The 109,247-nt window shown below is 62.4% G+C and carries 94 protein-coding genes, 1 tRNA gene and 4 pseudogenes (1 of these 99 cut by a window edge); 37 read left to right on the forward strand and 62 right to left on the reverse strand.

The features are described 5' to 3' along the window. A protein-coding gene (locus tag NKI25_RS09685) for an argininosuccinate synthase (protein WP_352998387.1) crosses the window boundary here: on the forward strand, positions 1 to 1,079 show its 3' portion. It extends 145 nt beyond the left edge of the window; the window shows 1,079 of its 1,224 coding nt (coding positions 146-1,224); its start codon lies beyond the left edge, outside the window; its stop codon occupies positions 1,077 to 1,079. 85 nt (positions 1,080 to 1,164) lie between these two features. On the opposite strand, the pseudogene NKI25_RS09690 reads toward NKI25_RS09685, so the two are convergent. The 3 genes and pseudogenes from NKI25_RS09690 to NKI25_RS09700 form a co-directional block, all read right to left on the reverse strand. Further along, positions 1,165 to 1,428 (reverse strand): annotated as a pseudogene (locus NKI25_RS09690) (IS5 family transposase); the annotation flags it as partial. A 76-nt stretch (positions 1,429 to 1,504) separates the two neighbouring features. Next, on the reverse strand, positions 1,505 to 1,927 hold the full coding sequence (locus NKI25_RS09695) for a DUF4279 domain-containing protein (protein WP_023680725.1): 423 nt from the start codon (positions 1,925 to 1,927) through the stop codon (positions 1,505 to 1,507). A gap of 113 nt (positions 1,928 to 2,040) precedes the next feature. Next, the gene (locus NKI25_RS09700; RefSeq protein ID WP_352470839.1) at positions 2,041 to 2,841 is read right to left on the reverse strand and encodes a lytic murein transglycosylase; all 801 of its coding nucleotides are present in this window, start codon (positions 2,839 to 2,841) and stop codon (positions 2,041 to 2,043) included. A gap of 185 nt (positions 2,842 to 3,026) precedes the next feature. On the opposite strand from NKI25_RS09700, the gene NKI25_RS09705 reads away from it, so the two are divergent. The 7 genes from NKI25_RS09705 (at position 3,027) to rpsP (ending at position 9,938) form a co-directional block, all read left to right on the forward strand. Further along, positions 3,027 to 4,274 (forward strand): flavin monoamine oxidase family protein, encoded by a 1,248-nt coding sequence (locus NKI25_RS09705; protein ID WP_023680727.1) that lies wholly within the window; start codon positions 3,027 to 3,029, stop codon positions 4,272 to 4,274. Between the two features lie 90 nt (positions 4,275 to 4,364). Next, positions 4,365 to 5,459: a zinc-binding metallopeptidase family protein gene (locus NKI25_RS09710; protein ID WP_352624827.1), complete on the forward strand. Its 1,095-nt coding sequence runs from the start codon at positions 4,365 to 4,367 to the stop codon at positions 5,457 to 5,459. 63 nt (positions 5,460 to 5,522) lie between these two features. Further along, the gene (locus tag NKI25_RS09715) at positions 5,523 to 6,125 is read left to right on the forward strand and encodes a DUF1236 domain-containing protein (protein WP_352624826.1); all 603 of its coding nucleotides are present in this window, start codon (positions 5,523 to 5,525) and stop codon (positions 6,123 to 6,125) included. A 147-nt stretch (positions 6,126 to 6,272) separates the two neighbouring features. Continuing rightward, on the forward strand, positions 6,273 to 7,241 hold the full coding sequence (locus tag NKI25_RS09720; RefSeq protein ID WP_352624824.1) for a CPBP family intramembrane glutamic endopeptidase: 969 nt from the start codon (positions 6,273 to 6,275) through the stop codon (positions 7,239 to 7,241). A gap of 309 nt (positions 7,242 to 7,550) precedes the next feature. Then, on the forward strand, positions 7,551 to 9,152 hold the full coding sequence (gene ffh / locus NKI25_RS09725) for a signal recognition particle protein (RefSeq protein ID WP_352624822.1): 1,602 nt from the start codon (positions 7,551 to 7,553) through the stop codon (positions 9,150 to 9,152). 7 nt (positions 9,153 to 9,159) lie between these two features. After that, the gene (locus NKI25_RS09730; protein ID WP_352450211.1) at positions 9,160 to 9,486 is read left to right on the forward strand and encodes a chorismate mutase; all 327 of its coding nucleotides are present in this window, start codon (positions 9,160 to 9,162) and stop codon (positions 9,484 to 9,486) included. 50 nt (positions 9,487 to 9,536) lie between these two features. Further along, the gene (rpsP, locus tag NKI25_RS09735) at positions 9,537 to 9,938 is read left to right on the forward strand and encodes a 30S ribosomal protein S16 (RefSeq protein ID WP_352624820.1); all 402 of its coding nucleotides are present in this window, start codon (positions 9,537 to 9,539) and stop codon (positions 9,936 to 9,938) included. A 72-nt stretch (positions 9,939 to 10,010) separates the two neighbouring features. On the opposite strand, the gene NKI25_RS09740 is transcribed toward rpsP, so the two are convergent. Together NKI25_RS09740 and NKI25_RS09745 are read right to left on the reverse strand one after the other, a co-directional pair. Next, a complete protein-coding gene (locus tag NKI25_RS09740; protein ID WP_023680734.1) occupies positions 10,011 to 10,274 on the reverse strand; it encodes a YMGG-like glycine zipper-containing protein in 264 nt (87 codons plus the stop codon). Positions 10,275 to 10,462: 188 nt separating this feature from the next. Beyond that, a complete protein-coding gene (locus tag NKI25_RS09745; protein ID WP_352624818.1) occupies positions 10,463 to 10,873 on the reverse strand; it encodes a DoxX family protein in 411 nt (136 codons plus the stop codon). A gap of 261 nt (positions 10,874 to 11,134) precedes the next feature. Here NKI25_RS09745 and NKI25_RS09750 point away from each other — a divergent pair, with 261 nt between their 5' ends. Beyond that, positions 11,135 to 11,542 (forward strand): ACT domain-containing protein, encoded by a 408-nt coding sequence (locus NKI25_RS09750; protein ID WP_352998395.1) that lies wholly within the window; start codon positions 11,135 to 11,137, stop codon positions 11,540 to 11,542. A 185-nt stretch (positions 11,543 to 11,727) separates the two neighbouring features. On the opposite strand, the gene NKI25_RS09755 is transcribed toward NKI25_RS09750, so the two are convergent. Both NKI25_RS09755 and NKI25_RS09760 read right to left on the reverse strand, forming a co-directional pair. Continuing rightward, the gene (locus tag NKI25_RS09755; protein ID WP_352624815.1) at positions 11,728 to 12,762 is read right to left on the reverse strand and encodes an aspartate-semialdehyde dehydrogenase; all 1,035 of its coding nucleotides are present in this window, start codon (positions 12,760 to 12,762) and stop codon (positions 11,728 to 11,730) included. Positions 12,763 to 12,868: 106 nt separating this feature from the next. Further along, positions 12,869 to 13,018 (reverse strand): hypothetical protein, encoded by a 150-nt coding sequence (locus NKI25_RS09760; RefSeq protein ID WP_352998388.1) that lies wholly within the window; start codon positions 13,016 to 13,018, stop codon positions 12,869 to 12,871. Between the two features lie 201 nt (positions 13,019 to 13,219). On the opposite strand from NKI25_RS09760, the gene NKI25_RS09765 reads away from it, so the two are divergent. Together NKI25_RS09765 and NKI25_RS09770 are read left to right on the forward strand one after the other, a co-directional pair. Beyond that, positions 13,220 to 15,052: a DEAD/DEAH box helicase gene (locus NKI25_RS09765; protein ID WP_352998389.1), complete on the forward strand. Its 1,833-nt coding sequence runs from the start codon at positions 13,220 to 13,222 to the stop codon at positions 15,050 to 15,052. Between the two features lie 88 nt (positions 15,053 to 15,140). Then, positions 15,141 to 15,854 carry a DUF805 domain-containing protein gene (locus tag NKI25_RS09770; protein ID WP_352593755.1) on the forward strand — a complete coding sequence of 238 codons (714 nt, stop codon included), beginning with the start codon at positions 15,141 to 15,143 and terminating at the stop codon, positions 15,852 to 15,854. Here NKI25_RS09770 and NKI25_RS09775 read toward each other — a convergent pair. The 6 genes from NKI25_RS09775 to leuD all read right to left on the reverse strand — a co-directional run bounded on the left by NKI25_RS09775 (position 15,775) and on the right by leuD (position 20,067). Continuing rightward, positions 15,775 to 16,218: a GNAT family N-acetyltransferase gene (locus tag NKI25_RS09775; RefSeq protein WP_352593754.1), complete on the reverse strand. Its 444-nt coding sequence runs from the start codon at positions 16,216 to 16,218 to the stop codon at positions 15,775 to 15,777. The genes NKI25_RS09770 and NKI25_RS09775 overlap by 80 nt on opposite strands. A gap of 115 nt (positions 16,219 to 16,333) precedes the next feature. Then, a complete protein-coding gene (gene leuB, locus NKI25_RS09780) occupies positions 16,334 to 17,437 on the reverse strand; it encodes a 3-isopropylmalate dehydrogenase (RefSeq protein WP_352593753.1) in 1,104 nt (367 codons plus the stop codon). Between the two features lie 137 nt (positions 17,438 to 17,574). Continuing rightward, positions 17,575 to 17,925: a VOC family protein gene (locus tag NKI25_RS09785; protein ID WP_352593798.1), complete on the reverse strand. Its 351-nt coding sequence runs from the start codon at positions 17,923 to 17,925 to the stop codon at positions 17,575 to 17,577. A gap of 51 nt (positions 17,926 to 17,976) precedes the next feature. Beyond that, a complete protein-coding gene (locus NKI25_RS09790; RefSeq protein ID WP_352470853.1) occupies positions 17,977 to 18,360 on the reverse strand; it encodes a RidA family protein in 384 nt (127 codons plus the stop codon). Positions 18,361 to 18,470: 110 nt separating this feature from the next. Continuing rightward, positions 18,471 to 19,400, reverse strand: coding sequence for an Ivy family c-type lysozyme inhibitor (locus NKI25_RS09795; RefSeq protein ID WP_352998390.1), 930 nt, complete (start codon positions 19,398 to 19,400; stop codon positions 18,471 to 18,473). A 61-nt stretch (positions 19,401 to 19,461) separates the two neighbouring features. Continuing rightward, positions 19,462 to 20,067 carry a 3-isopropylmalate dehydratase small subunit gene (leuD, locus tag NKI25_RS09800; protein ID WP_352593751.1) on the reverse strand — a complete coding sequence of 202 codons (606 nt, stop codon included), beginning with the start codon at positions 20,065 to 20,067 and terminating at the stop codon, positions 19,462 to 19,464. A 167-nt stretch (positions 20,068 to 20,234) separates the two neighbouring features. Between leuD and NKI25_RS09805 the strand changes: the two genes are divergently transcribed. From NKI25_RS09805 to NKI25_RS09820, 4 genes are all read left to right on the forward strand, one after another. Then, positions 20,235 to 20,660 carry a GNAT family N-acetyltransferase gene (locus NKI25_RS09805; RefSeq protein ID WP_352593750.1) on the forward strand — a complete coding sequence of 142 codons (426 nt, stop codon included), beginning with the start codon at positions 20,235 to 20,237 and terminating at the stop codon, positions 20,658 to 20,660. Positions 20,661 to 20,752: 92 nt separating this feature from the next. Further along, entirely contained in the window at positions 20,753 to 21,064 is a 312-nt protein-coding gene (locus NKI25_RS09810) for an ArsR/SmtB family transcription factor (RefSeq protein WP_352593797.1), read from the forward strand. Next, a complete protein-coding gene (locus NKI25_RS09815) occupies positions 21,064 to 21,510 on the forward strand; it encodes an SRPBCC family protein (protein WP_352470856.1) in 447 nt (148 codons plus the stop codon). The genes NKI25_RS09810 and NKI25_RS09815 overlap by 1 nt, the downstream gene beginning before the upstream one ends. Before the next feature lie 180 nt (positions 21,511 to 21,690). Beyond that, positions 21,691 to 22,035, forward strand: coding sequence for an SRPBCC family protein (locus NKI25_RS09820; protein WP_352593749.1), 345 nt, complete (start codon positions 21,691 to 21,693; stop codon positions 22,033 to 22,035). A gap of 29 nt (positions 22,036 to 22,064) precedes the next feature. On the opposite strand, the gene NKI25_RS09825 is transcribed toward NKI25_RS09820, so the two are convergent. The 4 genes from NKI25_RS09825 to NKI25_RS09840 are packed head-to-tail and all read right to left on the reverse strand — an operon-like array spanning position 22,065 to position 27,077. Next, entirely contained in the window at positions 22,065 to 23,231 is a 1,167-nt protein-coding gene (locus tag NKI25_RS09825; protein WP_352450228.1) for an NAD(P)/FAD-dependent oxidoreductase, read from the reverse strand. A gap of 30 nt (positions 23,232 to 23,261) precedes the next feature. Further along, positions 23,262 to 24,848, reverse strand: a complete 1,587-nt coding sequence (locus NKI25_RS09830) for an ATP-binding protein (RefSeq protein ID WP_352594352.1) — start codon at positions 24,846 to 24,848, stop codon at positions 23,262 to 23,264. Next, a complete protein-coding gene (locus tag NKI25_RS09835; RefSeq protein WP_352594351.1) occupies positions 24,836 to 25,528 on the reverse strand; it encodes a response regulator transcription factor in 693 nt (230 codons plus the stop codon). Before NKI25_RS09835 ends, NKI25_RS09830 begins: the two co-directional genes overlap by 13 nt. Positions 25,529 to 25,532: 4 nt before the next feature. Continuing rightward, a complete protein-coding gene (locus tag NKI25_RS09840) occupies positions 25,533 to 27,077 on the reverse strand; it encodes a DUF4153 domain-containing protein (RefSeq protein ID WP_352594350.1) in 1,545 nt (514 codons plus the stop codon). Between the two features lie 278 nt (positions 27,078 to 27,355). Between NKI25_RS09840 and NKI25_RS09845 the strand changes: the two genes are divergently transcribed. Both NKI25_RS09845 and NKI25_RS09850 read left to right on the forward strand, forming a co-directional pair. After that, positions 27,356 to 28,237, forward strand: coding sequence for an HpcH/HpaI aldolase/citrate lyase family protein (locus NKI25_RS09845; protein WP_352697023.1), 882 nt, complete (start codon positions 27,356 to 27,358; stop codon positions 28,235 to 28,237). Between the two features lie 28 nt (positions 28,238 to 28,265). Next, positions 28,266 to 28,472 carry a DUF1737 domain-containing protein gene (locus NKI25_RS09850; protein WP_352458330.1) on the forward strand — a complete coding sequence of 69 codons (207 nt, stop codon included), beginning with the start codon at positions 28,266 to 28,268 and terminating at the stop codon, positions 28,470 to 28,472. 10 nt (positions 28,473 to 28,482) lie between these two features. Here the strand turns inward: NKI25_RS09850 and NKI25_RS09855 are convergent, their stop codons facing one another. Next, complete coding sequence (locus NKI25_RS09855) at positions 28,483 to 28,908, reverse strand: hypothetical protein (protein ID WP_352594349.1); 426 nt, start codon at positions 28,906 to 28,908, stop codon at positions 28,483 to 28,485. 7 nt (positions 28,909 to 28,915) lie between these two features. Further along, complete coding sequence (locus NKI25_RS09860; protein ID WP_352594348.1) at positions 28,916 to 29,338, reverse strand: metallopeptidase family protein; 423 nt, start codon at positions 29,336 to 29,338, stop codon at positions 28,916 to 28,918. A 183-nt stretch (positions 29,339 to 29,521) separates the two neighbouring features. Here NKI25_RS09860 and NKI25_RS09865 point away from each other — a divergent pair, with 183 nt between their 5' ends. The 3 genes from NKI25_RS09865 to NKI25_RS09875 are packed head-to-tail and all read left to right on the forward strand — an operon-like array spanning position 29,522 to position 35,320. Beyond that, positions 29,522 to 30,604 (forward strand): ImuA family protein, encoded by a 1,083-nt coding sequence (locus NKI25_RS09865; protein ID WP_352594347.1) that lies wholly within the window; start codon positions 29,522 to 29,524, stop codon positions 30,602 to 30,604. Next, on the forward strand, positions 30,537 to 32,015 hold the full coding sequence (locus NKI25_RS09870; RefSeq protein ID WP_352594346.1) for a DUF6504 family protein: 1,479 nt from the start codon (positions 30,537 to 30,539) through the stop codon (positions 32,013 to 32,015). Before NKI25_RS09865 ends, NKI25_RS09870 begins: the two co-directional genes overlap by 68 nt. Then, positions 32,012 to 35,320 carry an error-prone DNA polymerase gene (locus tag NKI25_RS09875; RefSeq protein WP_352594345.1) on the forward strand — a complete coding sequence of 1,103 codons (3,309 nt, stop codon included), beginning with the start codon at positions 32,012 to 32,014 and terminating at the stop codon, positions 35,318 to 35,320. The genes NKI25_RS09870 and NKI25_RS09875 overlap by 4 nt, the downstream gene beginning before the upstream one ends. A 42-nt stretch (positions 35,321 to 35,362) precedes the next feature. Here NKI25_RS09875 and NKI25_RS09880 read toward each other — a convergent pair whose 3' ends face one another. The 4 genes from NKI25_RS09880 to NKI25_RS09895 form a co-directional block, all read right to left on the reverse strand. After that, positions 35,363 to 35,602 (reverse strand): Trm112 family protein, encoded by a 240-nt coding sequence (locus NKI25_RS09880; protein WP_023675986.1) that lies wholly within the window; start codon positions 35,600 to 35,602, stop codon positions 35,363 to 35,365. Positions 35,603 to 35,806: 204 nt separating this feature from the next. Continuing rightward, positions 35,807 to 36,478, reverse strand: a complete 672-nt coding sequence (locus tag NKI25_RS09885) for an LON peptidase substrate-binding domain-containing protein (protein ID WP_023675985.1) — start codon at positions 36,476 to 36,478, stop codon at positions 35,807 to 35,809. A 163-nt stretch (positions 36,479 to 36,641) separates the two neighbouring features. Beyond that, positions 36,642 to 37,634 carry a thioredoxin gene (gene trxA / locus NKI25_RS09890; protein WP_352594344.1) on the reverse strand — a complete coding sequence of 331 codons (993 nt, stop codon included), beginning with the start codon at positions 37,632 to 37,634 and terminating at the stop codon, positions 36,642 to 36,644. Between the two features lie 85 nt (positions 37,635 to 37,719). Beyond that, positions 37,720 to 38,217, reverse strand: a complete 498-nt coding sequence (locus NKI25_RS09895; RefSeq protein WP_023675983.1) for a prolyl-tRNA synthetase associated domain-containing protein — start codon at positions 38,215 to 38,217, stop codon at positions 37,720 to 37,722. Positions 38,218 to 38,447: 230 nt separating this feature from the next. Between NKI25_RS09895 and NKI25_RS09900 the strand changes: the two genes are divergently transcribed. Further along, positions 38,448 to 38,522: transfer RNA gene (locus tag NKI25_RS09900), tRNA-Gly, on the forward strand. A 132-nt stretch (positions 38,523 to 38,654) separates the two neighbouring features. Here NKI25_RS09900 and NKI25_RS09905 read toward each other — a convergent pair. From NKI25_RS09905 to NKI25_RS09930, 6 genes and pseudogenes are all read right to left on the reverse strand, one after another. Beyond that, a complete protein-coding gene (locus tag NKI25_RS09905) occupies positions 38,655 to 40,880 on the reverse strand; it encodes a mechanosensitive ion channel family protein (RefSeq protein ID WP_023675982.1) in 2,226 nt (741 codons plus the stop codon). A 439-nt stretch (positions 40,881 to 41,319) separates the two neighbouring features. Continuing rightward, on the reverse strand, positions 41,320 to 42,390 hold the full coding sequence (locus NKI25_RS09910) for an adenylate/guanylate cyclase domain-containing protein (protein ID WP_023675981.1): 1,071 nt from the start codon (positions 42,388 to 42,390) through the stop codon (positions 41,320 to 41,322). A gap of 3 nt (positions 42,391 to 42,393) precedes the next feature. Then, entirely contained in the window at positions 42,394 to 42,885 is a 492-nt protein-coding gene (locus tag NKI25_RS09915) for a Rab family GTPase (RefSeq protein ID WP_245274668.1), read from the reverse strand. Positions 42,886 to 42,900: 15 nt separating this feature from the next. Continuing rightward, positions 42,901 to 45,471 (reverse strand): OmpA family protein, encoded by a 2,571-nt coding sequence (locus NKI25_RS09920; RefSeq protein ID WP_352594342.1) that lies wholly within the window; start codon positions 45,469 to 45,471, stop codon positions 42,901 to 42,903. Between the two features lie 94 nt (positions 45,472 to 45,565). Then, the gene (locus tag NKI25_RS09925) at positions 45,566 to 46,231 is read right to left on the reverse strand and encodes a DUF3450 domain-containing protein (protein ID WP_031211579.1); all 666 of its coding nucleotides are present in this window, start codon (positions 46,229 to 46,231) and stop codon (positions 45,566 to 45,568) included. A gap of 613 nt (positions 46,232 to 46,844) precedes the next feature. Beyond that, positions 46,845 to 46,990: pseudogene (locus NKI25_RS09930) on the reverse strand (IS110 family transposase); the annotation flags it as partial. A gap of 161 nt (positions 46,991 to 47,151) precedes the next feature. On the opposite strand from NKI25_RS09930, the gene NKI25_RS09935 reads away from it, so the two are divergent. Further along, positions 47,152 to 50,124: a trifunctional glycosyltransferase/class I SAM-dependent methyltransferase/polysaccharide deacetylase gene (locus NKI25_RS09935; protein WP_352594341.1), complete on the forward strand. Its 2,973-nt coding sequence runs from the start codon at positions 47,152 to 47,154 to the stop codon at positions 50,122 to 50,124. Positions 50,125 to 50,209: 85 nt separating this feature from the next. Here NKI25_RS09935 and NKI25_RS09940 read toward each other — a convergent pair whose 3' ends face one another. Both NKI25_RS09940 and NKI25_RS09945 read right to left on the reverse strand, forming a co-directional pair. Further along, complete coding sequence (locus tag NKI25_RS09940) at positions 50,210 to 50,890, reverse strand: redoxin domain-containing protein (RefSeq protein ID WP_023675975.1); 681 nt, start codon at positions 50,888 to 50,890, stop codon at positions 50,210 to 50,212. A gap of 19 nt (positions 50,891 to 50,909) precedes the next feature. Then, positions 50,910 to 54,209 carry an adenylate/guanylate cyclase domain-containing protein gene (locus NKI25_RS09945; protein WP_352594340.1) on the reverse strand — a complete coding sequence of 1,100 codons (3,300 nt, stop codon included), beginning with the start codon at positions 54,207 to 54,209 and terminating at the stop codon, positions 50,910 to 50,912. 216 nt (positions 54,210 to 54,425) lie between these two features. Here NKI25_RS09945 and NKI25_RS09950 point away from each other — a divergent pair. Further along, positions 54,426 to 54,651: pseudogene (locus tag NKI25_RS09950) on the forward strand (adenylate/guanylate cyclase domain-containing protein); the annotation flags it as partial. A 97-nt stretch (positions 54,652 to 54,748) separates the two neighbouring features. On the opposite strand, the gene NKI25_RS09955 reads toward NKI25_RS09950, so the two are convergent. The 3 genes from NKI25_RS09955 to NKI25_RS09965 form a co-directional block, all read right to left on the reverse strand. After that, on the reverse strand, positions 54,749 to 56,134 hold the full coding sequence (locus NKI25_RS09955) for a hypothetical protein (protein ID WP_023675973.1): 1,386 nt from the start codon (positions 56,132 to 56,134) through the stop codon (positions 54,749 to 54,751). Positions 56,135 to 56,337: 203 nt separating this feature from the next. Further along, positions 56,338 to 56,862, reverse strand: coding sequence for a GNAT family N-acetyltransferase (locus tag NKI25_RS09960; RefSeq protein WP_023675972.1), 525 nt, complete (start codon positions 56,860 to 56,862; stop codon positions 56,338 to 56,340). A gap of 91 nt (positions 56,863 to 56,953) precedes the next feature. Beyond that, on the reverse strand, positions 56,954 to 57,760 hold the full coding sequence (locus tag NKI25_RS09965) for a hypothetical protein (protein ID WP_352577334.1): 807 nt from the start codon (positions 57,758 to 57,760) through the stop codon (positions 56,954 to 56,956). Between the two features lie 204 nt (positions 57,761 to 57,964). On the opposite strand from NKI25_RS09965, the gene NKI25_RS09970 reads away from it, so the two are divergent. Next, the gene (locus NKI25_RS09970; protein ID WP_023675969.1) at positions 57,965 to 59,380 is read left to right on the forward strand and encodes an adenylate/guanylate cyclase domain-containing protein; all 1,416 of its coding nucleotides are present in this window, start codon (positions 57,965 to 57,967) and stop codon (positions 59,378 to 59,380) included. 37 nt (positions 59,381 to 59,417) lie between these two features. Here the strand turns inward: NKI25_RS09970 and NKI25_RS09975 are convergent, their stop codons facing one another. The 8 genes from NKI25_RS09975 to NKI25_RS10010 all read right to left on the reverse strand — a co-directional run bounded on the left by NKI25_RS09975 (position 59,418) and on the right by NKI25_RS10010 (position 70,236). Beyond that, positions 59,418 to 59,897, reverse strand: coding sequence for a class I SAM-dependent methyltransferase (locus NKI25_RS09975; RefSeq protein WP_023675968.1), 480 nt, complete (start codon positions 59,895 to 59,897; stop codon positions 59,418 to 59,420). A 207-nt stretch (positions 59,898 to 60,104) separates the two neighbouring features. Further along, on the reverse strand, positions 60,105 to 61,286 hold the full coding sequence (locus NKI25_RS09980; RefSeq protein ID WP_352594339.1) for an ABC transporter permease: 1,182 nt from the start codon (positions 61,284 to 61,286) through the stop codon (positions 60,105 to 60,107). Further along, complete coding sequence (locus tag NKI25_RS09985) at positions 61,283 to 62,281, reverse strand: ABC transporter permease (RefSeq protein ID WP_352570080.1); 999 nt, start codon at positions 62,279 to 62,281, stop codon at positions 61,283 to 61,285. The genes NKI25_RS09980 and NKI25_RS09985 overlap by 4 nt, the downstream gene beginning before the upstream one ends. Positions 62,282 to 62,283: 2 nt before the next feature. After that, positions 62,284 to 64,182 carry an ABC transporter substrate-binding protein gene (locus NKI25_RS09990; RefSeq protein ID WP_352570081.1) on the reverse strand — a complete coding sequence of 633 codons (1,899 nt, stop codon included), beginning with the start codon at positions 64,180 to 64,182 and terminating at the stop codon, positions 62,284 to 62,286. Continuing rightward, positions 64,179 to 66,074, reverse strand: coding sequence for an ABC transporter ATP-binding protein (locus NKI25_RS09995; protein WP_352570082.1), 1,896 nt, complete (start codon positions 66,072 to 66,074; stop codon positions 64,179 to 64,181). Before NKI25_RS09995 ends, NKI25_RS09990 begins: the two co-directional genes overlap by 4 nt. 148 nt (positions 66,075 to 66,222) lie before the next feature. After that, complete coding sequence (locus NKI25_RS10000) at positions 66,223 to 67,563, reverse strand: adenylate/guanylate cyclase domain-containing protein (protein ID WP_352450254.1); 1,341 nt, start codon at positions 67,561 to 67,563, stop codon at positions 66,223 to 66,225. Positions 67,564 to 67,608: 45 nt separating this feature from the next. Next, entirely contained in the window at positions 67,609 to 68,952 is a 1,344-nt protein-coding gene (locus NKI25_RS10005) for a nucleotide sugar dehydrogenase (RefSeq protein WP_352594338.1), read from the reverse strand. A gap of 105 nt (positions 68,953 to 69,057) precedes the next feature. Continuing rightward, positions 69,058 to 70,236 (reverse strand): DUF3095 domain-containing protein, encoded by a 1,179-nt coding sequence (locus NKI25_RS10010; protein WP_352457190.1) that lies wholly within the window; start codon positions 70,234 to 70,236, stop codon positions 69,058 to 69,060. Positions 70,237 to 70,310: 74 nt separating this feature from the next. On the opposite strand from NKI25_RS10010, the gene NKI25_RS10015 reads away from it, so the two are divergent. After that, on the forward strand, positions 70,311 to 71,399 hold the full coding sequence (locus NKI25_RS10015) for a glycosyltransferase family 4 protein (RefSeq protein WP_352570085.1): 1,089 nt from the start codon (positions 70,311 to 70,313) through the stop codon (positions 71,397 to 71,399). Continuing rightward, the gene (locus NKI25_RS10020) at positions 71,396 to 72,220 is read left to right on the forward strand and encodes a polysaccharide deacetylase family protein (protein WP_352570086.1); all 825 of its coding nucleotides are present in this window, start codon (positions 71,396 to 71,398) and stop codon (positions 72,218 to 72,220) included. Before NKI25_RS10015 ends, NKI25_RS10020 begins: the two co-directional genes overlap by 4 nt. A gap of 1 nt (position 72,221) precedes the next feature. On the opposite strand, the gene NKI25_RS10025 is transcribed toward NKI25_RS10020, so the two are convergent. The 4 genes from NKI25_RS10025 to NKI25_RS10040 all read right to left on the reverse strand — a co-directional run bounded on the left by NKI25_RS10025 (position 72,222) and on the right by NKI25_RS10040 (position 76,858). Continuing rightward, positions 72,222 to 73,076 (reverse strand): MBL fold metallo-hydrolase, encoded by an 855-nt coding sequence (locus tag NKI25_RS10025; RefSeq protein WP_352570087.1) that lies wholly within the window; start codon positions 73,074 to 73,076, stop codon positions 72,222 to 72,224. Between the two features lie 122 nt (positions 73,077 to 73,198). After that, positions 73,199 to 73,648, reverse strand: coding sequence for a cyclic nucleotide-binding domain-containing protein (locus tag NKI25_RS10030; RefSeq protein WP_023675957.1), 450 nt, complete (start codon positions 73,646 to 73,648; stop codon positions 73,199 to 73,201). Positions 73,649 to 73,805: 157 nt separating this feature from the next. Then, on the reverse strand, positions 73,806 to 76,520 hold the full coding sequence (locus NKI25_RS10035) for an ABC transporter transmembrane domain-containing protein (protein ID WP_352570088.1): 2,715 nt from the start codon (positions 76,518 to 76,520) through the stop codon (positions 73,806 to 73,808). A 17-nt stretch (positions 76,521 to 76,537) separates the two neighbouring features. Beyond that, positions 76,538 to 76,858: a hypothetical protein gene (locus NKI25_RS10040; protein WP_352570089.1), complete on the reverse strand. Its 321-nt coding sequence runs from the start codon at positions 76,856 to 76,858 to the stop codon at positions 76,538 to 76,540. Positions 76,859 to 76,988: 130 nt separating this feature from the next. Here NKI25_RS10040 and NKI25_RS10045 point away from each other — a divergent pair, with 130 nt between their 5' ends. Then, positions 76,989 to 77,657, forward strand: coding sequence for a class I SAM-dependent methyltransferase (locus tag NKI25_RS10045; RefSeq protein ID WP_352450272.1), 669 nt, complete (start codon positions 76,989 to 76,991; stop codon positions 77,655 to 77,657). Positions 77,658 to 77,868: 211 nt separating this feature from the next. Here NKI25_RS10045 and NKI25_RS10050 read toward each other — a convergent pair whose 3' ends face one another. The 4 genes and pseudogenes from NKI25_RS10050 to NKI25_RS10065 all read right to left on the reverse strand — a co-directional run. Continuing rightward, positions 77,869 to 79,047 (reverse strand): glycosyltransferase family protein, encoded by a 1,179-nt coding sequence (locus tag NKI25_RS10050; protein WP_352828563.1) that lies wholly within the window; start codon positions 79,045 to 79,047, stop codon positions 77,869 to 77,871. Next, positions 79,044 to 80,288 (reverse strand): glycosyltransferase, encoded by a 1,245-nt coding sequence (locus tag NKI25_RS10055; protein WP_352782296.1) that lies wholly within the window; start codon positions 80,286 to 80,288, stop codon positions 79,044 to 79,046. Before NKI25_RS10055 ends, NKI25_RS10050 begins: the two co-directional genes overlap by 4 nt. Before the next feature lies 1 nt (position 80,289). Beyond that, entirely contained in the window at positions 80,290 to 81,504 is a 1,215-nt protein-coding gene (locus NKI25_RS10060) for a glycosyltransferase family protein (RefSeq protein ID WP_352828561.1), read from the reverse strand. A gap of 489 nt (positions 81,505 to 81,993) precedes the next feature. Continuing rightward, positions 81,994 to 82,296, reverse strand: a pseudogene (locus NKI25_RS10065) (ferritin-like domain-containing protein); the annotation flags it as partial. 399 nt (positions 82,297 to 82,695) lie between these two features. On the opposite strand from NKI25_RS10065, the gene NKI25_RS10070 reads away from it, so the two are divergent. Beyond that, the gene (locus NKI25_RS10070; RefSeq protein ID WP_352782294.1) at positions 82,696 to 83,034 is read left to right on the forward strand and encodes a hypothetical protein; all 339 of its coding nucleotides are present in this window, start codon (positions 82,696 to 82,698) and stop codon (positions 83,032 to 83,034) included. Between the two features lie 188 nt (positions 83,035 to 83,222). Further along, positions 83,223 to 84,461 (forward strand): M24 family metallopeptidase, encoded by a 1,239-nt coding sequence (locus tag NKI25_RS10075; RefSeq protein WP_352620928.1) that lies wholly within the window; start codon positions 83,223 to 83,225, stop codon positions 84,459 to 84,461. 9 nt (positions 84,462 to 84,470) lie between these two features. Here the strand turns inward: NKI25_RS10075 and NKI25_RS10080 are convergent, their stop codons facing one another. Then, positions 84,471 to 85,343, reverse strand: a complete 873-nt coding sequence (locus NKI25_RS10080; protein WP_352620927.1) for a helix-turn-helix domain-containing protein — start codon at positions 85,341 to 85,343, stop codon at positions 84,471 to 84,473. Between the two features lie 106 nt (positions 85,344 to 85,449). Between NKI25_RS10080 and NKI25_RS10085 the strand changes: the two genes are divergently transcribed. The 6 genes from NKI25_RS10085 (at position 85,450) to NKI25_RS10110 (ending at position 93,752) form a co-directional block, all read left to right on the forward strand. Beyond that, entirely contained in the window at positions 85,450 to 86,721 is a 1,272-nt protein-coding gene (locus NKI25_RS10085) for an extracellular solute-binding protein (protein WP_023675947.1), read from the forward strand. Positions 86,722 to 86,926: 205 nt separating this feature from the next. Beyond that, positions 86,927 to 87,787: a carbohydrate ABC transporter permease gene (locus NKI25_RS10090; protein ID WP_254817930.1), complete on the forward strand. Its 861-nt coding sequence runs from the start codon at positions 86,927 to 86,929 to the stop codon at positions 87,785 to 87,787. Continuing rightward, on the forward strand, positions 87,784 to 88,635 hold the full coding sequence (locus tag NKI25_RS10095; RefSeq protein WP_023675945.1) for a carbohydrate ABC transporter permease: 852 nt from the start codon (positions 87,784 to 87,786) through the stop codon (positions 88,633 to 88,635). The genes NKI25_RS10090 and NKI25_RS10095 overlap by 4 nt, the downstream gene beginning before the upstream one ends. An 8-nt stretch (positions 88,636 to 88,643) precedes the next feature. Further along, the gene (locus NKI25_RS10100; protein WP_352692094.1) at positions 88,644 to 89,741 is read left to right on the forward strand and encodes an ABC transporter ATP-binding protein; all 1,098 of its coding nucleotides are present in this window, start codon (positions 88,644 to 88,646) and stop codon (positions 89,739 to 89,741) included. A 56-nt stretch (positions 89,742 to 89,797) separates the two neighbouring features. Then, positions 89,798 to 91,831: an aldo/keto reductase gene (locus NKI25_RS10105; RefSeq protein ID WP_352724405.1), complete on the forward strand. Its 2,034-nt coding sequence runs from the start codon at positions 89,798 to 89,800 to the stop codon at positions 91,829 to 91,831. A gap of 139 nt (positions 91,832 to 91,970) precedes the next feature. Then, on the forward strand, positions 91,971 to 93,752 hold the full coding sequence (locus tag NKI25_RS10110; protein ID WP_352724406.1) for an NAD(P)-binding domain-containing protein: 1,782 nt from the start codon (positions 91,971 to 91,973) through the stop codon (positions 93,750 to 93,752). 154 nt (positions 93,753 to 93,906) lie between these two features. On the opposite strand, the gene NKI25_RS10115 is transcribed toward NKI25_RS10110, so the two are convergent. From NKI25_RS10115 to NKI25_RS10125, 3 genes are all read right to left on the reverse strand, one after another. Continuing rightward, positions 93,907 to 95,136, reverse strand: coding sequence for an amidohydrolase/deacetylase family metallohydrolase (locus NKI25_RS10115; protein WP_352724407.1), 1,230 nt, complete (start codon positions 95,134 to 95,136; stop codon positions 93,907 to 93,909). A gap of 22 nt (positions 95,137 to 95,158) precedes the next feature. Further along, a complete protein-coding gene (locus tag NKI25_RS10120) occupies positions 95,159 to 95,524 on the reverse strand; it encodes a RidA family protein (protein WP_023675940.1) in 366 nt (121 codons plus the stop codon). 358 nt (positions 95,525 to 95,882) lie between these two features. After that, positions 95,883 to 96,311 (reverse strand): Lrp/AsnC family transcriptional regulator, encoded by a 429-nt coding sequence (locus tag NKI25_RS10125; RefSeq protein WP_023675939.1) that lies wholly within the window; start codon positions 96,309 to 96,311, stop codon positions 95,883 to 95,885. Positions 96,312 to 96,434: 123 nt separating this feature from the next. Here NKI25_RS10125 and NKI25_RS10130 point away from each other — a divergent pair, with 123 nt between their 5' ends. Next, the gene (locus NKI25_RS10130) at positions 96,435 to 97,538 is read left to right on the forward strand and encodes a saccharopine dehydrogenase family protein (protein WP_023675938.1); all 1,104 of its coding nucleotides are present in this window, start codon (positions 96,435 to 96,437) and stop codon (positions 97,536 to 97,538) included. Between the two features lie 168 nt (positions 97,539 to 97,706). Here the strand turns inward: NKI25_RS10130 and lpdA are convergent, their stop codons facing one another. From lpdA to NKI25_RS10150, 4 genes are all read right to left on the reverse strand, one after another. Then, positions 97,707 to 99,101, reverse strand: coding sequence for a dihydrolipoyl dehydrogenase (lpdA, locus tag NKI25_RS10135; RefSeq protein ID WP_023675937.1), 1,395 nt, complete (start codon positions 99,099 to 99,101; stop codon positions 97,707 to 97,709). Positions 99,102 to 99,347: 246 nt separating this feature from the next. After that, positions 99,348 to 100,760, reverse strand: coding sequence for a dihydrolipoamide acetyltransferase family protein (locus NKI25_RS10140; protein ID WP_352998391.1), 1,413 nt, complete (start codon positions 100,758 to 100,760; stop codon positions 99,348 to 99,350). Between the two features lie 10 nt (positions 100,761 to 100,770). After that, on the reverse strand, positions 100,771 to 101,784 hold the full coding sequence (locus tag NKI25_RS10145) for an alpha-ketoacid dehydrogenase subunit beta (RefSeq protein WP_023675935.1): 1,014 nt from the start codon (positions 101,782 to 101,784) through the stop codon (positions 100,771 to 100,773). Positions 101,785 to 101,786: 2 nt separating this feature from the next. After that, positions 101,787 to 103,019, reverse strand: a complete 1,233-nt coding sequence (locus NKI25_RS10150) for a 3-methyl-2-oxobutanoate dehydrogenase (2-methylpropanoyl-transferring) subunit alpha (RefSeq protein WP_023675934.1) — start codon at positions 103,017 to 103,019, stop codon at positions 101,787 to 101,789. Positions 103,020 to 103,449: 430 nt separating this feature from the next. On the opposite strand from NKI25_RS10150, the gene holA reads away from it, so the two are divergent. Further along, positions 103,450 to 104,496 carry a DNA polymerase III subunit delta gene (holA, locus tag NKI25_RS10155; protein WP_023675932.1) on the forward strand — a complete coding sequence of 349 codons (1,047 nt, stop codon included), beginning with the start codon at positions 103,450 to 103,452 and terminating at the stop codon, positions 104,494 to 104,496. Between the two features lie 228 nt (positions 104,497 to 104,724). Here the strand turns inward: holA and NKI25_RS10160 are convergent, their stop codons facing one another. Genes NKI25_RS10160 through mnmG form a run of 4 tightly spaced genes read right to left on the reverse strand, consistent with a single transcriptional unit; the run spans position 104,725 to position 109,018 of the window. Then, on the reverse strand, positions 104,725 to 105,606 hold the full coding sequence (locus NKI25_RS10160; protein ID WP_352570097.1) for a ParB/RepB/Spo0J family partition protein: 882 nt from the start codon (positions 105,604 to 105,606) through the stop codon (positions 104,725 to 104,727). A gap of 50 nt (positions 105,607 to 105,656) precedes the next feature. Then, complete coding sequence (locus NKI25_RS10165) at positions 105,657 to 106,457, reverse strand: ParA family protein (protein ID WP_352636492.1); 801 nt, start codon at positions 106,455 to 106,457, stop codon at positions 105,657 to 105,659. A gap of 33 nt (positions 106,458 to 106,490) precedes the next feature. Beyond that, the gene (gene rsmG / locus NKI25_RS10170) at positions 106,491 to 107,132 is read right to left on the reverse strand and encodes a 16S rRNA (guanine(527)-N(7))-methyltransferase RsmG (protein WP_023675929.1); all 642 of its coding nucleotides are present in this window, start codon (positions 107,130 to 107,132) and stop codon (positions 106,491 to 106,493) included. Continuing rightward, a complete protein-coding gene (gene mnmG / locus NKI25_RS10175) occupies positions 107,129 to 109,018 on the reverse strand; it encodes a tRNA uridine-5-carboxymethylaminomethyl(34) synthesis enzyme MnmG (RefSeq protein WP_352596224.1) in 1,890 nt (629 codons plus the stop codon). The genes rsmG and mnmG overlap by 4 nt, the downstream gene beginning before the upstream one ends. Between the last annotated feature and the right edge of the window lie 229 nt (positions 109,019 to 109,247).

Below are 109,247 nucleotides of genomic sequence, written 5' to 3' on the forward strand. Positions count from 1 at the left end.
AGCCGGCCAGGCGCAAGGCCGAGATGATGGGCATCAAGGACATCCGCATCGTCGATGTCCGCGAGGAGTTCGTATCCGATTTCGTCTTCCCGATGTTCCGCGCCAACGCCGTCTATGAAGGCACCTATCTGCTCGGCACCTCGATCGCCCGGCCGCTGATTTCGAAACATCTCGTCGAGATCGCAAAAGAGACCGGCGCCGATGCCATCGCCCATGGCGCCACCGGCAAAGGCAACGACCAGGTGCGTTTCGAGCTGTCGGCCTATGCGCTCAACCCCGACATCAAGGTCATCGCGCCGTGGCGCGATTGGTCGTTCAAGTCGCGCACCGATCTCATCAACTTCGCCGAGCAGCACCAGATCCCGGTGCCGAAGGACAAGAAGGGCGATGCGCCGTTTTCCGTCGACGCCAACCTTCTGCACTCCTCCTCCGAGGGCAAGGTGCTGGAGGACCCGTGGACGGAACCGCCGGAATTCGTCCACCAGCGCACCATCTCGCCGATGGACGCGCCCGATGAGGTCACCGAGATCGAGATCGAATTCCTCAAGGGCGATCCGATCGCGCTCGACGGCAAGAAACTCTCGCCGGCAACGATGCTGGCAGCGCTCAACGATCTCGGTCGCGACAACGGCATCGGCAGGCTAGATCTGGTCGAGAACCGTTTCGTCGGCATGAAATCGCGCGGCGTCTACGAGACCCCCGGCGGCACCATCCTGATCGCCGCCCATCGGGCGATCGAATCGATCACGCTCGACCGCGGAGCCGCCCATCTCAAGGACGAGTTCATGCCGCGCTACGCCGAGCTCATCTACAACGGCTTCTGGTTCGCGCCCGAGCGGCTGATGCTGCAGGCAATGATCGACAAGAGCCAGGAAGACGTCGAAGGCACCGTGCGGCTGAAGCTCTACAAGGGCAACGTGATTGTCACCGGCCGCAAGTCGAGGAAAACGCTCTATTCCGATGCGCTGGTCACCTTCGAGGACGACCGCGGCGCCTACGATCAGAAGGATGCCGAAGGCTTCATCCGCCTCAACGCGCTCAGGCTGAGGATACTGGCGGCGCGTAACCGCCAGCGCTGACATCCGAACAGCGGGCTGGGCGCTCTACCGATCTCGTGAAAGCTGAAAACGATCCGAGAAAACTAGGACGTAGACTCATTACCTGCACCGTGCCGTCATGGGCCTCGGTAATGGCGTCCATCAGCCGATCCCAGACACCTGCTTTCCGCCATCGAACGAAGCGGTTGTAGCAAGTGGTGCGAGGGCCGTAGCGCTCGGGCAGATCGCGCCATGGCGCACCCGATCGCAGCACCCAGAAGATGCCGTTCAGCACGCGACGGTCATCGACACGCGGCACGCCTCGCGGCTTGTTGGGCAAAAGCGGCTCGATGACGCGCCATTCGAAGTCGGTCAGATCGTATCGGCTCATGCCCTTATGAATCAGACTCCGCTCAAATTTGGAACCAGCCAGTCGGCAAACGACCCAATGCGGACAGGACGCCTGCTCACACCTCATTTCCATGTTGGTGAGCTTCGTCCTCAACAAAAAGGTCGAGGCTCCAGCCAACACCGCAATCCGCGAGCACCCTCATCGCAGACGGCTCAAGCCAAATGCCGCACTGTCCGTGGTAGGGCTGATAGAACCCGCCGTAGATAGTTATCTGCTTTGGCCGCACTTCCTGCCGCAGCCGTGCGAAGGCCTCCTCCCGACCTCGCATCTGCTCGATCAGGTAGTTGACCGCATTCTCGTGCTCGGCCCCACTCCGGAGCCTTTGCCGCGGACCATCGAGGCTCCATCCATTCTTCTTGCGCGGGGAACCGTTACGCATCGGGTCGCCCTTGCGGACTATGCGTGTCGGTTCGAGGCTTAGGATCGCAGTCACCCCCTCGGGGTCCGCATCGAAATCAACGATCGAGAGCGAGATCATCGCCTGTCCTAGCTAGGTTCCAAAGGGCAAGGCAAGCCCTGCGCTGTTGCGAAACTCTTCATGCTCGCCTCGCGCTTCCAACCGAGCCCAGTCATTTTTGCGTTTATATCCTATCAGTCGGCATCGATCGCCGTGGCCATGCGGGCGATGGCCTGTTGATAGACGCTCGCGGAATTCCAGCCAGCGATTGCGCCCATATTCGCCTGCGCGCTCGCGCCGGCCCGCCAACCATGACTCTTGAGGAAGTTGGCGGTGGAAGCCAACGCAGTGCTCTTGTCGCGCAGATTTTTGTTTCCGACACCATACGTCAAAACATTTCCGGGCAGGAACTGCGTGTGGCCGATCTCGCCATGCGCGGCACCGACCGACGAGGCGCTCAACGCTCCGCGATCAACCAGCTTCAGGGCCGCAATGGCATGCGGGTAGAAGAACTCCGGACGGCGACAGTCATAGGCCAGCGTTAAAATGGCGGAGACCGTATTCTGGTTGCCCATGGCGGAACCGAAGCCGGTCTCCATGCCCCAGATGGCGAGCAACACGCCCGGCGACACGCCGTAATTCCGTTCGATCTTGTCGAACAGCGCAGCATTGGCCTTCTTCAGCGCACGGCCCCTGGCAATGATCGCGGACGCGCCACGGCGCTTCATGAAAGCTTCCACCGAGCCGCTGAAAGCCTTATGGATGGCGCGGTCGACGGAGATCGTCTTTGTCGCGTAGGTTGCGCGAGCCAGAGCGGCCAGACCCTTCGAGCCGACACCGTCGGCCTTCGCCTCCGCGGCGAACTCCGGTTTCCATGCCTCGAAGCCGGCGCCGCTCTTGCCACAGCTGGCCGCCGCCTGCGCGCCCGTCGCCAGCGCAAGCACCGCCACCACCGTGGCCACTACAAACATCTTCCCCTTGGCAAGAAATGCCATGCTGCTCTCCTGGTTGCCTGAATCACGTTCCCAATTGCGAACTTGCCTGCGAAACACCTGCTTGTCACTGCCCCGGCGCCACGCCGATGCACTCAATACAGCAGGAACCTCAAATCCACCACACTGGCGGACGCCCGGGAATTTGCCTACGATCAAGTAATTATTGTGGCGGGGACAGAATAAGCATGGAAGACGTTGATGTCGTGATCATCGGCGCCGGTTCAGCCGGGCTTTCGGCTTCCAAGACCCTGCGCGCTGCCGGTTTTTCCTTCAAATTGTTGGAAGCGGTGAACCGCATTGGCGGCCGCGCCTGGACCAGCGACCAGCATTTCGGCGTGCCGTTCGACATCGGCTGCGCCTGGCTGCATGCCGCGGACCGCAATCCCTACTTTCCCGAGGCGAAGGCCGCTGCCTGGACGCTTCATCACCACGACATGAATGTCGATCATCTCTATTACCGTGAGCGAAAGGCAAGCGAAGCCGAGGAGGCGGCGATGAAGGTGGCCGACGCAAGGCTGTTCGAACTGGTGGCGGCACATCAGGTGAGGGAAGGCGACGACGACCGCCTTTCGGCATTGCTCGCCAAGGGACACGCGCCGCGCGCCGCCGCAACCTTCGCCGGGCCGATGGATTTCGGCGCCGACGAGGACGAGATATCGATCCGCGACTTTCAGGCCGCCGCCGATCTCGATCCGAATTATTTCACCAGGGAAGGCTTCGGTACGCTGGTTGCCCGCTTCGGTGCCGATGTGCCAGTGGAACTGTCGACGCCGGTACGCAAGATCGTCTGGGATGGGCCGGGCGTAGCCTGCGTCACCGATCGCGGTACCATCTGCGCCAAGGCGGTCATCGTCACTGCCTCCCCGGCAGTGCTCGCCTTCGAGGAGATTGCGTTCTCGCCTGCACTCCCCGATGCGCATTTCGCCGCCTTCTTCGACCTGCCGATGGGCATGCTGACCAAGCTGCCGGTCGAAATATCCGGTACAAGACTCGGCCTGGAGCCGTTCGACGATTTGCTGATCGAGCGGTTGGCCCGGCACGACATCTACTTCCTCTGCTTTCCCTTCGACCTCGATTTGATGGTCGGTTTCGTCGGCGGCGATTTCGCTTGGGAGATGTCGGCGGCGGGCGAGGCGGCGGGCATCGACTTCGTCGTCGACCGGCTCTGCGGCATCTTTGGCGGCGACATACGAAAGCATGTCGGACGCGCAATGATGACCAATTGGGGCGCTGAGCGGTTCGTGCGCGGCGCCTATGCGGCGGCGCGGCCCGGCCGCTCGCAAGCGCGCGCCACGCTGATGCAGCCCGTGGCGGAAAAGATCTTCTTCGCCGGCGAGCATTTGGCAGGTCCGCTGATGCAGACCTGCGGCGGCGCCAGATTGTCAGGCGAGGCAGTGGCCAAGGAGGTCGTCGCCCAGCTTGCGGCAAAATAGCATCGGCCGGCAGGAACGTGGGCAGCTGACAGGCGTTTGGCGTTCTCCTGCTCGTATCGTCCTCCGCATTTCGAATGATTTGAGACGCCAATGAAGCTTTTCGACTGCCCGCATTGCGGCCACCGTCTCTATTTCGAGAACGCGCAATGCCTGAACTGCGCCAGCCTCGTGCTCTACGATCCCGAGCATGCGCGCTTCGCGCTGTCCGGCGCCGACGTCTTCCATTGCACCAATGCCGACGAATGCGCCTGCAACTGGATGGCGGAGCCCGGCCACGCCTTCTGCCGCGCCTGTGCGCTGAACCAGCTGATCCCGGATCTGTCGGTCGACGGCAACCGCCGCCGCTGGATCCGTGTCGAGGCGGCAAAGAAGCGTGCCGTCTATTCGCTGCTCGCCTTCGGCCTGCCGGTCGCACCCAAGCAGGAAGTTGGCGACGAGATCGGTCTCGCTTTCGATTTTCTTGCCGATCCGATCGGCGGCGGTCCGGGCGGCGAACGTATCCTGACCGGTCATGACAACGGCCGGATCACGCTCAACGTCGCCGAGGCGGATTCGGCAGAGCGCGAACGGCGGCGCGTCGAGATGGGCGAGAACTACCGCACGCTGCTCGGCCATTTCCGCCATGAGCTCGGCCATTATTACTGGGACCGCCTGATCCGCGACGATTCGCAAAAGCTTGCCGGTTTTCGCGCTTTGTTCGGCGACGAGCGCGCCGGCTACGAACAGGCGCTGAAGACCTATTATGCCGATGGCGCGCCGCCCGACTGGCAGCAGCGCCATATCTCGGCCTATGCGACGTCGCACCCATGGGAGGACTGGGCCGAGACATGGGCGCATCACATGCACATCACCGACACGCTGGAGATGGTGCATGCCCTGAATTTCCCGCTCGGCCGGCTGGAAACCGTTGAAGCCAACGAGCTGCCGCGCGCCGATACCGGCGGCAAGCTGCAGCCGGCACCATCGGAACCCGCCTCCAGGCCAGAGCCTTTCGAAAGGATTCTCGACCGCTGGCTGGTGCTGTCGGAGGCGTCCAACTCGATCAACCGCTGCATGGGCCTGCCCGATCTCTATCCCTTCGTCATCTCGGACGTGGCGGCGCAAAAACTTGCTTTTGTTCACGAGCTTTTGACCGACCTGCTGAAAACGACTGGAACAAATCGTGAGCCGGCCGAAGCCTTTTAGCCGGAACGCATGCGGCTTTGCTTCGTTTTCCGTGCCAAGGGACTGTGAAACGGAGAGAAGACCATGAAACGCATATTGTTTCCGGCGGTGGCCGGAGCGCTCATAGCGATGTCGGGCTCTGCATTGGCCGACACCGCCGTCTCGGCCATCACTGATCTCAATGTACGCGCCGGCCCCGGCCCGCAATATCCGGTGATCGGCGTGCTCGCGGCCGGCCAGTCGGCGACGCTCGACGGCTGCATCGCCAACAGCAAATGGTGCACTATCGCCGAGGCTAACGGCCAGGGCTGGGTCTATTCCGACTATGTGACGGCCGATTTCGGCGGCAGCCGTGTGGTCCTGACACAGCGTCCGGCCAGCGCCGACATTGCCGTCGTGACGCCGCCCGCCGATAGCGCCGAATATTCCGACAGCTACACCGGAGCGATCGTTGCGGGCGAGGCGATCGAGCCTATCCGGAGACCGCCGGCCGAGATCCATACCTATGTACGTACGCATCGGCTCGATCCGGTCTATCTCGAGGGCGAGGTGGTGACGGGCGGGACGTTGCCTGACACCGTCGAGCTGCGCGAGATTCCGGACTATGATTACCGCTACGTCTATGTGAACGGCCAGCCGGCACTGGTCGATCCGGGCAGCCGGCGTATCGTGTACGTCGTGCGCTGACGATACAAACAGGGCGGTCGCCCTGTAATGGCGGCCGCTCGCACTCCCGACATTGCCACAAGCCGGTATTGCCGCTGCAATACCGGTTTCCACATTGGGGCCGATGTTCTAGACCTTGCGAGCCGAAGCACCAGCCAGCGAGCCCGCGTGACGATCGACCCAACCGTCTTCCAACAGTACCGGCACACCGCCAACAACAAGACCACTTTGCCGCGGCTTCTGCTTGGAGCGGTGGTCGTCATCCTGTTCTGGCTCGGAACCACTGCCGCCGTGCTGTTCGGCGGCACCTATGCCTTTGCTGTTTGGCAGGCATCGTCTGGCACCGCCCCGCCAAGTGGAGGAGCGGTGCAGGATTTCATGGCCTCTCCTGCGGGCATCCTCGCGGCGCTGGCTTCATTTGCCGGAATCTGGCTCGGCCTTTGGGCTGCCATGCGCTGGATCCATCGCGAGAAGCTGACAGCCCTGATTGGCGTCAGCCGGCGCATTTCTTGGTCGGGGTTCCTGAAAGGACTGACCGCGGTGCTGATCACCTCGCTGCTTTCCGAGATCCTGCTTTATGGTTTGCAGCCCGACATCGCCCGCGGCGCGATCGGCCTGTCCGCGTGGCTTTCGTTCCTGATCCCGATCGCCGCCCTGACCTTTCTGCAGACCTCGTCGGAGGAGATGCTGTTTCGCGGTTATCTGCTCAGGGGCCTGGCCAGCCGGTTTCAGAACCCTTTCATCTGGGCGCTGCTGCCGGGATTGCTGTTCACCTCCCTGCACTGGAGCCCAGGTTCGAGCGCTGCCATCAATGCCTGCGTGCTGGCCTCGATCGCCGCCTTTGCGCTGCTGCTGACGCTTCTGGTCTATGCAACCGGCAATCTCGGTGCCGGCTTTGGCGCCCATCTCGGCAACAATCTGACCGGCTTCCTGCTGATTTCGCACCAGCAAAGCTATAATTCCTTCGCCCTGTTCAACGCCAAGCCGCTCGAAGCCGCCGGCTGGACGACTTCAGACGCCGTCCTCATCGCTTCGATCGGCATCGTCAGTAGCCTGTTGACCGTTCTGCTGCTTTTACATCCGCGCTCACCGCTGAAGGTCGAGCCGGATATGGCGCGCGCCGGCAGCGTGCGCTGATGTGCATTGCCTGGTCGTCCTGAGCTATTTGACGCAAAGCTTGACCAAAGCTTGACTCTGCGGCCGATTTCCTGTCTACACGCCGCGAATTCCGCGACGAGTATTCCTCCGAGCAAACCGACCGGGACGCCGAAACCTCTTTGAGGTGAAGTGCTGTAAATCGATCCCGGAGGCCAACACCCGGCAGCGCTGTGCGCCCCCGGGTGCTTTTTGGCTTTGGGCTTTGCCCAGACCGGCTTTTGCTTGGACAGTTGGCGCGAACGCATTACCTCTCGGGCATCATCCGGGTGCCAGGGAAAAGGAAAAAGAATGTTTGAATCGCTACAGGAACGTCTTGGTTCGATCCTGAACGGCCTCACCGGCCGCGGCGCCTTGTCGGAGGCTGATGTCTCGGCGGCGCTGCGCGAGGTGCGCCGTGCGTTGCTTGAGGCCGACGTGGCGCTGGAAGTGGTGCGTTCCTTCACCGACAAGGTGCGCGAGAAGGCCGTCGGCGCCGCCGTGGTCAAGTCGATCAAGCCCGGCCAGATGGTCGTCAAGATCGTCCATGACGAGCTGGTCGAGATGCTCGGCGCCGAGGGCGTCGCCATCGACCTCAATGCACCGGCTCCGGTCGTCATCATGATGGTCGGCTTGCAGGGTTCCGGCAAGACGACGACCTCGGCCAAGATCGCCAGGCGCCTCGCCGACCGTCAAAACAAGAAAGTCTTGATGGCCTCGCTCGACACGCGGCGTCCCGCCGCGCAAGAGCAGCTCCGCCAGCTCGGCGAGCAGGTCAAGGTCGCCACATTGCCGATCGTCGCCGGCCAGACGCCGGTCGATATCGCCCGCCGCGCCGTGCAGGCGGCCAAGCTCGGCGGCCATGACGTCGTCATCCTCGACACCGCCGGCCGCACCCATATCGACGAGCCGTTGATGGTCGAGATGGCCGACATCAAGAAGATGTCGTCGCCGCACGAGATCCTGCTGGTCGCCGATTCGCTGACCGGCCAGGACGCCGTCAATCTGGCAAAAAGCTTCGACGAGCGCGTCGGCATCACCGGCCTCGTGCTGACCCGCATGGACGGCGACGGCCGCGGTGGTGCGGCGCTCTCGATGCGCGCCGTCACCGGTAAGCCGATCAAGCTGATCGGCACCGGCGAAAAAATGGACGCGCTGGAGGAATTCCACCCCAAGCGCATCGCCGACCGCATCCTCGGCATGGGCGACATCGTCAGCCTCGTCGAAAAGGCGGCCGAGAACATCGACGCCGAACAGGCCGCGGCGATGGCCAGGAAGATGCAGTCGGGCAAGTTCGACCTGAACGACCTCGCCGGCCAGCTTCAGCAAATGTCGAAAATGGGTGGCATGGGTGGCATCATGGGCATGATGCCCGGCATGGGCAAGATGAAGGACCAGATGGCCGCCGCCGGGCTCGACGACAAGATGTTCGGTCGCCAGCTCGCCATCATCTCGTCGATGACCAAGGCCGAGCGCGCCAACCCCGATATTCTGAAGCACTCGCGCAAGAAGCGCATCGCCGCCGGCTCGGGTACTGACGCGGCCGAAATCAACAAACTGTTGAAGATGCATCGCGGCATGGCCGACATGATGAAGGCGATGGGCGGCAAGGGCAAAGGCGGCGGCCTGATGCGCGGCATGATGGGCGGCCTCGCTTCCAAGATGGGGCTCGGCGGCATGATGCCTGGCGGCGCAGGCGGCATGATGGGCGGCGGCATGCCGGATCTCTCCAAGATGGACCCCAAGCAGCTCGACGCCTTGCAGAAGCAGGCGCAGGCGGCCGGGCTCGGCGGCATGAAGGGCCTGCCCGGTGGTCTTCCCGGTGGCGGTGGCCTGCCCGGGCTGCCCGGCGGCATGAAACTTCCCGGCCTGCCGGGCGGTGGCGGGCTGCCTGGCCTCGGCAAGAAGAAGTGAGGGCGCCATGAACGAAGAGAAGGACATGGCGGACGCGCGTGCGGCGCTGGCCAATTATCGCGCCTCGATCGACAATATCGACGCGGCGCTGATCCACATGCTGGCCGAGCGCTTCCGCTGCACCAAGGCAGTCGGCGTGCTGAAGGCGGAACATGGCCTGCCGCCTGCCGACCCGGCGCGCGAGCAGGAGCAGATCGCCCGTCTTCGCCAACTGGCGAAGGACGCCCATCTCGACCCGGATTTCGCGGAGAAATTCCTGAACTTCGTCGTCCGCGAAGTGATCCGCCATCACGAGCAGATCGCCGCATCCAACGGCGTAGCGAAAACCGGCTGAGGACCAGCCACCAACCGATCAACCAAATCAGAGCTTTTAGGAGAAAAGAAATGCCACTGAAAATCCGATTGGCCCGTGCGGGCTCGAAGAAGCGTCCCTATTACCATGTCGTCGTCGCCGACGCGCGTTCGCCGCGCGACGGCCGTTTCATCGAGTCGCTCGGCTCGTGGAATCCGCTGCTGCCCAAGGACGGCGAACGCGTCAAGGTCGACGCCGAGCGCGTCAGGCATTGGCTGTCGCATGGCGCCCAGCCGACCGACCGCGTGCTGCGCTTCCTCGATGAAGCCGGCATCGCCAAGCGCGAAGCCCGCTCCAACCCGAAGAAGGCCGAGCCGGGCAAGAAGGCGCAGGAGCGCGCAGCCTTGCTGAAGAAGGCGCAGGAAGATGCCGCCGCGGCCGTTGCCGCCGCCGCAGCCGCGCCGGCCGAGGCGGAAGCCGCCAGCGCCGAATAAATCATCTCCACAACCACGAAACGGCGGGCCCTGCCCGCCGTTTTGCTATTGCATCCATATGATGCGGCCCGATCAATAGCCTTCCGGGCAACTCGCAACGTAGACACGACCGTTACGATCGCGATAACGGCATTGGCCGCTTTCGCTGGCACGGCCGATCAGTGCACCGGCCAAAGCGCCGGCCGCACCGCCGATCACCGCGCCCTTGGTCGGGTTGCCGGCCACAGCAGCGCCGACCGCCGCACCGCCCAGGCCACCAACTGCCGCGCCTTGCTCAGTACGGGAGCAGGCACCGAGCGGGACCAGCAAGGCCATCAAGATCATTACCTTTTTCATTGTCGTTCCTCTCCAACAGGGTGCCGTCCTCGCCGCTGCACCCCCTAACTCGCAACCAGGCGATTTGATCCAAAGAAGAAGATCGGCTGCCGCCCGGCGGCGCTCAATTTGATCCAAAGAGTAGAAAGGCGGCAGACCGCGCCCGCTCGGGCAGCGTGGCCACCATCGAACGGCTGTCGATGTCGCCGCTATTGGCTGAACGGGAACAACGCGCGCACCCTTGGATCGCGCAGATACAGGCCACCCCAGAGGACGGCGCCGAGATAGACGCCGAACAGTATGTGCGAGAACAAAGGGCTGCCGATACGCACATGCGTGGCGACGGCGCCGCCGAGATAGGCGGTGAGCAGGATGGCGCCGAGCACCGAGGTGCGTGGCAGCGCGTAAAGTGCTGTCGAGACCAATCCAATGGTGCCGAGCATGCGCGAGACATTGGCATCGGCCGGCCAGCCGAGCTGCACCATGGTCTGGGTGACGATTTCGAGCGGCGGTAGCTTGATGACGCCGTCGAAGATCATGAACAGCACGATGACGGTGCTGAGCACGCGGCCGGCCCACAGCGCACGCGGTGAGACGGGTGCTGCCTGAGACATGGTCATTGATGTTCCCTCCGGTCGTTGTGAGCACTGGCTCCTTCGCCAGCTCGAACCAAGGACGCGGCCCATGACGGCGATCCGACACGCCTCCAGCTCTTTTTCAGCTCCGGGGGACGGCGACCTCGGATGTACAAGTTCAGTCGGCAACGAACCTGGCCAAGTCCACCTTGCGGGGTGAGGTGGAGGGCGTTATTGAAAATCCGTAGAGGTGTCTTCCGAGCGCTCGACGGCAACCACCGCCTGATCGCACAACGAAAGCAACCGATGGCCGGAGAGACCGACCTGAAACAGTTGCTGGCGGCAATGACGCCGGAATTGCTTGCCGGCGTTCATGTCTTCACCACGTTGCCACCCGATGCGCCCGTTCCCGACAGGCTCCACCCGGTGATGCTGTTTCGCGAGCGCGAGGGCACGACGCTGATCGTGGTTGAAGACCATGCCAAGGCCGCTGGACTGAAAACCGTGTTCCGCTGCCGGATGCTGACGCTGAACATCCATTCGTCGCTGGAAGCGGTCGGCTTCCTCGCCGCCATCACCGCGCGGCTGGCCACCGCCGGCATCGGCGTCAATCCGGTCTCGGCCTTCTACCACGATCATCTGTTCGTGCCCGCCGACCGGGCGGAGGAGGCGCTGGAGTTGCTGTTGGACCTAGCGGAGGAGAACCGGCTGTGACGCCGTCGCCTTGCTGCCTATTTGAGACGCCTGTGCCCCTCATCCGCCTGCCGGCACCTTCTCCCCGCGAACGGGGAGAAGGGCGCTAACGGCCGAAGGCCGAGCCCGCGACTGCGGGCCGCCGGTCGTCCGGCGCCCCCGCGGAGGGCCAGCCGCGACAGCGGCGATGCGGCCCGTGAGCGAAACTATGCCGCCTTCTTCTTAGGCTGGATCAGCCCGCGCTCGACCAGCAGTTCCGCGATCTGCACCGCATTGAGTGCCGCGCCCTTGCGCAGATTGTCGGAGACGATCCACATCGACAGGCCGTTGTCGATGGTCGAATCCTCGCGGATGCGCGAGATGAAGGTGGCGTCCTCGCCGGCCGATTCCAGCGGCGTGATGTAGCCGCCGTCCTCGCGCTTGTCGATGATCTGGCAGCCCGGCGCCTCGCGCAGGATCTCGCGCGCCTCATCGGCGGTGATCGGCTTCTCGAACTCGATGTTGACCGCTTCCGAATGGCCGATGAACACCGGCACGCGCACGCAGGTCGCCGTCAGCTTGATCTTCGGGTCGAGCATCTTCTTGGTCTCGGCCACCATCTTCCACTCTTCCTTGGTGAAGCCGTCGTCGAGGAAGACGTCGATATGCGGGATGACGTTGAAGGCGATACGCTTGGTGAACTTCTTGACGTCGACCTGGTCGGCGACAAACACCGCGCGCGTCTGCGTGAACAATTCGTCCATGCCTTCCTTGCCGGCGCCGGAGACCGACTGGTAGGTGGCGACGACGACGCGCTTGATGGTGGCCGCGTCATGCAGCGGCTTCAGCGCCACGACCAGCTGCGCCGTCGAGCAGTTCGGGTTGGCGATGATGTTCTTGCGCGTGAACAGCGAGATCGCATCCGGGTTCACTTCCGGAACGATCAGCGGCACGTCCTGGTCGTAACGGAAGGCCGACGAATTGTCGATGACGACGCAGCCCTGCTTGCCGATCTTCGGCGACCATTCCTTGGAGACGTTGCCGCCGGCCGACATGATGCAGATGTCGGTGTCTGAAAAATCATATTGGTCGAGCGCCCTGACCTTCAGCGTGCGGTCGCCGAACGACACTTCCGTGCCCTGGCTGCGCCGCGAGGCCAGCGCCACCACCTCGCTCACCGGAAAGCCGCGTTCCTCCAGTATGTTGAGCATTTCCCGGCCCACATTGCCCGTGGCGCCGACGATCGCAACCTTGAAACTCATCGAAATCTCCTGTCCCTCTCCGCTCGTTTTCTGGAGAAAACCCGCCGGCCGATGCGGGTTTCAACCCCCGGGCCGGACCCGGGAGAGGGTGGTTAGGCCAAGGGAATCAGACCGTTTTGGTGGTCGTTTTGCCGGTTTTTTTGAGCAAGAACGTGATTTTGCTGGAACGAGGAGACGCAGCGACGTGCCCGGCCCAATGGTTCGCATTGGGGCCGGGGATGTCGAAGGCAGAAAGCGCCATCAAAAGGCCGCGCATCGAAAACTATCCCGTTCGGTGCCGGCTTTTACGCGGTTTACGTCTAGAGTCAATCGCAAGCAGGCCGACCCGCCCGCCCTGTACAATGACGGCGGCACCAAGTACGAACGAGCATCGTCTGGCTCGTGGCGCCCGTCTGTGGCGCTTGCCGACATTTGACCCGTCGCCGGGTATTCAGAATCCGAATTTCGAAAGAGCAAGATGTCCAATTTCGAAGCTATTGTTCCCGCGCTGGCAAAGGCGCTGGAAAAACGCGGCTATGTCGAGCTGACGCCGGTGCAGAAGGCCGTTCTCGAGCTTGGCCAGGCCGATGCGCTGGTTTCGGCCCAGACCGGCTCCGGCAAGACCGTCGCCTTCGGTCTGGCTTTGGCGCCGACCCTTCTCGATGGCGCGGAGCGCTTTTCCCACGCGGCGGCACCCCTGGCGCTGGCCGTGGCGCCGACGCGGGAGCTGGCCCTGCAGGTAACGCGCGAGCTGGAATGGCTCTACGAACTGACCGGCGCCACGGTGGCGTCCTGCGTCGGCGGCATGGACATGCGCACCGAACGGCGCGCGCTGGAGCGCGGCGCCCATATCGTCGTGGGCACGCCCGGCCGCCTGCGCGACCACATCACCCGCAATTCGCTCGACATGTCGGCGCTCAAGGCAGTGGTGCTCGACGAGGCCGACGAGATGCTCGATCTCGGCTTTCGCGAGGATCTGGAATTCATCCTCGATGCCGCACCCGCCGATCGCCGCACGCTGATGTTTTCCGCGACCGTGCCGCGCTCCATCGCCACGCTGGCCAAAGGCTACCAGCGCGATGCGGTACGCATCTCGGCCTCCGGTGAGGAAAAGCAGCATCTCGACATCGAATACCGGGCGCTGAGCGTCGCCCAGGCGGATCGCGAAAACGCCATCATCAACGTGCTGCGCTTTTACGAGGCCAAGAACGCGCTGGTGTTCTGCAACACGCGCGCCGCCGTCAACCATTTGACGGCGCGCTTCAACAATCGCAACTTTTCCGTCGTGGCGCTGTCCGGCGAGCTTAGCCAGAACGAGCGCAGCCACGCGCTGCAGGCGATGCGCGACGGCCGCGCCAAGGTCTGCATCGCTACCGACGTCGCGGCACGCGGCATCGACCTGCCCAATCTCGAGCTGGTGATCCATGCCGACCTGCCGACCAACCCGGAAACGCTCCTGCACCGAAGCGGACGCACGGGTCGTGCGGGACGCAAGGGCGTCAGCGCGCTGATCGTGCCCAATAGTGCCCGCAGGCGCACCGAGCGGCTGCTGCAAAGTGCCGGCCTTGCGGCAACCTGGGCGAGCCCGCCGTCGGCCGACGACGTCCTGCGGCGCGACGACGAGCGCATTCTCGCCGATCCGGTCTTCAGCGAGCCTATGAAGGATGAGGAGCGCGGCTTCGTCGAGGCGCTTCTCGATCAGCACGGGCCCGAACAGGTTGCCGCCGCCTTCGTGCGGATGTGCCGCTCCAGCCACTCGGCGCCGGAGGATCTTCTCGACGTGGCAGCATTCACGCCGTCGGGCGAAAAATTTGCGCGCCGGGACGAGACACCGAGCCGCCGCGACGATTTCGGCGACAGCGTCTGGTTCTCGCTGTCGGTCGGACGCCGGCAGAATGCCGAGCCGCGCTGGCTGATCCCGATGCTGTGCCGGACAGGCGGCATTTCCAAGCGCGAGATCGGCGCCATCAAGATGCAGCCGGAGGAAACCTTCGTGCAGATCGCGGCGGACTGGGCCGAGCGTTTCGTCGCTGCGATCGGCCCCGACCGGAAGCTGCAGGGCAACATTGCGGTCAAGCGGCTGGACGGCACGCCGGATTTGTCGCGGGCCGGCTATCAGGAACCACGGCCCGACAAGAAGCCGCACCGCGGCAAGCGCACCTTCGATCAGAACACGCCCAAATTCGAGAAGCGCGCACCGGCCGACCAGCGCCCGGCATTCGAGCCGAAGCCCTGGGCCGGGAAACCGGCCAAGGCGAAGGTCGAAGGCGGACCTGCGAAACACAAGAAATCGAAGAAACGGCCGGGGTAAATAGCCAGCACTCTCCATTTCCGCACGCCCCTTGCGGTCTGCCGGAACTTTGCACAGTCTGGGGCGGGGAAATGGGGGTGGGCAGGACATGCGCGGCGAAGTTCTTCATTACGACGAGGACCAGGGTTTCGGCTTCATCACCGGAGCCGACGGCAACCGCTACACTTTGGCGCGCGAAGATTTGCGCCGCGAAGCATCGGTTGCCGGAGGTACGACCGTCGAATTCCAGCCGGCTGGCGGACGGGCACGCGATGTTTTTGCGATCCGCGCCCAACCTGCCAGCGCGCCCACCGACGCCTCCACTGTAACCGCCGCGCCGTCTCAGGCCGGCAATGCGCCAGCGGCACGTCAGCCGCAACATTTCGGCCGTTCCGCTGAACAAAGTCCGGCCGAATCGGCCGGCCTGTGGAGCTACTTCTGGCGGGGTCTGACCGAGAATTACTTCAACTTCGCCGGCCGTGCCCGCCGCAAAGAGTATTGGGGCTATTGTCTGTTCTGGACGATCGCGCTGATCGTGGTCATAGGACTCGGCGTCTTTATCGACCACGCCATGGGCAATCTCGACAACAGTGAATTGCCGGCAGTGACGGTCGGCCTTTCCGGTCTCTTCCTGCTGGCGACAGCCCTGCCGTGGTTCGGGCTGAACGTGCGTCGCCTGCACGATACCGGCCTGACCGGCTGGCTCTTCCTGCTCTTCCTGATCCCGACCTTCGGCACCGTGATCATCCTGATCTTTGCGCTGATCCCGACCCAGCCGCGCGAGAACAAGTGGGGTCCGGTGCCGGCGGGCGTCGGGGTTTAGCGATCGCCTTCAGCGCCTCGCTCGAAAGCCTGAGGAAGACCTTCTGGCCCTGGCGCTCCGCGCCGAGTCCGACGTAGAAGCGCAGCGCGCCTTCGTTCCAGTCCTCCGTGGTCAGATCGATACGGCCGATGCCTTCGCGCATGCAATTGCCGGCGAGGAATGCCATCAGCGCTCGACCGACACCGTCATCGCGGGCGGTATCGCGCACGAACAGGTCCTTGAGGAACAGCAGCCGCTCGAGATCGATGCCGGGATGCGCGATCGCAACCGAGGCCAGCCCGCAAACTTCGCCATCGACGAAGGCGAGCGCAAAATGCGGATAGGATGGGCTTTCGTCGCCAAGCCATTTCTGCGCCGCCGACAAAACCTGGCTGGCGTCGAGTGGCGGTTACCGGTAATGCACCGCCATTTCGCAAAGCACGGTGGCGAGTGCCGCCGCATCCCCAGTCGTCGCCCAGCGGACGCCGACCGCCATAGGATCAGCCCAGGAACTTGGCGATGATCGCGTCGCCCATCTCAGCGGTGCCGACCTCGGTCATCCCCGGCGAATGAATATCCCTGGTGCGCAAGCCCTGATCGAGCACGGCGGCGATCGCGCCTTCCAGCCGGTCGGCCTCTTCAACCATGCCGAAGGAATAGCGCATGCACATGGCGAAGGAGGCGATCATGGCGATCGGATTGGCGATGCCCTTGCCGGCGATGTCGGGCGCCGAGCCGTGCACCGGCTCGTAGAGCGCCTTGCGCTTTTTTGTCTTCGCATCCGGCGCGCCGAGCGAGGCCGACGGCAGCATGCCGATCGAGCCGGTCAGCATGGCGGCGATGTCGGACAGCATGTCGCCGAACAGATTGTCGGTGACGATGATGTCGAACTGCTTCGGCCAGCGCACCAGCTGCATGCCGCCAGCATCGGCCAACATGTGATCGAGCTTGACGTCGGCATACCTGGCCTTGTGCGTCTGGGTGACGACCTCGTTCCACAGCACGCCCGACTTCATCACATTGCGCTTTTCCATCGAGGTGACTTGGTTCTTGCGCGTGCGCGCCAATTCGAAGGCAACGCCCGAAATGCGCTCGATCTCGAACGTATCGTATATTTGGGTGTCGATGCCGCGCTTCTGGCCGTTGCCGAGGTCGATGATCTGCTTAGGCTCGCCGAAATAGACGCCGCCGGTGAGCTCGCGCACGATCAGGATATCGAGCCCCTCGACCACCTCCTGCTTCAGCGAGGAGGACGCCGCCAGCGCCGGATAGCAGATTGCCGGCCTGAGATTGGCAAACAGCTCCATGTCCTTGCGCAGCCGCAGCAGACCCGCCTCCGGGCGCACCTCGTAAGGCACGGCATCCCATTTCGGCCCGCCGACGGCGCCGAACAGCACCGCGTCCGCCGCCATTGCCTTGGCCATGTCGGCATCGGAGATCGCCGCGCCATGTGCGTCGTAAGCGCAACCGCCGACAAGGCCCTCATCGGTGACGAAATCGCTGCCGAGCCTGTCGTTCATGGCGGCGATCAATTTCTTCACCTCGGCCATCGCCTCGGGGCCGATGCCGTCGCCGGCAAGCAGGAGAAGATTTTTCGAAGCCATGAGAACCGTCCCGATTGTGTCGTGAGCCGCGGCCTTGCTAAACGCCAAGCAGCCGGCGCGCAAGCCCGCGGTTCAGAGCATCGGACCCAAAAAGTGGAAACCGGTTTTGGGAGAATCCGATGCTCAAGACAAAACGCCTACAGATGCGAAAGGATATTGACCAGCCTGCCGAACGGGTCGCGTACGAAGAAGCGCCGCACGCCCCAGGGTTCGTCCGCCGGACCGTATTCGATGGCAAAGCCGGCCGTCCTCATGCTTTCAAGCGCGGCATCGACGTCGTCGACTTCGATAGAGATGTCCGGCACCGGCGTTCCTGATCCCCCTTCGGCCATGAAACTGACCTGCACGGACATCGTCTCTTGCGAGCCGTAGGTAGCGATCCAGCCCATATTCATCTTGAGATCGAGGCCGAGCACATCCTGATAGAAGGGTTTTGCCGCCGCGATATCCTGCGTGTCTATGTTTGCAACGATGCGCCTGACCTTCACCATGGGCCGATCCTCGTGCTAACCGTGTCGTTGTCGCAACCGTGACAGGCATCAGGCTGTGCGCCGCAGCGCCGTCACCTCGATCTCGATCTTCATCTCCGGCTTGTTGAGCTGGCACACGATCATCGTTGCCGCCGGCCTGATCTCGCCAAAGGCCTCGCCGAGGATCGGGAACACCACATCCACGAAAGCCGCATCGGTGATATAGTAATGTGCCCGCACCACATCGGCCATCTCGAAGCCGCCGTCCCCGAGCGCCTTGGCGATCGTCGCCAGGCAATTGCGCGTTTGTGCCTCTACGGTCTCCGGCATCGACATGGTCGCATAATCGTAGCCGGTCGTTCCGGACACGAAACACCAGTCGCCCTGCACCACGGCGCGCGAATAGCCGGCGGTCTTCTCGAAGGGCGAACCGGTGGAGATCAGTTTTCGCATAGGTCCTCCTTTTTTGCAGCGTAGGCGGTTTGGCGAAAGCGGCGGTGGCGGCCGATCTCCCCCCAAGTGGGGAGATGTCCGGGGCGCGCGAAGGATCGCGGCAGAACGATCTAATTCGCCGACCCCAGCGCCTTGTCCAGCGCTTCCTTGACGTCGGCCGGCCATGTACTCACCGCTGGCCACACGTCCGGCTCGGGCTTGTCGCCGCGGCGGGCGAAATAGAGCTTCTGGTTGACCGGGTCAACGGCCATGAAGCCGTCATTGCCGCCGCAATCATGCGGCACGCAGCCGCTGGCAAAAAAGGCGCCCGAAGCGGTCTCCTCAGTACCGCCGCCGACCAGCAGGCTGGTCGCCATGTCGGGCATGTCCTTGCCGAGCAGCGTCTCGGCTAGCCTGTAGACGGCCTCGTTGTGAAAGGCATCAATGATGTTGTCGTATTTCGACGGATCGACGTCTTTCCAGTCGGTGCCCGGCTCCGGCATGTAGGTCAGATTACCGGACGTCGTCAGTCCGTCCGTCGGCGACCATTGCAGCGCCGGCTTGGAATCACCCGGCAGCAGATAGGGCACGAAATAGATGGCCCTGTCGGAGATCGCGGCCGGCGGCGCGCCGCATTCATCCTGCTCGACCGTGGTCGTCTGGATCGTGCCGCCTTCCGGCTTCCACACGATCACCTTGGCCGGGCCGCATTGATTGCCGCCGTCGCCGACATCGACCAGCGCCACCTTAACGCCGCCGACCTCGACGATCTTGTCGAAGAAGACGTCGTAATTGCGCGCCAGTTCCTTGCCGTCGAAGGCGAGCACCCGTTCCCCGTACTCTTCCTCCTGGGTGACAGTCAGTTGGCCGCCCTCGAACGGGATCGGCGCCTGTTTGTCATTGTCGGCTAGGGCCGCATTGCTCAACGCGCCCTGGTCGGCGGCCCCGCCGGACGCATCGTCAGCCGGCACGAGCACCATGTCGGTCTGTGCATGCGCGCCTGCGACCGGCATCAGAATCCACGCCAGCGCGCAGGCCCCGGCAAGAAGCGAACGTGTCATGACTGTCCCCTCCGTTCAGCCGCCACGAACCCGGCCTGTCGCGGCCAGGTCATCGTACCGCTCAGGCCCAGGGGCGCTCAGCAGCGTTCTTCTTCTCGAACGAAGCGATGGCGCCGGCCTTCTCCATGGTCAGGCCGATATCGTCGAGGCCGTTCAAGAGGCAGTGGCGCTTGAATTCGTCGAGGTCGAACTTGACCACGCCGCCGTCCGGCCCGCGGATTTCCTTGGCTTCGAGATCAACCGACAGCGTCGCGTTGGAACCGCGCGAGGCATCGTCTATCAGCTTCTCCAGGTTTTCCGGGCTGACGGTGATCGGCAAGATGCCGTTCTTGAAGCAGTTATTGTAGAAAATGTCGGCGAACGAGGTCGAGATGACGCAGCGGATGCCGAAATCGAGCAGCGCCCACGGCGCATGTTCCCGGCTCGAGCCGCAGCCGAAATTGTCGCCGGCGACCAGGATCTGCGCCTTGCGGTAGGCCGGCTTGTTGAGCACGAAGTCCGGGTTTTCCGAGCCGTCGTCCTTGTAACGCATTTCGGCGAACAGGCCGGTGCCGAGCCCCGTGCGCTTGATCGTCTTGAGATAATCCTTGGGGATGATCATGTCGGTGTCGACATTGACGATCGGCATCGGCGCGGCGACACCGGTGAGCTTGGTGAATTTTTCCATGGTTCTTGCCCGTCTTCTTCTCGTTGCGGGGAATTGCTGGCGCTCGGTTTACACAATGCCGCGGGCAAATAAAAGACGGCTGATTTTGGACTTCCGTCGTCGATCGAAACACAAAATCGGTACAAAACAGCTTCAAAACCACCAGCCCATGGTGCACTTTTGTCGACATGACAACGCGATCCACGATCCTTTACGCCAGCGAACCGGGCCTCGGCATCGCCGAGTTCCGCCGCGTTCTGGTGGAATCCGGCCTCGGCGAGACACGGCCCGTCGATGATCATGCCCGTTTGAAGGCGATGCTCACGAGTGCCGACCTGGTGCTCACCGCGCGCATCGATGCACCGGGCAAGCCGCTGGTTGGTGTCGCTCGCGGCATCACCGACTTTTCCTGGGTCTGCTATATCTCCGAGCTCGCTGTTTCTGCATCGGCGCAAGGGCTGGGTATCGGCAAGGGCCTGATGGATGAGGCACGCCGGCAACTCGGACCTTCCGTTGCCATCAGCCTGATCTCCATGCCCGACGCCGTCGGCTTCTATGAGCGTATCGGCATGGAGCGCATGCCCAACGCATTCTGGTTCGGCCGCAAGCGCTGAAATCCACTCCCAGCGACCTCAACCCGCGCATTCTTGGCTAGGGTTCTGCCTCTTGACATGCAACCAAATGGTTGCATATTAGAGTCATGAGCATGGATGCCGTCTTTCGCGCCTTGGCCGACCCGACACGCCGGCAATTGCTGGACAGCCTTCATGCCAGGAACGGGCAGACGCTGAACGCGCTGTGCGGTGAGATGGACATGACGCGCCAGGCGGTGACCAAGCATCTGGCGATCCTGGAAGAAGCAAACCTCGTCACCACCATCCGCAAGGGACGCGAGAAGCAACATTATCTGAATTCCGTTCCCATCAACGAGATCGCCGAACGCTGGATCGGCAAATTCGAGCGGGGGCGACTGGGCGCCCTCAGCGATTTGAAGAAACGCCTCGAAAGGGAAGACTGATGAGCAACATTTTCGTTTATGTCACCTACATCCGCACCTCGCCCGAAAAACTCTGGCAAGCACTGACCGAGCCGGAGTTCCAGCGGCAATATTTCCTCGGCGCCCAGATGCTAAGCGACTGGAAACAAGGTTCGGCGTGGAAGATGGTTTACACCGACGGCCGCGTCACCGACAGCGGCGAGGTCCTCGAGATCGATCCACCCAAGCGCATCGTGCTCAAATGGCGCAACGAGTTCATGCCCGAGGTCAAGGCGGACGGCTACACACGCTGCACCTTCGCCATCGAGCAGGAGGGCGAGATGATGAAGCTCGCCATCACACACGAAGCCGATGGACCGCACAAGCTGCTTGGCCATGTGGCGAACGGCTGGCCGCTCATCCTGTCCAGCCTGAAGAGCTTGCTCGAAACCGGCAAAGGCCTGTCGCGCCCGGCGTCGAAGGCTTGAGGTCGTTTCGATAGCGAAACGTTTCTGGAGGACAGGTGATGCACGGTTCCGCGGTGCACAGCATGACCAATGGCGAGACCGTCATGGCGAGCGCCGATGTTTGCGCGCCGCCCGAGCGGATCTTTGACGCGCTCGTTACACGCGAGGTCGAGCGCTGGTGGGTCCGCCAAGACCTACCGGATGACCGGATGGGCGGCCGACCTCCGCGTCGGCGGCCGCTGGAGCATCACCGTCGAGACGGCGGCCGGCAGACACCTGCCCGCCAGTGGCGAATTCCTGGAGATCGAAGAGCCGCGCCGGATCGTGCAGACGCGCAGATACGACTGGGATCATCCGACGCTTGGCCGCCGCGAAACCAAAGTCGCCTGGCTGCTGGAGCCGATCGCCGGCGGCACGCGCGTCACCATCTGCCATGGCGGCTTTGCCGGCCTCGCTGACGCTGCAACAGAGCACGCGGAAGGCTGGGGTAGGGTGCTGGGCTGGCTTCAGGCGTATCTTGGTGCAGGCGGCTTGGTGGCGGCCTAACCCAACGGTAGCATCCCTTCGCGCAAGCGTTAAATTACATTCAATTCCCGGAACGGCCGCCCGTCGGCGATCCGGCTGTACCCGAACGCCGAGCAATCCACCGTGCGATAGCCGCCATGCACGATCAGTTCGGCCAGCGCCTTGCCGACCGCCGGAGCCTGCTGCAAGCCGTGGCCGGAAAAACCGTTGGCGAAGAGGAAATTGCCGACCTCGGGATGCGGGCCGATCACCGCGTTCTGGTCGAGCGTGTTGTAGTCGTAATGGCCGACCCAGGCGCGCGTCGGCTTGATCGCCTCGAAGGCCGGAATGCGGGTCGCCAGCACCGGCCAGATCACCTCTTCGAACAGCGGCCAGTCGGGGTCGAAGTCGGCGGGGTCGGCCGGTCCTTCGCCCTCTTCCGGCTCGGCGCCGCCGGTGATGTAGACCGAGCCCTCCGGCCGGACATAGATGCCGCTCGGGTCGACCAGCAGCGGCATGTCGTCATATTTTTCGCGCGCCTCGAAGACGAAGACATTGCGCTTGCGCGGCTCCACCGGCAGCGCCAGCCCGGCCATTGCTGCCACCTTGCCGGCATTCGGCCCGGCGGCGTTAACGACGGTGCCGGCCTCGAGCCGCTCGCCATTGTCGAGGGTCACACCGGCGACGCGCTTCCCCTGCCGCTCGATACCGGTCACCGACGCAGTGATGAAATCGATGTTCTTGCTTCGCAGTGCCTTGCGGAACAGCATCAGCATAGCATGCGCGTCGAACCAGCCTTCGCCGCTGCGGCCATAGGCGCCGGCGGAAATGCCCTCGACCGACAGCCACGGAAAGCGGCGGACGAGCGCCTCGGCATCCTCGAGCACGATGTCGGCGCCCTCGGCCATCTGCGCCTCGTGGTTGGCCCGCAGGATCGGCAGCCCGTTCTCGCCGGCAAGGATGAGGTAGCCGCCTTCGCGAAAGCCGATATCGGCGTCCGCGCCAAACTCTTCCCTGAGCCGCCGGAACAGTTTCAGCGTGAATTGCGACAGCCGGATGTTTTCCGGGATCGAGAACTGCTGGCGGATGGAGGCGCAGGACAGCGTGGTCGCGGCGCGGGAAAATTGCGGGTCGCGCTCGACAAGCGCGATCGAGCCCGAAAACCCTTCCTCGCGCAGATAATAGGCGACCGAGGAGCCGACGATGGCTCCGCCGATGATGACGATATCGTAATGCACCTTTTGGCCCTTCCGATCTGAACCGCCGAGTCACGCCGCCGGCAGGATGATCTCGAAGCGCGTGCCGCTCGCCGAGTCAACCAGCCGGATCGTGCCATCATGCGCTTTCAGGAGGGCCAGCACGATGCCGAGGCCCATGCCGGTGCCGCCGGAATCGCGGCGCGTGGTGAAGAACGGCTCGAAGATGCGGCCTCGGTTGCTGGGCGAAATGCCGGCGCCGTCGTCAGCGACCACGATGGTGGCCTTGCCGTCCGCTTTTGCGGCTGTGACCGATACCAGCGTCGCGCCGTGCCGCGCCGAATTGTCGATGAGATTGGCCAGCACGATCGCAGCGTTTTCGGCCGATATGCGCAGCCCGATCTCAGTGCCCGCCTCGACGCGCACCGCCAGCCTGTCGTCGGCCGGCAGCAGCGCCAGTGACGCACCGAGCGACGTGTTTTCGCCGCTCGGCTCGAGATTTTCGGCGCGCGCCAGGTCGAGCAGGCGGCGCACCAGAAGGTTGAGCCGGCCGGCATCGGTGACGATATTGTCCGAAAACCGCCGCCGCTCGGCCTCGTCCATCGCGCTGCCCGAATCGCGCAGCAGTTCGGCGGCCCCCTGGATCGCCGTCAGCGGCGATTTGAGCTCGTGCGAGACGTGGGTGGCAAAGGTCTGGATGCCGTCGGAGCGTGCGTGCAGCTTTTCGGCCATGTCGAGGAAAGCAGCAGAGAGTTCACCCATTTCGCGCGTGCCGTGGTGATCGAGCGGCCTGATCGCCGCGCGGTCGCCGGCGGCGATGCGTTTCGTGCGTTCCATCAGCGCATAGATCGGACGGCTGACGGCGCGCAGGAAGACCAGCCCGATCAGCAGCGCGCCGCCGAGGATGGTGATTGCCGCCAGCGCCACCTTGCCGCGCTCGCCATAGAGATGCTTGACGATGTTGTTCGGCGTCCGCGACAGATAGACGACGCCGGCGACCTTGCCGGAGACCGCAACCGGCATGGCCACGAAGACGCGAACCTTGGTGCCGCGGCTGACCGAATAGAGCGGCGGCGACGGCTGGTCGGGAACCCGCAGCCTGAGCGCGCTGGCGTAGCGGCCGGCAAGCGCTGCGCGAACCTCTTCGACAGCGGCGAGCGACAGGCCGGCCTCCTCACGGCCGGCGATGACCACGCCTCTGGGATCGAGCAGCCGGAAGCCGGCGAGCGTGGTCTTCTGCGTCTCGGCAAGAATGCCCGACAGGCGTGCGCCGATTGCCGCGAAGGCGGGATCGGCGCTGGCCGCGGTGGCCGCGGGCCGGGTCGGCAGGATCCCGTCGGACGCAAGATCGAGGCCCGGTTCGATCGCCTGGTAGGGAGAAGCCCGATCGCTGGTGTTGGGTGAAGGCACGGGTGCGCCTAGCTTTTCCGGGGCAAGGCCGGCCTCACGGACCTCTTGCGCATAGATCGCGCCAAGGGCGGCGCCTTGGGCGATCAGCTCGGCCTCGGTCTGCCTGATCAGCTGGTTCTCGTAGAGCCGGAAGAAAAACAGGCCGGCCAGCGGCAGCGCCATCACCATGATCAGGATGGCGATGACGACCGTGGCGAGGCGAGGCCGCCATTTGCTGCCAATCAGTTCTTGGGCGCTCACGCGCCGCATCCGCCCAGCCGAAAACCGACGCCGTGCACGGTCTCGATCGCATCGACGCAGCCGACGGCCGCCAGCTTGGCGCGGATATTGCGGATATGGCTGTCGACGGTGCGGTCTGCGACATGGATATTGGCCGCATAGGCGTTGGCCATCACCATGTCGCGGCCAAGCACATGCGCCGGCCGCGCCAAAAAGCCTTTCAGGATCGCGAATTCGATCGACGTCAGCGCCAGCGGCTTGCCGTCGAAGCTGGCTGTATGGCTTGCCGGAACCAGCAACAGTCTGCCATGCGAGAATTGCCGGTCGTCGGCTGGTTCCGGCGTGGGCCGGGCGCGGCGCAGAATGACGTTGACGCGGGCGACCAGCTCGCGCGGGCTGAACGGCTTGGTGACATAATCATCGCCGCCCATCTCCAGCCCGAGGACGCGGTCGATCTCTTCATCGCGCGCGGACAGGAACAGCACCGGCAGGTCGGATGTGTGGCGCAGCCGCCGGCACACTTCCAGCCCGTCCATTTCCGGCATGCCGATGTCGAGCACGACGAGATCGGGCGCATGGCGCTCTATCGCCTGCAAGGCAGCCGCGCCGTCCGGCACCGCCAGCGTTTTCATGCCGGCCTTTTCCAGCGCGAAGCAGATGATTTCGCGAATGTGCGGGTCGTCGTCGGCGACCAGTATGTGGTGCGGCATCAAATCAGCGGCCCGGCATGAAGGGTTCGGACATCGGAGGAACCACGAACGGGCCACGCCTGTCGAGGGCGCGGTTGAGCCGCCAGTCACGAAAGCTCCAGCCCCGCCAGCTTTCCTGGCCGGCGCGGAAGCGTGCTTCGTCCTGTGCATACCAGCCGGCGAGTTCGCGGATGGAGGCATCCTCCGCGGAAACCGTCCTGCTCTGGTGCTGGACGAAGCGATCGAGCGCCGGCAAGGCGCCGGGCCCGAGCGAGCGCAGGTACCAGACGTCGAGCTGGGTGCCTTGGCCGGTCATTTCGAAGCAATGGTCGACATTGTAGTTGGCAATCAGCGCGGCAAAGTTGATGAACGAGCAGGCATAGAGCGTCGCCGATAGCGTCAGAAGATTGGCGGCAAGCAGCCATTCGTTGGACTTTTCGCGCGCGATGCGGGCTATGATCAGGACAAGGCCCGCCGCCACCAGCCCCATCCAGACGAACGCAGCGACACGCCAATAGGTCAGCGCATAGATACCGATATAGAGATCGAGCCGCAGGATCGACGAGATCACCAGGAGGATGTTCTGCGCCACCCAGGCATAAACCAGCCGGCGGATGAGCGGATCGCCGGAGGTCGCACTTCCCGGCCGCAGCGCCGCCAGCACGAAGCCGGCGGCCAGCAGCGCCGTGACGATCAGCGGATAGGCGCCGCGATGCGCGTAGGCGGCATAGGTCAGCCCGTCGGGAAGCGCGATGCCGCCCCACAGATAGGTGGCGTCGAGTGCGCTCTGCACCGCGAACAGGATGTTGAAGACGACGAGCGCGCGGAGGATAGCGGCCTTGCCGAAGACGATGTCCTCGATGGTGGTCCTGGTGGCCGGCGTCGCCGGTGCGCTGGCTGGCGACACCCTGCGGCGGCGGAGAAAGCGCGGCAGCCGCGGCCGCAGAAAGGCCCAGACGCAGGCAAGCACGAACAGCCAGAAGCCGAGACGTGGCAGCTGGACGACGTCGAGCAGTGCCATCAGGTCGATCAGCGAGAACCAATATTCGATGACCGGATTGGCGGCGCCGAACAGCGCGAGGAACACTGCGCCGAGGCCCAGCGGCATGACCCAGACGGCGATCGCCGCAAGGCGCACGCGCCGCCGGCCAAGCCGCCGCGCCGCCGTGCGCCAGCGGAAGAAATCAAGGACGAGCCGAAATGGCGTTGCAAGCAGGAACAGCGAGAGTTGGCCGGCAATACGGGCAAGGCCGCGCCGCAACCGTCCGGCCAGTGAAAGCGCGAGGATGGCCGTCGCCGCCAGCGCGATCGAGACGGACAGTGCGCTGACATTTTCCACAAGCGGCAGCAGCGCCATAAACAGCGCAACCGGCTTGAACCAGAACCTGCCATCGTTGAAGACGTCGAGAGGATGGAGAGCCATGCTCGCCGCTGCAATCGCAACGCCGAACAGGAAAAGCGTGATGCCCGCCGGTTGGCCATAGAAGAAGAAATCGGCCAACGCGACGAGCAGGACGGCAACGCCGAAGCGGCTGCAATAGCTCGGCGCCGCCGAGAGGAATACTGTCATGATCGGGCTTTCTCGGCGGCTTTGATGCGGCTGGTGGGCAGGGATTTCCGGGCGAAAGGGAGGAGGGTTGCCAAAGTCTGGGGCGGATCGACGAGCCACCAGCTTTCGCGGCGAAGCCGGTACGGCAGGGACCAACGGGAGTTCTTTTGCTCTTGCATGCCGCCCTTGTCGCATCCGGTCGGGTGGCAAGCGGGGCGGAGACGAGGAGATTTTCCGAAATTGCGTGCAGTTTTTATGCACGGCTTGCCTCGGCTAGCTGCAGGCGGCATAGATCGAAGATGACCACCGAAAGCTACCGCCCGCGCCGCTCGGTGCTTTACGTCCCGGCTTCGAACGACAAGGCGCTGGCCAAGATCCAATCGCTGGCCTGCGATACCGTCGTCATCGATCTCGAGGACGCCGTCGCCCCGGCCGATAAACTTTCCGCGCGCGAAAAACTGGCGGCGATTTTCGCCGGCCATTCCAACCGGCGCTGCGAGATGGTCGTGCGCATCAACGCGCTGTCGAGCGAGTGGGGCGGCGCCGACCTGCTGGCCGCGGCAAAATGCTCGCCCGACGCCATCCTGCTGCCCAAGGTCGACACGCCGCGCGACATTCTCGAGGCCGGCGACGTGCTCGACGACAATTTTATCGCCGACGAAGTCAAGCTATGGGCGATGATCGAGACGCCCAAGGCGCTGCTCAACATTGGGCCGATTGCCGAGCTCGGCCGCGATCCGGCCTCTCGACTGGTGTGTTTCGCTGCCGGAACGAATGACCTGGTCAAGGACACCGGAATTCTCGCCATGCCCGACCGGCGCTATCTCGTTCCATGGCTGATGCAGATGGTGCTCGCCGCGCGCGCCGGCGGCCTCGACCTGCTCGATGGCGTCTTCAATGATTTTCGCGATATGGACGGGTTTGCGCGCGAGTGCACGGAAGCGGCCGCCATGGGTTTTGACGGCAAGTCGCTGATCCATCCAGCTCAGATCGAAGCCGCGAACCGCGCCTTTGCACCGTCGCCCGAAGCAATAGCCGAGGCGCGCGCGGTCAAGGATGCCTTCGCGTTCGCCGAAAATACCGGTAGGGCGGTAGTTGCGCTGAACGGCAAGATGGTCGAGCGGCTGCATCTGGCGCAGGCCGAAAAACTGCTGGCGAAGGCCGCCGCTGTTCGCGCATGACTAACGTAACTGACGACAGGATTGAAGAATGAAACTCTACCGCTTTCTGTCCGGCCCGGACGATGCCAGCTTCTGCCACAAGGTGACGGCGGCGCTGAACAAGGGCTGGCACCTGTTCGGCTCGCCGACCTATGCCTATGACAAGGAGGCCAAGACCATGCGCTGCGGCCAGGCCGTGGTGAAGGACATCGAGGGCCAGGAATACGGCCCCGACACCAAGCTCAGCGATTGGTAGGTGCTACCGGCTACGGCAGCCTTTCCCAGACGGCTCTGATTTCGTTGAGCCGCGCGTCTGCGAGCCCGTCGACGTCATCGCAGCTGAAATAGAGTATCGATAGCGCTGCAAGGAGGCCGGGATAACCGGAGACGTAACCCATCTTCGTAAGTATCTCGGGAACCCGCAGTCGCTTGCGTTCGATCAAGGAGATCGCGCATTCTGCAGTCAGAGATGCCACCGGGTGGTCGACTTCGGATAGCCAAAAGTCGACCAGAGCTAGGAGAATGGCGGGCTCGACGGCAGCACTTGCGGGCAGATGGCAAAGCTCGCTAAGTGCTAAGAACGCGGCATTCGGCGAAATCCTCACTGCGGATTCGATCAGTTCCCGGCTCAGTGAAATGTCGTGATACGGCCAATTGCAATCGATCAGATCGGCAAATTCTGCTTCTGTCATCTGAGTGCTATTCAGCCGCTTCCTCGATCCGCTCCATATCGTCGTCCGACAGGCCGAAATGGTGGCCGATCTCGTGGATCAGCACATGGGTGACGATGTCGCCCAGCGTTTCCTCGTTCTCGGCCCAGTAGTCGAGGATGGCGCGGCGATAGAGCGTGATGCGGTTCGGCCCCTCGCCGGTCTGCGGGTTCCAGCGCTCGGCGATGCCGCGCCCCTCGAACAGGCCGAGCAGGTCGAAGGGCGTTTCCAGCGAAAGGTCGTCCATGATCTCGTCGGTCGGGAATTCGGCGATCTGAATGACGATCTCGCCGGTCAACTTGCGAAAGTCCTCCGGCAGATGGGCATAGGCCTCCAGCGCCAGGAGCTCGATTTCCTCCATCGTTGGCGAAAGCTGGTCGTGCCAGATGCGTGTTTGGTAGATGCGAGCCATGCTTTGTCCTTTGATCCCGGCATATAGGCTTTCGGGCCGGACTCGGCAAATGGTCGGGCTGGGGTGACCGTGTCACGCCCCCACTACAGGAATAAATTCCCCATGACTCCGCTTGACTCTTTGGCCGGCCTCTGGAATTCTAGGGAACATAACAGGAACAATTGTGAGTGGAAGCTGACCGTCATGGCGACAAGCGCCGTGGCGCGGGAGACTGTTTTTGCCCTGCGCCGCCAGATCGCGAAGATCGAAGGGACCTTGCCCGAGCGCCTGGAGGCGCCGGCCAGTTCGTCGTTTGACGCGGATGTCTCTCGTCAGAGTCTGACACCCTCTCGGCATCCGACACCCGCTCGGAATCTGACCATTGTCCGGCGCGGCCTCGCCGTGGCGCCGCCCGATGCGTTTTTGCGCACCGGCGCCGAGCGCCTCGATGCTGCGCTGAGCGGCGGCCTGCCGAAGGCGGCGGTGAGCGAGTTTCATGGCGCCGCGACCCGCGATGCCGGGGCCGTTGCCGGTTTTGCCTTGTCGCTCGTCAGCCTGATCCTCAGCCAGGGGCCGCGATTGCCGGTGCTGTGGATCGGCACATCCGAGGTTTTCCGCGAGGCCGGCTTTCCCTATGCCAGGGGGCTTCACGCCTTCTTCGGCATCGAGCCGGAGCAATTGCTGTTTTCCGAGGCGCCAAGGCTGCTCGATGCGCTGTGGATCGCCGAGGAGGCTGCCCGGATGACGGCGCTGGCCGCCGTCATCCTCGAAATCCGCGGCAGCCCGCAGCGGCTTGACCTCACCGCGACGCGGCGGCTGCACGCCCGCGCGCAGAGTGCGGGCCGGCCGCTGTTCCTGCTGCGCCAGGCCGGCGAGCCCGAACCGACGGCAGCGCCCGTCCGCCTCATCCTGTCGGCGGCACCGGCGGCAACGCGTAAGACGCTTGCCGGGCCGCTCGCCGGCTCGATCGGCCGACCCGCCTTCACCGTCGCCATCGGCAAGAGCCGCACGGCCTTGCCCGGAAAATTCACACTGGAGTGGAACCCCGATGAACGCATATTCGAAGAAAGACGGGGCGAGCAAGGAAGGTCTCAGGAATGGGCCCCAGAACGGCCAAAGACTCCTATCCCTGTGGTTTCCGCATCTCGCCGCCGAGAGGATCCTGCGGCAGCGTCTGGGGCGGTCCTGGCGTTCCCGGCCGTCGGATCACCTGCCGCTGGTGATCAGTCACCGCGACCGGAACGCCCAGCGCATCGCCGCCCTCGACGAGCGGGCCGAGGCGCTTAATCTGAAGCGCGGCATGGGCATAGCCGACGCACGCGCCATGCATCCCTCGATCGACATCGTGGAGGCCGATCCGGAGGCCGACCGGCGCCTGCTCGAAGGCCTCGCCGACTGGTGCGACCGCTATACCCCGCTGGTGGCGCTTGACGGGACCGACGGCCTCTATCTCGACGTCACCGGCTGCACCCATCTTTTCGGCGGCGAACGCTCGATGCTGGACGATATCCTGTCGCGTTTTTTCCATCAGGGCTTCGATGTCCGCGCCGGGCTTGCCGCCACGCCTGGTGCTGCCTGGGCGGCGGCGCGGTTTGCTGGCGACCGCATCGTGCCCGATGGTGAGGAGGAAGCGCTTCTCGCGCCCTTGCCGCTGGCGGCGCTGCGCATCGACCCGGAGGTACGCGCCAGCCTCGAAAGCGTCGGCCTGCGCACGGCGGGCGCCGTCATGGCGGCACCGCGCGCGCCGCTGGCCCGCCGCTTCGGCGCATCGCTGCTCTTGCGCCTCGACCAGGCGCTTGGCCGCCTCGAGGAGGCCGTGTCGCCGCGCCTGCCGGTGGCACCGCTTTCGGTCGAGCGTCACCTTGCCGAGCCGATCATGCTGACCGAAGACATCGAGCGGCTGACCGGCATGCTGGCGACCACCTTGAAGAGCGACCTCGAGCGTCGCGGCGAGGGCGCAAGGCGGCTGGCGCTGCTGCTTTTCCGCGTCGATGGCGGCGTCAGCCGCATCGCCGTCGGCACCTCGCGGCCCTTGCGTGAGCCGCTGCTGATCCAGAAATTGTTCCACGAACGGCTTGCCGCGCTCGAACAGGATATCGACGCCGGCTATGGCTTCGATCTCGTGCGCCTCTCGGTGCTGACCGCCGCCGCCTTCGATATGCAGCAGGCCGACCTTGCCGGCGAAACGAGCGACGACGGCGCCGATATCGCGCTTTTTGCCGACCGCATTCGCGCCCGGCTCGGCGAAGGCGCGGTCTTGAAGCCGGTCGCCGTCGAGAGCCATCTGCCGGAGCGCGCCGTCGCCACCCTCCCCTTCACGGAGGCGCCGCAGAGAAGCTCGCCGCCGAAGCAGCCGGACAAGGTGAAGGATGCTCCCACGACCGTCTTCCAGCCGGAACGGCCGATCCGGCTTTTCCGTTCGCCCGAGCCGATCGAGGTGCCGGCCACCGAAATGCCGGAAGGCCCGCCTTTGAACTTCCGCTGGCGGCGCGCGCTCTACCGGGTCGCGCGCGCCGAAGGGCCGGAGCGCATCGCGCCGGAATGGTGGCGAGGGGCGCCGGGACGAGAAGATGAGCCAACCCGGGATTATTTCCGCATCGAGGATGCCGACGGCCGCCGTTACTGGCTCTACCGCCAGGGTCTTTACGGCGCCTCGCTGCCTTCGCCGCGCTGGTTCATGCATGGGATCTTCGCATGAATGCGCTGACGGCCATTCCCTATGCCGAATTCGGCATCCAGTCGAACTTCTCGTTTCTGCGCGGTGCCTCGAAACCGGAGGAGCTGGTGGTCGCGGCAAAATTCCTGGGGTTTTCGGCGATCGGTCTCGCCGACCGCAACACGGTGGCGGGCGTGGTGCGCGCCTGGCAGCAGGCCAAGGTGGAGGGTGCTTCCTATCATCCCGGCTGCCGCCTGGTTTTTTGCGACGGCACGCCGGACATCCTCGCCTACCCGCAGGATCGCAAGGGTTGGGGTCATCTCTGCCGCATGCTGACGCAGGCCAATCTGCGTGACGAGAACGAAAAAGGGGCGACGCTCCTCAAACAGAGCGATCTTCTCGAATGGGGCGATCTCCTGTCGCTCGCCATACTGCCGGATGTGTCGGCGGACGCGGAAACCAGCCACGCACTCCTTAGCCGGCTCAGGGATCGTTTCGGTGAAAACCTGCGGCTTGCGGTTTCGCCGGATTACCGCGGCAACGACCGCTTCCGTATCGAGCAGGCGGCGGCGATGGCGGAGCTGGCCGGCATCCCGTTGATGGCGACCAACGATGTTCTCTACCATACGTCGGAACGGCGCCCGCTGCAGGACGTGCTGACGGCGATCCGCCTCAATGTGCCTGTCGCCGAGGTGGGGCTGGAGCTGGCGGCCAATGCCGAGCGTCACTTAAAGCCGCCGCTGGAGATGGCACGGCTTTTCCGCAGGCATCCGCAAGCGCTGGCGGAAACGCTGCGTTTTGCCGGCGAGCTGACCTTCTCGCTCAGTGACCTGCAATACAACTATCCCGACGAGCCGACGGAATCGGGTCTTGGGCCGCAGGCCGAACTGGAAAGGCTGGCCAAGGAGGGAGCCGCCATCCGCTACCCCTCGGGCGTGCCCGCTTTTGTGACGCAGCGCATCGAGGAGGAGCTCGCTCTGATCGAGCGCCTGAACTACGCGCGCTATTTCCTGACTGTCCACGACATCGTCAAATTCGCCCGCAGCCAGAACATTCTCTGCCAGGGGCGCGGCTCTGCCGCCAACTCGATCGTCTGCTTCTGCATTGGCATCACCGAAGTCGGCCCGGACAAGATCGAAACGCTTTTCGAGCGCTTCATTTCCGAGGAAAGAAACGAGCCGCCCGACATCGACGTCGATTTCGAGCATGAAAAGCGCGAGGAGGTCATCCAGTACATCTATTCCAAATACAGCACCAAGCGCACCGCGCTGGCCGCCGCCGTCGTCAGCTACCGGGGCCGCTCGGCGATGCGCGAAGTGGCCAAGGCGATGGGCCTGTCGGACGACGTCCGGGGCGCGCTGTCCAGTTCGATCTGGGGCTGGTCGACCTCGGAGCTCGGCGAAAAGGAGACAAAGGCCGGCGGCCTCGATCAGACCGATCCATCGACAAGGCATGTAATCGAATGCGCCAACGAGATCATGGGCTTTCCCCGTCATTTGTCGCAGCATGTCGGCGGTTTCGTCATCACCCGGGACCGGCTCGACGAGATCGTGCCCATCGTCAAGACGGCGATGGACGAGCGCAAGATGGTCGAGTGGGACAAGGACGATCTCGACGCGGTGAAAATCCTTAAAGTGGACGTGCTGGCGCTCGGCATGCTGACCTGCCTGCAGCGCGCCTTCACCCTGCTCCAGGATCATTATCCGCAGGCGCGGGACGAGTACGGCCTGCCCTATGTGCTGGCCACTCTGCCTGCCGAGGACAAGCATGTCTACGACATGATCTGCCGTGCCGACACGATCGGCGTCTTCCAGATCGAATCGCGCGCGCAGATGTCGATGCTGCCGCGGCTGCGGCCGAAAAGCTTTTACGACCTCGTCATCGAGGTGGCGATCGTGCGGCCCGGCCCGATCCAAGGCGACATGGTCCACCCTTATCTGCGCCGCCGGCAAGGCAAGGAAAAACCCGAATATCCCAAGCCGGAACTGGAAAAAATACTCGGCAGGACGCTGGGCGTGCCGCTGTTCCAGGAGCAGGCGATGAAGATCGCCATCGTTGCTGGCGGCTTCAGGCCGGGCGAGGCCGATGAACTGCGCCGCGCCATGGCGACATTCAAGCGCACCGGCACGATCGGCAATTACCGCAAGAGAATGGTCGACGGCATGGTCGCCAAGGGCTACGAAAAAGACTTCGCCGAGCGCTGCTTCAAGCAGATCGAGGGTTTTGGCGAATACGGCTTTCCCGAGAGCCACGCCGCCTCCTTCGCCCTGCTGGTCTATGCCTCCTGCTGGTTCAAGACCTTCTATCCCGACGTGTTCTGCGCCGCGATCCTGAATTCCCAGCCGATGGGGTTTTACCAGCCGGCCCAGCTTGTCCGCGACGCGCATGACCACGGCGTCGAGATCCGCGAGGTCGACGTCAATTTTTCCGGCTGGGATTGCGCCTTGGAGAAATCGCCTTTCGATCCGGATCGTATCCTTGACCGCCATGCCCAGATGCGCGGCGTCATCCGGACCAGCCATGCCGTCCGGCTCGGCTTTCGCCAGGTCAAGGGCCTGTCGAAGGAGCGCATGGAAGCGTTTGTGTCGAGGCGCGGCGCCGGCTATGCATCCGTACGCGACGTCTGGCTGCGCTCGGGCCTCAACGTCGACGAGATCGAAAAACTGGCGCAGGCCGACGCTTTCCGGTCGCTTGGATTGAACCGTCGCGACGCTCTATGGGCGGTCCGCGCGCTCGACGGCAAGAGTGCCGCCGAAAAGCTGCCGCTGTTCGACCAGCCGGCGATCCGCTTGCGCGATCTGGAGCCTGCAACCAGGCTCCCGACAATGCCGCTCGGCGAGCACGTCGTCCACGACTACCGCTCGCTTGGCCTGTCGCTGAAGGCGCACCCGGTCGCCTTCCTGCGTCAAAGGCTGGATCGTTCCGGCGTCACGCCCAATGTGCGGCTCGGCCAGGTGCGGGACGGCCGGCGCGTTTCGGTCGCCGGCCTCGTGCTGGTGCGGCAGCGGCCGGGCAATGGCAAGGCGATTTTCCTGACGCTGGAAGACGAGAATGCGGTCGCCAACATTATTTTCTGGGAAAGGACTTTTGACCGCTTCCGCCCCATCGTCATGGGCGCGCGTCTCATCCGCGTCACCGGCAAGTTGCAATCGGAATCGGACGTCATCCATATCGTCGCCGAGAAGGTCGAGGATCTGACGCCGTGGCTGTCGGTGCTGCTTGAGCAGGCAAGGCCTGCGGACAGACTGTCGAGCAGTGCAGACGAGGCTCAGCCTGGCAGCATCGCGCAAACGGAACTACTGGGAAAGGCAGAGAAGGTCATGCCCAAAGGGCGCAATTTTCAATAGAGGCGCGAAAGATCGCGACGGAGCGGCTCTGAACCGCAGCACTCAGGGCGTTCCACCCAGGCGCGGCGGCGGTGGCATGGCATCATCTATGGTGATGACACGCGCTTCCGATGGCAGCATGATCGGAATGCCGTCCCGCACCGGATAGGCAAGCTTTGCCACCCGCGAGATAAGCTCGCCGCGCTCCGGATCCCAGGCAAGCGGCCCCTTGGTCAGCGGGCAGGCCAAGAGTTCCAGCAGCTTGGGGTCGACAGTCCTGTTCCCGTCACGTCCATCCGCCATTTGGTTTGTCCTTCCACAGGGCAATCGGGTTAAGGTTTCGAGCGCGAACTTCCTTCTCCCCTTGTGGGAGAAGGTGGCCGAGCGAAGTTCGGTCGGATGAGGGGTGTTCCAGCTTGGCACCGACGGCACTCCGTCCAGTACCCCTCAACCGTCTCGGCGCTGCGCGCCGATCCACCTTCTCCCACAAGGGGAGAAGGCAAGAACCTACTGCAAACTCGAACCGAAATCCTCATTGTCGCGCGCCAGCGCCATTTCGGTGATGGCGATCAGGGTCTCGGCGCGTGTCTTCAGATCGGCCGCTTCGAGCAGCGCCTGTTTCTCGGCCGGCCCGTAGGGCGCCATCATCGACAGTGCGTTGACCAGCATGGCGTTTTCGGCGCGGCTGACGCTTTCCCAGTCGGCCTCCAGATCGTTAGCCTGCAGATAGGCGCGAAACGCTTTGAGCAGCGCCGGCCGGTCGATCTCGGCGTCTGCCTGCTCCTCGTCGAGATCGGCGAGAAAGGGTGCCAACCGGCACTGCCGGAAGGGTGTTTTGACCGTGAGCTCCTGTACAATACGGAACCGGCACACGCCCTGCAGCGAAATCAGGTAACGGCCGTCGCCGCTCTCGGACAGCGCAATGATGCGCCCGGCGCAGCCGACATTGCAGAGCTCCGGCTCGCCGTCGGGACGCAGCGCACCGTCAAGGCTGGGCTGGATCATGCCGATCAGCCGCGGCCCGGCGATCGCCTCGTCGACCATCTGCAGATAGCGCGGCTCGAAGATGTTGAGCGGCATGCGGCCTCCCGGCAGCAGCAATGCGCCCTCAAGCGGAAAGATCGGCATGGTCGACGGTAAGTCCGCAGCGAGCCGGTAATGCGCGTTTCCCGCCTGCACCTCAATCCTCCGATCGCTTTGTCAGGAAGCGCACCAAATCCGTCTCCTCCCGGCCGGCACAAGGCGCAACACCGGAAACCTGAAATCGAACGCCATCCGAAAACCTAATCTGGCGCAGCCGCGGCCCACCGCAAGCCCGCGCGACAAAACAGTCTGCGCCGGCTCAGGAAAACAGCAGCGACGACAGTTTGCGCCGTGCCGACAGCGTTGCTTCGTCGGTCATGCCCCATGCCTCGAAGAGCTGCAGCAACTGGGTTCTGGCGCCGTCGTCGTTCCACGAGCGGTCGGCCTTGATGATCGCCAGCAGATTGTCGGCCGCCGCCATGCGATCACCCTTGGCGTTCTGGATCATGGCAAGCTCGAACCGTGCCTGGTGATCCCCGGGATTTTCGGCCAGCCGCCGTTCCAGTTCCGCCGGATTGCCGAGCACTGCTGCTTGCGCGGCGAGCGCCATCTTGGCCCGCAGCGCGGCGAGCTGGGGCGCATCCTTCTTTGCTTCCGGCGCCCGCGCCAGCACCGCCTCGGCACCTTCGGCATCGCCGGCCTCGAACAGCAGGTCGCCCAAGCCAGCGATCGCCTCGATCGTCTCCGGCGCCTGTTCCAGGATGGCATCGTAAATGTCGGCCGCCGTCTGCACGTCCCCGGTGTCGCGCGCTTCGGCGGCCGCGGCCAGCGCCTCGGCAAGTTGCGGCGCACCGCCGTTCTTGCCGCCGACCTTCTGGATGAATTGCGTGATCTGGCTCTCGGGAATGGCGCCCATGAAGCCGTCGACCGGCTGGCCGTCCTTGAAGGCAATGACCGCCGGTATCGACTGGATGCCAAGCTGGCCGGCGATCGATGGATGGTCGTCGATATTCATCTTGACCAGCTTGACCTTGCCACCGGCGGCTTTCACCGCCTTCTCCAGCAGCGGCGTCAATTGCTTGCAAGGGCCGCACCACGGCGCCCAGAAATCGACCAGCACCGGCTGGTGACGCGATTCCTGGATCACGTCGGCGGCAAATCCAGCGGTCGTTGTGTCCTTGATTACGTCGGCCGGCGCCTCCGCAAGCGCGACCTTCTCACGCGCGGCATCGGTGCCGCCATATTGCACGGTGGTGGCATACCGGCCGCCATTGCTGCCAAATGGGCCGCCAAAGGGGTTGCTATCACTCATCTCGTCGCCTTTCGGTCGCGCCGCCGGCCAAGGGACGGGCGCAACATCCTTCTTTAGAACCCGGTTTCAGTCACCCATGTGGCGATCATGCCGAGACTTTCAAGATAACAGCATCATGTCCGGTTGCCTCGACGAATTTGACCAGGTCCGCGGCAGCGATGGAAGTCGTCGCTTCGTTGGTCAGCGGGTGGGCATTGACCACCGCATGGCTCATCAGCACCTCGTCCAACACGACCTTGATCCTTCGCTCGGTGTCGTTGATCAGCCCGAACACCGTGACCGCGCCCGGGACGACGCCGAGAAGCTCCATCAGCATCTCCGGCCGGCCGAAGGACACGCGCCCGGCAGCGCCGATCAGATGGTGTATATGCTTGAGATCGACCACCGCCTCCTCGCCGACGCTGACCAGGAAGAAATTGTCCTTCTTGTCCTTGAGGAACAGGTTCTTGGTATGGCCGCCGGCAATCTCGCCGCGCAGCGCCTGCGAATCGGCGACCGTGAACAGCGGCGGATGCCGCCGCGTCGATACTTCGATCCCGAGTCCGGCGAGAAAGGCGAAAAGTTCGGCTTCGGTCTTCGGCATCGGTCTTTCTTCTGATGGCCCGCTTTCAACTGCTTGTTCGACTAACGCCGTTTACGGCCAATGATGCTGCCAAGACAAGCCCGTCGCGCAACGCGGGGGCGATTGCCTTGCGACGTCTCGCAGGAGGCTTGTTCGCATTGCCGACGAAGCAAAAAGCCTGCGAATTCCCTGTTGCAATCGCCGCGCTCTTCAGCCATATAGGCGCGGCTTGCGGCCCAAAAGCCGCGCGAGCGGGTGTAGCTCAGGGGTAGAGCACAACCTTGCCAAGGTTGGGGTCGAGCGTTCGAATCGCTTCACCCGCTCCAGTTTCCTTGAGGGGAACCAAGCGATTAAGAGGCGCCTTTCGGGGCGCCTTTTGCTTACGTGGCGAAAAGAGTGTCCCTGCCATGGGCGATGCGCGGAAAGCCGCACTGTGACCAGCAGGTGTCGCAGCTTTTCTATTCCGTTGTGCTAGCTTTTTTTCTGCGCCGAATAGTGTGCGACTGCGCGACGGCCATTTTCAACTCGGGCGTGATCTCCAACGGTGCATTCTCTGCCCCATGTTGGTTCTGTAGCCCCTGGACCTGGACGGTCGGAAATGGGAGTTCGATGCCCTGCTCCTTGAAGACCTGGCGGAGGCGTACATAGAATTTGCGTTTCATACCGAAGGCGCCTCCCGGCTTGGTTGTGGCCTTGACCCTCAATACGATGCCGTATTCGCCGAACTCCTGTACGCCCTGCATCTTGATCGGGTCGAGCACCCAGTGTTTGAACTCGGGATCTTCCGCCAGTTCGAGGCCGATCCGCTTGATCAGCTTGCGAGCGAAGTCGATATCAGTGTCATAACCAACGGTGATGTTGAATTTGTCGATAACCCAGTCACGGCTCTGGTTCTGGACTGCCCCGAGTTCACCGAAAGGTATCGTGAACAGCGGACCACGATGGTGGCGCAGCTTCACCGAGCGCAGCGAAAAGCTTTCCACAGTACCCTTGTAATTGCCCGATGAAATGTATTCGCCAACACGGAACGCATCATCGAGCAGAAAAAACACGCCTGAAATGACGTCCTTGACAATGGTTTGTGCCCCAAAGCCCACGGCGACGCCGACGACGCCAGCGCCGGCGATCAATGGGCCGATCTGGATACCCAGCGAGGCGAGCATCATAAGCACCGCCATCACGATGATCGATGCGAGCAGAATATTCTGGAGGATCGGCAAGAGCGTGTGCAGCCGCGCCTGCTGCGGATCGAGGATCGGGACGTCCTCGTCGCTGATCACAGGGTGCGGTGTTTCGATGCCCAGCTTTCGTTCGATCAAAGCTTTGATGATCGACCAGCCGAAGTCGGCGGCGAGGGCAATGACCACGACATTGATCAAGCCGCGCAATATGAACGTCGTCGTCGTATCGCTGTCCCGCATGGATTGCATGTCCAGACCCCAGACACGTGCGAGAAGGTAAGCCGCCGCCAGGATGAAAATCATTCGGATTCCGCGATCGATGACAGCGATCGTCACCGCCGGGATCGTGGGCCGGCCGACATCTTCCGAACCTGGCCGCAGAACGAAATTAACCCCGCGCTGCGTCACCACGATTGCCAAAGGCAGGAAGAATGCGGCGAAGGTGAACCAGAAGTATGTATAAAGGCCGGCGATACGCTGCAGGAACAGGACGACGAAATAAGCAGTCAATAGCCATGTCGCTTCCGTGTGACCGATGTGGCGCGCACCGTCTCGCTGCGTTCTTGGCCGACGCCAAATGGCGAGCAGCAGGAGCAACAGCAGCACGAAATCGGCGCCCAGTGACAGGACCATCATTCCGTCCTGATCGATGCCGAGACCTGGCAAGAGGATAAACGCGGCGCCGAAGAAGGCGAAGACGCCGACGATCCGGGGTAGCCAATAGGACCAATGGTCAGCCGCTTCGTTGGTGATCGGCAAAGCACGAACCTCGACGGCGTTCTCGACGTTCATGAAGGAAGGGACGAGCATCGCCATGACGTACATGCGCACACCCCATGTAACGACTGCCGCCATCAGAAATGTCAGTACAATCTCGCGGATAAGCATCGGCCAGTCGAACAACATGAACGCGCCGGCGCTGCCCAGTGCGAAAGAGACTATCAGCATGCTGGAATAAAGCAGGCGGCCACCAATCTTCTTGGCTCGCCCAACGGGCGTATCCTTCGGTTGCGCGATAATCCAAAGACGAAATGGACGGGTGAGCTTGAACGTTGCCCAAGTGAGTGCCAGGCCGGCAGCGATGAACATTGCAATCAGCACAAATACGCCGGCAGGCCCCTTGCTGGACATATCCTCCATCGTCTCTGCCCGAACGCGCGCGAACTGGCCTGGCAGCAAGGGCAAAGTTCGCACGATTCTTTCGATATGATGCCTGATTCCATCGAGCGTCGAGGATGCCATCGTATTCATCTGGCCTGGTGCGGCCACGGCGCCGGACGATGCGTCGGTCGGCGAAGCCCCTCTCTCGGCGGGCGCTCCCGTTGACCCGGCGTCCTGATTTCGCTGTTCGGCCACCCAGGCCTTCACTGACGGATCGTCGAGAAGCTCGAACAACTGTTTGACCCTTTCAGGCGGGACGGTCGCCGGCGCCTGCGCCTGCGCCTGACCAGCCAACAAAAGGGCGATCCCAAAGACGAGCGGCCTGGCAATCAGGGCAAACATCGCAGTCAGGTCTCCGAGGCGCCGTGCCGGGCGCGCCAGGTTCCTGGCTCCCAATCGTCGAGTCATGAGTGGCATCGTGCTGTTAACCTTCCGGTCAGATCGGCGAGCAACGACATCTATGTCCGTTGTTGCCCTACCTTGAAGAAACCGATGTTGCGGTGCAAGACGTCATCGTTCCGAGCCAGACCGTTGCGCCGGGTACTTGGCGGTGTTTATTTAGCCGCGGGGGCAGGGCATTCCGACCTCGGCCCAGGCCTCCGGCCGTTCTATGAACTGGGCATCGACGTTAAATCTCAGGAACTGATTTCCTGAGTTGACCAGGACAGACCTTTGGCGGTCGCTCGGTGGTCAACTGCTTCGCGCACCGCTGCGGACATTCGAAACCATGATGTTGCTTGAGATGCAATGCGCTTCCGGGTCGGCACTGCCATGCGGCAAATCAGGCCGGGAGCCGCCACATTCGCACACGACCTGTACCACGCAATTCCGTTTCCTCGAGCGGGTCGCAAGCAAAATTTGGTCCAAGCAGTTGATGAGTTGCATCCGAAATACGGATTTCATCGGGCTCCGCGGACGTTTGGATACGTGCGGCGAGATTAACGGTGTCGCCCCATAGGTCATAGGCAAACCGCCTTTTGCCTATGACGCCCGCCACGATTGGTCCTGAGTGAATTCCAATTCTGAGTCTTATCGGTTCTCCTGCGAAGCGTTCGAGCTTAACCGCCTTCCGCAGTTCAAGCGCATAGTGCGCAAGGGCTTCCGCATGATCGGATCGCGCGGCGGGCAGGCCAGCGACCACCATCACACAATCGCCGATTGTCTTGATCTTTTCGCAGCCGTATCGCTCCGAGAGCAGATCCGCCGCTTTGAAGAAGTAATTTAAAATAGCGAGCGTCGTCACGGCTCCGACGTTCCGCGCTCTTTCCGTAAAACCGACGATGTCGGCAAAAAGCACACTCACCTCTGCGTAGTTGTCTGCAATTTCTTCGTGCGCTTTTAGCCGCTCCGCGATAGACGCCGGAAGAATGTTGAGGAGCAGGGCTTCGGCGCGCTGGTATTCACGCGACAATCCCTCTTGGCTCGCCCTCAACGCCTCGTTCATCGATTGTAATTTCTCGTTGAGTTGACGCTCCCTCTCTTGCAGGAGCGTCATTTCATAAGCCTTCTGTTGAAGCCGCTGCCTATTGTCGCGTTCGGCATTGGCGTCAAGAAAGAGCAGCCACACGCAGGCATTGTCAGCAAAAAGATGGAGGTCCGCGACACGCCCGCTGGGAAGTTCGACCATGGCCATATCATATGGAAGCTCCGGGCAGGGCAACAAACCTTCCATGAATTCAAGCTGCTCGGCAACAGGCTTACCTATGCGAACTGACGAGAGTCCGTAATGTTTAACGTTACCGCCCTTCGCAGCTATGCAAAGCTGGGCGTCGATTTTCAGATATGCGACCGAGCGCTCGTTGTAGAAGAAATCGTAAATCCAGCTTTTAACTTCTCTTGGCAAGACGTGCATGGTTTATTTGCTGACCATCGAAGCAAGTTGACGAAACGCATCATCAACATGCTCACCCGAAAGCGCACTTGTTAGATAGACTTGCCATCCAAGTTGCCTCAGTTCGTCAATTTCACTATCCGATATTGCCCACCGATCGGCCAGATCGGATTTGTTGAACAGCAATACAAACGGCATAGCGCCGAATTCAGCCTCGGCCCGCTCGCGCAACGTGAGCGCCACGGCAAGAGTAGCAGCGCGTGTTCCATCGACGACAAGCACGAGCCCACTCGCACCTCGCACATAGCTGACGCGGAATGAGCCGATATCGTCTTCGCCGGCCAAATCCCACAAAATCAGATCCACGGTTTTGTCCGGGAATGCGACGCTCTTCTTGTCGATTTTCACTCCCACCGTGGTCAAGTAGGTTTCTGAAAAGATGCTTTGCACAAACCTGCGAACCAGACTGGTCTTTCCGACAGCGAACCCGCCCAACATGCAGATCTTCTTTTGCAATATCCTGGGCTCCGCCTAGTGGAAGTTTACCGTAACCGAAACTCTGCGGTTGGCGGAGTTCCCGGTTCGGCTATTTTCAATCTCCGCTGGCTCAAAGGTGCCCGCGCCGCGAACCAAGAGCAACTCCGGATCGACGCCGCGCTTCTTGAGAAGCGCACGAACTGTTTCCGCGCGCGCGGCGCTGATCGACAACTTGGCCGTTTCACGGCCCGTCTCGTCCGAATGGCCGGTCAACATGAACTGTGCTGTTACGCCTGCCTTGCGGGCGGCCTTGGCCAATTCCTTCAACTGATTCGCCAATTTGTCGAGAACCGGCAGTTGCTCTGGTCCCGGTACAGCCTTGCCAGAATCGAACAAAATGTCGACCGCTTGAATAGCCTCCCTCAAATGAGTGAGTTGCGGAGGGGTCAACTCACGCAGCTCGGAGATTTCTAGAGAGAGTCCGTCCGCGGACAGCTGTTGGGCGGCGACCCGCGCCCGATCTATCCAGGCGGCAGGAGCTTCACCCTGGGCAACGATGCGATCCTTGATGATCGAAAGCCGTACTGAATCCGGCGGAGTCAGCGACGCCATCAGCCGCTTCACCACGAACTTCGGATCAAGGCTTTGATAGAATTGCCACTGTGAATGAACGCGAGCAGGATCGACCCCTGTTCCGGACAGCAGAGCCTTCGGGTCGGCGGCCTGCGGGTCTCTCAGGCCGGAAATATAGAAATGTCCGCCCCTCGCCGTTTGTTGGGCGACGATGATTCCCGCTTGGGCCTCCAGTCGCGACACATAAGTCTGCCAGTGCTCCGCCGCGCGTGCTTCGGGGCTCACATCACGAACCTTGGAGATGTCGAATTCCGGTCCGCCTGCCGAAAGCTGTCGGGCCGCTGCGCGTGCGAGATCTATCCAGGTGTCGGGAGCCTCACCCTCGGCAACGATGCGATCATTGACGATCGAAAGCCGAACCGATTTCGGCGGGGTCAGCGACACCACCAGCCGCTTCAGGACGAACTTCGGATCAAGGCTCTGATAGAATTGCCACTGTGAATGAACGCGAGCAGGATCGACCCCTGTTCCGGACAGCAGAGCCTTCGGGTCGGCGGCCTCCGGGTCTCTCAGGCCGGAAATATAGAAATGTCCGCCCCTCGCCGTTTGTTGGGCGACGATGATTCCCGGTTGGGCCTCCAGTCGCGACACATAGGCCTGCCAGCGCTCCGCCGCGCGTGCTTCGGGGCTCACATCACGAACCCTGGAGATATCGAATTCCGGTCCGCCTGCCGAAAGTTGTTGGGCCGCTGCGCGCGCCCGATCTATCCAGGTGTCGGGAGCCTCACCCTCGGCAACGATGCGATCATTGACGATCGAAAGTCGTACTGAATCCGGCGGAACCAGCGACGCCGTTAGCCGCTTCAACACGAACTCCGGATCAAGACTCTGATAGAATTGCCACTGCGAATGAACGCGGGCGGGATCGACCTGCGTTCCGGCCAACAGAGCCTGCGGGTCGGCGGCAAGCGGGTCTCTCAGGCCGGCAATATAGAATTGGCCATCGCGCACCTTTTGTTCGGCAACGATGATGCCCGGCTGGGTCCCCAGTCGCGACACATAGGCCTGCCAGCGCTGCCCGGATTGCCAAGAAAGAAAGAACCAACCGCCTGCCGGAATCAAAACCAGCAGGACTGCAGCGACTACCAGCCACGGAAATCCCTGGTTTGATTCCTCCTGCTTCAGTTCAACGCAGGTCTGCAACTGCGTCTCTACGCCGGCCAACTGCGAACTGTCGCCGTCAAACTGCTCTAGAGCCTGTGAGCATTCATCATGGATGCGAAGCAATACATCGCGAATTATTTCATGTAATTCCTCCGGCGGATTTCCCCGGATCACCGCAACCAAGGTCGCAAACGGTCCAACTTCCGACCAGAGACGAAGCTCTCCGAAACGAATAGTGTCCAGGCCACTCTGTTCTTTCTCGTTAAATGAGTCTTTTACAAAATCTTGAATTGCACTAAGCATCGAAGAAATGAGTTGAGGGTCTTCGCTAGTTGCATTATCGGCAGTTACATGCGCTATCAAAAGCCCGGAATTGCGGTTGATGAGAAACACATGTTCCACACGATAGACAAGAGAATGCTTAAGAACAACTTCTGAGAAGCTTGCTCCTGTCCTCCAAGCTTCAAGTCTCCACTTGAGCCCATGCCAGGTAAATATATGTCTTAAAGTTTCATTCAGCGATTGAAAGGTCTGGTCGATCTTTTCGCCGATCGACTTGCGAATAGCCGGCAGAAACACCGGGTACAATATATCCGTCAGCGTACGCGGGCTCTTCTGGATGGACCGTTGCACGGCCCTCTCGACAGCTGGCGCAAGGGCCTCTCCGAGTTGCGCATGAGGCGCACGTGCGGCTGCACGGGGGAGAACGCTCCCCACTGCAGCCGCAAGCTGCTCGGGTTCGTCGAGCAGGTGCGTAACTCGTGAAAGCTCCGAAATTTCGCGGCCGACCAGCAACTGGCGCAGCGTTTCCATGCGAGGGTCGGTGGTTGGGATTCCGTCGAGACGCGCACGATAGTCCGGATCAACGTTCCGGGCAATTTCGATCAAAAGGCGAGCCAGAGCCTCGCGATCAATCTCTGTATCGTTCGAAGCTGCTCTTTGAGGGAGGCTGATTGGGTCGACAGTCGACGTCAAGTTCCGATCAACTCACTTTCCAGGTACGCTCCGAGTTGTTCTTGCTGCCGACGGGATCCTGATTTAGACATTTTGCAACCTCGACAAACAGGCCAGCCAAAAGATTTCGGTCGGTCTTGACATTGCCAAGATCGGAAAACATTTTCTCCATCAGCATCTGAATGCTTTCATTCTTTTGCTTGATTTCCTCACGCAGCAAATGATCGTTTCGATTTATCCGGTCCGCAACTTCCCGCTCAAGCTCGCTCAACTGATCCGACAACGCGCGCACCTGCTTTTCGAGCGCCTGATTTTGCTCGCGAAGATTCCGGTCAATCTCCTTATCGGCGTCGGCTCGCGCGTCTTTTTCGTTCCGCAATTGCGCCGCAAGCGAGTCGACCTGCTTCTTCGCATTTGACTCGTACATTTCAAGATTGCGCTTGGCCTCGGATTCGACATCCTTGAAGCGCTGCAAGACCCGTTCTTCAAGCTTGGAAAAGCGGCGGTCATAGTCCTGCATCTGGTTGCCGAACAGCAGATCACGTATCTTGTCGACACCTACAGCGTCGCCGGGGGCCCCGCTCTCGCGAGCCTGGCCCGCCATGAAGGTCAGCCCGCTTCCGTCTGCATTACTTATCAGATTTGCGTCCGCTTTATTTGCTGAAGAAGCGGTATTCGAAGATTCCTTGGCCATCTTTATGCCCCCTTCTTTGAACAATTGCCACAGTGCACCACTCAGAAACCAGCAAGCATGCCAGCAAAATACCCGGCTCGCAAGCCGGAATCTTCTTGGCTTAAGCCAATTCGTGCCTCCCTTTTACATCTCTTGGACTAGCAGCAAATGCACGAGTTCCGATTGATGTCGCTCTCGCATCTCTTTGTGATAGCAGCCATAACCGGCTAATCTAATCGATCATTGGACGCAATCTACTATCGAAATGAGTAATACAATGTCAGGCTATAGCTACTGGAGCGCAATTAAGTAGCGCAGACTCATTAGAAGTGTCTAAAGTAGCTGGTCTGGCGGTGCACGTACCGTCTCGCACCCGGCTGTATACTGCGACGATCAGCTTCCGATGCGGGCCCCAACGGTAGAAGGAAGGTCTTCTTTCGCACGGAGAATGGCTGTTCGAGAATGCACCTCGGAATCGAGGCGTTTCGGTCGATAGGAGGGGAGCGACAGTCCCAATAACTGCAGTCATTCACACCAAAGCTTCAGTGGGCGGCATTTGTTGCGCCCCCAATTGCAAAAGACGTCAGGTTGCCATAGCTATTGCACTCATACGGTGCCCGGGACCGCCGCCTGTGGTCATGGCGCCGACTCCGGGGATCGACATGAGTATGCGGCATGCTTGGCTTTGACGTGCATCTGCGACAGCTGGCGCCCAAGCTCGGCGGCACGGATGCGAATGCTGCGCCAGGCTTCCAACTTCGGTAGCACGACAGGAGCAAGCTCGCTCTGCAGCCCAATGGCGGCGTCGCGGCGGCTCGGAAGAGTTCGCAGGAGAATGTTTGGACGCAGCGTCCCTGAGGACCGTTTCCTTTGGCAGGAAATCGCCGGCTATGTTTCGGGACTCTTGTTCTACCTTCGAACCAACGCGCGGGTTACACGGCGTGGCGCATAATCCCTTGGTTTCAATCGTGGTTCCTGCGCACAACGCGGAGGTAACGCTGGCGCGCGCACTCGATTGCCTTCTCGATCAGGAAATAGTGGATTGGGAGGCGATCATCGTCGACGACGCCTCCACGGACCGCACCCCCGCGATCATCGCCGGTTATGTGGAGCACGATGCCCGGTTTCGGACATTGAGCTCTTGCGCGTATAGCGCCGCTGGCGCGCGCAATAGCGGGATGTCGACAGCGCGCGGCCACTGGCTCATGTTTCTGGATGCGGACGATTGGGTGGGTGCCAGCTTCCTTGCCAAAATGCTGGCCGCACTGAAATCCGCTCCCGATGCAGTGGCTGCCTATTGCGGTTCCCGACGCGTGATGCCCGATGGCGAACTCACGGCGTCGAGCATCGCGACGGAGGTTGCGATCCAGCCCTTCGAAACATTCGCCCGCCGGTGTGCCGTCCGCACTCACGCGCTGCTGGTCGATCGGGAGATAATTGTCGAGTTGGGCGGTTTCGACGTGTCGCTGCGCACCTGCGAGGACTGGGATCTGTGGCAGCGCCTCGCACGTCTAGGCAAAAATTGGGTGATGGTCGACGAGCCGCTCGCTTTTTATCGGGTCAGCCCCAACTCGCTCAGCCGCAATTCGACGCAGGTGCTGGCAGATGCGGAAATCGTGATCGCCCGCGGCTTTTCCGCCGATCCCAGGGTCAAACACCCGGCATCGGCTCACGCCAATGGAGCGACCGACGCGAACGGCCACACCGCTTCAGAAGCACTCGCGTGGTTCGCGTTGTGGAACGCCGCATCGGATTGCGGCTGCGGCTCGCGCTCGATCAACCCGCAGTCCCTGCGCACGCTCCCGGCAGGACGTAAGTGGGCGCGTGAGATCGCCAAGGTGGCCGTCGATGGCCTTATGGTAGGAAGCCTGTCGGTGCCAGCGCAATTGGCTGCCAGGTGGGACAGGTTCGGCGGCTCCCTCACCGAGTTGATCATCGAACTCGGCAAGGTCTGGAATAATCCCGACGCGGCTCGCCGCGTGCAGTATCACTTTGAGCAAATGCTGCTCGATGTCGACGATCTTGCCGCGCCGCGCAGGCTGGCGCGGACACTTGGAATTCGTGTCGACGCGCGAAATCCGGCCTCGATCGAAGTGCCGGAAGGAATCGATCAAATCTATGCCCATCTGATGATGGATGGCCAGATCGAGGCTCTCGTGCAGTTCGGCGTACTCGGGAGAGTGACAAGGCGTCATTGGATTGAATTGATCCTGAATTTCGTGCCCCCTGAGCGGCCTATGCACAGTGCCGCGCGACTTGCGAGGCGATCGCCTGTAGATGCACCGCAAAAGGGCGCCGGTGCCGACAAGTCAAACATGTTTGCAGCCGAGGTATTGTTGTCCATGGCGGGACGCCGGTCTGATCGGGACAGCCATTTCGGCAAACTCGCGGGATTGGCCGCGGAAGCGCAGGCGCTGGTTCGGTCGAGCGCCGAAACTAAAGAGCCTTTTACAGCGCCGCGCCGTGCACGGGCCGCGGATGGGCGCGACAATGATCGCACATCTTTCTGGAATCGCCATTTCGCGACCGAGGATCCCTGGAACTACGGTTCGCCCTATGAGCAGGAAAAATATGAGCGGCAGCTCGAAATTCTGCCTGCCGGTCCCATCGGACGGGCGCTTGAGCTGGCCTGCGCGGAGGGCCACTTCACGCGGCAGCTGGCGCCGCGCGTGGGCCATTTGACCGCAACTGACATCTCCGCCGTAGCCGTCGGACGGGCGCGCGCGCGATGCAGCGATCAGCCGAATGTTGAGTTCGGCGTACTGGATTTCTCTGCGGACACGCTGCCGGGCGAAATGGATCTGATCGTGTGTTCGGAAGTGCTCTACTACCTGGATGATCTCGCCGATGTGCGGCGCATCGCCAAAAAACTCATTGAGGCGTTGGCGCCTGGCGGCAGTTTCATCAGCGCACACGCATTCGTGCTACGAGACAATGTTGGAAGGACGGGCTTCGACTGGAACACATTCGGTGCACAAGCGATCTCAGAGACGCTGGCAGCGACCGACGGCCTCGTCCTCGAGCAATCGATCCAGACCGAGCTCTACCGCATAGACCGCTTCCGCCGCTTGTCACCAGGCGACGTGGCGACGGAACCGATGGTAGATCATGTGCCAATCCGCGCACCCGTTGAAATCGGGGTCGCGCGAAATATCGTCTGGGGCGGGGCGCGGGCCTTGCGTCGCGACGTGGCACGTAGCGAGCGGCGGCAGCGTATCCCCGTCCTCATGTATCACAGCGTCGCCGATGATGGTCCGGCCGCGCTCGCCCGTTTTCGGCTCGCGCCCGCCGCATTCGCCAGCCAAATGGCATGGCTGCGCGCCAATGGCTTTCACGCGATTAGGTCCGAGCAGCTGGAATGGTTCATCGTCAACCGTCAGCCTTTCGTTGGCCGCCCAGTGCTCATCACGTTCGATGACGGCTTCCAGAACTTTGCCGACCATGCCTGGCCGGCCTTGCGCACGAACGACCTGACCGCGGAAGTGTTCCTGGTGACGGACCTGGTGGGTGAAAGCGCACAATGGGACGCCTACAGCGGCCCGCCGACGCAGCTTATGGACGCCGGGACGGTGCGACGCCTCGCCGGCGAAGGTGCGTTCTTCGGAAGCCATCTGGCGACGCATCGCGCGATCGATGGTCTGTCGAGCTCTGACTTGGCCGCCGAGCTCCTGCGCTCTCGTATGTTCATCGAACGATGGACCGGTCGGCCAACCACGGCGTTCGCGGCACCCTTCTCTGTCACCGACCGACGGCTTGGCAGGCTGGCCAAGGAGTGCGGCTATCGAATCGGCTTCGGCGGCAGACACGGGCCGGCGGACCTCGATTGCGATCCCATCGACCTTCCGCGCATCGAGATTCGCGGAGATCACTTGCTCGATGACTTTGTTGGCAAAGTCGAGGCCGTGCTCGCATGAACGGTGAACTTGTCAGTATCTAGATTTGTAACAAATTGGTTCCGCTTTTTATTCGGTGTCCCGCCCGCTTACCTCGTTCGCAAGTCTATTGGGCGACTTGGGATACGGCTGACATCAGCTCCTGCGGGCTTGGCGCCCCAAACATGTATCGCCCACCCTCTGGAACCTCCGTGAAGCTCCAGCGGACGATCCCCTGCCGGTCCAGCAGGAACTGACCGACCAATTGTCCGTGTCCCGTTGCTAGCATCTGCTCGTCGGCTTCGGTCAGCTCGTAATGGTCCCTCTTGTTGAGGATTTCGCTGGCCGCAAGAGGATCCATAGGACCGGGCAACTCGCCTGGTATGTCGACCCGCATATCCTTTGCCGCTGCCATCGAGACCTTGTACGGCCAGTTCGTCTCGTTTTGGGTGAATTCGAGATTGGGCAGTCCAAAAGCACGATGTGAAGCGCGTTCAGGATCGGAGGCCGCAAGCAGATTCGGCATCGGATGGTAGCGGAAATAGAGACGCGCCCGTTCGATCGGCGTGTTGACCACCGTCAGGCTCTCCACGCCCTTTTCGCGCAGCTCCGGATCAAGCCGCGCCTGGGCGGCGATATGGCGCCGGCAAAACGCGCAATGCAGACCTCGAAACAGGCCGACCAGCACCGGTTTTTGGCCGCGAAAATCGTCAAGCGCGATCTTGCCTTCCTGGGTAATGGCGTCGAGTACCACGTTTGGCGCACGGTCGCCCGGTTGAAGCGGCACCAAGTCACTACGCGCGGACATTTCCAACCTCCAACCCCGGCTAGTCGAGAAAAGGCAGCACCACAAGCGCTTCCGGGTCGAGCCCGTGCTGGGCGCATATACCCTGCGCCAGGGAAAAGTAGCGTTCGGCCTCGGCCAGATTGTCGAGGTCGAGATTAAGCGTTGCAAGACCATCATAACACGGAAACAGCAGTTGGGGTTCGCCCGTTTCGCGAGCTACGTCCAGTGCTTCGTGGAACAACCCAACCGCCAGGTCCGGACGGCCGTTGCACTGGTGGATCTGCCCAAGCACGATCAACGGCACCGGCAGGTGCTCGCGCTGGTCGAGCGCCCGGTCGATCTCGATGGCCTTCTCGGCAGCAGGCACGCCCTCCGTTGGACAGCGATCCGTGAAAGTACAACAAGCGACCGCCAGATTGGCGAGGAGGCGCGCCTGGAAACCCAAATCACCAATACGGCGCGCCACTTCAAGACCGCGCCGACAGACCTCCATCGCCTTTGCGGGATCGATGGTCGTGTAAAGCACGCCGAGATTGGTGTAGCCGCGGCAGGCCGCGCCCAGCAGACCGGCGGCTTCGGCCAATTCAATGCTACGCTCAACCTGACGCACGGCCTCACGGTTTCGCCCAAGGCGAGCCAGCGCGACAGCCTTGGTATTGAGTGCCTCGGCGGTCACAAGAGTGGCATCACACCTTACCTCGGAGACATGCTCCGTTGTCAGTGTGCCTACGCAATCCAGCGCCGCGTCTGCCCATTTTGCCGCGAGAGCGTGATCTCCGCTACGGAACGCCTGTCGGCCACGTTCTTGCCACAGATGCGCCTGCTCGATCGGGGCATCCGCTCCATCGAGGAGCGCTGCCGCCTCAGCATAGCGGGGTTCTGCCTTGTCCCGCTTGCCGACATCCCAGAGTAGCCGACCGATCTTACGCAAAACTCGCGCCGAGGCGACGCGATTGGCCGACTCGCGGTATGCCTGCAACACCGTCTCGTAGTGGTGGTGCGCGATCTCGCGGCGGCCTGCCGGGCCGCTCAAATCGGCAATGCGCTCTGCAATTGCCAGTTTGAGCGGTGTTTGCCCGATCGCGCCCAACGCAGCCAGTGCTCGCTCGTAGAAACGAAGGGCGTCGTCGTTGGCATATATCATGCGAGCGCGATCGCCTGCCGCCTGCAGGTAATGCGCGCCCTTCTCCCGCTCGGCGCTCTGTGCAAAATGATGACCGAGCACGGTCAAATCCTCGAGCCGTTCCGGCTCGTCGCCGCACAGTTGCTCCAAGGCAGCACCGATCCGCCCGTGGATTTCGGTCCGGCGTTGCAGGAGCAGATTCTGGTAGATCACGTCCTGCAGCAATGTTTGCGTAAAGCGGTAGCTTTGAGACGAGACCGACCCTGATCCGGCAACTTCCTCGATGATTTCCGCATCGCAAAGCAGTTCGCAGCCGGCTTCGAGCCGGCCGGGGTCGGCTGTCACGGTTTTCAGAAGTGTGGCATCGAAGCGCGGGCCGATTACCGCGGCCTCCTGGGCCAACCGGCGCGCCTCTTGGGGCAGCCGGTCGACGCGGGCAAGCAACATTGCCTGGATAGTGGCGGGGATGCCGGTTGCGACTTCGCCTGCCACAGTCCGCCATCGCTGGCCCTCTCGCATCAGTACACCGCGATCGATAAGGCCGCGAACGATTTCCTCTACAAAAAGGGGGTTGCCGCCCGCGCGCTCGAGGATCTGGTCGAGAAGCCCTCCCGCGGAGCTTACCCAGCTCTCGCCGAAAAGCGCTGCCAGCAGGCTGCGTCCGTCATCATTGTTGAGTGGCGGAAGCCTGAGCGCTGTGTGACTGACCCGACTTGAGTCGAGCTGGTCGTTGTCCGGCGCCGGACGATGCGTGACCAGCAACATCAACCGCGTGCGTTCCAACCTGTCCATCACGAAACGTAGTGCCTCGAGCGACACGGCGTCGGCCCAGTGCAGGTCTTCGACGACAATCAATAGCGGCGACAACGCAAGCCGCCGTTCGATGATTGTGCGGACTGCGTAGAGAATTTGCCGCCGCAGCTGCTCGGGCTCGACATGCTGCAAGGTGGCATCGGGGTCGCCAAGGCCAAGCACATGGTAGAGCAAAGGCATCAGCCGCTTCGCCTCCTCGCCCTGCAGGCCGAGATCGGCAAGCAAGCCTGCGAGCTTCCCCCGCATTTCGTCCCCATTGTCGTTTTGCATCATCCCGGCAGCGCTGCGCACCACTGCGCCCAAGGCGCCAAAAGATTGTTCACCCAGCGGTGAGCACGTGGCCTGCCGCACGGCGACGTTGCGAAAACGCTCCTCGTCGCCGACGCGGGCGACGAACTCCTTCACCAGCCGCGATTTCCCGATGCCGGCTTCTCCGACGAGGCGGACAAGTTGGGCCGAGCCGCCGCACGCCTGGTCAAGGCTCGCCATCATTCTATTGAGCTCCGCACCACGACCTATTAGCGGCGCACTGAGGCCGAGCGCCTCGAGCCCGCGCGCTGCACGCGGCACCGCTAGCGGTGCGTCCAGTCGATGAACGAGCACGCTGCCAGCCTTGCCGCGAAACACGACATCACCCAGCGACTCGTAAGAGAAGGCATGCCGGGTCAGCCTGTGAGTGAGCTCGCCTACCAGCACCTCACCCGGTGCGGCCAGCGATTGCAGGCGTTGCGCCGTATTCACTGTGTCGCCGGTCACGGAATAGGATCTGGCGGTGCCGATGCCCAATCCGCCAGTAACGACCGGACCAGTGTTTATGCCGATGTGGAGTAACAGAGGCGAGCCGGAGTGGGGGGTGCTTTCGCCGAGCCGCGCCGTCCGGGCGATCATGTCGAGAGCGGCGCGAAGCGCACGTTCCGGATCGTCCTCATGCGCGACCGGCGCACCGAACAAAGCGAGCAGTGCATCGCCGATGAATTTGTCGACGAAACCACCAAAGTTTCGCACGGCCGCCGTCAATTCCTTGAACAGTTTGTTCTGCAGCGCTTGCATGACCTCGGGGTCGAGCTGCTCGCTGAGTGTCGTAAAGCCGCAAAGGTCGGCGAACAGGACCGTTACCGTCCGGCGATCGGCGTCAGAGACGGGATGCAGCCCTTCTTCGCTTTCGATGTTCGGAAGCAGCGACGGAGTTCGAGAAGGCGGCACAATGGTCCGGCTTGGTGCCGGAGCAGGCCGTTCGACGGCTTTTGCGGGCGCACCGACGCTTGCCCCACATTTCGGACAGAACTCGAAATCAGGTGCGCAGGTGTAGCCGCAACTGGCGCATGGCACGGGCTGGCGCCTGCCACACCTCGGACAGAAGGCGTAACCGCCCTCAATCTCGAAACCGCAGCCCGAGCAGTCCATCGAACAAGACCTCACTAGTGGCCGTGACGGCGTGATCTCGCCCGCACTTCACGGCCAGACTATTCACAAGGATGCACCGATAGTCGTCGACGGGCAAGCGGCAGCGAGCGATCCGTGTGGGTCCGGTGGCAGAGCGCTGCCCATTCGGGCGGCTGCGTGGCCGTCGTCTGCGAAAGTTCCCTCTTACCCTCCGTCTTCCTGCTATCATGAAGATGAGAGGCCGTTGACCTCTTGATGCAACGGGCTGACTCGCAACGCTGTCACCGACGTCTCGCGCGCTTCCGGCCCGCAGCTACGGCCATCTGGGCCGTTTCGCCGAAGCCCGCGCGGCATGGCAGGAGGTGCTTCGCGTCAATCCCGACTATTCGTTGGAATACCGTCGCAAAGTCTTGCCCTACAAGAACCGGTCGATTTCGAACACGTGGTGGATGGGCTCCGCAAGGGGCGGTGCGGTGCAATGACAGGTGAGGCCTATGCGGCCGGATCAGACGCTAGAGGCTCCCCGATAGATCGCCGTCGCTTGCGGTTGCGCACTAGTCTCAGGTCGGCTTGATCTCTGCCTGGCCGATCTTGCGCCATCTGGCGTTTTCGCGAACCAGTTTCAGGTCGTCGGTCGTCTCGGCAAATGTCCGCAATCGGTATTGCCGGAGCAGGTTTGGGAAGAGCGCCACTTCCGGCAGGCCGGCAAGCTGCTCGCGGACTGAGATCTTTTCATCGATGACCCGCATGCCCCAGGCATTTTCCCGAACCTGCAGCTCCGCGGCCAGATCGCGCTCTTCCGGCGCGTTTTCGTCCAGCACGGCCAGAAGGATCGAGTGGAAAAGCGCTACGTAGCCAATCTGTCTCAGGCCGCCCACGACCCGCACGCGCGGCAATATGGCAAGGACGAGGAACGTCAGGAACAAGTTCGGCAGCAGCACGCCTTCCAGCAGCGCCCGCCTGAGATGTGGCCGCTCGAACGGGATGGAAAGACCTTGCGGCCTGTCAGGCTCGATCAGGTGCCCGTTCTCGAGAACGAGCTTGCGCACGCGCTCCTCGCGGATTCCCCAGAAATAGTCCGTGGCATTGGGCAGGAATCTGCCAAATGGGCTCGATGCGGCCTCTTGCCAGGCATGTTCGAGACGCTGGCGTCTTGCGGGTTCAATGAGCAGCCTGGAAAGAAGGCTGCCGTCATATTCCAGATGCCGCGCCATGGCAGCCGCGGCGGCCCGATCATCGATGAAAACCGGCAGGGCCATGCCGGCACGATCCCAATTGGCGACCAGATCCTGGTTCAGGGCAGTCAGCGCATCGGCGGCGGTTTCAAACACCTTGTCCTGGCTGGCAAGCAGTGTGCCCAGCCAGCGGCTGGCATCCGTTTCGTCGCCCACCGCTTCGAGCGCGCGCTTGTTGAGGGAGACGGGACCGGCCACGCAGGCGCTTTTGCGGCACAGTTTGTGGCGCCCCATGCCAAAAAGGTTGATCTTGTCGTCGCCGACGTCGAGCCATCCCGGCCCCTCCCGGCCAACTGTCTCCATGGTCATTGTCGTTCCCATGAAGCCGACGAAGGCCGACAGCCCGTTTTCGACCGCGCCGAGCCAGGCAAGCAGGAGGGCATCGAAGGTGATCCGGTCCATCAGAAGCAGGCAGTGCAGGCCGGACTGAATCACCGGTCTGTGCTCGAACTCGTCGAGGGCTTTGCCGATCTCGTCAGGCTGCATGATCCTACCGAGGCGCTGATGCAGGACTTCGCGCAGGATCGAGCGGGCAGCGATCGCCGGGCCCGATGCAGGCCTTGCCACCGGCCGCCAAAGATGGCGGGCGTAGTCGGAAACCGGTGCATTCCAGTTCTGCTCGATGTCGCGCACGACCTCCGGGCAGAGCAGCGACAGCACAGCCAGAATTTCCACCGGAGGGGTAGGGCTTGGGTCAAAGACGGCGGTCATTGGTCCCGTCTAGCCGCTTGCGGTGCAAACGCCAAGCGAGACCAGACTTGCTGGATGCGGCCGGCCCACACATAGATCGTCAACTCGATTAAGATGGCGTGAGACGAAATGGCCGTATCCTACGCAGCTCTCCATGAGCAATCACCTGTTCGCTCCGCACGAATTGTCAGACTGGCTAAACAGCTAACGCCAAACAGCGGATCTTAGAACCGCAGCCGGGCCATGCTCAGGAGGTCGTGGTACTGCCCGTCGGTAAAGCCGGCCTTCACATGCCGGCCTTCGATCTCAAAGCCGTGGCTCTTGTAGAGACGGAGGGCCGGTTCGTTGTCGGCATAGACGGTCAATTCGACCCGCTTCAGGGCGCGCCAGTTGTCGGCCACGTCAAGCAGCGCGCCAAGTATGGCAGAGCCGATACCTTTGCCGACAAAGGCATCGTCAAGGCCAACATTGATCTCGCCGATATGCGAACGGCGCGGTGAACCCTGCACGACCAGGCTGCCATGGCCGACGACCTTGCCGTCCAGCTCGGCAACGATCCAGGTGGTTTCCTGGCCGGACTTGGCAATGCGCCGCGCCACCTGCTCCACCATCTCGAAAGGCATCCTGAACGTGCCCCAGCGGAAGCCCGGCATGTTGAAGATAGCGCAAAGCGCCTCCGCATCGCTTGGCCGGACGGACCGCAGCAGCGGCTGGATTTTCTCGGAGGGTGGCGAGGTCGTGCTGGTCATGGCGTTCCCGGCGAAGGCAATCGGCCCGGTACGATGCACCGGACGCCACCTGAAAATCCAGCCGTCTCTGACCTATGATGCCGATTGCGAGCTAAAAATACCGGGAGGCGGCGTAGAGTTTGAAGACGCCGCTGATGCCTATCCAGCCGAAAAGGGCGAGCCAGCACAATGTCCCGGTCGCCGTCCAGTCGATCCGGTGCACAGCAGCGTCGGTGATGACGACGCCGAGGATGGCAAGCAGGCCAACCAGAAACTGCGCCAACCCGAGCACCAGCAGTTCCTCGCGCGGCGCGCTTCTCCAGACGAGATATATACCGCCCGCACCGGCGAGGAAGATGGCGCTGTAGACCTGAGCGTGGAAGGCATCGATCGGCCATGGCCAGATGCCACTGAATGTCAGGGGAAACAGCAACAGGCCGACGCCATAGAGCCCAAGGATCGCGGATTCCGCCGGCATGTAGCCGCTCCATGCGGGATTTAAGGTCACGCCTTTTGCAGAAGGACGGGCCCTGGCCCGCCACAGGAACAGCCCGGATACCGCGACCGAAGCAAGATAGACCAAAAACCACAGCCAGGGTGCTTTGCGCTCGAAGTTGAAATAGCCGAGATTGATGAACGAAGCCACCGACACGATGACGGTGAAGATGAAGGCCATGACGAGCACGAGCCTGCCGGGCGACCAGCGATTCCAGACCAGCAGTGCCGCCATCACGACCATTTCGGCGGTGTAGAAGCCACCGAGGAAGCGCGCATTGAACGGCGTGACGGCCCAAGGCCAGCCCGGTTTCACCAGCGCAGGCATGAAAAACAGGCCGGCGCCTACGATCAGGACGATGATGACCACCGCAGAAAAAAGGCGCAGGGCCGCGGGAAATGGCGGATTGTCGGATGTCGGCATGGGAGAAAATCCCAAAGATGAATGCTCCATGGACCATCATAGTGCTGCTTGCGGCCGGTTAAAATCCGCCGAATGGAAATTGAACGGTCACCAGGCTTATCCATTCGAATGGCCGTACGGTCCGTTTCGAAGTAAGATGGAGCACTCGGACCAAAGACCGGTCCGGTCAAAACGCCTCGGGGTGCATTTTCCGGAGCCTGCACGATGAACGAAGCTCAGGATCTGTTCTCACTTCTGCGACAATCGGCCGATGTCGATCCGCAGGCGATCGACGCGATCAAGCGAACCATCGCGGAGGGCGAGGACCGCGAACTTTGCCGCATCAATGCGCCAGCCTTCGCCAGCAAGCATGGCCTCGACGAGGAGCGCGCAATAAGCGCCTTTCTCCATGCGGCGCGGGTGGGTATCTTCGACATTTCCTGGAATGTACTGTGCCCCGGCTGTGGCGGCGTGCTCGACACCAACGCCACGCTGAAAACCCTGCAAAAGGACGAATACACCTGCGCGCTGTGCTCCGAGGGCTATTCACCGACCCTCGACGAGATGGTCGAGGTGACATTCACCGTCAGTCCCCGCGTGCGCAGGATTGCCGCCCACAATCCACACGAACTGCCGGTGGCGGAATATTTCCGCCAAATCTACTGGGCGTCCGGCGTCGATCTGCCGGAAGAGGATTTCGCGAAAAAGCTAGAAGCGTTCTCGCTGGAGGATATCGAGCTTGCGCCCGGTGAAAAGGCGGTTCTGCCCATACAGCTTCCGTCCGAATTCATCATCGTCTTCGAGCCGGTCACCCATTCAGCGCAGTTCATCGACGGGAAGGGCGAACCAACAAAGGAGCGCCGGAGCCTCTCTTTGGCCTTCGACCGCGACCATGTCCAGAACCAGACGCTGGAGATGCAACCCGGCCCGTTGCGCATTTCGCTGGAAAACCGGACCGACACCCGCGTGCTGCCGACGGTCTTCATCGCCGGCCAGGCATTGCATGATTTCCTGGGAAAACGCCGGCCCTTCCTGACCGCCAAGCGCCTGCTCACCAACCAGACGTTCCGCGATCTCTATCGCACGGATACACTCGACATCAACCAGCGCCTGAAGATCACCAGCCTGACGTTCCTGTTCACCGACCTGCGCGGATCGACCGAGCTTTACGAGCGGGTGGGCGACCTTTCAGCCTTCGATCTCGTGCGCGAGCATTTCCAGGTTCTGCACGAGATCGTCACGGCGGAGGCAGGCGCGGTGGTGAAGACGATCGGTGATGCGGTGATGGCGACCTTCGCGACGCCTGATCGTGCGATTGCTGCAGCCCTCAGGATGCGCGATGCCATGCGTACGCTCAACGACAAGAGCGGGCGCGAGGATCTGCTGCTCAAGATCGGAGTCCATGCCGGCCCCTGCATCGCCGTGTCTATGAATGAGCGACAGGACTATTTCGGCCAGACGGTCAACATTGCTTCGCGGGTCCAGAACCTTGCCAACGCACAGGCGATCTTCGCCACTCGAGCGGTGGTCGACGACAATCTCACCGCCGATCTCTTACACAGGAACGCGCTGACGCCCGTGCCCCACGAGGTCTCGCTGCGCGGCATTGGCCGGGAGATAGCAGTATACACGATCCCCTGAAGGCTTGGCCCCTGAAGATTTGGCTCGTCCCGGCCCCTCACACGCGCCTACAGATAAAATAACGATCGGCGGGAACCGAAGGTGGCGGCGGGAGGCGTTGCAACTGCGGGTGATCTAGCGGCGTGCCGCTGACCGCGATGCCGCCGACGCGAAGCAGGCGCGCGGTCAGATCGGGAAGCCAGGTAGAGGTCACTGCATCGCAATCTTCATAGCCGGTGCCGATGTCGGCATGAACAAGAGCGGCGTCGATGCCAATGAACCTGCTCGCCGTCTCGCGTATTTCGCCGAGCACGAGGTTTTCAGCTTCGGGAATTGAGCTGGCGTGTGCGGCAAGTGCGCGGTCGAACGCTACGATCCGGCGTCCGGGCAGGCGCTCGCGCAGATGGTGGAACGTCCGGCCATTGCCGAGGCCGAGCTCGAGCACAGGCCCCTCCATCTTCGCCACCTCGGCGCAGACATGATCAAGTATGTCGCGCTGTGCGGTCATCCTCCGGATGAAACTGTCAAGGCGACTCATGTGCGATTGTATGTCCAGAACCAGTTCACGAAATCAACTGCCCCCGACCAGAGCGTTTCGCGGCTGAAACCCGAGGCCGACGTGTTAAGCCCCGATCGAGTCTTGCCGCGTGTAGAGGCGGACGATGAACACTGCAACAAGCGAACAGTTGCCGACAAGGATCATACGGGTGGAGTCGGCGGCACTGCGCGCGGCGGAATAGCGCTGTCACTTGTAGGGGTCCGCGGCGTCCCGCAACCCGTCGCCGAGGAAGTTGAACGCCAAGATGACGAGAACGACGGGGAGCATCGGCAAAAGCAGCCATGGATAGAACGCGATCACGCTGACGCTGCGCGCCTCGGTGAGCAGGATGCCCCAGCTGGTTATCGGCGCCCTCAGGCCGAGCCCGAGGAAGCTCAGCGCCGTCTCGCCCAGGATCATGCCGGGTATGGAGATCGTCGCCGTCGCGATCAGATGCGACATGAAGCCGGGAATGAGATGCCGCCCGATGATGCGGCTGCTTCTGGCGCCCATCAATTGCGCGGCCAGAACGTAATCCTCCTCGCGCAAGGCTAGAAGCTTTGAACGCACGGCCCGCGCCAGTCCGGTCCAGTCGAGCAGCCCGAGGATGACGGTGATGCCGAAATAGATCAGGATCGGACTCCAGGTTATCGGCATGATCGCCGCCAGAGCCAGCCATAGCGGAATGCTGGGGATCGATTGCAGAACTTCGATTATCCGTTGGACGATCAGGTCGAAGATACCGCCGTGATAGCCGGCCAGTCCGCCGATGACAATGCCGAGCAGGAAGCTGAAACTGATGCCGACGAGGCCGATTGTCAGTGAAATGCGTGCGCCATAGATGATGCGCGAGAGCACATCGCGCCCCAGCCTGTCAGTGCCGGCCAGAAAGAGCTGGCCGTTTTCGGCGGGGCAGACAAAATGCCTGTCACCATCGATAAGGCCCCAGAACCGGTAACTGTCGCCCTTGCAGAAGAAACGGATCCGCTGAACATCATCCTGTTTCTCGACGTAGTTCCGCTTGAGCGTGTCCATATCCAGCGTCATCTGGCGGCCATAGACGAACGGCCCGACGAACTGGCCGTTGTGGAACAGGTGCACCCGCTGCGGCGGCGAATAGATGTAGTCCATGTTGCGCGTGTGCAGATCGTAGGGTGCCAGGAACTCGCAGATCAGTATCCCGAAATAGAGCGCTGCCAGGAATATGCCGGATACAAGGGCAAGCCTGTGCCGACGGAATTTCCACCACATCAGCCGCAGCTGCGACGCCTGAAAGACCTTCGACTGCTCCGGCGTCATCGCCTCGACCGACTGCAGGTCAAAGGGCGCGATGGAAACGTAGTGTTGCAGTGGGGCGCCCGGAGCGGGCAGCGGCGATTGCGTGTTCATTTGGTGCTGCCGCCTTGCAAACGAATTCGCGGATCAAGTAGCGCCAGCGCCAGGTCGGAAATCAGGACGCCGATGACCGTCAGGAAGGCGAGGAACATCAGGAACGACCCTGCCAGATACATGTCCTGGCTTTGCAGCGCCTTGATCAGCATCGGCCCGGTCGTCTCCAAAGACAGCACGATTGCCGTGATTTCGGCGCCGGAGATGATGGCCGGCAGGATAGAGCCGATATCTGAAATGAAGAAATTGAGCGCCATGCGCAGCGGATATTTGACCAGCGCCCTGAAGGGATGAAGGCCTTTGGCCCGCGCGGTCACGACATATTGCTTATGTAGCTCATCGAGCAGATTGGCGCGCAGCCGCCGGATCATGCTTGCCGTGCCCCCGGTGCCGATGATCAAGACCGGAATCCAGAGATGGGCGAGGATCGACTTCGCCTTGGCCCAGCTCATCGGCTCGCCGAGATATTGCTGGTCCATGAGATGGCCGATAGACGTGCCGAACCAGATGTTGGCGAAATACATCAGGATCAGCGCCAGCATGAAGTTCGGAATCGCAAGGCCGAGAAGGCCGAAGAAAGTCAGGCCGTAGTCGCCCCAGCTGTATTGATGCGTGGCGGAGTACATGCCGATCGGAAAGGCGATGAGCCAGGTAAAGATGATCGTGACGAAGGAAACCAGCACCGTCAGCCACATTCGGTCCCCGACGACGTCGCGAACCGGCAGCTCATATTCGAAGGAATAGCCGAAATCGCCGTGCAGCATCCCGCCGACCCAGTAGAAGTAGCGAATGACCGGTGGCTTGTCGAAACCATATTCCTTGCGCATCATCTCGATGCGATCGGAATCCACCGCTTCGCCCTGAGCCCGAAGCTCGGCAACATAGCTGTCGAAATAGTCGCCTGGGGGAAGTTCGATGATCGTGAACACCAGTGCCGATATGACCAGCAGCGTTGGAACCATCACGGCGATGCGCCAGACAAAATATCGAAGCACGCTCAGGACTCTCCAAGCCAGAATGTATCCGGCATATAGACACCGAAATAGGCGGTCGGGTCGTAGCCGTAGAGCGCCTTGTCAGGCAGATTGCGCAGCCGCGAGGATGCCAGAACCGGCTGATGCGTTCCGTTTACCGTGCCGATCGAAAACACCTGATCGGTATAGATCGACAGCATTGAATTCCAGATCTCGGCGCGCTCCGTGGCTTCGGTCGATGCGTTCCAGCGCCTGAGTAAAGCCATCAACTCGACCACGGGCGGAAGATCGGGCGCTTCGCCGACCTTGCCACGGGACAAGTAGTGAGCACCCCAGAGCGGCCATTGCAGCTGGTCATCGACGGTTGGGGCCAGTTGGTAGGGGTTCATGTCGGCGGTCGGCACGCCATTGTCGATGCCCGACCACATCGACATCATGATCTGGCCACCAAGCGCGCGGCTGCGGAAGATGTCGCGCTGCGAAGTCCGGATGAACAGGGCGATGCCGATCTTGCGCCAGTGATCGGTGATGAGCTCGAGCGCGTCGGTTTCCAGCGTGCTTTCGCCGGCCGTTTCCACTACGAGCTGCGCCGAGCGTCCGTCGGGAAGTATCCGCAGGCCGTCATCGTCACGCGCCTGAAGCCCGACCTCGTCGAGCAGGGCATTGGCCTGGTCGGGATCATGGGCGACCCAGGCTTTCGCGAATTCCGGCCGGTAGAGCGGGCTCTCCGGCAGGACTGTATCGGCACTTTCCTGCGCCAATCCGTAGAACACAGCCAAATTGATCTCGCGCCTGTCCACAGCGAGCGAAAGTGCGCGGCGCACGCGCACGTCACGAAAAAGGCCACGCCACACCTGGTCGGCACAATTCAGATTGGGCAGCAGCGCCAGCCGCGAACCTTGTGTGCGTTTCCAGAGATGCATCTTCACCGGGTAGCGCTTCTCCGCATCCTTCAGGAAGGAGTAATCGGTGAAGTCAATTCCCATGCCTTGCAGGTCGCTCTCGCCCGCACCGGTCTTGGCGGAAATGATCGCCGACGAGCTGACATTCATGACAATCCGGTCGACATAGGGCAGTTGCCGGCCATTCTCGTCTATTCGATGAAAGAACGGGTTCCGCTCGAAGACGAACTGCTCAGCCGGCGGCTTGGTCCGGTTCTGCCAGGGATCGAGCGTCGGCAGTTCCGGGTTCTCCGGGCGATACTGCCGCGACATGCGGATATGCAAGAGCGTCCATTTCTGGGCCCGGTTCTCCTTCATTAGGCCAGCGAGCCGGAATGGATCCTGGTATTTCTTGTGGAACTGCTTGAGATAGGCGGCCGGCAGAACAAGCGATAGGGGCGAAGCAGCGGCGAGCTTGGGCAGGAAGTCGGGATTGGGCGCATCCCAACTATAGCGGACCGTCAACGGATCGACGATCTCGAAGCGTGGCGGCTTGCCGTCCGCCAGCAGGGCCGGGGCAAGCCCGCCTTGCGAAAGCTCATCGTTCAGCCAGACATCTTCCCAGCAATAGCGAAAATCCTCCGACGTCAGCAGGCTACCGTCAGACCATTTATGTCCTTCTCGTATCTTGAAAGTGAAGACACGATCATCCGCTACATCGAAACTTTCGAGAATGTCGGCTTGCAGGTTAAGCTTTTCGTCATAGCCGACCAGGCGAGCGTACCCGTAGATCGTCATCATCCGGATATCTTTCTGGCTGCCGATGATCGTGCGCAGCGTGCCGCCATATTGGCCGGGCTGCCGGCCCATCGCAGCGAGATTCAACGCGCGCGGGCGCTTGGGCAGGCGTTCGGCGAGTGCCGGCAGCGCTCTGGCCTTCAGCTGCGGCTCAAGAAATTCCGGCTCCAGATCGCCGGCGCGCAACGTGCCCGGCAGAAATGCCGAAGCCATGAGTCCAAGGACGGTGCGCCGGCTGATCAATGGCGTAGCTCGCTGACATCGGCCGAACTTCGGGCCAGCACGAGGTGGCCGCCGCCAAGATCGAGCGGCGACAGCATGTCCTCGTCGCCCTCGTCGCGGAATTGCGGTCCCCATGCGCTGGTGTCGGAAGCGCCGCTGAGTTTCAGCGTCTTGAAATCCATCGGCCTGTCGAGATCGGGGAAAGGTACTGCGGCGACCAGTGAGCGCGTGTAGGGGTGGACCGGTTTCCTAAGCAGAATTTCGCGCGGCGCGAGCTCGACGATACGCCCGCCGCACATCACCGCGATGCGGTCTGCCATGTAGTCCACCACCGCCAGGTTGTGGGATATGAACAGGTAGGTCAGGCCCAGTTCCTTCTGCAGGTCCTTCAGAAGGTTCAGGATCTGCGCCTGGACAGAGACATCGAGTGCCGAAACCGGCTCGTCGCAGATCAGGAGTTCAGGCCCCAACGCCAACGCGCGCGCGATGCCGATACGCTGACGCTGCCCGCCGGAGAAACTATGCGGATAACGCTTTATGAAGCGCGGGTCGAGCCCGATTGCCTGCATCAGGCTCTTGACCGTGGCGAGTCGGGACGCGGCATTGCCACGTCGATGGATTTCCAGCGGCTCGCTCAAAATGTTCTCCACCGTCATGCGGGGTGAAAGCGACGAAACCGGATCCTGGAAGACCATCTGGATTTTCGCGCGCAGCATGCGCAGGGCGTCTCCCTCGGCTTCCAAGACGTCGATCGGACCATCGCGGCCATTGAAGATCACAGAGCCGCCGCTAGGGGTGACAGCCCGCATGAGGATCTTGCTGACGGTGGTTTTGCCGGAGCCGCTTTCGCCGACAAGACCCAGGCACTCACCCCGCCTGATATCAAAGCTCACGCCGTCCACGGCGCGAACAGAGGTTTGATGATCTCCGCCGAACCATCCGGACTTGCGGATCGTGAAGGTCTTTGTCAGATCCCTGACCGACAGCAGGATGTCGTCCGGCCCCTTCGATGCCGGCGCCGTCTGCTTGCCGAGCAGGTTCCCGACATTCACCGGCACCTCGCGGAGCGCCTTTAGCCTTTCGCCGGGCTTCAGGTCGAAATGCGGAACGGCTGCCATCAGGCCCTTCAGGTAAGGGTGGCCCGGCCGGCGGAATATCGCCTCCACAGGTCCCGCTTCCATGATCTCGCCATGGTACATGACCACCACCTCGTCGGCGACGTTGGCGACTACGCCAAGGTCGTGCGTGATCAGCAGCATCGCCATGTTCAGCTTCGTCTGAAGCTCGCGCAGCAATTGCAGGATTTGCGCCTGGATGGTGACGTCCAACGCCGTCGTCGGCTCGTCGGCGATCAACAGCGCGGGCCGGCAGATAAGCGCCATGGCGATCATGGCGCGTTGACGCAATCCTCCCGAAAGTTCAAAGGGATACATGTCATAGGCGCGCTTGGGGTTGGGAAAGCCGACAAGTCCGAGCATTTCCTCGGTCCGCGCCTTGCGCTCCACCCAAGCCATGGGCGTATGAATCTGCAGGGATTCGCTCACCTGATTGCCGATCGTATGCAGCGGCGACAGTGATGTCATCGGCTCCTGAAATATTTTGCCGATGCGGCTGCCTCTCAACGCCCGGATTTCGAGTCCGTCACGCGGCATCTGCAGGATATCCTGCGTCGTGCCGGGCTTTTCAGGATCGGAAAACAGGATACGGCCGCGAACATGGGCTGTGTTCGGCAAAATGCCCATCACTGCCTGGCTGAGAACCGATTTTCCGGAACCGGACTCGCCCACAAGCGCGGTAACCTTGCCGGGCAGGACGCGAAGATTTGCACGCCTGACGGCATGCAACGGTCCCCCTATAATGGCAAAAGAGATGCCAACATCCTCGATCCGCAGCAGATCAACGCCCAAATTCATTCTCACACCAGCCCCCACTCTGGCAGGTCCAGAAGGCGAGACTATCGCATTGCCAGCCTAGAGCAACTTGGATTCGAACAGTCGCCAGTTCCCTGGCGGAACCGGCGACCGGACTGTTACCAAACGCGTTCGGATCAGATCGTGGCGGTTACTGGAGCTTCCTCGGGTCGCCCGCGGACGGCCGCGCGGCATTGCGATGAAGCAGCATGACCTGCTCGGCGTCCGATATTCGGTCGTAAATCGGCTCCAGCGCACCGTCTTCGTCGAGCGAGAGAGTACCCGACAAATCGGGTGAAAGCACCGTTAGCTTCTGCCTGATGCCCGCCAGTTCCTCCATGCCGAGCGCCAGCCAGTTGTTGGCGCCGCAATAGCCGGCGAAGTCTTTGCTGGCGAGAACGCTGTGCGGATATTTCTTGGTCAGGGTCTGGAGGCGCTGGACCTCGTTTACAGCCGAGCCGAAGACAGAGAATGTGAGCCGGTCGGTAAGCCCGACATTGCCGAACATCACATTGCCGACATGCAGGCCGATACCATAGTTTATGTCGCTCAATCCCTGCTGCTTTCTGCGCAGATTGAGATCCATCATGCGCGCGGTGGCCTTGTGCGCTGCTGCAAGAGCAGCCTGGCAGGCGATCTCGGACTGTGAACGGTGCCTTGCGCAAGGGTAGACGGCAATGAAGCCATCACCTATGAAACTCATGATCTGCCCGCCCTTGCGATTGAAAGGTGCAGCAGCGGCGTCGAAAAACTGGTTCAGCGTATCGATATAGACTTCGCGGCCGGAGGTTTCGGCAAGTCTTGACGACCCGCGCATGTCGCCCATGACCAGTGCCGCCCGGATTGTATCACCCTCGCCGCGCTTGATCTGGCCGTCGAGCACGCGCCTGCCGGCGTCGCCGCCGAGATAAGTGGTCATCATGTTGTCGGCAAGCTTGGTGAGCACCGCCATCTTGGTTGCGATAGCGAGATGGTTCTGGATGCGCAGCAGCGCCGAAATCATGCTGTCGCTGAAGCCTGCAGCACTGTCGGTGGACCAAGACCCGATCATGCCCTGACTGGTGTTGCCGCTGAAGGGATGGACGAAAGCCATGTAATCGGTGACGCCCATCAGCTTGAGGTCATCGAAAACAGGAAATTCCGACGGCACCGACGGGTCGAGCCGGCGCCGCAGATGGTCGAGCTTGTGGCTGAGCAGATGGTAGTATGGGCTGGTCAGGAATCTGTCGGAATGAACGCCGTTCTCCTTGCGGAAGCCTTCCACTTCCAGGCCCTGGCCGCGGAGCCAGGTGAAGCCGAGCGCGTCATAAAGCGGATGAAGCATCGAAAAGCTCAAATGCACCCGCTTCAACGGCAGGCCGGCAGCAGCCAGCCGTTCACAAAAGCCCCTTACCAATGTTTCCAGGTCGTCGCCCGCCAACGCCGATTGGGTCAGCCAATCGGCAACCTTATCCATGAGAATGGCAGAAATTTCTGCTTGCGCTGTGCTCATGCTATCTCGAAATCTCCTTGCACAAATTCGCCGGCTCGGACGCCGTCAGGCCTTCACCACCGTCTCTCGGGCTAGCCCGAGGCGGCCAAAAATATTGCGTGTGTCGACGATCAGTAGAGCGTGATCCGCGATCGCCTGATAGTCGATCGCGTCGTGGTCGGTTGCAACGACGACAGCGTCGAAATCCTTCAAGGCCACATCGGTCAATTCGACCGAGCGACGCCCCTTGATCGCCATATGCTCCCGTGTGGCCGGGATTTCGGTAACATGCGGATCGTGGAATTCCGCCTTGCCGCCCCATTCCTCGATGAGTTCAATGAGCCGCAATGAGGGGCTTTCGCGGATGTCGGGCACATTCTTCTTATAGGCGAGCCCGATGATGAGAATGCGCGAGCGGCTGAGCGCCTTGCCGCAGTGCCGGTCCAGCGCCTTCGCCAGTTCATCGACCACATGACGCGGCATGGCCGTGTTGATCTCTGCCGCCAGCTCGATGAAGCGGGTCGGCAGTTCGTATTCGCGAGCCTTCCACGTCAGGTAGAAGGGATCGATCGGAACGCAGTGCCCGCCAAGTCCAGGGCCAGGATAGAACGGCATGTAGCCGAAGGGCTTGGTCTTTGCCGCCTCGATCACCTCCCAGATGTCGATTCCCATCGCACCGAGCACGATCTTCAACTCGTTGACGAGGGCTATGTTGACCGAGCGGAAGATGTTTTCCGTCAGCTTGACCGCCTCGGCGGTCGCCGTGGTGGAAACCGGAACGACGGTCTTGACCACGCCATGGTAGAAAGCCTGCACGAGCGTCGCCGCTTCAATGCCGTCACCTGCCACGACCTTGGGGATCGTCGCGACTTCAAAGCTGCGGTTGCCGGGATCCTCGCGTTCGGGCGAGAAGCCGAGGAAGAAGTCTATCCTCGACTGCAAGCCGATTTTTTCCAGGATGGGCTTGATCACGTCGTCGGTGGTGCCGGGATAGGTGGTCGATTCCAGCACGATCAGCTGGCCGAGACGCAGATGCTTCGCGATGGTGCCGGCGGTGTTCCTGACAAAGGAGAGATCCGGCTCGCGGTGTTTCGTCAGTGGTGTCGGAACGCAGATGATGATGACATCGCAGACGGCCAGTTCGGCAAAATCCGCAGTGGCGCGGAACCGTCCGCTCGCCACCTGGCCGGCAAGGGCTGTCGACGTCACCGCCTCGATGTAGGATTGTCCGTTGTTCAGGCTCTCGACCTTTTGGGCTTCGATGTCGAAGCCGCAAACAGGGAAGCCGGCGCGTGCGATCGCAACCGCCAGCGGCAACCCGACATAGCCCAGTCCGATCACGCCGACTTGCGCGGCACGCGTCGAAATCCGGTTCAGAAGACGGTCATATGTCGATCGTGAGGCGTCCAAAAATCTGCTTCCCGTCAATTCGGACAGGCCGTCCGCTTCCATGGTGAGGCTCACCGCTCACAAGAGCCCCGAGGCATATTGCGGAAAATCGATGTCCGCAAGCCGTCAGACCGGCACCTTCGCCTTAAGGCTTGCGGCAGCCATCGCATAGCCGCCGGCGGCGCCATCGATGAAATGAACGTGATCGCGCTGCAGCGGCGATGCGACGAGGCATGTCATCAAGGCCGATTTCTGGCGGTGCAGGCCATAGTTGCAGATGCCCGCCTCTTCCGCCTGTTTCAGCCGGTTCTCGATCCGTTGCAACACATCCGCGTCAACGTCGATGGTCATCTTTAAGCCATCGTCGAACTTCCGGAAATCCGAATTGCTGGCCACTTCGCGTTTGTAGATCTTCGGATCGAATCTGCCGATCGTCCAGCCATATCTATCCGTAACAGCCGTAAGCGTCATCAGGAACACTATCCACAGCTTCGACAGCCATCGCCGTCCTGCCGGCGCCGTGGCCCGCGCCTCGATATCGAGGCCGGCGGGCAGCAAACTGTAGTCCGGCCCGTTCACCGGCACCGGGTGGCCATCGCGTTCCTGCCTGCCGGCAAGGGCGATGATGTCGGAAACCAGAAACTGAAAACCGCGCAAGTCGCGCGACGCCCCCGGTATGGCTATGATCGAGACGATTTCGCCATGCCGGGCTTCGATCGGGTTCCAGCGGCACGAGAGGCCGGTCAGGTCCGGCCGCGCGCCGGCCGGCGCAGGATCGATGCGGTAGCGCCCCGCTTTCATCTCGGCTTCCGCCCAACTGCCGCCACCTCCGGCGAACATGGCATAGAAGACCGCATCGGAGGCCTGGAACCTCGCCACGCGAACGTCGAGGCCTTGCGCTCTTATATCCTTTATCGGCACGATTGCGGCACGCAAGGTCAGATCCAGTTCGTCCGCCACCCATCTCTGGACAGCCGCCAGCGCGTTGCGGGTGATCTCCAGCGCCGAGCCGGGAAACGCCACGAGCGCGCCGTCGCCGCCGAAGACAAAGGGAAGATCTTGCCTACCCAGCGCATTGAGCAGCGCCGAAATGACGCTGGCACCGGCCATATTGACGGTTTTATAGCGCCCCGCCTCGATCGCCTTGGTCGAGCCGACGATGTCTGCGGTGGCCAGCGCCCAGCCATCGGGGAGAGGCCGATAGTTATCAATATCGGCAACGCTTTCAAACTTTGCGAAGACCGGCAGAGAAGCAACAAACGGATCGGACGCGGCAGCTGTTTCCATGAGCATCAGATAGCACATTCCAGTGCTTGAGGGTGAAGTCGATCATGCTTCGAAATTGACTTGCGCAGGCTTTCCGATGATAGGGTCCGGCGATGCGAATTGCCTTCTATGCGCCGCTGAAGTCGCCCAATCATCCCGTTGCCTCCGGCGACCGCCAGATGGCACGGATGCTGGTCAAGGCGCTGGAGCATGGAGGACATAGCGTCGAACTGGCATCCGAATTGCGCTTCTATCTACGCGAACCGGATTGGAAAAGTTTCGATGCGCTCAAGATCGAGGCCCGGGAGGAAGCCGCGCGGCTGGCAAGGCTTTGGGATCGTGACGGCAAGCCCGATCTGTGGTTCACCTATCATCCCTATTACAAGGCGCCCGACCTGATCGGGCCCGAACTGGCGTTGGCCTTTGGTGTCCCCTATGTGACAGCGGAAGCCTCCCATTCGAGGCGGCGCAACACCGGTTTGTGGGCCGATACGCAAGCGTTGGTGGCGCGAGCCGTCGAACAGGCGGTGCTGAACATCTGCTTCACGCAAAGGGATCGTCAGGGACTGGCAGATGCGGTACCCGACGCCGCTTTCGGCATGCTTTCGCCCTTCATCGACACCTCGCTATTCCGGGAAACGCCGGCACGGGGTTGTCCGACGCGCCTCGTTACCGTCGCCATGATGCGCCCGGGCGACAAAGTCGAAAGCTATCGCATGCTGGCGCAGGCGCTCGGTTCGATCGGTCACCTGCCCTGGACCATGTCGGTCGTCGGGGACGGACCTGCCCGCGAGGAGATCAAAGCGCAATTCGCCGGCTTGCCCGCCGAGCGTATCGAATGGCTTGGCGCGATTGAGCCAGCCGCCGTGCCGGATGTCCTCTACAGTGGGGGAATTTACGTCTGGCCGGGTTTCGGCGAGGCCTATGGCGTTGCCTATCTTGAAGCACAGGCCGCCGGCCTTCCGGTTGTGGCTCAGGACGTCGCCGGCGTGCCGGAGGTCGTCCGGAATGGCCAGGCCGGGTTTCTCACCCCGCCGGACGATGTGGCGGCGTTCGCTTCTGCCATTGAAAGGCTTCTGGCCCGTAACGACGAAAGATCCATCATGGCCGCAGAAGCCAGACGTTTCATCCTCGAAGAACGTTCTCTCGGTGCTGCAGCGGCGCGTCTGGCCGAACTTCTTGCGAAGATCCCGGTCTCATGACATCCGATCAAATCTGGCAACCCTTGGTGGAGGAACTGGCGAGCCGGCAGCGGGCGGACCGTAAGGCAGAGTTCTGGCTGCGCGACGATGACGCCGTGGATCCGACGCCTGCGCTTGATCGGTTGCTCGACCTCACCGGTGAATTCGCGGTTCCGGTGACTCTGGCCGTCATTCCCGCCCTGACTGACGAGAAGCTTGTCGTTCGGCTTGACGAGGCGCCGCATGCCACGGTCGCCATCCATGGCTGGGCGCACCGAAATCATGCGCCCGAGGGCCAGAAGAAGCAGGAGCTCGGCGCGCATCGGCCACGCGAGGCGGTGCTCGATGATCTGGCTCGCGGGCTGGCGCACGTAACCGGCCTGCACGGCGCACGTGCCGTTCCGATGCTGGTGCCACCCTGGAACAGGATCGACGCCGGCTTGGTATCCGACCTTGGATCGATAGGATTTTCGGCATTGTCGGTCTATGGGCCGCCAAGGCCGGCTTCACTTGCGGTCATCAACAGCAATGTCGACATCATGGATTGGCATGGCACGCGCGGCTGCCGCGATCATGGCCTATTGGTTCAGGCTATCATCGCGCAATTGCAGCATGCATTCGATGGGGGCGAACCGGTGGGCCTGCTCACCCACCATCTCGTACATGATGAATCGGCCTGGCTCTTCCTCGAACGGCTGTTCACAGTCACCGCACAGACTGAAGCCTGCGCATGGCTTCCGATCAGGACATTGATCGGGCGCAGCGCCGGTAGAACAATTCCAGGAAAGTATGAACGGTTTCCGTCCGGAATTGCGTCAAAACAAAGAGATAGAGGAAAATAGCTCAGCGCCTTTTGCGCAATGAGACTGGAAGTTTGAGCGTCTGGCCATCCCGCGCGGCAAAAGCGCCGGTAAACCTGTCCTTGGCCAGTTTCTGGATCTTGTCCAGTTCCTTGTCGGTGCGTGTCGGATCGTGGTGAAACAGCGCAAGCCTCCGCGCACCGGCCGCCTCACAGAGCTTGACGCCCTGTTGCCAAGTCGAGTGCCCGTAACCGCGGCGGCGTTCCATTTCCTCCTCGGTGTAGGTGCAATCGTAAATGACGAGGTCGGCATCTTCGATCAGGCCGAGCACCGCCTGATCGAGTTTGTCCGGCTCGTGCTCAGTGTCTGTGATCACCGCCACGACGCCGCCGCCCCATTCGACCCGGTAGCCTATGCAGCCGCCCGGATGCATAAGACTGCCGGTTCGGACCACCACCCCTTCGCGCGGGCGAAGCACGTCTCCGGATACGAAATCGCGATAGTCGAGGCTTGCCTTGCAGGCCTCCAGTTTCACCGGAAACCACGGCGGCCGCATGAACTCATCGACCATCTGCCGGGTCGTCATGTGTCCTGCAAGATGCCCGGACCAAAGCGTAACCTTGGCGCCCCGGTCATAGATCGGCGCAAAAGACGGCAGCCCGATGATGTGATCGTAATGGCAATGGGTGAAAAGCAGGTCGAAATCGGTCACGCCCAACGCCTGAAGCGCCGCGCCGGCAGGCCGTAGGCCAGAGCCTGCGTCGAACAGAAGCGTATGCTTACCGCATCGCATCTCGACGCAGATTGAGTTGCCGCCATAGCGAGAGAATTCTGGCCCTGATACCGAAATGCTGCCGCGGACACCCCAAAACCTGACCAGGAAAACGTTGTCGTCCATGCTACCCCTTCGCCCATCATATCCAAACAACTGCTGCTAGGCGAGACAGGCTTTCTCCGGGTGATCTTCTCAGCGAGAGGACAGTGCCGTCACGACGGCGAGGATCGAGCGCACGTCCTTCGTTATTTGGCGCTTCGTGCGTCGATCAGATCCGCGGTCGTATGGCTTAGGCGATCGGCAAGAACCCGCAATATCTCGATGGTCATTTCCGGGAACTCCCTCATAAGCCTCAGGAAATGATCCTTGCGGATTCTCAGGGCTTCCAGCGGACTTGCCGCTCTGACGGTGGCAGTGCGGGAGCTGTTGCACAATATGGCGATCTCGCCAACGATCGAATTTGGCTCCAGTTCGGCAACTTTTATCGGTCCGCTGTCGGAATCGACAAGAATATCCGCCCTGCCTGAAAGGATGACATAGGCGGCGTCTCCCTCGTCGCCCTGCCGGAAAAGGATCTGGCCGGCGCTGTAGCTCACACGATCGGATGTGAACGCAAGCAGCTTGAGCTTTGTCGGCTCGATGGCAGAGAACAAGGGAACGCGTTGCAGCATTCCAACTTCATCCTTGAGCAGCATTGTCGCAAACCTTCCAAAATTCGCGTTTGCCAGACTAGAGCAACGGACGCCCAGATGGAATCAATTCTCTTTCCGGGATGGCGAGACAAACCACGCGAAAGGTGGCGAGCCCGATATCGTGCACCGGCAGAATGATCCCATTTGAATGTCCGTTGCTCTATGACAACAGTTCCTTGAAGATACCGTTCCCTGCCAAAAGTGTCTCGTGTGTTCCGTCTTCCGCCAATTGACCCGAGTCGAAGACGATAACGCGATCGAACATCATCGCCATTGCCGGATTCGTCACGACCCACACAATTGCCGGCGAATGGCCGTCGCGCCTGGCTTCCTCGAGCACATTTCGCAGCACCTTATCCTGCATGCGCTGGTCTAGCGCCGACAGCGGCCGGTTGAGAATGAGAAAATCGGGACGCTTGAGCAAGGCCCGGGCAACATCGAGCTTCTGTCGCTGTCCACCGGTCAGCCGCCTGCCGCCGGAGCCGACGTTGAAGTCCAGGCCGACATCCAGAAGTTCGCCATAAAGCCCCAGTTCGTCAAGAATGTCATAGACGATGGAGCGTATGCGGTCGGGCGCGTCGGGATGATTGTTGCCCACACGCCCGAACAGGACATTATCCATGACGGTGGCCGCGGCAATGTATTTGGCAGGATCATACCGTTCGACCGCATTGTGCAGCTCGGGCGGCAGGTCTTCATAGAACCGGTTGCGTGCAGCGACGATCTTGCTCATCAGCTCGTCGCTCAGCAGGCCGAAGCGGTGCCGGGGCTCGATGTAGGCAAAGCTCAAGGTGACGATCATGGCGCGATCGTTCTCCGAAACCGCCTCGTAGGGACGGTTCTTGAGCCGTTGCAGCAAGGTTTCGTAGGCGGGTATCTCCTCCGCGCTCATGAAGGCGAGCTGCTGGAAGAACTGGTGATCGGGCGGCAGGTCGGCAAACAGCTCGATCGCCTGTTTGGCGATCTCCAAGCCCATTTCGTAGAGCGTGCGGTCGAGGCCGGCTTGCCTCAGCACGGAAGCAAAATAGGGATTGGCCGCCAGGGCCCTATCGGCCAGTTCGGGGCCGGCGGCAGCGCCGAAGAGCAGGTTTTGGCCGATCGTTGCTTCCTTGTTGTAGGCGCCCGGTTCGAAAGGAACCACCAGTCCGCTCAGCCCCTCTTGTTCCAGCCGGGTCCGCAGCGCCGCACGCAGTTCGACGATCCGCCTGGCAAGCTCCGTGTGACGCGTGAGGTCGGCCGAAGAGCGCAAGCCGAGATCCAGAATGTCACGCGACAGAACAACCGCGTCGAGCACCCGGCGCACGGCTTCAAAGAGGTCGTGCGGGCCGGTAGCGCCAGCGGAAGCATAGTTGATCCAGTCGCTGTGGATATCAAGATCCGGATTGCCCGACCGGCGCGCCTCGTGAATGTTCCAGCGGTGCTGATCTGCCGCAGCACCGTCATAAGGCACCGATGTCAGCGGCGCATGCTTCAACCCGTAGAGCAGGTTGTCGCGGAGGCTTGCCTGGAACAGGAAAACATCCGACGAGGCATACGACATGCGCCGGCCGGTTACTGCTTCGGGGAGTTCAAGCAGGTCGTCGGTGCCCGAAGCGACCCTTCCGCTGTCCGGCCAGTTCAGCCGCGCGAAGGCTTCTGCAAGCGCCTCCGCTCCACCTGTTGCGGTACTGACCAGTGCCACCGTCTCACCCGGCTTGACCTGGAGGGAGATACGGTTGAGGAGCATTGCACCGCCATCGTCTGCTACGGACAGATTGATCGCCGACAGCGGCTTGGTCATCGGATCGGGATCGTCGATCGTCAATACCCCGATTTTCGGCGCGATGAGACCTTCGACGGTGAACTGTTCAACGACCTGTTGATATTTGACCTGGACATCCTGCCGATCCTGATCCCAGTCGATCAGTTCCTTCATCGGTCCGGGCAGGTCCTTGTAGGCGCCGATCACGGCCACGAGCTGGCCGACGTCCAGCCGCCCCTGGAGGACCAGATACCCGCCGATCATGTAGAACAGAAAGGGCGTGAGCTGCGCGAGAAAATTGTTGAGGAACTTCACCATGAATTTCCATTGGTAAAGATCGAAGCGGATCTTGAAGATGAGCCCGAGCCGGGCAGCTATGTCGGCGCGCTCGTAGTTTGATGTATCGTGGACGTGAACCGCGCCGATGCCGTCGACGATTTCGCCAACCCGGCCCGAAAGCGCGCGCGCCGTCAACTGCCGTTGGCGCCCGAGCACGATCAGCCGCCGCCGCATTCGCGGGATGAGCACGATCTGGATCGCCACGATCACGACCGCTATCATTCCGAGCCAGACGTTCTGGATCATGATGAACAGCATGGCCGTCAGCGCTTGGCCGCCGAGCAGTACCGGCTGCAGGAAGGCGTCGCCGATGAAGCCGCCCAGCGGCTCCACCTCGTCCTTCACCATGGTCGCCACTTCGGCGGATTTCACCCGCTTGAAGTAAACCGGCGGAAAACGCAGCACACGGTCGACCAGATCGAAGCGGATACGCCGCAGCATGCGTTCGCCGAGGCGGCCCTTGTAGGTGTTGATGTAGAATTTGAACAGGCCGTTGATGACGACTAGCAAGAGGAACACAAGGCTCAGGGCAAACAGGGTCTCCTCGCGGTCGAGCTGAAAACCGGAGAAGAACTGGACCTCTCCAATGAACGGCAGGTTATAATGTAGCCTCATGAATGGCTGGGTCGCGCCCGGTTGCTCGAAGCCGCGACCTTGGATCGGTCCGTTGACGATCAGCTTCGGCAGGTCGAAGGACATGAAATACGGGATCATCGAAAGCACGACGATCATCAATATCCAGAGCTGCTGCTTCTTGGTGTGCGTCCAGATATAGCGGGCTAGGCTGGCTTCCATATGCGACTGTGGACCCTTCAGTTGGAAGGATGCAGGATGTAAAAGCACCTGCTGGCGAATGGCGTATCGGCAATTTCTTCATCGCCAACGACAAGTTCGAAGCTGCTGTGCACGGACCTTGTCCTGCGCTCAACGATGCAAGGAACCTGCGAGGCGGCGCGATCCAGTTCCGGCGCATGGTCGATGGCAACGACATGGGCATTGTTGATCGGCGAAGAAAGCAGCTGGCCAAACGGTCCGCGGCTTTCGTAGGGCTTTGGCGAACAGCCGAGCAGCACGAGGCCGCAGCTGCGCGGCTGGTGCTGGCGGATGGACGCCGATGATCCGGACAGATGCAACAGGCTCTCTCCGGCACCGGGCAATAGCCAAGCGGCTTGCAGCATGATCACGTCCGCGGAATCAAACAGTCTTGCGGAAGGCAAGATTGCGTTGTGTCGCCCAAAATCCCAACATACAAGACGAATTATGATGGATGTCACGCAACCACGCAATGCCATGGACTGGCACGAGCAAGCCTTGGACCTCACGCGGGGAATTGCTGCTTATGTCAACTGCCCTCTCGTGGCAGGCCTGGCGCGCGTCGTCGCCAAGCATCCGAAGGCCGATATCGCCAACGCCTTCAACCACAAGCAGGTCGCCTGCAAGATGTGGGCGCTCGACAGGCTGTTCGAAAGCGGCGGCGGCCGCTTCGGGCGCATATGGGTTCTGGGTGGATGGTACGGCGTATTGCCGGCAATGCTTTTCAACGACGCTCGCTTCGACATCGCGGCGGTCGATAGCATCGACATCGATCCCGAAGTCGCGCCGGTCGCCCGGACCCTCAACCGGGAAGCCGGCGACCGGTTCCGGGCGCTGACGGCAGATATGTACGCACTCGACTATGCGGCCGGGCGGCCCGATCTGATGGTCAATACGAGCTGCGAACATATAGCCGATCTGCGCGCCTGGCTTGCTCTGCTTCCGCCGGGCACGAATGTACTGCTGCAATCGAACGATTATTTTAGCGAGCCGACGCACATCAACTGCGTGGCTTCGCTTGCAGCCTTCGAGGAAATGGCGGCGCTACGGGAGGTGCGGTTCTCCGGCGAACTGCCGACAAAAAATTATACGCGCTTCATGCTGATTGGAACTGTTTGATGCATTTCGCCCAAAAGCGCGTAGCGGTTTTGGGACAACGACACGCATAAAAACAGGACTTGAAGCGCGTCGCACGAATCTCACCAGACGCGACGCGTTAGAGCATTTGCAGGAAAGTGTGGAAACGGCTTTCCGTCCGGAATTGCGTCAAAACAAAGAGACAGAGCGGTTCTGCGTGAAACGATGAACCGCTCTAGGATCTATCGTCTACTTAATCATGAACTTTTCCGAAACCGGGCCCCACATTTAGGGACCATGTTCGATGCCGCTCGCGCAGGATTTGCGCGGAGCGATGCGCGCCTTCCAGATCGAGACGATGTGCGGATGGCGTCGGTTCCACAAGCGCTTGTTCGATCGCTTGCGCCAAACCTTCAGGCGTCAGGTCCTTTTCCATCAGCACCGTTGCAAGACCGAGTTCTTCGAGCATCAGGGCGCGAACCGTCTGTTCGGTTTCCCCGCCCGCTGCAAATGGGACGAGCAGGGAGCGACAACCCGCGCGCAGGACATCGCAGACCGTGTTGTAACCCGCCTGCGAGACTGACAGGCGGGCGCCGGTCAGCAGGCTGGCGAAATCCTCGCGGAACCGGAAGATGGACAGGCCCGGCGTGGCATCGCGTGCGATCGCGTCAAACTCGTCTTTCGGCAGGTTTGGGCCGGTGATCAAACACCATTTCCAAGCGTTGTTGGCATTCCGCGCCGCTGCGATGGTGGATCTGACAAGGCTCTTTCCGGCAGCCCCGCCGCCAACCGACACCAGAACGTCGAAGCGCTCGGAGGCCGCGGGCGATGGCGGCGCGGCAACGAGCCCCGTGTAGGTGACCTCGGCCCTGATCGCCCCAGCCAGTGGAAATGTCTTGTCGATGGTTGCGAAAGCCGGATCGCCGTGGACCATAACAAGATCGAAATGCCTGTTGATGAGATCGACCGTTTCCTCGTTTCGGCCCAGCTTGACGCGCTCCTGGAGGATATCACGGACGGACGTCGCCAGCAGTGGTCTGGGCGACGTCGCGTCGATGGCCTCGATCAGCGGCAAGAGTTCGAAACGCATCTGCCGGCGTCCAAATGGAAACGCCTCGACAATGACGATATCAGGCCTGCAATCCCGGAATGCCTGCAGCAGCATCTCTGAACGCCATTTCTTGAAATCATCGTCGATCGGGTTGCCTTGCAGGTCGACAAGTCCCGAAAATCCTTCATCACCGGAGGTGACAGGTGGCAGGGTTACAGATTGTACACCCAATCCCGGAAACCCGGCGATCGGCGCTCCGCCGGTCACGACGGTAACGTCAAACCCGTCATCGACCAGAGCCGCCGCAATGCGGCTGGCGCGCGCGAGATGGCCGATGCCGAGCAGGTGCTGGACATAGAAGAAAGCGCGCAGCCGCTTCATTCGGCGGCCCGCCACTCCCGCTCGAACAGTTCCTTGAGCTGTCCAATGCTTGCCATATGATCGAAATTGCCGCGCACGCGCCGCTCTGCGGCGTCGCCGAGGCGGTCGCGGAGCACGGGATCACGGATCAGGCGCTCCAGCGCCTGTGCCAGGGCAATCGGGTTTTCCGTCGGAACCAGCAACCCGGTTTCATCCGGCGATAAAAACTCCGGCACGCCGGAAATATCGGTCGACACGCAGGCAAGCCGCTGGCTAGCCGCCTCCACCAGAACGTTCGGCAGACCGTCGCGGTCGCCATTTGCGGTGATCCTGCAGGCCAGGGCGAAGATGTCGGCGCGGCGGTAGTGCTCAAGCACCTCCTCCTGCGCTAGCGCGCCTTTCCAAGAGACGCGACCATCCAGGCCGAGCTTTTGCGCCAGCGCCTTGAACCGTTCCAGTTCTTCGCCGCCGCCGATATGCTCGAAACGCCACGCCAAATCGCCGGGCAACAGGGCAAGGGCCTCCAGCAACGTATCGTAACCTTTCTTTTCAACGGCGCGCCCGACACTCAGAACGACAACCGGTTCGTCCAGAGCCGAGCCGTCATGCTGCTTTCGCGCCTCGCCGTAACTGCCGAAGCGATCAAGGTCGAGCCCATGATAGCTCAGATGCACAGACGAGTTGCCGTTAGCGAGTTTTTTCAGACGGTCGAAGCCGGTTTTCGTGCAAGTGACCGTCCAGCGCGCCGAGGAAAGCTTGCCGGCCAGATCCCAGTCCGCCGAAGTCCAGATGTCCTTGGCATGGGCCGAGCAGGTCCAGGGCAGGCCACGAAGCTGGCTGGCATAGCGCGTCACCGATGCAGGCGTGTGCGCGAAATGTGCATGCAGCCAGCCCGCGTTTTCCGGCCATTCGGCCGCCAGCACGAGCGCTTGCCCGAAGCGGCGCGCGCGATTGCGCGTAAAGTCGCGGGGCATATCGGCAGCCAGCGATCCGAGCGCGCGCCAGAAGCCCGGACGCAGCAGACAGGCAAACAGCGAGCGAAGCACGCGCAGCGGCTCTTCATGCAGATATTCCGGCAGATAATGGACGGGCGCTTTGATCTCGTCATGCACGGGGTGGCGTTTTTCGTCGGTCGGCCGCCTGAGCGCGACGAGTATCAGGTCGAACCCCGCACGCTCAAGACCGAGCAGTTCCTGCGCGATGAAGGTTTCGGACAGCCGCGGATAACCCTTCAGAACCACGACGATCTTGCGATGTTGCAACTCAGGTCATTCCTTCAATGACCGAAAGGTGATGGCCGGCCCGCCGGTCGAGCAGTTCCGCGACGATTTCGGAAATATGAGGCAGCCCTTCCAGCGTCAGATGCGGATTGCTCTGCGATGGGCGGGGCCGGTCCGGCAGCACCTTCAGTGCATCAGCAAACCGCCCGGAATCCTCGGCTTCTTCCGGCAAAAGCATCTCGATGAGGCCGAGTTCGGCTGCGCGCCGTGCGCGGATCAGTTGTTCCTGGCGGGGCTCGACGCGCGGCACGATCAGCGCCGGCTTGTCGAAAGACAGTATCTCGCAATAGGTGTTGTAGCCGCCCATCGCCACTACCGCCTTGGCGCCGGCAATCAGGTCTTCCATCCGGTTGTCGAACTCGATGATCTTGATGTAGGGGATCTTGGACCCCTTCTTGAGCAGCTTGTTGCGCTTGCGCGCCGGCATGTAAGGCCCAAGCACGATCAGGGCTCTATGCTGCAATTGCGGATCCTGTTGATAGGCATCGATGACGTCGTGGATCAGATCGGCGCCGTCACCGCCGCCACCGGTAGTAACGAGGATATAGTCGCCCTCGGGTCGGTGGCCGGGCAACTCGTTCCGCTGCAGGCTCCGTTGCAGGAAACCGACGAACCTCATCTTTGCCCTGACAGCCGGGGGCACATCCAAGCCCGTCAACGGATCGTAGAAATCCGGCGGACCATAGGCCCAGACCTTGTCGTAGAAGACGCCTATCTTGCGCATCACGTCTCTGCGTGCCCACTCTGCTTCGAGCAGATGCGGCGCATCCATCACCTCGCGCAGGCCAAGCACCAGCGTGGTGCCTCGCGTCTTGAGGTAGGACAGCGTGTCCTCAATCTCACCGCGCAGGCCGAGCGGTTCCTTGTCGACGATGAAGATATCCGGCCGGAAGGTCTCAGCTGTATGGCGGATGATCGACTGGCGCATCCTTAGCGTCTCATGCAGATCGATGTCCTTTTCCAGCGAGGTGTATTCGCCGTTGCGCAGCTTGATGACGCTGGGGATCTTCACGAAGTCGACACGGGCGCGGTAATCGAAGGCGCCAGCGATAGTCGCACCCGAAATGATGAGCACCTGAAGTCCGCGGAAATCCTCGACCAGCGAATGCGCGATAGTCCGGCAGCGCTGCAAATGGCCGAGCCCGAACGTGTCGTGGCTGTACATGAGAATTCGAGCGTTTTCTGCGTGCTGGGTCATTGTTGAACGTCTCTTAGAATTCTCGCCTTGAGGACCGTGAGCGACCCGCAGGATTCGAAATCATCCTCGCGGGTCTACCGACCTGTTCTGAAACATGAGGGCGCAATTTTCAATTCGTATTACAAAGAGGGTCCATATGCTGAAACCAGGAAGCTACGTCTGCTCAGCGGCCTGCTTGCCACGTGGTCCAGAAGAACCTGCATCATTTCACTGGTATTGACCATCTCGGATTCTCGGCGGCCTTGACCGCTACGATCAACGTGGAAACTCCAGAATGGAATAAGGTATGGGCTGGGTACTTCACTTCGAGCGTCTAAGCCAAGCTCCTAAACCATGATGTGCCTTGGCGGTGGGAAGCCGGAGCGTTGACGGAGTAGGGGACACGTTCGAACCGCCTAGATCTCGACTCTCAGACCAGAATCTGGGGGTCAGGAGTTCGAATCTTTTCGTGCGAGCCATTTGAACTCACTAGCTTTTTGGACGCCATGGGCGCATGAACTCGCCGATTGCAGGCGTGTCAAAGCTGACCTGTTTGCCGCCAACGACAGCGCCGGCCTTCGGGCCAGCATCCGAGTCTTCGATCCCTTTTCCGGTTGTACCGCGCAGGTAATATTCGGCTTCCATATATTCGAGATTGAGGGCGAACCGGAAAATGTCTTCGTCTTTGACCTCATCCTGCGCATAGGCCCGGGAAACCGGGGCAAGGCCGGTGGCCGAAGCGAGCGTGGCTCCCAGGCCAAACTGCAATGCGCGGCGGCGCGAAACACGAAATGCAGGCGTGACGCGGATCATGGCTTCCTCCCAAAAGACCGCCGGCATCAAACATTTTGGCACCTCAAAAGCGCGCCTGCGCCTCCAACTTCACGAACTGTGGAATGTTCCTCAATCGCCTTGAATGATCTCACCGATGGCCGAGCAGCTAGGTTTCCTCGACCCTAGCCTCATGTCAGCCGACGCACACTGCGCTGTAGCGGCGCTGGATCTGCCGGCAGCAAAATCCCGCCGCTGCGGTCGCGCGAAGTACGCTGCCGACAAATTCAGGACTTTTGCGTATCGATTTCGGACCAAGGTCCGTCTTGTAGAATACTGTATTTGAACAAAGCTAGGTAACAGCCGACTTTCGGATTCGGAAGTCCTGACGTTTTTCATCTGGAACCCATCCTGGCGGGAGGGCGACTCGAAGGAGGAACTATGAAAACGCGCACCCGTCTATTCGCGACTGTAGCCGCTCTCACCCTTGTCGCGTCTCCGGTCCTCGCTGCTCCCGGGGGCAATGGCAATGGCAACGGCAATGGCGGCAGCAACGGTAACGGCGGAAACTCGGCCGGGGCCGGCTCGCAGGGACACGGAGCCGCCACTTCCGCCGCGGCCAAGGACAAGTCGACGACCGGCGTTGCTCATGCAATGGCGGTCGTTGCCACGACACCGGCCTCACCGCAGGCTACGCTGGCCTTGCAGGCAGCGCTGGATAGAAAGGCCGCGAAAGACGCGGCAGACACTGCCGACGACACCTCTGACGAAACCGAGTAAGCATTCGAAACAGACCACTTGTCGCGTTGAAAGCCGTGGTTCGCCGCGGCTTTTTTCGTTTCCAGGCGACGAACTCTCAAGGTGAACAGCGCTTCCAGAAAAAAGCTGCTCCACGGCGGCACTGAAGCTACGCTAAAGCCAAACGCCGCCGCATCGGCGTCGGATTCGAGTGCATTCGAGGAGATCCCATGACCGGCTTTGTCGACCGCGAGCGCGCAACTGACCTGATGCAGCGCGCCGGCATCGAGGCGCTGGTGCTTTGCGAGCCCGAGGCGTTCCAATATGCCACTGGTGCCTGGATCGGCCCGGCCGGCCTGTTCCGGCGGGCCGGCGCCGGTTTCGTCGTTATTCCCAAGCGAGGCGACCTGCCGATCGGCGTCGTGGTGGCGGATTTCCAGGCTGCCCAGCTCCGGGCGGCGATGGCCGGCGCCGTGCTGCGCACGCATGCGATCTGGATCGAATCGGCGTCGCTCGAGCCTGCGACGGCCGACCGGCCTGTTGCGCAGCGCATCGAGGCCGGCCTGGTTGGCCGCGCCCCCGGTTTTTCACGTCCGGCGACCTTCGAGCTTGCCCGCTCCGTCCGCGAGCTGAAAACGATCCTCGCAGAATTCGGGCTGGAGCGTGCGACGCTCGGCATCGAGCTGGATTTCGTCTCGGCCAGCGATTTTTCCGCGATGCAGGCGATGTTGCCGGGCACTGCCCTGGTCAACGGCTCGCCGGTTCTCGACAGGCTGCGGGCAATCAAATCGCAGAGCGAGATCGACCTTCTGCAGCAGGGCATCGCCCTGTCGGAAGCCGGCCTGTCGCGGCTGCAGCAGCATGCGACGACCGGCATGCGTCAGTCTGAGCTGGTCGCGCTTTACCGGCAAGGCGTCGCGGATGCAGCCGCCGGGTCGTCGCAGCAAATCTCGACGGCGGAATACGTCACGCTGGGCGCTCGCCCAAAAGGCGCCGACGCCGTCGCCGGCGCCGGCGATCCGCTGAAGGCCGACATGGTGTGCAGCGTGAACGGCTATGCCTCGGATATGTCGCGGAATTTCACCTTCGGGCCGCCGTCGCCCGAACAGGCCGAATTGCATGCGATAGCCGAACGCGCCTTCGCCGACGGGCTTGCCGCGCTTATGCCCGGAAAGCCGTTAGCCGCCGTGCATCGCGCCGCCAGCGAAAGCCTGGCGCGCCAGGGCCTGCATTCCTATCGCCGCGGCCATTTCGGCCACGGCGTCGGCCATTCCGTGTTTTCAGAGCAATGGCCGTTCATCTCGGCCGACAGCAATGTCGTGATCGAGGCCGGCATGGTGCTGGCATTCGAGATCCCGCTCTACATCGACGGTCTCGCCAGCTTCAATCTCGAGGACCAGTTCCTGATCACCGCCAACGGGCCGTCGCCGATGAACCGCCTGCCGAGGCGCCTGGATATTATCGGCTGAATCCAGCCGTTATCTGGCGCCGGCCACGCCCCTGCGGAAATCCGACGGCGACATGCCGGAAAGCTTGCGGAACGACTTGTTGAAGGCACTGAGCGAGCCGAAGCCCGATTCCATGGCGACGCGCAGCACATTGGCATCCTGATGCATCAGCAGCGCCTGCGCGTAGCTGAGGCGCAGCAAATTCACATATTCATTGAGCGTCATGCCGGTCGATTTCTTGAAGATGCTCATGGCGTATTTGGGATGGATATCGGCCGCCGCGGCGATGTCGACGCAATCAATCTCGTAGAGGAAATTCTCGGCGATGAAGTCGCACATGCGCCCGACATTGCGCAGCGATTGCTGATCGAAGGGACTGCCTATCTCCTGTTCGACCGGGGTTTCGGGCACCAGCCGGTAAGGCTCGAAGCGCACCCGCTCCAGCCGCAGCAAAAGCTCGTTGACGGCATGCTCGGCCTTGACCGGGTCGCCGGAGCGGGCATAGCGGTTCCAGCGCTCGAAATTGTGGTCGTCCGACCGGTCGGTGGCGTCGGTCACCAGCGTCGCGCCGGTCATCAGCCTGTTGCGCACCTCCACGGGCAAATGCAGCCGGAAGAAATGCACCAGCGGCAGATGCGCGCCGGCATAGATGGCATCGTCGGAGGCTTCGTCCATCTGGTGCGGCAGGCCGCCCCAGAACAGGCACATCTCGCCCGCAGAAAGCGAAAGCCCGTGCCCGTCCATGCGGTAATGCACGGCGCCACGCACGATGAAATTCACCTCGACCTGGGCGTGCCAATGCGGCTTGAGCATCACCAGGGGCTGGGTGTGGAACATCTGCAGCAGCAGCGGCAGGCCCTCCACGCTGCTGGCGCCAGGCTGGTAAAACGGCCTTTCCGGCATCTTACTTTCCGCTCATTTCTTATTCCCTTTGTCGCGGACAAGGCTTTCCCGAGGCCTAGTCTAGCCACGCTCGCAAACAGAGAGCAACTGAAATGGGAGGATTTCAATGCGCATAAAATTGACCTGCGCCGCGCTCGCGCTTGCCTTGGGCTCCAGCCCGGCCTTTGCGCAGTCCGGTGAAATCACGATCTGGAGCTGGAATATCGCCGCTTCGTCGCTGAAGGCCACCATAGCGGGCTTCAACAAGCAGTATCCCGACATCAAGGTGACGGTCGAGGACCTTGGCAACCAGCCGACCTACGACAAATCGATCGCCGGCTGTGCTGCCGGCGGCGAGGGGCTGCCTGACATCGTTACGATCGAGAACGGCGAAGCCGAAAACTACTGGAGCCAGTTCCCGGATTGCTTCGTCGACCTGCATACGCTCGGCTACACCGCGGAAGACCAGGCAAAATTCCCCGACTTCAAGCGTACCGAGCTCGAGGTTGACGACAAGGCCTATGCGATGCCCTGGGATTCCGGTCCAGTGGCGATGTTCTACCGCCGCGACTTCTACGAGAAGGCTGGCGTCGATCCGTCCTCGATCAAGACCTGGGACGATTTCATCGCCGCCGCCAAGAAAATCCAGGCCGCCAATCCCGGCGTCACGATGACCAACGCCGATTTCAACGGCGATTCCGAATTCTTCCGCATGATCTCCAACGAGCAGGGTTGCGCCTACTTCTCCGCCGACGGGCAATCGATCACGGTCAACCAGCCCAAATGCGTCGATGCCATGACCAAGATCAAGGAGATGAAGGACGCCGGCATCATTTCCTCTGCCGACTGGAGCACCAAGATCACCAACAACACCGCCGGCAAGGTCGCCACGCAGATGTATGGCGGCTGGTATGAAGGCACCGTGCGCACCGAATCGCCCGATGGGGCAGGCAAATGGGGCGTCTATCTGATGCCGAGCCTGACCGCCGACGGTCCGCGCGCCGCCAATCTCGGCGGCTCCTCGCTCGCCATCACCTCGGTATCGAAGAACAAGGAAGCCGCCTACGCCTATCTGAAATACACGCTTGCCACGAATGAGGGCCAGATCACCATGCTGAAAGGCTTCGGCCTGGTGCCGTCGCTGATCTCGGCGCTCAACGACCCTTATGTCTCCGAAGGCCTGCCCTATTGGGGTGGCCAAGCCGTGTGGAAGGACATCCTCGGCACCTTGCCCAAGGTCGTCCCCAGCCGCGGCACGCCGTTCCAGAGCGACGCCGAAATCATCATCCGCGCGGTGCAGACCAAATATCTGGCCGGCGGCTATCCCGACGCCAAGGCAGCGCTCGACGATGCCGCAAGCCAGATCGCAGCGGCGACCGGCCTGCCGGTCAAGTCGTGATCTAGACGAGGCGGCTCCGAGCGCGCGGCTCCCCTTCTCCCCTTGTGGGAGAAGGGATCGCCGAAGGCGACGGATGAGGGGTGCTCCAGCTTGGCTCGGACGGCATTCCTTCCAACACCCCTCATCCGTCTCGGCGCTTCGCGCCGATCCACCTTCTCCCACAAGGGGAGAAGGCAAGAACTTGAAAGCAGAAAGGAGGAAAACGATGCGCTACCAGAACGCCACGGCGTATCGCTTCCTCGCGCCGTATCTGCTGATTTTTTCGATCTTCTGGCTGTGGCCGATCATCGATTCGTTCCTGATCTCGTTCCAGGCGACGCGCACCGTGCCGTGGCGCTTCGCGCCGACCTTCAACTGGGGCCGGCTGATCGGCGATCCGGCCTTCTTCAATGCCTTGAAGAACACATTGCTGATCCTTGTCATCCAGGTGCCGGTGATGATTTCGCTGGCGATTGTGATGGCGGTGCTTTTGAATTCGCCACTGCTCAAGGCCCGTGGCCTGTTCCGCTTTGCCTTCTTCGCGCCGGTCGTGGTCGGCGAGGTCGCCTATTCGGCGGTTTTCCGGCTGATGTTCAATCTCGACTACGGCATCATCAACAAATTGCTGAACAGCATCGGCCTGCCCAGTGTCGACTGGTTTACCAACGTCACCCCGGCGATGGCGGTGATCATGATGGCGGTGACGTGGCGCTGGGCCGGCTACAACGCCATCATCCTGCTCGCCGGCCTGCAGTCGATTCCCGAGGATGTCTACGAGGCGGCGACCCTGGACCGGGTCAGCAAGGTCAAACAGTTCTTCTACATCACGCTGCCGCTGCTCAAGCCGATCATTGTGTTCTGCGCCGTGCTGTCGATCATCGGCACCATGCAGCTGTTCACCGAGCCCTTCCTGATCACCGAGCGCGGCGGGCCGGGCGGCGGCACCGAAACGCTCGGGCTGCTGCTTTACCGCCAGGGCTTCCGGTCGCTCAATTTCGGCTACGCTTCGGCCGTCGCCTACACCATGGCCGGGCTGGCGATTGCCATTTCGCTGGTGCAGATATGGCTGACGAGGGAACCGAAATGACCTCGCACTCAAGAGTCAGCCGTTCCCAGGCCAGATTGGGACGCAGCATCGCGCTGCATCTGTTCCTGACGCCGCTGGCGCTGGTCTGGCTGTTTCCGCTGTGGATGATGGTGGTTTTTTCGACGATGCCCGACAACGGCATCTTCAGCCCCGACATCGAGCTTTTGCCGCATGGCAATTTCCTCGACAATGTCAGCAATCTGCAGCGCGGCACCAATTTCATCGGCGCCATCGGCATCTCCGTCTCCGTGGCGGTGACCTATACCTTCCTGTCGGTGATGCTGACCTCGATGGCCGGCTGGGCGCTGGCGCGTTACAACTTCTTCGGCAAGGGCATGGTCGTCGCCATCATCTTCGGCACCATCACGCTGCCCTATGCGGTCGTGCTGATCCCGCAATTCATCATGGTGGCGCGCGACTTCAAGCTCGCCAACACTTGGGTGGCGCTGATCGTGCCGCCGCTGTTCAATTCGCTGGGCGTGCTCTTCATGCGGCAGAGTTTTTCGATGATGCCGCACGAGCTGTTCGACGCCGCCAAGGTCGAGGGCGTCAAGGAATGGCGGATATTCCTGTTCGTCGCACTGCCTCTGGCGCGGCCGATGCTGGCGGCGCTCGCCATCATCCTCTTCCTTGCCTCCTGGAACAACTATCTCTGGCCGCTGCTGATCAATTCCAAGCCGGGCGCAATGACCGCGCCCGTGGCGCTCGGCACGCTGATCGGTCTCACCAAGGTGTCCTGGGGCGGCATCATGGCGGGCGCGGTGATGCTGACGGCGCCAATGCTCGTCGTGTTCGTGCTTCTGCAGCGCCATTTCGTTGCCGGCATCGCCGCCGGCGCCATCAAGTAAGGATCAGCATGGCGGCAGTCACACTCAAAAACGTCATCAAGCGCTTCGGCGTCTTCGAGATCGTCCACGGCGCCAATATCGACATCGATGACGGCGAATTCGTCGTCTTCGTCGGCCCTTCCGGCTGCGGCAAGTCCACGCTGCTTCGGATGATCGCCGGGCTCGAGGACATCAGCGACGGCGAGATCGCCATTGGCGGCAAGGTGGTGAACGACGTCGAGGCGGCCGATCGCGGCATCGCCATGGTGTTCCAGTCCTACGCGCTCTATCCGCACATGACGGTCGAGCAGAACCTGAGCTTCGGCCTGAGAATGACCGGCAACGCCAAGGCAGATACCGAGCGGCGGGTGAAGCGGGCTTCCGAAATCCTGCGCATCGCCGAGCTGATGAAGCGGCGGCCGCGGCAATTGTCGGGCGGCCAGCGCCAGCGCGTCGCCATCGGCCGCGCCATCGTGCGTGAGCCGCAAGTGTTCCTGTTCGACGAACCGCTCAGCAATCTCGATGCCGAGCTCCGGGTGCAGATGCGCGTCGAGATATCGCGCCTTCATAAGGAGCTCGGCGTTACCATGGTCTATGTGACGCACGACCAGACCGAGGCGATGACGCTGGCCGACAGGATCGTCGTGCTCAACGCCGGCAATATCGAGCAGATCGGCGCGCCGCTCGATCTCTACGACGACCCCGCCAACCGCTTCGTTGCCGGCTTCGTCGGCTCGCCGAAAATGAACTTCTTGGCGGCAAAAATGGTCGGGGCCGACAACGGTGCGGCGGTCGTCGAACTGGTCAATCATCACGGCGCGCGACTGCGCAAGCCGCTTTCGGATGCCTTGCCTGCAACAGGCGGCGATGTTGTGCTTGGCGTGCGGCCGGAGCATTTCTTCGACGCCGGCCAGGGTGATTGCGACCTTACCCTCAAGGCCGACGTCGCCGAGCACTTGGGATCGGTGAGCTATGTCTATGCCAATTCCGGTACCGGGGGCGGACGCGAGGAACTGATCATCGAGCGCGAGGCCTCGCGGCATCGCGCGAACGGCGACGACCTGGTGGTGTCGATCAAAGCCGACCGCTCGCTTCTCTTCGACGCCACCGGCGCACGCATTCGCTAACCCATCTTTCTTTTGTCCGATCGCGATTGCTCGCGGCCACCCCACGGAGATTTGACATGACGTCCAAACCAGAAAAAGTTCGCTGGGGCATTCTCGGGCCCGGCAACATCGCCAAGGCTTTTGCCGGGGGCGTCGCCCATTCGCGCACCGGCACATTGGTCGCCTTAGGGGCGCGCAATCCCGGCAAGGCGGGGCTCACCGAGGCTTTCCCCGGCGCTCGCATCCTGGACGGCTACGAGGCTTTGGTTGGCGATCCGGATGTCGACGCGATCTATATTTCGACGCCGCATCCGAGCCATGCCGAATGGGCGATCAAGGCGGCCGAGGCCGGAAAGCACGTGCTTTGCGAAAAGCCGCTTGGCCTGACCGCATTCGAAGCCGACGCCATGATCCATGCCGCGCGCAAGGCCGGCACCTTTCTCGGCGAAGCCTTCATGTACCGGCTGCATCCGCAGACGGCCAAGCTGGTCGAGCTGATCAGGGCCGACGCGATCGGCGACATCAAGATGATCAAATCCAGCTTCGGCTTCGCCATGCCGGGCTTCATGCCGGAGCACCGTCTCTACGCCAAGGATCTCGCCGGCGGCGGCATTCTCGATGTCGGCGGTTATCCCGTCTCGATGGCGCGGCTGATTGCCGGCGCCGCGGCGGGAAAGCCCTTCGCCGAGCCGGACAAAGTCGTCGGCGCTGCGCATCTCGGCCAATCCGGCGTCGACGAATGGGCGTCGGCGCTGTTGCATTTTCCGGGCGGCATCGTCGCGGAAGTGTCCTGCAGCATCTCGCTCGCTCAGGACAATGTCTTGCGTATTCTCGGCAGCAAAGGCCGCATCGAGGTGGCGGATTTCTGGTATGCCGGCGGCCAGCAAGGCGGCACCGGCGAAATCCGCATCATCCGTCCGGGTGACACCGAGGTGGTCGAGGTCACGGAGGACGGCTGGCTGTACGCATTTGAGGTCGACGCCGCCGGCGAGGCCATTCTCGGCGGAAGGCAGGAGTTCGTCTGGCCCGGCATGGGCTGGGCCGACAGTCTCGGCAATCTGCGCGTGCTCGACAAATGGCGGGCCGCAATCGGGCTCGAATACGACATCGAGAAACCGGCAAAGCGGGTCAACACGATCTCCGGACGGAAGCTGCGCTCCGGCGGAACCGCCATCCCCAAGCGCAGCATTCCGGGCCTGCCGCGGCCGGCCTCGTGCCTGGCGCTCGGCTTCGAGGATTTCCGCACCTTTTCGTCGGGCGCCATCCTGCTCGATGCCTATTTCGAGGCCGGCGGCAATCTGTTCGACACCGCCTTCGTCTACGGTTCCGGCTATACCGAGACGCTGCTCGGCCAGTGGCTGAAGAACCGCGGCGTGCGCGAGCAGTCGGTGGTCATCGGCAAGGGCGCGCACTCGCCGCTCTGCTATCCCGACGTCATCGGCAAGCAGCTCACCCAGTCGCTCGAACGGCTGCAGACCGACCATATCGACGTCTATTTCATGCACCGCGACAATCCGGACGTGCCGGTCGACGAATTCGTCGATGCGATGGACCGCGAGGTCAAGGCCGGCCGCATTCGCGGTCCGTTCGGCGGCTCGAACTGGACGATGGAACGCATGGACAAGGCGATTGCCTATGCCGAGCGCACCGGCAAGCAGAAGCCCGGCGCGCTTTCCAACAATTTCTCGCTGGCCGAAATGCTGGAGCCGATCTGGGCAGGCTGCGTCACCTCCTCCAGCGACGAATGGAAGGCCTGGCTCGCCGCCCGGCAGATGCCGAATTTCGCCTGGTCGAGCCAGGGCCGCGGCTTCTTCACCGACCGCGCCGGCCGCGACCGGCGCGACAATGAGGAGCTGGTCCGGGTCTGGTATTCGGAGAGGAATTTCGGCCGTCGCGACCGCGCCATCGAGCTCGCCAGACGGCTGGGCAAGAGCCCGATCCACGTCGCGCTCGCCTATGTCCTGGCGCAGCCGTTTCCGTCCGTCCCGCTGATCGGGCCGCGCACGCTCGACGAATTGGAAGACAGCCTCCAGGCGCTCGACATTTCACTTTCGCCGGACGATCTTGCATGGCTGGATAGCGGTTCGGATCAGGCCCGCGCGCGGGCCTGACGGCAGCGGCGATCGCTTCGGCCTACGTTGGCCCCTTAGCTTCCGGACTGTCTGCACGGCCCTTACCCCCTCCCGCAAAGAACCGGGAAAGGGTAAGAATGAGGGCAGCGCAAAGGTCACTGGAAGTTAGGGAAGACAGATGCTCGACATCGCACCGACGAAACAGGCGGCCACCTGGCTTGGTTCTTTTGCGCGAGCACTCGAGGCCGGCGACGTCGAGGCCGCAACCAATTTGTTCGTCGAGGACTGCTACTGGCGCGATCTGCTGACCTTCACCTGGAACATCAAGACGATGGAGGGCCGCGCCGCGATCCGCGACATGCTGGCGGCGACGCTGGCAACGACAAAACCTGCCCGGTGGCAGCTCAGCGGCGAAGCGACTTCGGACGAGGGCACGATCGAAGCCTGGTTCGCCTTCGAGACGTCATCGGCGTGGGGGCAAGGCGTCATGCGCCTCAGGGAGGGCAAATGCCGGACGCTGTTTACGGCGATGAGCGATCTCAAGGGGTTGGAGGAGCGCAAGGGCCCGGCGCGGCCGCTGGGCGTCCGCCACAAGGCGGATCCGGAACGCGAGACCTGGCTGGAGGCGAGGCGCCGCGAGGCGCGTGACCTCGGCGTTAGCCAACAGCCCTACTGCCTGGTTATCGGCGGCGGCCAGGGCGGCATCATGCTGGGGGCGCGGCTCAGGCAATTGGGCGTGCCGGCCATCGTCATCGAGAAGAACACCCAGGCCGGCGATTCCTGGCGCAATCGCTACCGCTCGCTCGTGCTGCACGACCCGGTCTGGTACGACCATCTGCCCTACATCCCGTTTCCCGAGAACTGGCCTGTGTTCACGCCCAAGGACAAGATGGGTGACTGGCTGGAGATGTATACGCGCGTCATGGAGCTCAATTACTGGACCTCCACGACATGCGTCAGCGCGTCCTATGACGACGCCGAAAAAATCTGGACGGTCGAGCTCGATCGCGCCGGCGAGCGCATCACGCTGAAGCCCAGGCACATCGTCTTTGCAACCGGTGCTTATGGCCCGCCCAGGCGCATCGACCTGCCGGGCGCCGAGGTCTTCGACGGCGAAATCCTGCATTCCAGCCAGTATTCCAGCGGCGAAAAATTCCGCGGCAAGAAGGTCGCCGTCATCGGCGCGGCAAGTTCCGGCCATGACGTCAGCGTCGATCTCTGGGAGAGCGGCGCTGAGGTGACCATGGTCCAGCGCTCGCCGACGACGGTGGTCAAGTCGGACACGCTGATGGAAATCGGCTTCGAGATCTTCTCGGAAAAGGCACTGGCGCGCGGCATCACCACTGAAAAGGCGGACATGATCGTCGCCTCGACGCCGTTCGCGCTGCTGCCGCAAGGCCAGCGGGCGCTTTACGACATCATCAAGGCGCGCGACGCGGCCTTCTACGATCGCTTGCGCGGCGCCGGCTTCGCCATCGATTTCGGCGACGACGAGACCGGGCTCTTGATGAAGGCCTACCGCACCGGCTCGGGCTTCTACATCGACGTCGGCGCTTGCGACCTGATCATTGACGGCGAGATCGGCATCCGCAGCGGCGTCGGGATCAAGTCGCTGACGCCGACAGGCATCCTCTTCGACGACGGCACCGAACTGGCGGCCGACGCAATCATCGCCTGCACCGGCTATCTCTCGATGAACGAAACCGTGGCGGCGATCGTCTCGCGCGAAGTCGCCGACAAGGTCGGCCCGTGCTGGGGGATTGGCTCGGGCGTGAAAGGCGACCCGGGTCCGTGGCAAGGCGAATTGCGCAACATGTGGAAGCCGACGGCACAGGAAGCGCTGTGGTTCCACGGCGGCAATCTGGCGCTGTCGCGCTTCTATTCGAAGTACGTCGCGCTGCAGATCAAGGCGCGCATGGAAGGCATTGCGACGCCGGTCTATGGAGCGCCGGGGCGGTGACGGCCGATCTCCCCCCTTGAGGGGGAGATGGCCGGCAGGCCAGAGGGGGGCGCCGCGCGTCGAGCGCCAACCTCCATCCGTTGCAGGAAGACGAGCCCGGTCGAACCGACCCCCTCTGTCGCCTTCGGCGACATCTCCCCCTCAAGGGGGGAGATCACCCACGCCCGAAATGCCGGCTCGCCACCTCGACATGCGTGTCGTGCGCATGCGCTTCGAAGCGTTCGGTCTCGCCGAGATCGTCCACCGCCTCGTTCGGCCACCAGCTGCCGCCGACCACGATTCCGTCCGAGACCAGCCTTTGCTCGGCGACCAGCGAGGCGCCGACCGAATCGACAAAGGTGAAGCGGCCCGGACGCAGCCGCAACACCGCGATGTCGCCGACCGCACCCACCGCAAGCCTGCCGAGATCGGGCCTGGCGATCGCTTCGGCAGGGCGCTGCGTGGCGGCGCGCAGCACCTCGACCAGCGGCATGCCGAGCGCCAGCAGCTTCGACATGCAGACCAGGATGTCGAAGGCCGGCCCGTCGACGCAGTAGAGATGCACGTCGCTGCTGATCACGTCCGGGGCCAGCCCCTCGCTGAGCATCGCTTTCGCCACTTCGAAATCGAACGAGCCCATGCCGTGGCCGATGTCGAAGATGACGCCGCGCTCGCGCGCCAGCCGCATATCTGGCCGCACCGCCCCCGAGGCGAAGACCGGCGCGTTGGGAAACGGCCGGAAGCAGTGGGTGAGGATGTCGCCCTTGCGCAGCCGCGGCAGCACTTCCGAGCGGCCCGGCGGCGGCTCGTCTATGTGCGCCATCAGCGGCAGGCCGGCTTTGTCGGCGGCTTCGAGCGCGAGATCGACCGGCGCGATGCCGCTGGTGCCGCCGGCATGGCGACCCGAGCGGACCTTGACGCCGACAACCACGTCCGCGTGCTCGCGAGCCGCCGCTACCGTCTCGCGCGGTTCGCAGAGCCGGAGATCGCTACACTCGCCGACCGCCACGGTCTGCGAGAAGCCGAATATGCCGGCAAAGGAAATGTTGACATAGGCCAGGATGCGGACTTTCGAGCGCTCGATGACGTGGCGGCGAAAGCCGAGGAAATTGCCGGCGCCGGCACTTCCGGCATCGATGAAGGTGGTGGTGCCGCTCTTTGCGGCGAGCCGGTCGGCATCGACGCCGAGCGACGTGCCGCCCCAATAGACATGGCTGTGCAGGTCGATCAGGCCCGGCGCGACGATGGAGCCCGTGGCATCGATGACGCGGGCGGCACGTTCGAAGGGGATTTCGGTGTCGATCGCGGCGATACGGCCGTCGGCAATCGCCAGATCGCTCTGCGCGTCGAGGCCGGACGCCGGATCGATGAGGCGGCCGCCTTTTATCAGGAGATCGAATTGCATCGCGCCTGTCTCCACTTTCCCGTCAGGCCGGCCTGTAGGCAACGGCCTCGACCTCGATCTTGATGTCGATCATCAGCCGCGACTCCACTGTCGTGCGCGCCGGCGGGTCTTTCGGGAAATGCCTGGCATAGACGGTGTTGAAAATGCCGAAATCGCGGGCGTCTTCGAGCCAGACCGTCGTCTTGACTACGTCGTCGAGGGTACAGCCGGCCAGCGCCAGTGCCGCCTTGACGTTCGACAGCACCTGCTCGGTCTGTTCGGCGATGCCGCCCTTGACCACCAGCCCGTCTGTGCCGACCGGCACCTGGCCTGAGACATAGACGAAATCGCCGGCCCTGACCGCCGGCGACAACGGCACATGGGATTTTCCAAAACACTGCTTGGGCAAGGAGGCCTCCTGTCTAGGTTCTTTGGGTGAACGCGCGGTGCTGCGAGAGATAGGGGGCGGCTGCACGCCATCGATCCACATTTTGAAAGCCTATATCGCTTTGCTGCGGTAACGCCACAACGATCACCGCCCTTGGTGATCCTTCGCGACCCCCTCTGTCCTGCCCTCTTTGCGATCACTTGGCATCTCCCCCTCTAGTGGGGAGATCGGCAGCTTCGCCGATAGCATCCATTCAGCCACCTTGGAGATTGGCGAAAGCCGCGGTGACATCCAATCTCCCCCTGGAGGGGGAGATGCCCGGCAGGGCAGAGAGGGGGGCGCTGTCCCGACAGCGTCTGGACCCGCGACACCAGCCGGCTCAGCGGTCGATCCGCGTCGACAGGATGATCGACGACGACGTGCGCTCGACTCCGTCCATGGCGCCGATCTGGTCGAGAAGCGTGTCGAGATCCCTGATCGACGGCGCCTCGACGATGACGATCATATCGAAATTGCCGCTGACCGAGTGCAGCGTGCGAACCGGTGCCAGCGCCTGCAGGCTGCGCACCACCTTGTCGGCAAGCTTGGGGGTGACGGTGAGCAGGACATGCGCCCTGACCAGCCCCTGCTCGTAATCCGGCAACAGCCTGACCCCGTAGCCGGCGATGATGCCGCGCTGTTCCAGCCGCTCGATCCGGCTTTGCACCGTTGTTCGTGAGACGCCGAGCCGCCGCGCCAGTTCGGCGGTCGAGGCGCGCGCATTGGTGCGCAGCAGGGAAAGCAGAGCCTGGTCGGCATCGCTGAGCATTTCGACGAACCTTACCGGCACATTGCCCAAAGAGAGGCTGCGTTTCGTACAATCTCACGCTTCCTTTCGACAGGCAAGCTGCGATTCTAACCGTGAATTTAGCATTGGTGCGAGGGACCGGTCATGAAGGAAATCATCGTCGTCGGCGCCGGCAAGATCGGCTCGACCATTGCCGAGATGCTGGCTTCCACGGGCGACTACCATGTCACGCTCATCGACCGCTCGGCGGCGCAGCTCGGCGCGGCCGAACTGTCTGAAACGGTCGAGACGCTGGAACTCGATATCGAAGCCGCCGGCACGCTCGAAGCCGCCTTGGCCGGCAAGTTCGCGGTGCTCAGCGCCGCGCCCTTCCATCTGACCACGCGCATCGCCGAGGCGGCGGCCAGTGCCGGCGTGCATTATCTCGATCTGACCGAGGACGTCGTCAGCACCAGGCGCGTCAAGGAACTGGCGCGTTCCGGCAACAGCGCCTTCATTCCGCAATGCGGGCTGGCGCCGGGCTTCATCTCGATCGTTGCCAACGATCTCGCCAGCCGCTTCGACACGCTGGAAAGCGTGCGCATGCGGGTCGGCGCGCTGCCGCAATACCCGTCGAATGCGCTGAACTACAATCTGACCTGGAGCACCGACGGCGTCATCAACGAATATTGCGAGCCGTGCGAAGCGATCGTCGAAGGCGAGCTTGTCGAAGTGCCGCCGCTGGAGGAGCGTGAAGAATTCTCGCTCGACGGCGTCACCTACGAGGCGTTCAACACCTCGGGCGGGCTGGGCACGCTGGCCGAAACGCTGAAAGGCAGAGTGCGGACGCTGAACTACCGCACCATCCGCTATCCCGGCCATGCCGCGATCATGAAGGCGCTGCTCAACGACCTCGGCCTGCGCCACCGCCGCGACGTGCTGAAGGACATTTTCGAAAGCGCCCTGCCGGCGACGCTGCAGGACGTGGTCATCGTCTTCGTCACCGTCAGCGGCCGCAAGAACGGCCGCCTGCTGCAAGAGACCTACGCCAACAAGATCTACGCCAAGCGCGTCGGCGAAACGGTGCGCAGCGCCATCCAGATCACCACCGCCTCCGCCATCTGCGCGGTGCTCGACATGCTGGCCGACGGCAGCTTGCCGGCCAGGGGCTTCATCAAGCAGGAGGACATCGCCCTCGACGCCTTCCTAGCCAACCGCTTCGGCCGCGCCTATGCGCAGCACGAAATGGTTAGCCGGCTTGCAGGGTGAGCTGCGTAATCTCCCCCCTCGAGGGGGAGATGTCGCCGAAGGCGACAGAGGGGGTCGCCTCGCGTAGAGCGCCAACCTCCATCTGTCGCAAGGGAGGTCGCATCCAGTCGAACCGACCCCCTCTGGCCTGCCGGCCATCTCCCCCTCAAGGGGGGAGAGCGCGAGCCCTCAGACATGCACCGCCCGCCCCAGCGCCTTCAGCGCCGCTTCCGGAAAACCCTCGCCCTGTGTCGGATGGGCATGGATCGTCCCGGCGATATCCTCCAGCGTCGCACCCATCTCCAGCGCCAGCCCAAACGCAGTGGACAGCTCCGACACGCCCTGGCCGACGGCTTGAATGCCAAGCACCAGATGGTTGTCCGCCCGCGCCACTACCCGGACGAATCCGTCCTCGCCCAACTTCGTCATCGCCCGGCCATTGGCGATGAAGGGAAACAGTCCGACCTTGATCTCGCCACGGGTCTTGGCCTCCTCCGGCGACAGGCCTGCGGTGACCAGCTCCGGATCGGTGAAACAGACAGCCGGGATCGCTCGTCTGTCCCAGCTGCGCTTGTGGCCGGCGACGATCTCGGCGACCATTTCGCCTTGCGCCATGGCCCGGTGCGCCAGCATCGGCTCGCCGGTGACGTCGCCAATGGCAAAGATACCACGCATCGAGCTGCGGCACTGGTCGTCGATGCGGATGAAGGATCCGGCCATGTCGAGGTCGATCTGCTCCAACCCCCAGCCTTCGGTCACCGGCTTGCGACCGACCGTGACCAGCACCATGTCGCCGGCAATCTTGCCGTTCTTGCCGCCATTCGTCTCGACCAGCAGCGCGTCGCGCTTAGTGGACAGCCCCTTGGCCTTGGCGTTCACGAGCACCTCGATGCCGAGTTCGGCCAGCCGCTTCACCACCGGCCGGGTCAGTTCCGCATCATATTGCGCCAGCACGCGCGGCAACGCCTCGACTACGGTCACCTTGGCGCCCAGCTTGGCAAAGGCGATGCCGAGTTCCAGCCCGATATAGCCGCCGCCGACCACCGCCAGCCTCTCCGGAACTTCGCTCAGCGCCAGCGCCTCGGTCGACGAAATGACCGGCCCGCCGAACGGCAGCGATGGCAGATCTACCGGCGCCGAGCCGGTCGCTATCACCACAGTTTCGGCTCGGATCACCTGCATGCCGATCTCGGTCTCGACGGCAACGGTCTTGCCGTCGCGAAATGTCGCCCAGCCATGCACCGTCTTCACGCCAGCTTTCTTCAGCAGGCCGGCGACGCCGTTGTTCAGCCGGCTAACGATGCCGTCTTTCCAGGCAATGGTCGCCGCGAGATCAAGCGACGGTGCCGCGACCGTTATGCCGAGTGGACTTTTGCCGCCGGCCATGTGCGAGAGCTTTTCGAACTCTTCGGCTGCATGGATCAGCGCCTTTGACGGGATGCAGCCGACATTGAGGCAAGTGCCGCCCGGTTTGCCTGCCTCGACGATCACTGTGTCGATGCCAAGCTGCCCGGCGCGGATGGCACAGACATAGCCGCCCGGACCGGCGCCGATGACCAGCAGCTTGCAGGAGATTTCCTTCATCATTGCACCTTAGTTCGACGAGCCGGCGGGGCAGCACCCCCCTCTGTCCTGCCGGACATCTCCCCCTCAAGGGGGGAGATTGGCAGCTTTCGCGTTCGGCTTAGTCCTGCAAAGCTGGAGATTGGCGAAAGGCGGGATGACGGCCGATCTCCCCCCTTGAGGGGGAGATGCCCGGTAGGGCAGAGGGGGGCGCGAAGGATCGCTACTGCTCTCATCTCGCGCCCCTGCGATCCTCTGTTCATCTCATCAATCCACAAAAATCAGCGCCGGCGTTTCCAGCAGCGTCTTTATCCGCTGGATGAACACCGCCGCGTCCCAGCCGTCGATGACGCGGTGGTCGAAGCTGGAGGACAGGTTCATCATCTTGCGCGGGATGAACTGGGTACCGTCCCATACCGGCCGCACCATCATCTTGTTGACGCCGACGATCGCCACTTCCGGATGATTGATCACCGGCGTCGTCGCCACGCCGCCCATGGCGCCCAGCGAAGTGATGGTGATGGTCGATCCCGAGAGTTCGTCGCGCGTCGCCGTGCCGGATTTTGCTGCCTCGGCCAGCCTGACAACCTCGGCTGCACAGTCCCAGATGTCGCGCGCCTCGGCGTGCTTGACCACGGGCACCATCAGCCCGGAAGCCGTCTGCGCGGCGATGCCGATATGGACGCCGCCATGCTGGTGGACGATGCCGGCTTCGTCGTCGAACAGTGCGTTGACATTGGGCTGGTCGGCGATTGCCTTGACCATCGCCCGCATCAAGAACGGCAGCAGCGTCAGCTTCGGCCTGTTCCCGCCCGGCCGCTTCTCCTTGATGAGCGCGGCGCGCAAATCCTCGAGCGCGGTGACGTCGATCTCCTCGACATAGGTGATATGCGGGATGCGCGACTTGGCCAGCGTCATCTTCTCGGCGATCTTTCGCCTGAGCCCGACTATCTTGATGTCCTCGACCGCCTCGTTGCGGGCAAGGCCGGAAACCTTGGCGAGCAGAGGTCCGCGCGCCAGGAAAGCCTCGATGTCCTCATGCTGGATGCGGCCGGCCGGGCCGGTTCCCGGGACCTGCCGAAGGTCGATGCCGGCCTCTTTCGCCCTCAAGCGGACGGCCGGTGAGGCCAGTGGCTTTTCGCCCTCCGGACGCGGCGCGCCGGAGGTCCGCGCAGTACCCCCACCGGCGGCAGTACCCCCACCCCTAACCCCTCCCCACAAGGGAGAGGGGGATTCGCCACCCGCCGCACTTAGTCCCTTATGCGTTGGTGTTTTTTCAGATGATCGTGGAGCGGTCTCGGGTTCGGCCTTGGAGGTTGCGGCACGTCCCCCTCCCCCTTGTGGGGAGGGGTTAGGGGTGGGGGTACTGCGCTCGGTGGGGGTATTCTTGGCGCCCGCCTCAGTGGCCTGCGACGCAGCATCCCTGACATTGCCCTCGCCCGCCACCTTCAACCTGACAATCGGCGAGCCGATCGCCACCGTGTCGCCGATCTCGGCGCCCAACCAGACGATTTCGCCATCGACGGGCGAAGGAATTTCGACCGTCGCCTTGTCGGTCATGACAGCGGCCAGCACGGCATCCTCGCGCACGAGATCGCCGACCTTGACCTGCCATTCGACGAGCTCGGCCTCGGCTACGCCTTCGCCGACATCGGGCAGCTTGATGACATATTCGCCCATCGTTCCCCCTTCAGGCTTCCACCGTTTCGACGAGCGCGCGGCCTAGCCGGGCAGGACCAGGAAAATAGTCCCACTCCTGCGCATGCGGATAGGGCGTGTCCCAGCCGGTGACCCGCGCCACCGGCGCTTCCAGATGGTAGAAGCAGCTCTCCTGAACCAGCGCCGAAAGTTCGGCGCCGAACCCCGATGTCAGCGTCGCCTCGTGCACGATGACGCAGCGCCCCGTCTTGTTGACCGAGGCGACGATCGTCTCGAGATCGAGCGGCAGCAGTGTCCTCAGATCTATGATCTCGGCATCGATGCCGGTCTCCTCGGCTGCCGCCTGGGCGACATAGACCATCGTGCCATAGGCAAGCACGGTGACTGCCGCACCCGGCCGTCGGATCACCGCCTTGCCGAGCGGCACCGTGTAATGGCCGTCGGCGACTTCGCCGAGCTCATGTTTCGACCATGGCGTTACCGGCCGCTCGTGATGACCGTCGAAAGGGCCATTATAAAGCCGCTTCGGTTCCAGGAAGATCACCGGGTCCGGATCCTCTATCGACGCGATCAAAAGGCCCTTGGCGTCATGCGGGTTCGAGGGCACCACGACTTTCAGGCCGGAGACGTGGGTGAACAGCGCCTCCGGGCTCTGGCTGTGGGTCTGGCCACCAAAAATGCCGCCGCCGGTCGGCATCCTGACCACGATCGGGCAGGTGAAATCACCGTTCGACCGGTAGCGCAGCCGCGCCGCTTCCGAGACGATCTGATCGTAGGCCGGATAAACATAGTCGGCAAACTGCACCTCGACGCAAGGCTTCAGCCCGTAGGCGGCCATGCCGATAGCCGCGCCGACAATGCCGGATTCGCTGATCGGCGCATCGAAGCAGCGGCTCTTGCCGTATTTCGCCTGCAGGCCCTGGGTGCAGCGGAAGACGCCGCCGAAGAAGCCGACATCCTCGCCGAACACGATGACGCGCTCGTCGCGCGCCATCGACACGTCCATGGCGTCGCGGATCGCCTCGATCATGGTCCGCCGCGGCATGGTCAGACCCCTGCGTGTTGGCGCTGGCGCCTGAGATGCGGCGGCATCTCGGCATAGACGCCCTCGAACATGTCGCGCGCCGAGGGCTTGCCGCCGGCATGCAGCGTGCCATGGCGCTCGGCCTCCCGCTGCGCCGAAATCACCGTGTCGAGGATTTCGGCCTCGGCCTGGGCGTGGCGTTCGTCCGACCAGACGCCGCGCTGGATGAGATGGTTCTTCAGCCTGACGATCGGGTCGCCGAGCGGCCAGGCATCGGACTCGGCCTTCGGCCGGTAGGCCGACGGGTCGTCGGAGCTCGAATGGGCGCCGACGCGGTAAGTGACGTATTCGACCAGCGTCGGCCCGAGATTGCTGCGCGCCCGTTCCGCCGCCCATTTGGCCACCGCATGGACGGCGAGATAGTCGTTGCCGTCGACGCGCAGCGACGGAATACCGAAGCCGAGCCCACGGGCGGCAAACGTGCCGGAACCGCCGCGGGCGATGCCCTGGAAGGTCGAGATCGCCCACTGGTTGTTGACGACGTTGAGCACGACCGGCGCCTTGTAGGTCGAGGCGAACACCAGCGCCGAATGGAAGTCGGACTCGGCAGTCGAGCCGTCGCCGATCCAGGCGGCGGCGATCTTCTGGTCATTGCTGATCGCCGAGGCCATCGCCCAGCCGACCGCCTGGATGTACTGCGTCGCCAGATTGCCGGAGATCGAGAAGAAGCCGTGCTCCTTCGACGAATACATGATCGGCAATTGCCGCCCTTTCAGCGGATCGGCCTCGTTCGAATAGATCTGGTTCATCATCGTGACCATCGGGTAGCCGTCGGCGATGAGCAGGCCTGCCTGCCGATAGGTCGGAAAATTCATGTCGCCCCGCGACAGCGCCTTGCGGAAGGCGCAGCTCACCGCCTCTTCGCCGAGATGCTGCATGTAGAAAGAGGTCTTGCCCTGGCGCTGCGCCATCTGCATGCGCGCATCGAAGCTGCGCAGCGTCATCATATGGCGCAGCCCCTCCAGCAGTTCCTCGTCGGAAAGCAGGCCGGCCCACGGCCCGACAGCCTCGCCGGCGCGGTTGAGCACGCGAATGATCGAGAACGCCAGATCGCGGATGTCGCGCGGGTCGACGTCGATCTTCGGGCGCGGCACCGAGCCAGCTTTTGGAATGCTCACATTGGAGAAATCCGGCGTCCCGCCCGGCCGCACTTCCGGTTCCGGAACATGGAAGCGCAGCATTCCGGCATCGGCCATGATCTCGGTCCTCCACTGTTGCCCGGCTAGGATATTTGCACACCGCCAGACCAGTGCCAATTCGTCGGGCGAGGCTTCGCTGCCGCTGGCTGCTGCCCGCGGCAGACAGGATGGAGATATGTCGGCGAAATTTCTTGTCGATCTTCCGGATCGGCGCGCAATTTGGGAGATGATTGCGCCGGGTTTCCCGCCAGATAAGGCAATGCGTCGGGTTGGTCGGCGCGAGCACCTCCTTCTCCCCTTGTGGGAGAAGGTGGCCGAGCGAAGCTCGGTCGGATGAGGGGTGTTCCAGCTTGGCATCGACAGCACTCCGGCCGGCACCCCTCAACCGTCTTGGAGCTACGCGCCAATTCACCTTCTCCCACAAGGGGGAGAAGGAAAGGAGGGCGGCGCCGTTCACCCCGCGCCCGCGTCATGCTAATCAGCGCCTATGGCACAAAAGAAAGCATACGAGGTCGATGCATGGCTCGCGAAGCCGGATCCGCGCGTCTCGATCGTGCTGCTTTACGGTCCCGATCGCGGGCTGGTTGCCGAGCGGGCAAAGGCCTTTGCCGGCAAGACCGGCCTGCCGCTTGACGATCCGTTCTCGGTCGTCAGGCTGGACGGATCGGAAGTCGATCGCGACGAGGGCCGCCTGCTCGACGAGGCCCGCACCGTGCCGATGTTTTCGGAGCGGCGCCTGCTATGGGTGCGCAATGCCGGCGCTCAGAAGGCGCTTGCCGATGACGTCAAGGCGCTGACGTCGGAGCCCGCGCGGGACGCGATCATTCTCATCGAGGCCGGCGACTTGAAGAAGGGTGTCGGCCTGCGCGCCGTGGTGGAGGCGGCGGACAATGCCATGGCATTGCCTTGCTATGCCGATGAGGCCAGGGATATCGATACGGTCATCGACGACGAACTGCGCAAGGCCGGCATGTCGATGACACTGGAGGCGCGGCAGGCGCTGCGCCGCAATCTCGGCGGCGACCGGCTGGCCTCGCGCGGCGAGATCGAAAAGCTGGTGCTTTACGCGCATGGCCAGGCCGAAATCGGCCTCGACGACGTCAAGGCGACGTCTGGCGATGTCTCGGGCCTCTCCTTCGATGCGGCGGTCGACGCCCTGCTCGAAGGCAGGATCGCCGACTTCGATACCGCCTTCACCCGCCATTGCCAGTCCGGCGGCCAGCCCTTTCTGGTACTATCATCGGCGATGCGGCAGTTGCAGGCGATCCAGGCGATGCGCGGCCAGATGGACGCCGGCGGCCGCAATGCCGCTTCGGTCGTAGCCGCGGCGCGCCCGCCGGTTTTTTTTTCGCGGCGCAAGCTGGTCGAGAAAGCCCTCGAACGGTGGAGCAGCGAAGCGCTCGGCCGCGCCCTCAACCGCCTGCAGACGGCGATCCTGCAGACACGCCGGCGGCCGGATCTGTCGGTCGCGCTGGCACGCCAGGCCCTGCTCGGCATTACCGTGGAGAGTGCCAGGCTGGCGCAGCGCACCTAATCTCCCCCCTTGAGGGGGAGATGTCGCCAAAGGCGACAGAGGGGGTCACAGCGCGTAGAACACCAGCCCCTTCCGCGAAGACAGAGGACGTGGGCGCTTGAAATTTGACGACCCCTTCTGGCCTGCCGGCCATCTCCCCCTCAAGGGGGGAGATTAACTACTTCGACGATTTCGCCAATCACCGCGCGGCAGCAAAACGTTATTTGCCGGCTAATTTTAGCAACCTACCTACTCCCGCTTCAGCCTTCGGCAAAGCTCGTCGAGCTGCTCCAGTGTCCGGTAGGCGACGCTGATTACGCCGCCGCGCTGGTTGTGCTCGATCGTGACGATCATGCCGATCGTGCTGGTCATCAGCCGCTCCAGCGCCAGCGTGTCGGCATCCTTTTGCGGCGGTGCGGCGGGCTGGCGTTTTGCCGCCGGCGCGCCGACCGGCAGCTGCGCCAAGGCCTCGGCCTGGCGCACCGAAAGCCCCTCATCGATGATCCGCTTGGCAAGTCCGGCCGGGTCGTCGGCCGTCACCAGGGTACGGGCGTGGCCGGCCGAGAGCGCGCCGTCGACCAGCATGTCGCGAATGACGTCGGGCAGCTTCAGCAGCCTCAGCGTATTGGCGACATGGCTGCGGCTCTTGCCGATCACCTGGCCGAGATCGGCTTGGGTATAGCCGTGGTCGTCGATCAGTTGCTGGTAGCCCAGCGCCTCCTCAACCGGGTTGAGGTCGGTGCGCTGGACGTTTTCGATGATCGCCAGCTCGAGCGCCGTGCGATCGTTGACGTCGCGCACGATGATCGGGATATCGGTCAGCCCGGCGCGTTGCGCCGCACGCCAACGACGCTCGCCTGCGATGATCTCGTAGCGGCCCGTTTGGGTTTTCGACGGCCGCGCCACCACCGGCTGCACCACGCCATGTTCGCGGATCGACTGGGCGAGGTCGGTCAGGTCGGCGTCGCCAAAATGCCGGCGCGGGTTTTTCGGGTTAGGGCTGAGGAACTCGATCGGCACCTTGCCGTCGGCCGCCAGGCCCGGCTTTTCCGGTGCCGCCGGGCGATCGATTTCGCCGATCAGCGCCGCCAGTCCCCGGCCCAGTCTTTTTCTCGAAGGGTCTTCGTTCATCGTCCGTCCAGATCGTTTCGGTATCGAATCGGGTTTATTGTTTACAACGGTTAAGCGGCACGCAATTTGCGCTCGCGGCGGATGACTTCCGAAGCAAGCTGCAGATAGGCCTGGCTGCCCGAGCATTTTAGGTCGTAGAGAATCGCCGGCTTGCCATAGGACGGCGCCTCGGAAACGCGGACATTGCGCGGGATGACGGTTTCATAGACCTTGTCGCCCATATGCGCCCGCACATCCTGCACCACCTGGTTGGCGAGATTGTTGCGCCCGTCGAACATGGTCAGCACGATGCCCTGGATCGTCAGGTCGGGGTTGATCGAGCGGCGCACCTGCTCGACCGTCTCCAAAAGCTGGCTCAGGCCCTCCAGCGCGAAGAACTCGCACTGCAGCGGCACCAGCACCGAATCGGCCGCAGCCATCGAATTCAGTGTCAGCAGGTTGAGCGACGGCGGGCAGTCGATCAGCACATAGCCGAAGTTGGCCGAGCGCTCGGCCGAAGCCCGCAGCGCGTTGCGCAGCCGCAGCACCCGATCCGGCGCCGAGGCGATTTCCATCTCGATGCCGAGCAGGTCGAGCGTCGACGGTACGATCGACAGGCCAGGCACCGCCGTCGGGATCGCCGCCGCTTCGAGATCCAGCTCGCCGGTCAGCACATCATAGGACGAGACGCTGCGGTCGCGCCGGTCGATGCCAAGCCCGGTGCTGGCATTGCCCTGCGGGTCGAGATCGACGATCAGCACCTGTTCGCCTATGGCCGCCAGCGCGGTGGCCAGATTGATGGCCGTCGTCGTCTTGCCGACGCCGCCCTTCTGGTTGGCGACGGTGATGATTCGGGGGCCGTTCTTCATCATGGGTCTATGCCAGAAATTCATTTGGGTCGCCGGTCACAAGCCAGGGTGCTGTCGCAAGTCGGATACTTCGAGAATGACGCCCTGCGCGTCGGTTGCACTGGCATGTTCTACCAGATCGAAAGACCATCGTTGAGCGCTTTCTGCCAATTCGGCGCGGTAATCCCGGCCTTTGTGAAACAGGCCGCGCGACCCCTTGGTCAGCCACGGTGCCGCCAGGTTGAGCAAAGCCGGCAGCGAGGCGAGTGCCCTGGCTGTGACGATTTGCGGTGCTGGAACAAGAGGATAGCTGTCGTCGATGCGGCGCGCGATAACCTTGGCGGGCAGGCTGAACTGTCCGATGACCGCTTGCAGGAACGATGCTTTTTTCCGGTTGCTTTCAACCAGGTCGATACCGGCGCCGTCCCGCTCGGCAAGCAAAAAGGCCAGCACAAGGCCCGGAAACCCACCGCCGGAGCCGAGATCGACCCAGCGCTTCGCCTCTGGTTTGATTCGCGCCAGCTGCGCGCTGTCGAGGATGTGGCGGCGCCAGACATCGTCCTGCGTCGATTGCGCGGCCAGATTGATCCGGCGGTTCCATTTCTGGAAGACGGCCTCGAACTCGACCAGGCGATCGAATGTTTCACGTGAAACCGGGCCCGCTGCCGTCTGCAGGTTTGCCCAGGACGCAGCGCTCACGCGACCTGCTTTCGCGCGGCCGCCTCGGCATTGCGGACATGGGCGACAATAATCGCCAGCGCCGCCGGCGTCATGCCTTCCATGCGTTGCGCATCGGCAATCGAGCGCGGCTGGCGTGCCAGCATCTTCTGCTTCAACTCGTTCGACAGGCCGGGAACAGAAGCAAAGTCGAGCGACTCGGGAATAAGCCTGCTCTCCTCATGCCTGATCTGCGAAACATCGGCCTGCTGGCGGTCGAGATAGACAGAATATTTGGCTTCCGTTTCAAGACGTTCGGCCGTTTTGCTGTCGATCGCCGCGAAAGCCGGCTCGACCCGCGCCAGCCAAGCGATGTCGACGCCGGGATAGGCCAGCAACTCATAGGCCGAGCGACGGACGCCGTCCCGGTTGATTTCGAGCCCATGGCGCGCTGCCTCATTGGGGGTCATGGTGGTGCCGAGGGCGAGCTGTCGCGCCTTCTCAAGGTCTTGCATACCATTGTTGAACCGCTGCATCCGCTCCGGCGAGGCAATCCCCAGCCTTATCGCCAGTGGCGTCAGCCGCTCATCGGCGTTGTCGGCTCGCAGCGAAAGCCGGAACTCGGCCCGCGAGGTGAACATGCGGTACGGCTCGGCGATGCCGCGGCTGGTCAAATCGTCGACCATCACGCCGATATAGGCTTCGGTGCGGCTCAGCACGATTTCTTCGCTCGCCGACGCCTTGCGCGCTGCATTCAAGCCGGCAAGCAGCCCTTGCGCGCCGGCCTCCTCGTAGCCGGTGGTGCCGTTGATCTGGCCGGCGAGGAAAAGGCCGGCGATCCGCCTGGTTTCCAGCGTTGGCTTGAGCTCGCGTGGATCGACATGGTCATACTCGATGGCATAGCCCGGCTGCAGCATGGTTGCCCGCTCCAGCCCCGGAATGGTCTTCAGGATGTCGAGTTGCACATCCTCGGGCAGCGAGGTCGAAATGCCGTTCGGGTACACCGTGTCGTCGTCCAGCCCTTCCGGCTCCAGAAAGATCTGGTGGCCTTCGCGGTCGCCGAACTTGACGATCTTGTCTTCGATCGACGGGCAATAACGCGGCCCGACGCCTTCGATCGACCCCGAATACATGGCCGAGCGGCCGAGATTGGCGCGAATCAGCTCGTGCGTTGCATTGGTCGTTCGGGTAATGCCGCAATGGATCTGCGGATTTTCGATGCGATCGGTCAGCAGCGAGAACGGCACGGGGTCCTCGTCCGCCGCCTGGCTCTCCAGTGACGCCCAATCGATCGTCCTGCCGTCCAGCCGCGGCGGCGTGCCGGTCTTCAGCCGCCCGAGCCTGAAGCCGGCGCGGCTCATCGTCGCCGACAGGCTGATGCTCGCCTGCTCGTTCATGCGGCCGGCGACGATCTTCTTTTCGCCGATATGGATCAGCCCGCGCAAAAAAGTGCCGGTCGTCAGCACCACGGCGCCGCAGGCGAACCTGCTCCCATCCGCCAATAGCACCGCCGCGATGCGTCCGTCGTCGATTTCCCCGTTGTTGATTTCGAAATCCAGCACCTCGCCTTCGATGACATCGAGGCCGGCCTGCTGGCGGATTGCCGCCTGCATGGCGAGGCGATAGAGTTTTCGGTCGGCCTGCGTTCGCGGACCACGCACCGCTGGCCCCTTGCGGCGGTTGAGCAGGCGGAACTGGATGCCGGCCGCATCCGCGACGCGCCCCATCAGCCCGTCCATGGCGTCGATCTCGCGAACCAGATGGCCCTTGCCGAGGCCGCCGATCGCCGGATTGCAAGACATCACGCCGATCGTGTCGAAGCGCAGCGTCACCAGCGCCGTCCTGGCGCCAGCCCGCGCAGCGGCACTGGCTGCCTCGCAACCAGCATGACCGCCGCCCACCACAACCACATCATAATGATTGGTCATTTCAGAATCCCGAATTCAAGTGGACCGACACATGTTCCTGGAGGCACGCGCTGTCAAGGACGCAGGGCGCTTCAGACGCATGACTGCCCCCGACAATGCAGACAGAGATCGCCTGGCGCCGTTTTGTCTTCCCTTCTCCCCTTGTGGGAGAAGGTGGATTGGCGCGCAGCGCCAAGACGGTTGAGGGGTGCTGGACGGAATGCAGGTGATGCCAAGCTGGAACACCCCT

It is taken from the genome of Mesorhizobium sp. M0808, from assembly GCF_040320025.1.
Taxonomy (GTDB): domain Bacteria; phylum Pseudomonadota; class Alphaproteobacteria; order Rhizobiales; family Rhizobiaceae; genus Mesorhizobium.

What these genes read in the sequence shown, in the direction of transcription:
- NKI25_RS10030 (WP_023675957.1), bottom strand. Translation starts at nt 73,648, where the DNA reads ATGCTGCTCAAGGATGAAGTTGGAATGCTGCAACGCGTTCCCTTGTTC.
- holA (WP_023675932.1), top strand. Translation starts at nt 103,450, where the DNA reads ATGGCACAAAAGAAAGCATACGAGGTCGATGCATGGCTCGCGAAGCCG.
- NKI25_RS10015 (WP_352570085.1), top strand. Translation starts at nt 70,311, where the DNA reads ATGCGAATTGCCTTCTATGCGCCGCTGAAGTCGCCCAATCATCCCGTT.
- NKI25_RS09815 (WP_352470856.1), top strand. Translation starts at nt 21,064, where the DNA reads ATGAGCAACATTTTCGTTTATGTCACCTACATCCGCACCTCGCCCGAA.
- mnmG (WP_352596224.1), bottom strand. Translation starts at nt 109,018, where the DNA reads ATGACCAATCATTATGATGTGGTTGTGGTGGGCGGCGGTCATGCTGGT.
- NKI25_RS10110 (WP_352724406.1), top strand. Translation starts at nt 91,971, where the DNA reads ATGCTCGACATCGCACCGACGAAACAGGCGGCCACCTGGCTTGGTTCT.
- NKI25_RS09980 (WP_352594339.1), bottom strand. Translation starts at nt 61,286, where the DNA reads ATGAACACGCAATCGCCGCTGCCCGCTCCGGGCGCCCCACTGCAACAC.
- NKI25_RS09820 (WP_352593749.1), top strand. Translation starts at nt 21,691, where the DNA reads ATGACCGGATGGGCGGCCGACCTCCGCGTCGGCGGCCGCTGGAGCATC.
- trxA (WP_352594344.1), bottom strand. Translation starts at nt 37,634, where the DNA reads ATGAGTGATAGCAACCCCTTTGGCGGCCCATTTGGCAGCAATGGCGGC.
- NKI25_RS09925 (WP_031211579.1), bottom strand. Translation starts at nt 46,231, where the DNA reads ATGGCCAAGGAATCTTCGAATACCGCTTCTTCAGCAAATAAAGCGGAC.
- NKI25_RS09695 (WP_023680725.1), bottom strand. Translation starts at nt 1,927, where the DNA reads ATGATCTCGCTCTCGATCGTTGATTTCGATGCGGACCCCGAGGGGGTG.
- NKI25_RS09760 (WP_352998388.1), bottom strand. Translation starts at nt 13,018, where the DNA reads ATGCGCGGCCTTTTGATGGCGCTTTCTGCCTTCGACATCCCCGGCCCC.
- NKI25_RS10145 (WP_023675935.1), bottom strand. Translation starts at nt 101,784, where the DNA reads ATGCCGCGGCGGACCATGATCGAGGCGATCCGCGACGCCATGGACGTG.
- NKI25_RS10165 (WP_352636492.1), bottom strand. Translation starts at nt 106,457, where the DNA reads ATGATGAAGAACGGCCCCCGAATCATCACCGTCGCCAACCAGAAGGGC.
- NKI25_RS10160 (WP_352570097.1), bottom strand. Translation starts at nt 105,606, where the DNA reads ATGAACGAAGACCCTTCGAGAAAAAGACTGGGCCGGGGACTGGCGGCG.
- NKI25_RS09700 (WP_352470839.1), bottom strand. Translation starts at nt 2,841, where the DNA reads ATGGCATTTCTTGCCAAGGGGAAGATGTTTGTAGTGGCCACGGTGGTG.
- NKI25_RS10020 (WP_352570086.1), top strand. Translation starts at nt 71,396, where the DNA reads ATGACATCCGATCAAATCTGGCAACCCTTGGTGGAGGAACTGGCGAGC.
- NKI25_RS10025 (WP_352570087.1), bottom strand. Translation starts at nt 73,076, where the DNA reads ATGGACGACAACGTTTTCCTGGTCAGGTTTTGGGGTGTCCGCGGCAGC.
- NKI25_RS10045 (WP_352450272.1), top strand. Translation starts at nt 76,989, where the DNA reads ATGGATGTCACGCAACCACGCAATGCCATGGACTGGCACGAGCAAGCC.
- NKI25_RS09745 (WP_352624818.1), bottom strand. Translation starts at nt 10,873, where the DNA reads ATGACCATGTCTCAGGCAGCACCCGTCTCACCGCGTGCGCTGTGGGCC.
- NKI25_RS10080 (WP_352620927.1), bottom strand. Translation starts at nt 85,343, where the DNA reads ATGCCGGAAAGGCCGTTTTACCAGCCTGGCGCCAGCAGCGTGGAGGGC.
- NKI25_RS09790 (WP_352470853.1), bottom strand. Translation starts at nt 18,360, where the DNA reads ATGCGAAAACTGATCTCCACCGGTTCGCCCTTCGAGAAGACCGCCGGC.
- NKI25_RS10070 (WP_352782294.1), top strand. Translation starts at nt 82,696, where the DNA reads ATGAAAACGCGCACCCGTCTATTCGCGACTGTAGCCGCTCTCACCCTT.
- NKI25_RS09910 (WP_023675981.1), bottom strand. Translation starts at nt 42,390, where the DNA reads ATGCACGTCTTGCCAAGAGAAGTTAAAAGCTGGATTTACGATTTCTTC.
- NKI25_RS10140 (WP_352998391.1), bottom strand. Translation starts at nt 100,760, where the DNA reads ATGGGCGAATATGTCATCAAGCTGCCCGATGTCGGCGAAGGCGTAGCC.
- NKI25_RS09945 (WP_352594340.1), bottom strand. Translation starts at nt 54,209, where the DNA reads ATGGACTGCTCGGGCTGCGGTTTCGAGATTGAGGGCGGTTACGCCTTC.
- NKI25_RS09965 (WP_352577334.1), bottom strand. Translation starts at nt 57,760, where the DNA reads ATGCCGACATCCGACAATCCGCCATTTCCCGCGGCCCTGCGCCTTTTT.
- NKI25_RS09875 (WP_352594345.1), top strand. Translation starts at nt 32,012, where the DNA reads ATGAATGCGCTGACGGCCATTCCCTATGCCGAATTCGGCATCCAGTCG.
- lpdA (WP_023675937.1), bottom strand. Translation starts at nt 99,101, where the DNA reads ATGAAGGAAATCTCCTGCAAGCTGCTGGTCATCGGCGCCGGTCCGGGC.
- NKI25_RS10095 (WP_023675945.1), top strand. Translation starts at nt 87,784, where the DNA reads ATGACCTCGCACTCAAGAGTCAGCCGTTCCCAGGCCAGATTGGGACGC.
- NKI25_RS09845 (WP_352697023.1), top strand. Translation starts at nt 27,356, where the DNA reads ATGACCACCGAAAGCTACCGCCCGCGCCGCTCGGTGCTTTACGTCCCG.
- NKI25_RS09880 (WP_023675986.1), bottom strand. Translation starts at nt 35,602, where the DNA reads ATGGCGGATGGACGTGACGGGAACAGGACTGTCGACCCCAAGCTGCTG.
- NKI25_RS09715 (WP_352624826.1), top strand. Translation starts at nt 5,523, where the DNA reads ATGAAACGCATATTGTTTCCGGCGGTGGCCGGAGCGCTCATAGCGATG.
- NKI25_RS09810 (WP_352593797.1), top strand. Translation starts at nt 20,753, where the DNA reads ATGGATGCCGTCTTTCGCGCCTTGGCCGACCCGACACGCCGGCAATTG.
- NKI25_RS09710 (WP_352624827.1), top strand. Translation starts at nt 4,365, where the DNA reads ATGAAGCTTTTCGACTGCCCGCATTGCGGCCACCGTCTCTATTTCGAG.
- NKI25_RS10010 (WP_352457190.1), bottom strand. Translation starts at nt 70,236, where the DNA reads ATGTGCTATCTGATGCTCATGGAAACAGCTGCCGCGTCCGATCCGTTT.
- NKI25_RS09805 (WP_352593750.1), top strand. Translation starts at nt 20,235, where the DNA reads ATGACAACGCGATCCACGATCCTTTACGCCAGCGAACCGGGCCTCGGC.
- NKI25_RS09895 (WP_023675983.1), bottom strand. Translation starts at nt 38,217, where the DNA reads ATGCCGAAGACCGAAGCCGAACTTTTCGCCTTTCTCGCCGGACTCGGG.
- rpsP (WP_352624820.1), top strand. Translation starts at nt 9,537, where the DNA reads ATGCCACTGAAAATCCGATTGGCCCGTGCGGGCTCGAAGAAGCGTCCC.
- NKI25_RS09765 (WP_352998389.1), top strand. Translation starts at nt 13,220, where the DNA reads ATGTCCAATTTCGAAGCTATTGTTCCCGCGCTGGCAAAGGCGCTGGAA.
- NKI25_RS09860 (WP_352594348.1), bottom strand. Translation starts at nt 29,338, where the DNA reads ATGGCTCGCATCTACCAAACACGCATCTGGCACGACCAGCTTTCGCCA.
- NKI25_RS09955 (WP_023675973.1), bottom strand. Translation starts at nt 56,134, where the DNA reads ATGACCGCCGTCTTTGACCCAAGCCCTACCCCTCCGGTGGAAATTCTG.
- NKI25_RS09795 (WP_352998390.1), bottom strand. Translation starts at nt 19,400, where the DNA reads ATGACACGTTCGCTTCTTGCCGGGGCCTGCGCGCTGGCGTGGATTCTG.
- NKI25_RS09830 (WP_352594352.1), bottom strand. Translation starts at nt 24,848, where the DNA reads ATGCGGCGCGTGAGCGCCCAAGAACTGATTGGCAGCAAATGGCGGCCT.
- NKI25_RS10125 (WP_023675939.1), bottom strand. Translation starts at nt 96,311, where the DNA reads ATGCTCAGCGATGCCGACCAGGCTCTGCTTTCCCTGCTGCGCACCAAT.
- NKI25_RS09855 (WP_352594349.1), bottom strand. Translation starts at nt 28,908, where the DNA reads ATGACAGAAGCAGAATTTGCCGATCTGATCGATTGCAATTGGCCGTAT.
- NKI25_RS09905 (WP_023675982.1), bottom strand. Translation starts at nt 40,880, where the DNA reads ATGTTTGCCCTGATTGCCAGGCCGCTCGTCTTTGGGATCGCCCTTTTG.
- NKI25_RS10115 (WP_352724407.1), bottom strand. Translation starts at nt 95,136, where the DNA reads ATGCAATTCGATCTCCTGATAAAAGGCGGCCGCCTCATCGATCCGGCG.
- NKI25_RS09975 (WP_023675968.1), bottom strand. Translation starts at nt 59,897, where the DNA reads ATGAGTCGCCTTGACAGTTTCATCCGGAGGATGACCGCACAGCGCGAC.
- NKI25_RS09705 (WP_023680727.1), top strand. Translation starts at nt 3,027, where the DNA reads ATGGAAGACGTTGATGTCGTGATCATCGGCGCCGGTTCAGCCGGGCTT.
- NKI25_RS09865 (WP_352594347.1), top strand. Translation starts at nt 29,522, where the DNA reads ATGGCGACAAGCGCCGTGGCGCGGGAGACTGTTTTTGCCCTGCGCCGC.
- NKI25_RS09835 (WP_352594351.1), bottom strand. Translation starts at nt 25,528, where the DNA reads ATGCCGCACCACATACTGGTCGCCGACGACGACCCGCACATTCGCGAA.
- NKI25_RS10090 (WP_254817930.1), top strand. Translation starts at nt 86,927, where the DNA reads ATGCGCTACCAGAACGCCACGGCGTATCGCTTCCTCGCGCCGTATCTG.
- NKI25_RS10035 (WP_352570088.1), bottom strand. Translation starts at nt 76,520, where the DNA reads ATGGAAGCCAGCCTAGCCCGCTATATCTGGACGCACACCAAGAAGCAG.
- NKI25_RS09750 (WP_352998395.1), top strand. Translation starts at nt 11,135, where the DNA reads ATGGCCGGAGAGACCGACCTGAAACAGTTGCTGGCGGCAATGACGCCG.
- NKI25_RS10085 (WP_023675947.1), top strand. Translation starts at nt 85,450, where the DNA reads ATGCGCATAAAATTGACCTGCGCCGCGCTCGCGCTTGCCTTGGGCTCC.
- NKI25_RS09740 (WP_023680734.1), bottom strand. Translation starts at nt 10,274, where the DNA reads ATGAAAAAGGTAATGATCTTGATGGCCTTGCTGGTCCCGCTCGGTGCC.
- NKI25_RS09850 (WP_352458330.1), top strand. Translation starts at nt 28,266, where the DNA reads ATGAAACTCTACCGCTTTCTGTCCGGCCCGGACGATGCCAGCTTCTGC.
- NKI25_RS10100 (WP_352692094.1), top strand. Translation starts at nt 88,644, where the DNA reads ATGGCGGCAGTCACACTCAAAAACGTCATCAAGCGCTTCGGCGTCTTC.
- NKI25_RS09960 (WP_023675972.1), bottom strand. Translation starts at nt 56,862, where the DNA reads ATGACCAGCACGACCTCGCCACCCTCCGAGAAAATCCAGCCGCTGCTG.
- NKI25_RS09770 (WP_352593755.1), top strand. Translation starts at nt 15,141, where the DNA reads ATGCGCGGCGAAGTTCTTCATTACGACGAGGACCAGGGTTTCGGCTTC.
- NKI25_RS10060 (WP_352828561.1), bottom strand. Translation starts at nt 81,504, where the DNA reads ATGACCCAGCACGCAGAAAACGCTCGAATTCTCATGTACAGCCACGAC.
- NKI25_RS09940 (WP_023675975.1), bottom strand. Translation starts at nt 50,890, where the DNA reads ATGTCCGCGCGTAGTGACTTGGTGCCGCTTCAACCGGGCGACCGTGCG.
- NKI25_RS09840 (WP_352594350.1), bottom strand. Translation starts at nt 27,077, where the DNA reads ATGACAGTATTCCTCTCGGCGGCGCCGAGCTATTGCAGCCGCTTCGGC.
- NKI25_RS10130 (WP_023675938.1), top strand. Translation starts at nt 96,435, where the DNA reads ATGAAGGAAATCATCGTCGTCGGCGCCGGCAAGATCGGCTCGACCATT.
- NKI25_RS09970 (WP_023675969.1), top strand. Translation starts at nt 57,965, where the DNA reads ATGAACGAAGCTCAGGATCTGTTCTCACTTCTGCGACAATCGGCCGAT.
- NKI25_RS09730 (WP_352450211.1), top strand. Translation starts at nt 9,160, where the DNA reads ATGAACGAAGAGAAGGACATGGCGGACGCGCGTGCGGCGCTGGCCAAT.
- NKI25_RS09995 (WP_352570082.1), bottom strand. Translation starts at nt 66,074, where the DNA reads ATGAATTTGGGCGTTGATCTGCTGCGGATCGAGGATGTTGGCATCTCT.
- NKI25_RS10150 (WP_023675934.1), bottom strand. Translation starts at nt 103,019, where the DNA reads ATGGCCGATGCCGGAATGCTGCGCTTCCATGTTCCGGAACCGGAAGTG.
- ffh (WP_352624822.1), top strand. Translation starts at nt 7,551, where the DNA reads ATGTTTGAATCGCTACAGGAACGTCTTGGTTCGATCCTGAACGGCCTC.
- NKI25_RS10000 (WP_352450254.1), bottom strand. Translation starts at nt 67,563, where the DNA reads ATGAGCACAGCGCAAGCAGAAATTTCTGCCATTCTCATGGATAAGGTT.
- leuD (WP_352593751.1), bottom strand. Translation starts at nt 20,067, where the DNA reads ATGGAAAAATTCACCAAGCTCACCGGTGTCGCCGCGCCGATGCCGATC.
- NKI25_RS10075 (WP_352620928.1), top strand. Translation starts at nt 83,223, where the DNA reads ATGACCGGCTTTGTCGACCGCGAGCGCGCAACTGACCTGATGCAGCGC.
- NKI25_RS09755 (WP_352624815.1), bottom strand. Translation starts at nt 12,762, where the DNA reads ATGAGTTTCAAGGTTGCGATCGTCGGCGCCACGGGCAATGTGGGCCGG.
- NKI25_RS10105 (WP_352724405.1), top strand. Translation starts at nt 89,798, where the DNA reads ATGACGTCCAAACCAGAAAAAGTTCGCTGGGGCATTCTCGGGCCCGGC.
- NKI25_RS10050 (WP_352828563.1), bottom strand. Translation starts at nt 79,047, where the DNA reads ATGAAGCGGCTGCGCGCTTTCTTCTATGTCCAGCACCTGCTCGGCATC.
- leuB (WP_352593753.1), bottom strand. Translation starts at nt 17,437, where the DNA reads ATGGCTTCGAAAAATCTTCTCCTGCTTGCCGGCGACGGCATCGGCCCC.